This window comes from Mangrovimicrobium sediminis (assembly GCF_004745945.1).
Classification (GTDB): domain Bacteria; phylum Pseudomonadota; class Gammaproteobacteria; order Pseudomonadales; family Halieaceae; genus Mangrovimicrobium; species Mangrovimicrobium sediminis.
This window is the reverse complement of record NZ_SRLE01000006.1, coordinates 343,877-459,219: the sequence shown is the minus strand read 5'-3', so window position 1 is coordinate 459,219 and position 115,343 is coordinate 343,877. Positions and strand designations below refer to the sequence as shown.

Genomic DNA, 115,343 nt, shown 5'->3' with positions numbered 1-115,343 from the left:
GAAAGGCGCCACCGGCGAGAACCTCCTGCAGCTGCTGGAGTCCCGCCTGGACAACGTGGTCTACCGCATGGGCTTCGGTGCTACCCGCAGCGAAGCGCGTCAGCTGGTGGCTCACAAGGCGATCCTGGTCAATGGTGCCGTGGTGAACATCCCGTCCTACCAGGTGAAGCCGGGCGACGTCGTGTCCCTGCGCGAGAAAGCCAAGAAGCAACTGCGTGTGCAGTCTGCCCTGGCCCTCGCGGCCCAGCGCGGTGAACCGGAGTGGATCGAAGTCAACGCCGACAAGCTTGAAGGTACCTTCAAGTCGGTGCCCGACCGTCAGGAGCTGTCTTCGGACATCAACGAAAACCTGATCGTCGAACTCTACTCCAAGTAATTCACTTTAGGATTAATCCTGGTAATAGGTGCCCCGTATGCAGAGTGCAGTGACCGAATTTCTGACCCCGCGTGTCATCAACGTCGAAGAGAAGAACGCCCGTCGCGCCCAGGTGACCCTGGAGCCCCTCGAGCGCGGCTTCGGCCACACCCTGGGTAACGCGCTGCGTCGTATCCTGCTGTCCTCGATGCCCGGTTGTGCCATCACCGAAGTCGAGATCGACGGTGTATTGCACGAGTACAGCGCAATCGAAGGCGTACAGGAAGACGTCATCGAGATCCTGCTCAACCTGAAGGGCGTCGCCCTGGTGATGAGCGGCAAGGACGAAGCTGAACTGACCCTGTCCCGCAAGGGCCCGGGCGTGGTGACCGCCGGCGATATCCAGGTCGACCACGATATCGAAGTGCGCAACCCGGATCACGTGATCTGCCACCTGAACGGCAGCAGCGAGATCAACATGAAGCTGACAGTTGCCCGTGGCCGCGGCTACTCCCCGGCGGATTCCCGCGAGAATCCCGACGAGGAAACCCGCTCCATCGGCCGCCTGCAGCTGGACGCGACCTTTTCCCCGGTACAGCGCGTGTCCTACGTGGTTGAGGCCGCTCGCGTCGAGCAGCGCACCGACCTGGACAAGCTGGTGCTGGACCTTGAGACCAACGGCACCATCGACCCCGAAGAGGCCATCCGTCGCGCCGCGACCATCCTGCAGCAGCAGTTGGCCGTGTTTGTCGACCTGGAATCCGAGTCCGAGTCCGAGTACGTCGAGGAAGAGGACGAAGTGGATCCGATCCTGCTGCGTCCGGTCGACGACCTGGAGCTGACCGTGCGTTCGGCCAACTGCCTCAAGGCAGAGAACATCTACTACATCGGCGACCTGGTGCAGCGCACCGAGGTCGAGCTGCTCAAGACCCCGAACCTGGGCAAGAAGTCGCTCACCGAGATCAAGGACGTACTGGCGTCCCGCGGACTGTCCCTGGGTATGCGCCTGGACAACTGGCCGCCCGCCAGCCTGAAAAACGACGACCGGGTACTGAGCGCCTGATAGCGCCCCCGGTTAAAGAGACAGCCGTGCTGCGATAGCACTTGAGAATATAGGACTGGAAAAATGCGTCATCGTCACAGTGGACGTCAACTGAACCGCAACAGTGCCCACCGCAAGGCCATGTTTCGCAACATGACCGCCTCCCTCGTTGAGCACGAGTTGATCAAGACCACCCTGCCCAAGGCGAAGGAGCTGCGCAGCTACGCGGAGCCCCTGATCACCCTGGCCAAGGAAGACAGCGTCGCCAACCGTCGCCTCGCGTTCGACCGCGTGCGCAGCAAGGAAGCGGTAGGCAAGCTGTTCGGCGAACTGGGCCCGCGCTACCAGGAGCGTCCCGGTGGCTACATCCGCATCCTGAAGTGCGGCTTCCGCGCCGGCGACAAGGCCCCCATGGCCTACGTCGAACTGGTCGACCGCCCGCAGCCGGAAGACTACGACGAGGAGTAATCCTCCGTTCTTCCGCAGCAAAGAAGCCCGGCCCCCCGCCGGGCTTTTTTTCGTCCCGAAAAAGTGGGGTCAGATGAGACTTCTTTTGATGTCCTCAAAAATAAGTCTCATCTGCCCCCGCTTTCTTGCTGGCAATATAAGAGGGCCCATATCGCCCCACATCCCCAAAGCCATCAAAGGAAGTCGTATCTGACCCCACTTTGTGTACCGGGCGCATAGTGTGACCTAGTTCACAGTTTTGCCTGCTTGCCTACCGTTTATCCGGCATTCAGCGCGTTCGTCGGGATGCCGTGGACAGTGCATTTCCCGTTTCGCTATAACACGATCGACAGTTTCTTTTGGCGCGCACTGCGCCCGGAAACATGGTTAGGACTTGTCTGGAGACACGGTGAAACAACGCGGATTTTCAATCGTTGAGTTGATGGTAGTGCTGGTGGTGTTGGCGGTCACGCTGACGCTCGCCGCGCCGTCGTTCATCGACACGCGGAAGAACAGCCAGATCCGTACCGAATCCTATGCGTTTCGGTCGACGCTCACCAATGCGCGCTCCGAAGCGATGGCGAGGCGCTTCCCGGTGATTGTCTGTGAGAGCGCTGATAACACGAACTGTACGACGAGTGGTGATTGGAGCAACGGCTACCTCGCCTTTGCGGACATGGATGAGGACGATGCGCCCGATCCCAATGAGATAATTATCAACCACCGGGTATCAGCACCGGAAATCGAACTGGCGTTCGAAGACTTCAGTGGCACCGGCCAGAGCCGCGTGAGCTTCAGTACCCGTGGAGAAGCGCGGGGCAGCAGCGGAACCATGATCATTTGCGACGATCGCGGCGCGAAGCGCGGGAGCGCGGTTATTTTGCGCGGGTCCGGTCAGGTGAGCATGGCAACGGACACCGATGGCAGCGAGATAGTGGACACCCTGGATAACAATGGCCTTGTTAAAGACATCGTTTGCAACTAAGCGGCAACGCGTGACGCCGGCAGCCCGACAGCGGGGTTTGACGCTGATCGAGGTGCTGATCACCGTTTTCATTCTGTCGATCGGCGTGTTGGGTATCGCTACGCTGCATATCACGTCCAAGACCTCCCAGTACGAGTCCGTGCAGCGGGCGCGGGCGGTCAGCATGGGCGACAGCATGCTGGAGCGAATCCGCAACAACCCCGCGGGTATTGCAGGGTACAACATTCAGATGAACCCCATCGGCGATGGCGATGGCGATGGGGCCGGGACGATTGCCGAAGCGCCGGATCCCAACTGCATAAGCGTGAGCTGTACGCCGCAACAAATTGCGGCCCAGGACCTGTGGGAGTTCGAGCAGGAGTTGCTGGGTGAGGCGGTGACGTTCAATGACGAAGCGACCGCAGGACTCACTAATGTCAATAGCTGTATCCGTTTCACCGCCTTTGGCACTGCCGCGCGCACCGGGCAACTGGAAATATTCATCCAGTGGCGGGGGCTGCACGAGGCCGCTGACGGTGTGCCCAGCGACGGCGACGCCTGCGGAGGTGCCGACGCCGGCGCAGACCCTTACAGGCGGCAGGTAGTGGTTAGCAGCTTTGTGGTCGATGCGACGGAGCTATGATGGATAACTTCTCATTCAGGCAGCGCAGCCAGTCGGGCTTCTCGCTGATCGAATTCATGGTCGCTGGCCTGCTTGGCGGCATCCTGATCGGTGGCGCAGTCTTCGTTTTCGTTTCGTCGAATCGTTCCTACCTGGAAACCGAGCGCTCGATCATCCTTTCGGACAGCGGCAGGTTTGCCCTGCAGATTCTAAATGACTCACTGCGCCACGCGGGCTTTTTCGGCGGTGTCGCCCTGCAGGATATCGACCAGGATGCGAGCCTCAGTGCAGTCACCGGCGATTGCACCGGCTTCGGCGCAGCCTACGACATGCGGCGATACATTTTTGCGCAGGCCGCGGATGGTAGTGGTAACGCGTTCGGCTGCATCACGGACGCGGTTCCTGGCAGCGACGTTCTCCTGGTCAAATACCTGCGTCCGGACCCGGTAGATTCAGCAGTGGATCCCAACGACGCCGAAGTCACCACGTTCAACGACCTCGATGGTAAGACCACTTATCTTATTGCCAATGCCGAGCGCGGCCTGTTGCTGGATGGCGCCGACACGCCGCCGGACGTCGGCGCGGGCCAGATCTATGCGCGCGGTACAGCCTGGCCCTACGAGTTCCAGATTTTCTATGTGCGCGAGGGAGGTGTGCCGAGCCTGGTGCGTAAGACGCTGGCCTGGAATGGCGCCGGTATGTCCATCCAGACCGAGGACATGGTGCAGGGTGTCCAGGTTATGCGCTTTCGCTTTGGCTGGGACAGCAGTGGCGACGGAGATATCGATCAGTATGGCTACCTGGATGGGGTCGGGGACAGCTGGGACAGTATCGGTATCGTCGAGGTTTTCCTGCTGCTGCGCAGTGCAGATGAGGAATTCAGTTATGAAAACAAGAAAAGCTACGTAGTCGGCGACACAATCGTTGATGGAGGCGGCGACCACTATTGGCGCCTCCTGATGTCCAGTAGCGTCACCCTGCGCAATCCCAACCTGTTTATCCGGAGCGGCGTATGAGACATAGCAAGTCCCCCGCGAACCGGCAGCGCGGCGTCGCCCTGGTGGTGTCGCTCATTTTCCTGTTGATCGTCACGATTATCAGTGTGACGGCGGCGCGCAACAGTGCCCTGAGCCTGCGTGCTTCCGGCAATTTGCAGGACCAGAATCATTCGCAGCAGGCGGCAGATGCGGCAGCTTTCGGCGCCCTGGCGCTGGCCGGCACAGCCGACGACCCATTTACGGCCAGCGCCCAGCCCGTCAACCCGTTCGCGGCGAACAGCACTCCGTTGGCCAAATTGCGCGACCCGACCAATGTGGAGGCGCAACTCACCCTGCGCGCTACCGAGGCGGCTTGCCCGCGGCCGCGTTTTGAGCGCGATGGCAGCAGCGTTGGTACTTTCTCCTGTGACTATTACCAGGTGGATGCCGAGCATGAAATTCCAGAGCGCGCCCGCACCCGGATATCCCTGGGTGTGGTCAAGAGCGTGCTGACTTCGAGATAGGTAAAAAAAGCATGGCCAGTCAACATGTGAGAACACAACAAGGGTTTTGGAATACCGGTATGGTGCGCCAGAGCCAGGTGTCGGCAGCAAGAGCCGCGGAGGGGAAAACAATGAACGTATCAGCTCGCGATAGCCTGCTGTGGGGCATGGCATTTGTGGTTGCCATCATGATGGCGCTGTCCGGCAGGGTGTATGCCGACGATACCGATATCTTCACCACCACCGGTGACTCGGTAAACGCCACCGTGCGGCCCAAGGTCCTCATCCTGTTCGATAACTCGGGCAGTATGACCAGCAACAACGTGACCTCGCGTGTGCCGTATGACCCCAATACGGTCTACTCCGGCGACTATGACGACGGCAAGATCTACTGGTCCGACGATGCTGATCCGCCTACCAACTACAATGACCGCGACCAGTGGTTTTACGAAGACAAGAACCGCTGTGGTGAGTCCTACGACGCACTGGAGACTCAGGGCCAGAGTGCGACGACCAAGGTGCGGTTCTGGAGTAACTCCTCGACACAGCGGGTCTGCGAGTTTTCCTGTCCCGCCGGATATCGTCCCAGCCGTTCATATCCAGGGTGGTGCTATCGAAATAACCGAGGCAGACTCGATTATCAGCGCGGTAGCGAAACGTGTACCGACGTCGAGATTGCAGGTTCCTGGGAGGCGCCCAGCGACTCGGTACACAACCCCGACCACGTCGAATGTGAGGCGGACTTTACCAATAGCAATCCCGACAATGGCGGTGTCGAGCCCGATGGTTACCCCGTCGATGGTGTCTCGGACGGCAGCGAGTACAGTGCTGATCGCGACGACTCCAATGTCGACTGGGGACGCAATGCCTACACGTTATTTACCGCGAACTACATGAACTGGTATACGGACGAGGCCCTGTCGACAGTCGAGACGCGTCTCGAGGTTGCGCAGCGGGTTATTACTGACTTCGTCAACACTAACACTTCCGTTGATTTCGGACTCGGCGTATTCAACACGAACAGCGGCAGTAGCGATGACGGCGGCCGGATTGTCTCGCGCATCATCGAGAACATGACTGTTAGCGACCGCTCCAACGTCGTCAATATCATCAATAACCTGGACGGGGACACCTGGACGCCGCTGTGCGAGGCCACCTATGAGGTGTATCGCTACTTCAGTGGCCAGAGCGTGTTCTACGGGCTTGAACAGGGTTCGACCAATACCGGCTACCCCGCCCGGGATACGGCAGCAGAGGATGGCAGCAACTACATAGCCCCTGAAGTGCAATGTGATGAAATCTACCTGATCATCATGACGGACGGTGCGCCGACCAACGACGGCAACGCCGTATCCAGGATCGAGAACCTCCGGGACCGGGACGGCAACCTTTACGATTGCGACGACTACCCGGGCAACAGCTGCCTGCCGGCAATCACCGATTACATGTTCCACAGCGACCTGGACGGCGATTCCAGCAACGGCGGTCAGCACGCGATCACCTATACCATCGGTTTCGATACCCAGCAGGCGTTGCTCGAGCAGGCGGCGACCGGTAAGCGCTATACAGAGGATGGCGAAGAACTGCCCGGCTATTACGAAGCGGACAACGCTGACACTCTCGCCAGCGCCTTCCGGGAGATCCTGCTCGCCATCTGGGATACCGACTCCACGTTCACCTCGCCGGCGGTGGCGGTCGACACCTTCACGCGCACCGAGAGCCTGGACGACGTCTATTATGCGATGTTCAAGCCGGACGAGCGGGTGGACTGGCGCGGCAACGTCAAGAAACTCAAGCTCGAAATCGGCAACGATGGTACCGCGACTATCGTCGACAAGTTCGGCGCTCCCGCTATCGATGCCGAGACCGGCTACATTGCCGACAATATCAGTACCTACTGGAGCAGCACCGATGGTGGTGCCGTGGCGACCGGCGGTGTCGGTGCGCTGCTCGCCGCCCGCGACCCGGCCAGTCGCACGATCCTGACCAATACCGGCACAGGCGGTGCGTTGGAAACCTTCAGCGCCGCCAACCTGTCCGCCGATGCCGTGGGTGCCGCCGACGACGCCGGCCTCTACTCCTACTTCGGTGTGAACAACGCTGCGGATTTCGCCTACGCGCTGGCCTACGGTCGCGGCTTCAAGATTGAGGGCGGAGTGGTTACCGGCGATCCGCGCAGCTGGATCGTCGGCGATATCCTGCACAGCCAGCCGGTGGTGGTGAACTACGGCGGCGCCGACCCGAACAATCCGGACCTGCGCATCGTGGTCGGCACCAACGCGGGCTTCGTGCATATGTTCGACGACGCTGACGGCCAGGAAGACTGGGCGTTCTTCCCCAAGGAACTCGCGCCCATCCTGCACAAGCGCCGGATCAACGACAATTCCATCAATCGCGTGTACGGCATGGACCTGCGTCCCGCGCTCTACCGCAAGGACGTCAATGGCGACGGTACCCTGTCCGACGTCGACGGTGACATCGCCTGGATCTTCCTGGGTATGCGCCGCGGTGGTGAGCAGATCTACGCGCTGGATATTTCCAACCCGGATAGCCCGTCCTTCATGTGGATGAAATCCCCCGAGGATCCCAACGACGATATGGGCGAGATGGCCATGACCTTCTCCGAGCCGGTGGCGACCTTCATCCCGGGCTACGTGGACGGCGAGGGGGAACCCAAGCCGGTGGTGGTCTTCGGTGCGGGTTACGACCCCAACAAGGACGACAGCGGTATTGTCGATCCCGACACCGTTGGGCGCGGCGTGTTCATCGTGGATGCCGAAACCGGTGTCCTGGTGCGCAGCGTGACCCCGGCGGATGGCTCATCTATCAACCTGCAGGCCAGCGGACTGGAGCATTCAGTGCCGGGCAGGGTCTCCGTGCTGGACAGCAACGGTGATGGACTGACCGACCGCCTGTACTTTGGCGACGCCGGCGGCAACGTATGGCGTGTGGATATGGGCAGTAAGCTGCCGGTGAATGCAGGTAGTGAGACCTGGTACTTCACCCAGCTCGCCGATCTCAATAACGGGACCGCGACCGGCGACCGGCGCTTCTTCGGCTCGCCCGATATCGTGCGCATCCGCCTGGACAGCGAGGCTGTCGATGCCATCCTTCTCGGCAGCGGCGACCGCGCGCATCCGCTGGAGAGCACAGTTGAGAACTACTTCTACATGCTCCGGGATTACCAGACTGGCCTGTACAGCACTCCCGCGCCCTCGGTGTCGGACTGCCAGCCGACGGATCCGCCGACGCCGCTGGACAATCGCTGTACCCTGCCGATCATCGACCCCGATATCAATGGCAACAGCGCTCTGTTCGACATCACCAGCGACAGCCTCAACACGGGCGACCCGAACGAAATCGCCGCTGCGCGCCTGGACTTCATCGAGGCACCGGGCTGGAAACTGCGCCTGGACGGGTATGGCGAGAAGTCGCTGTCGGATTCGGTGACCATCCGCGGCACCACGACCTTCACTACTTACAGCCCGAACGACCCGAACTCGGTCGTCGCCGACCCCAACGATATCGAGGTCTGTGGTATCCGGGCGGGCGAGGGCAAGCTGTACTTCGTGGACATCTACGATGGCAAGCGGGATACCATCCAGCTGGGTCCGGTCATGCCGGATACCCCCTCGGTGCACGTGGGCAGAGATGGTAAGATCCGGATCCTGCTGCCCCCGGGCTCCAGCTCCGATGGTCCGTCGGACCCGAACGATCCGCCCTCCTGCCGGGGTGGTGTGTGCGACATCGGTGCCGACCTGCCCGCGCCCTACGGAAACTACTGGTACCGCGAGGATTACTGACGGTGAACGCACAATTCAATCGAGGCTTTACCTTGATGGAACTGATGATCGTCGTGGTCATCATCGGGATCCTGGCGGGCGTGGCCCTGCCGAGTTACCAGGAGGCCCTGCGCAAGGGCAAGCGCGCCGACGCCAAGTCGGCGCTGCAGGACGCGGCCAACAGGCAGGAGCGGTTCATGCTGGACCGCTCCACCTATACCAGCGACCCCAACGATATTGGTATGCCGACCCCGTTCCGATCGGAGGAAGGCTACTACCAGATATCTATGGCCGCCTGTCCGACCGGTTCCCTGGGAACCTGTTACACCCTGACGGCGACACCGGTTCCCGGTGGTGCGCAGGATGACGACGGGCGCTGTGGCAACTTTATCCTGAACTCCGATGGATCCAAGTCGGTTACCGGTACTTCAGGGGACGACTACTGCTGGTAACTGCCGACAGGAGAATCAAATCGTGAAAAATATCAAAGCCGTTATTCAATTGGGCTCGCTCGCGCTGCTGGTTGGCCTGTCGTCGACTGCGGGCGCCGCCCGGGCCAAGCTTGAGAAGCCGTTGCACCGCTATGCGTGCCAGGCGATAACTGCCTCGGGTCCGGGTCTGGTCGTGGTGCCGGCGGATACCCTGCGCGAGGCGCGCGAAGTGGCCACGAAGCTCAAGGCGTTCACACCGTCCCTGGGGCAGGCGGTACCTGTGCTGAGTGTGGTCGAGTGTATTCTGGAAGAACCCGGCGCAGCGTTCGCAGATCGGCATTTCCAGAAGATTTACGAAACGCTGCCCCAGTAATCCGGCGGGTCCGGAGAAGGGAAATGGTGCCGGCACGGCGAGTCGAACGCCGGACCTACGCATTACGAATGCGTTGCTCTACCAGCTGAGCTATGCCGGCAATGGTCGGAGGCTGGCTATAGTATCGGGCGCTGGCCCGGAGTCAAGCCCCGAATACCCGTCTCGCGGCCAGTCCTAGGCCGCCGCCCGTTTGCCCGCCCTGCGCTTTTTCAGCAGGGGTGCGAGGAAGCGCCCGGTGTGCGAGGCCTTCTCCCGGGCGACATCCTCCGGGGTGCCGGTGGCGATGATCTGCCCGCCGCCGGAACCGCCCTCGGGACCGAGGTCGACCAGCCAGTCGGCGGTCTTTATCACATCCAGGTTGTGCTCGATGATCACCACGGTATTGCCGTGGTCGCGCAGGCGGTGCAGCACCTGCAGCAATTGCTTGATGTCTTCGAAGTGCAGGCCGGTGGTCGGCTCGTCGAGAATGTATAGCGTGCTGCCGGTATCCCGCTTGGACAGCTCGCGCGACAACTTCACCCGCTGCGCCTCGCCACCGGACAGCGTGGTCGCCGCCTGGCCCAGGCGGATATAGGACAGGCCCACGTCCATCAGGGTCTGCAGTTTGCGCGCGATGGCGGGCACCGGCTCGAAGAATTCCAGCGCGTCCTCCACGGTCATCTCCAGCACCTCGTGGATGTTCCTGCCCTTGTAGCGGATCTCCAGCGTCTCGCGGTTGTAGCGCTTGCCCTTGCACACGTCGCAGGGCACGTAGATATCCGGTAGGAAGTGCATCTCCACCTTGGTCACGCCGTCGCCCTGGCAGGCCTCGCAGCGCCCGCCCTTGACGTTGAAGCTGAAACGGCCGGGCTTGTAGCCGCGCGAGCGCGCCTCCTGGGTGCCGGCGAAGAGTTCGCGCACCGGCGTAAAGATGCCGGTGTAGGTGGCCGGGTTGGAGCGCGGGGTGCGGCCGATCGGGCTCTGGTCGATGTCGATGCACTTGTCGATCAGGTCCATGCCGTCTATCGACTTGTAGGGCGCCGGGGTCAGCGTGGTGGCGCCATTCAGCGCGGTCGCGGCGATCGGGAACAGGGTGTTGTTGATCAGCGTCGATTTGCCGGAGCCGGAGACGCCGGTAACGCAGGTGAGCAGGCCCACCGGTACATCCAGGTCCACCGCGCGCAGGTTGTTGCCGCTGGCGCCGCGCAGGCGCAGCAGGCGCCTGGGGTTGCGCTCGGTGCGTTTGGCCGGTACCTCGATCTTGCGCCGCCCGGAGAGGTAGTCGCCGGTCAGCGAGTCGCGGTTGGCGACGATCTTCTTCAGCGGCCCCTCGGCGACGATCTGCCCGCCGTGCACGCCGGCCCCGGGGCCGATGTCGATGATGTGATCGGCGGTGCGGATGGCGTCCTCGTCGTGCTCCACCACCAGCACCGTGTTGCCGAGGTCGCGCAGGTGGGTGAGGGTGCCCAGTAGGCGTTCGTTGTCGCGCTGGTGCAGCCCGATGGAGGGCTCGTCGAGGATGTACATCACGCCCACCAGACCGGCGCCGATCTGCGAGGCCAGGCGGATGCGCTGGGCCTCGCCGCCGGAGAGGGTCTCGGCGCTGCGGTTCAGGGTCAGGTAGTTGAGGCCCACATCCACCAGGAAGCGGTAGCGGGCGCGCAGTTCCTTGAGGATCTTGTCCGCGATCTCGCCCTTGCGCCCCGGCAGCTGCAGGGCCTCGAAGTATTCGCTGGCCTCGCCGACCGGCAAGGTGGTGATGCCGGGCAGGGTGCGCTCGTCGACGAACACGTGGCGCGCTTCCTCGCGCAGCCGGGTGCCGCCGCACTCGGGGCAGGGCTGGGTGGAGAGAAACTTGGCCAGGTCCTCGCGCACCGAGCTGGAGTCCGTGTCGCGGTAGCGGCGCTCCATGTTCGGGATGATGCCCTCGAAGGGATGGGTGCGCTTGAACACGTCGCCGCGGTCGTTGATGTAGGAAAAGGGCACTTCCTCGCTGCCGCTGCCGTGCAGGATGACCTCGCGGTGTGCCTTCTTCAGTTTCTGGTAGGGCGTATCAATGTCGAAGCCGTAGTGTTCCGCCAGCGAACGCAGCATGTGGAAGTAGTAGACGTTGCGCCGGTCCCAGCCGCGGATGGCGCCCTCGGCCAGGCTCGCCTCCGGGTGCAGCACGATGCGCTCGGCGTCGAAGTACTGCTTCACGCCGAGGCCGTCGCAGCCGCCGCAGGCGCCGGCGGGGTTGTTGAAGGAGAACAGCCGAGGCTCCAGTTCGTCGATGCTGTGGCCGCACTCGGGGCAGGCGAAGCGCGAGGAGAACACGATGTCCTCGCCGTCGCCGTCCATGTAGCTCACCGTGGCCAGGCCGTCGCTGAGTTCCAGGGCGGTCTCCATGGATTCCGCCAGGCGCAGGCGCAGGTCCTCGCGCACCTTGAAGCGGTCGACCACCACCTCGATGCGGTGCTTGCGCTTCTTGTCCAGCGGGCGCACCTCGTCCAGCTCGGTTACCCGGCCGTCGATGCGCGCGCGCACGAACCCGCCGGCGCGCAGTTCCTCGAGGATCTGCAGGTGCTCGCCCTTGCGATCGCGCACCACCGGTGCCAGCAGCATCAGCTTGCTGCCTTCGGGCAGGGCCAGCACGGTGTCCACCATCTGGCTCACGGTCTGCGCCTGCAGGCTGAGGCCGTGGGTGGGGCAGCGCGGGTCGCCGACCCGGGCGAACAGCAGGCGCAGGTAGTCGTAGATCTCGGTGATGGTGCCCACGGTGGAGCGCGGGTTGTGCGAGGTGGACTTTTGCTCGATGGAGATCGCCGGCGATAGGCCCTCGATGTGGTCGATATCCGGTTTTTCCATCATCGACAGGAACTGCCGGGCATAGGTGGACAGAGACTCCACGTAGCGCCGCTGGCCCTCCGCGTATAGCGTGTCGAAGGCCAGCGAGGACTTGCCGGAACCGGACAGGCCGGTTATCACGACCAGCTTGTCGCGGGGGATATCGAGGTTGATGTTCTTGAGGTTGTGGGTGCGCGCGCCGCGCACTTGAATGGTGTCCATCGCCGGGTAATACCGCTCGCAAGCCGAAACAGGAAAGTATAGGCACAGCGCGGTGCGTCATGCAAAGCGCGGTGTATCTGGCGCGCCGGGCAGTCCGCCGGAGGCCCTGCCCGCGTGTGTGGCGCCCGGGAAACTGCTATCATGGGTCGGAATCCAACGATGTTTCTCCCGTGATCACCGAAAACCCCATGACGCCCCAGGAGCGGCGCACCGTCAGCTCCCTGGCGACGCTCTACAGCTTTCGCATGCTCGGCCTCTTCATGGTGCTGCCGCTGCTGGCGCTGTACGCCGCGGACGTGCCCGGCGCGGGGCCGGTGACTATCGGCCTGGCCCTGGGCGCCTATGGCCTGAGCCAGGCGCTGCTGCAGATTCCGCTGGGCTGGCTGTCCGACCAGTTGGGGCGCAAGCCGGTCATTATTGGCGGCCTGCTGGTGTTCGCCCTGGGCAGCGTGGTCGCGGCGCTGGCCGACAACATCTATGTGATTATTCTCGGCCGTGCCCTCCAGGGGGCCGGCGCCATCGCCAGCACGGTCATGGCGCTGCTGGCGGACCTCACCGGCCACGAGCAGCGCACCAAGGCGATGGCCATCCTCGGCATGAGCATCGGCGTGACCTTCGCCCTGGCCCTGGTGCTCGGCCCGCTGGTGGCCGGGGTCGCCGGCCTGCACGGGGTGTTCTGGTTCAATGCGCTGCTGGCGCTGGTCGGTATCGCCATCGTGCTCGGGCGCGTACCCACGCCGCCGCCGGCGCACCGCCACCGCGATGTCGGTGTGCGCAGCCCGCTGGTGCGCCGCACCCTCGCCGACCCGGGCCTGCGCAGGCTCAACTTCGCGATCTTCGCGCTGCATTTCACCCTGATGGCGCTGTTCCTGGTGGTACCGGGCGCGCTGCGCGATATCGCCGGCCTGCCCCGCGACAGCCACTGGATGGTCTACCTGCCGGCGCTGCTCCTGTCCATCGTGTGCATGGTGCCGATGATGATCGCCGCTGAGCGGCGCGGCCACATGCACGGCATGTTCCTGCTGGCGATCGGCCTGCTACTGGCGGCAATCCCCGCGGTGGTCTTTGCTCCCGCTGCGCCGGTGGTCTACCTCGGCATGCTGCTGTTCTTCACCGGCTTCAACTTCCTCGAGGCGACCCTGCCCTCGCTGGTCAGCAAGGTGGTGGCCCCCGAAGGCAAGGGCACCGCCCTGGGCCTGTTCTCCACCTGCCAGTTCCTCGGCGCCTTCGCCGGCGGCGCCGCCGGCGGCTGGATGCTGCGGGTGGGCGGCCCCGCCGGCCTCGCCGCCGGCTGCGCGGCGCTGGCACTGGTCTGGTGGCTGCTGTTCGCGCCCAGCGGCGCGGTGCCTGCGCCCTCGGCCGCGGTCATCACCGAGTAGTCCTGCCGGCGTCCGCGCCTGGCTGTTGTAACCGGCTCTCGTGACGAGCTCTCGCGCCCGGCTTTGCTGTCGCAATTGACCGGCGGGATTGCTATAGTCCCGCATCTGTTTCAGCGTCAATTTCCACACGGCACGAGGGTTCTCCATGGCACAGCGCGGCGTCAACAAGGTCATCCTGATCGGCAACCTGGGCAATGATCCCGAGACGCGGTTTTTCCCGGATGGCACGGCGCTGACCAACGCGAGCATCGCCACCAGCGAGACCTGGCGCGACAAGCAGACCGGCGAGCAGCGCGAGCGCACCGAGTGGCACCGCGTGGTGTTCCGCGACCGCGGCGCCTACAAGCTGGGCCAGATCGCCGGCGAATACCTGAAGAAGGGCTCCAAGGTGTTTGTCGAGGGCAGCCTGCAGACGCGCAAGTGGCAGGGCCAGGACGGCCAGGACCGCTACACCACCGAGATCGTCGTCAACGAGATGCAGATGCTCGACAGCCGCCCCGGTGGCCAGGGCGGCGGCGACAATTACAACTACAACCAGAGCGCCCCCGCCGGCAACTACGGCAAGCAGGCCGGCGGCGGTTCGGCCTCGCCGTCCCCATCCCCGGCACCACAGGCCGCCCCGGCGCAGGATTTCAACGACTTCGACGACGATATCCCGTTCTGATTGTCGCTCCCCGGCGGCCCCGCGCGGGCGCGCCGGATCCGGTGGCCGCGGAACGCCCTTTTGCGCACTCCCGACGGCCGCAAGTGTGGTAACTTTCTCCTGAATCTTTCGCCCCTGGACAGGAACGCGTGCGGGTACTCATTCTCGGTTCGGACAGCCCCCTGGGGCGCTCGCTGACAGAGCTGCTGGTAGAGCTCGGCAGGCACGAGCTCGTGTGCATGACGCGCTCCGCCTCGCGCTGGAAAAGCGAGCGCCACGCCAAGAAAGCGGTGCGCCGCGCCCAGGCCGATGTGGTGGTGGACATCCGCGTCGAGGCGGTGGCCGACGGCGGCCAGGAGATCGTCGAGCTCGACCTCAAGCGCGCCCGCTGGGTGGCGAAGTCCTGCTCGCGGGACAAGGCCGCGCTGCTGTTCGTGTCCAGCGCGCGGGTGTTCTCCGGCAAGCTGGACCGCATGTACAACGAGGCGGATGCGCCGGACAACGACAGCGAGATCGGCCGCCTGATGGCCGACGCCGAGGACGTGGTGCGCGAGCACTGCGAGCGCCACCTGATCCTGCGCCTGGGTCCGGTGTTCGCCAGCGAGGGCGCCAACCTGGTCACCCAGATGCTCGGCGAGATGATCCGCGGCGAGAGCCTGGTGCTGGACAACAACCTGCGCGGCTGCCCGGTGGCCTGCACCGATGGCGCGCGGGTGATCTCCGCGGTGCTCGACCAGCTCAGCACCGGCGCCGAGGTCTGGGGCACCTACCACTACTGCAGTTCCGAGACCGCCACCTATTATGAATTCGCCGAGGCGATTCTCGCCTCCGCCTCACAGTTTTCCGACTTCAGCGCGGACGCGGTGGAACTCGATTCCCTGGACAAGGCGGCGCCGCCGCTCAACCGCTCGCTGGATTGCAGCCGGTTGCGCAATACCTTCGCCATCAAGCAGATGCCCTGGCGGCGCTCGATCGCCGACCAGGTGAAAACCTACTTCCAGAGCCAGACCCCGAATTCGAACTGAGGAGACCCCCATGGCCAAGGCCACCGACGACAGCCCCCAGGCACTGGCCATCGCGGTACTCACCGTGTCGGACACGCGCACCGAGGACAACGACAGCTCGGGCCATTTCCTGGCCGAGGCCCTGGGCGAGGCGGGTCACAGCCTCGCCGACAAGGTCATCGTGATCGACGACATGTACCAGATTCGCGCCGTGCTCTCGCGTTGGATCGCCGACCCCGCGGTAGACGCGGTGCTGGTGACCGGCGGCACCGGCTTCTCCGGGCGCGACTCGACGCCGGAGGCGGTGCGCCCCCTGTTCGACAAAGAAATCGACGGCTTCGGCGAGGTGTTCCGCGCCCTGTCCCTGGCCGAGATCGGCTCGTCCACCGTGCAGTCACGCGCCGTGGCAGGCTACGCCAACAACACCGTGGTGTTCTGCATGCCGGGCTCCACCGGCGCCTGCCGCACCGCCTGGGGCGGCATCATCCGCGAGCAGCTGGACAGCTCCCACCGCCCCTGCAATTTTGTCGGCGTGCTCAGCGTCAGGGCGCGCGGCGCTTGAGCAAACTGCTACCGCTGGCCGACGCCCTGGCGCAAATGCTGGCGGCGGCCTCGCCACCGGCGGAGTTCGAGCAGGTCCAGCTTGGGGAAGCCTTGGGCCGCGTGCTGGTCGAGGATATCGTCGCCGACCTCGACGTGCCGCGCGAAGACAACAGCGCGATGGACGGCTACGCCCTGCGTACCGCGGACGCACCGGGAACCCTGCCGGTCAGCCAGCGCATCGCCGCCGGGTCCAGCGGCGAACCCCTGGCCCCGGGCACCGCGGCGCGCATCTTTACCGGCGCGCCGGTGCCCCCCGGCGCCGATGCGGTGGTCATGCAGGAAGACTGCGAGGAGCGCGATGGTTCTGTGAACGTGGCCTTTAGCCCTGCGGTGGGGGAGAACATTCGCCCCGCGGGCCAGGACATCCGCTGCGGCGAGACCCTGCTGTCGGCGGGCCGGATGCTGCGTCCGCAGGACCTCGGCCTGCTCGCCTCGGTGGGCATTGCACAGGTGGCCGTGCGCCGCGCCCTGCGCGTGGCCGTGCTGTCCACCGGCGATGAACTGGTCGAACCCGGCAGCGAGCCGTTGGCCCCGGGGCAGCTGTACAACTCCAACCGCTACGTCCTCGCCGGCCTGCTGCGCCGGCTGGGCATGCAGTTTGTCGATGGCGGCATCGTCGCCGACGATCCCGCGGTCACCGCGGCGGCGCTTGAGCGCGCCGCGGCCACGGCGGATTGCGTGATTACTTCCGGCGGCGTCTCGGTGGGCGAAGAGGACCACGTCAAAGCCCAGGTCGAGCGCCTGGGCCGCCTGGACCTGTGGCGCCTGGCGATCAAGCCCGGCAAGCCGCTGGCCTTCGGCGAAGTGTGCGGCAAACCGTTCATCGGCCTGCCCGGCAACCCGACCTCCAGCTTCATTACCTTCTGTATCGTGGCGCGCCCCTTCCTGCTCGCCCTGCAGGGGGCGTGCGAGGAACCGCTGCCGGCCCTCACCGTGCGCGCAGGATTCGCCGTGGGCAAGCCGGGCGGCCGGCAGGACTACAAGCGGGTGTGGCTGGAGAGCGAGGATGGGGTGCTGGTGGCCAGGCCTTTCGCCAACCAGAGTTCCGGTGTACTGAGTTCCGTGAGTCGTTCCCACGCGCTGGCGGTAATCCCGCCGGGGGTGACGGTCGCCGAGGGCGACGCGATAGAGGTGTTGCTGCTGGACCTGCTGGCCTGACCTGCGCCGCGCCCGAGGCGCAGCGCAGGCAGTGCGCTCAGCTGTACTTCTGGAATACCAGTGAGGCGTTGGTGCCGCCGAAGCCGAAGCTGTTGGACATGACCCGCTGCAGGTCGACGTTGTCCTGGCGTTCGCGCACGATGGGCATGCCTTCGGCTTCCGGGTCCAGGGTCTCGATGTTCGCCGAGGCGGCGACGAAGCCGCGCTGCTGCATGAGCAGGCTGTAGATGGCCTCCTGCACGCCCGCCGCGCCCAGCGAGTGGCCGGAGAGCGACTTGGTGGAGCCGATCGGCGGCGCGTAGTCGAGGTCGGCGAAGACTTCCCGTACCGCTTTCAGTTCCTGGATATCGCCGGCCGGCGTGGAAGTGCCGTGGGCGTTGATATAGTCGATGGGGCCGTCGACGGTGGCCATCGCCTGGCGCATGCAGCGCACCGCGCCCTCGCCGGAGGGGGCGACCATGTCGTAGCCGTCGGAGGTGGCGCCGTAGCCGACCAGCTCCGCGTAGATTTTCGCGCCGCGGGCCAGGGCGTGTTCCAGTTCCTCGAGTACCAGCATGCCGCCGCCGCCGGCGATGACAAAGCCGTCGCGCTCGGCGTCGTAGGCCCGTGAGGCCTTCTCCGGGGTCTCGTTGTACTTGGTGGACAGCGCGCCCATGGCGTCGAACAGGCAGGACAGGGTCCAGTGCAGTTCCTCGCCGCCGCCGGCGAACACCATGTCCTGCTTGCCCAGCTGGATCTGCTCCATGGCGTTGCCGATACAGTGCGCGCTGGTGGAGCAGGCGGAGGAGATGGAATAGTTCACGCCCTTGATTTTGAACGGCGTGGCGAGGCAGGCGGAGACCGTGCTGCCCATGGTCTGGGTGACGCGGTAGGGGCCGACCTTACGCAGCCCGCGCTCGCGCAGGATGTCCGCGGCCTCGGTCTGCTTGGCCGAGGAAGCGCCGCCGGAGCCGGCGATGATGCCGATACGTTCGCTGGAGATCTGGTCGACCTCGAGGCCGGCGTCGGCGATGGCGTCGCGCATGGCGATATAGGCATAGGCCGCGGCGTCGCCCATGAAGCGCAGCACCTTGCGGTCGATCAGCGCCGGGATGTCGATATCCGGCGCGCCGGCGACGTGTGAGCGCATGCCCATGTCGATCTGTTCCTGGCGCGTGCTGATACCGGATTTGCCGGCGTACAGGGCATCGGCGACGCTCTGCGCGTCATTTCCCAGGCAGGACACGACGCCCAGCCCGGTGACAACTACTCTTCTGCTCATAGGCTCAGAATGACTCCGTCGGTTAGTACAGGCCGACCCGCAGGTCGCTGGCGTGGTAGATCTCGCGGCCGTCCACGGACACGATACCGTCTGCGATGCCCATGATCAGCTTGCGTTCGATGACGCGCTTGACGTGGATGTGGTAGGTCACCAGCTTCGAATCCGGCAGGATCTCGCCGGTGAACTTGACCTCGCCGCAGCCCAGGGCGCGGCCGCGGCCGGGGTTGCCACGCCAGCCCAGGAAGAAGCCCAGCAGCTGCCACATGGCATCCAGTCCCAGGCAGCCCGGCATGACCGGGTCGGTGGGGAAGTGACAGTCGAAGAACCACAGGTCCGGGTTGATGTCGAGCTCGGCGATGATTTCGCCCTTGCCGTAGTTGCCACCCTCGGAGCTGATGTGGGTGATGCGGTCGAGCATCAACATGTTGTCGATCGGCAGGCGGGCATTGCCCTCGCCGAACAGCTCGCCGTGGCCGCAGGCGACCAGTTCTTCCTTGTTGTACGCGTTTTGTCCCGTCATTGTCATACCATCATTCTATGGTGGGCCTTTGAAGCCCGCAGTGAGCGAGGTCATTCTATCTGCTGCGACCGACAAGGCAAGCTCGAGTGGGCCAATGGCGTCAACTGGCCACAGCTGGACCAGTCCGCTATGATGATATTTCCTATCGCTATATACCGGGGGCGTTCGCACCGGCCCCCTCCGGGTTTGTAAATACCGCGTTTTTTCAGGAATCAGGATGATCACACCCGTACTTCTCTCCGGTGGCATCGGAAGCCGCCTCTGGCCGGTTTCGCGAGAAGCCCACCCCAAGCAGTTCCAGCCCCTGGCCGGCGAGTTGTCCATGTTGCAGGAGACCCTTGCCCGCACCCGCAACCTGCAGGCGACGGCCCCCGTGGTGGTGTGTAACGAAGAGCACCGGTTCATGGTCGCCGAGCAACTGCGCGAGCTGCATATCGATCCCGGTGCGCTGATTCTTGAGCCGCAGGGGCGCAACACCGCCCCGGCGGTGGCCCTGGCGGCGCTGCACGCGGTGCAGGCCGACCCCGAGGCCATTCTCCTGGTGCTCCCGGCGGATCACGTGATTGTCGATGTGGCCTCTTTCGTCGAGGCGGTCGGCAAGGCCCTGCCCGCCGCGCAGGGCGGGCGTCTTATGACGTTTGGCGTGGTGCCTTCCAGCCCGGAGACAGGCTACGGTTATATCAAGTGCGGCGATGCGCTGGGCGAGGGCCTCTACGAGCTCGAGCGCTTCGTTGAAAAGCCCGACGCCGAGACTGCCACCGGTTACCTCGCCAGCGGCGACTACCTGTGGAACAGCGGCATGTTCCTGATCGGCGCAGCCGCGTATCTCGAAGAACTCGGCGCCCACGCGCCGGGTATCCTCGCCGCCTGTCGCGCGGCCATGGAGCAGGCGCGCGCCGACATGGACTTCGTGCGCCCGGAGGCCGGCGCCTTCGCCGGGTGCCCTTCGGACAGCATCGACTACGCGGTGATGGAGCACACCGCCCGCGGCGGCGTGGTCTCCCTGGACTGCGGCTGGAGCGACGTCGGCGCCTGGTCCGCCCTGTGGGAAGTCGCCCAGCGCGATGGCCAGGGCAACGCCGTGCGCGGCGACGTGGTCCTGGACAACTGCTCGGACAGCTATTTTTACAGTGATTCGCGCCTGGTGGCGGCGACCGGTGTCGAGGACATCGTGGTGGTGGAGACCGCCGACGCCGTGCTGGTCGCCAGCCGCGACCGGGTGCAGGACGTCAAGAACATCGTCAAGGCACTGAAGACCGGCGATCGCCCCGAGGTCTCCCTGCACCAGAAAGTCTACCGGCCCTGGGGCTCCTACGAATCGCTGGTGAGCGCCGGGCGCTTCCAGGTCAAGCGCATCGTAGTCAACCCCGGCGCCGCGCTGTCCCTGCAGATGCACCACCACCGCGCCGAGCACTGGATCGTGGTGCACGGCACCGCCGAGGTCACCTGCGACGAGAAGGTGTTCATGCTCGGCGAAGACGAATCCACCTATATTCCGCTGGGCCACCGTCACCGGCTGGCCAATCCCGGCAAGATCCCCCTGGAGCTGATCGAAGTGCAGTCCGGCACTTATCTCGGGGAGGACGACATCGTCCGGTTCGACGACGTCTACGGCCGCGGCAGCTGAAACAGAGTCATTCAAGGCAAGGAGAAAGATTGATGATCAACAAGTGTTTATTCCCCGTCGCTGGCTACGGCACGCGATTCCTGCCCGCCACCAAGAGCATGCCCAAGGAGATGTTGCCCGTCGTGAACAAACCCCTGGTGCAGTACGGGGTGGAAGAGGCGATACAGGCGGGGATGACCACCTGTGCGTTCGTCACCGGTCGCGGCAAGCGCTCTATCGCCGACCACTTCGACATCAGCTACGAGCTGGAGCACCAGATCTCCGGCACCGGTAAGGAGGTCTACCTCGAGAGCATCCGCAACGTGCTCGACAAGGGCGTGTTCACCATGGTGCGCCAGCGCGAGATGAAGGGCCTGGGCCACGCCATCCTCACTGGCCGCTCGCTGATCGGCAACGAGCCCTTCGGCGTCCTGCTCTCCGACGACCTGTGCCTGAACGGCGAGGGCGACGGCGTGTTGGCGCAGATGGTGGCGCTGTACAACCAGTTCCGCTGCTCCATCGTGGCCATCCAGGAAGTGCCCGAGGACGAGGTGCACAAGTACGGTGTGATCTCCGGCGAGAGCATGAAAGAGGGCATCTACCGTATCGACGGCATGGTGGAAAAGCCGAACAAGAAAGATGCGCCCTCCAACCTGGCGATCATCGGCCGCTACATCCTCACTCCGGACATCTTCGAGATCATCGAAGAGACCCCGCCCGGTGCCAACGGCGAAATCCAGCTCACCGACGCCCTGCAGACCCAGGCCCAGCGCGGCTGTGTCATGGGCTACAAGTTCAAGGGCCGGCGCTTCGATTGCGGCAGCGTGCCCGGCTTCGTGGAAGCCACCAATTTTGTCTACGAAAACGTCTACGACAAGTAAGCGGGGTTCGACGTGAAGGAAATCACCTGTTTCAAGGCCTATGACGTTCGCGGCCGGGTGCCGGACCAACTCAACGAGGATATCGCCCGGCGTATCGGCCGCGCCTATGCCGAGGTGATCAAGCCCGGCAAGGTGGTCGTGGGCAACGATATCCGCCTGTCCAGCGAGTCGATCAAGGCGGCGCTGACCGAGGGCCTGCTGGAGCAGGGCGTGGATGTCTACGACATCGGCCTGTGCGGCACCGAGGAAATCTACTTCGCCACCTTCCACGCCGAGATGGGCGGCGGTATCGCGGTCACCGCGAGCCACAACCCCAAGGACTACAACGGCATGAAGTTCGTGCGCGAGGGCTCGCGGCCGATCTCCGCCGATACCGGCCTGCAGGAGATTCGCGCGCTGGCCGAGCGCGACGAGTTCACCGCTGCCGCGCAGCCGGGCACCCTGCACAAGCTGGATACCGCCGAAGCCTACGTGAAGCACCTGCTGTCCTACATCGACGTGTCGGCACTGAAGCCGCTGAAGGTGGTAGTCGACGCCGGTAACGGCGGCGCGGGCCGCGTGGTCGACCTGCTCGAGCCGCACCTGCCCTTCGAGTTCATCAAGCTGCACCACGAGCCGGACGGCAACTTCCCCAACGGTGTGCCCAACCCGCTGCTGCCGGAGAACCGCGAGGCCTCGATCAAGGCGGTGCGTGAGAACGGCGCCGACCTCGGTATCGCCTGGGACGGCGACTTCGACCGCTGCTTCTTCTTCGATGAGAACGGCGGTTTTATCGAGGGCTACTACGTGGTCGGCCTGCTGGCCGAGGCGTTCCTCAAGCTGGAGCCGGGCGCGCGTATCGTGCACGACCCGCGCCTGACCTGGAACACGGTGGACGTGGTCGAGGCGGGCGGCGGCGTGCCGGTGCTGACCAAGTGCGGCCACGCCTTCATCAAGGAGCGCATGCGCAAGGAGAATGCGGCCTACGGCGGCGAGATGAGCGCCCACCACTACTTCCGCGATTTCGCCTACTGCGACAGTGGCATGATCCCCTGGCTGCTGGTTACCGGCCTGTTGTCGGAGTCCGGCAAGGCGCTGTCCACCCTGGTTTCCGAGCGCATGGCTGCCTATCCCTGTTCCGGGGAGATCAACCGCAGCGTCGACGACGCGGCGGCGGTGCTGGCCAAGGTGGAGGCCGCCTACGCCGATCAGGGCGAGGTCGACCACACCGACGGCGTGAGCATCGACTGCGGCCCCTGGCGCTTCAACCTGCGCATGTCCAACACCGAACCGGTGGTGCGCCTCAACGTGGAGTCCCGCGGCGACGTCGCACTGATGGAGGCGAAAACCGCGGATTTGCTTGCGTTGATCGAGGAATAGCTTATCGTAGGGGCATAACCACAGCAGGAGGACGGTTATGCGACGTGTCCTGCCCAATAAGTTGAAGCCCCTTTCCTTTGTTCTTGCGGTGCAGCGCTTTGTCCGAGCGGCGCAGCGTACTGTTTTAACAGCGCAGCGCTTTGTATTGGCAGCGCAGCCCTGTGTGTTAGCCGCGCTGCTTGCCCTGGCCGGTTGTGCCGGCACCAGTGAACAGCCACTGGCCAGCGCGCAGTCCCCGCTGTTGCAACTGCGCAGCGATGCCGATTTCCTGCCGCGACCGGACATCGCCAGCACCGGGGACGTGCTGGCCCTTACGCCTGAGCAACGGGCGGACTTCGACGCCTGGTTCAACCACCCCTCGCGCGCAAACGTGCCCGGCCACCGCCGGCTGGTCATGTACCTCGAGTCGCGCACGCGCGGCTTCACCTTCCGCGGCGACACCTTTACCGCGTCGCAGGCCATGGCGCGCAATAGCGGCAACTGCCTGTCGTTGGCCATACTCACCACCGCCCTGGCCCAGCGCGCCGGGGTCGAGGTCGACTATCAACTGATGGAAGACGACCCGGTGTTCGAGTTCCAGGGTTCGGTGGTCGAGAAGGGCGTGCACGTACGCACCCTGCTCTACGACCCGGACTGGGAGGAGGCCAAGTACCCCTATATCTTCACCCGCCCGGGCCTGGTGGTGGACTACATTCCCACCCACCGCTCCCACTTCCTGCCCAACCTCAGTCTCGAGGGCTTCCTCGCGCGCTACTACCACAACATCGCCGCCGAGGAGTTGGCCATGAATGACCTGCACGGGGCGTACTGGAATTCGGTGGCGGCGCTGGACCTGGCGCCGGATGACGCCGGTGCGATCAACAGCCTTGCGGTGGTCTACCGCCGTGCAGGCCTCGACGACCTCGCCGAGCAGGTCTATCTGGACGGCATCGCCCGGGCCGGGGACAAACTCACCTTGCTGAAGAACTACCAGTTGCTGTTGCTGGCGCAGGAGCGCCACGCGGAGGCGGCGGTTATCGAGGCGCGCCTGGCGGACATGGACGACCCCAGCCCCTATCACTGGTACCGCCTGGCCAGTGAGGCCTATGCCGCAGGTGACTACGATGAGGCGATTCGCTATTACCGCCGGGCGGCGCGCCTGGCGCCCTACCTGCCGGAGATCCACGCCGGCCTGGGCAAGGCCTACTACTTATCCGGTGACCGCGGGAGGGCGAAGGATGCATTCCGGGAGGCGGTGGAGCAGGCGTATGAAAGCGACGACCGCGGCCTGTACGAGGCCAAACTCGCGGCCCTGACCGGGCACTGATACCGGGTAAGTTACCGATTGCGTGCCGGCGGCTTGCGTTACTCGCTCGCTTCCGGCGCCTGCGCGCGGCGCCACTCTGAGATGAGCCGGTTGGTGGCCGGGTCCATGGAACTGGGCCGCGAGGCGTCCTCCAGCAGGGTGAGAATCTGCGCACCGATCTCCTTGCCCAGTTCCACACCCCACTGGTCGAAGGCATTTACCCCCCACAACACGGAACTGCAGTAGGTGCGGTGCTCATACAGCGCCAGCAGCGCGCCGAGGGTGGCCGGGGTCAGCGACTGCATGCTGATGACGTTGTGCGGCCGGTTGCCGGGCATGGCCAGGTGCGGGGCGAGGGCGGTCGCGCGCTCCTCGTCGTAGCCGCGCGAGAGCAGCGAGCGCTTGGCCATGGCCTCGGTGCGCCCGAGCAGCAGGGCGCGGCTCTGGGCCAGGCAGTTGGCCACCAGCCGGCGGTGCTGCTTGTGCATGCCGGTGTGGGTGGTCAGCGGCAGCACGAAATCCGCCGGGCACAGCTCGGTGCCCTGGTGCAGCAGCTGGTGGAAGGAGTGCTGGCCCATGGTGCCTGCCGAGCCCCACAGCACCGGGCCGGTGGGGTAGTCGAGGGCGCCGCCGTCCAGGGCCACGCGCTTGCCGTTGCTCTCCATGGTCAGCTGCTGCAGGAAATCCGGCAGGCGCACCAGGCTCTGGTCGTAGGGCAGCACCGCGTGGTTGCCGGCGCCGAGCAGGTTGCGGTTCCACACCTCGAGCAGGCTGAGCATGATCGGCATATTGGAGGCGATGGGTGCCTCGGCGAGGTGGCGGTCCATGGCGCCGGCGCCGGCCAGGAACTGCTGGAAGTTGTCCCAGCCCACGGCGATGGCGCAGGACAGGCCGATGGCCGACCACACCGAGTAGCGCCCCCCGACCCAGTCCCACATCGGCAGGCAGTTCTCGCGCGGGATGCCGAACTCGGTGGCCGCCTCGAGGTTGGTGGTGATGGCCAGGAAATGGCGGCGCAGGTCGGAATCCGAGGCGCCCGCGGCGCGCATCCAGTCGCGCGCCACCAGGCTGTTGGTCAGGGTCTCCTCGGTGCGGAAGGACTTCGAGCAGACGATGAACAGGGTGGTCTCGGGCACCAGGTCGAGCAGTGTGTCCTGCAGGTCGGCGGGGTCGACATTGGCGACATAGTGGCAGGCGATGCTGTTCTGGTAGGGGCGCAGGGCCTCGGTGACCAGCCGCGGGCCGAGGTCCGAGCCGCCGATGCCGATATTGACCACGTCGGTGATCGCGGCGTCGGTGAAGCCGCGGTGCTGGCCGCTGATCAGCTTCTCGGCGCTGACGCGCATGGCCTCGCGGGTCGCCACCACCTCGCGGTACTTGTCGGCGAGGGCGCCGTTGCCACCGGCGCGCAGCAGGGTGTGCAGGGCCGGGCGCCGCTCGGTGTTGTTGACCTCGGCGCCGTTCAGCAGGTCCTGGATGCGCGCCGGCAGCTCCGCCTCGGCGGCCAGCTGCCACAGGGTCTCGCGGGTGTTGCGGTCGATCAGCTGCTTGCTGTAGTCCAGTTGCAGGCCGGCGGCGCTGCAGGTGAAGTCGCAGGCGCGGGCGGCGTCCACGGTGAGGAATTCGATGATGGCGATCTTGCGCAGCTTGTCCGCGAGTTCACGCAGCTTGGCGTAACTTGGGAGCTGGTCGAGTCGCAACTCGGAGGCCATGGTGATGTTCCTCGATTTTTACTGCAGCGGGGGGCCTTTCGAGTATATGAAGTGCCCGGTGCCGGTGCAATCGAAGTCGGGCCTACTGGTCGCGATTGATGGAAAGTGCGGTGATGGCGCGCAGGGATGCCAGGGCTGGGCTGTCGGGGAGGGTTGCCAGGCTGGCCACGGCGAGGTCGTGGAAGTGCTGCGCGCGCTCGCGGGTGAAGGCCAGGGCACCGCAATCGCGCACCGCCGCCAGCACCGCGTCGATGTTCTCGCTGCTGCGCGCCAGGATCGCCTCGCGCACCAGTTCGCGCTGCTCCGTGCCGGCGTTGGCCATGGTGTAGATCAGCGGCAGTGTGACCTTGCCCTCGCCGAGGTCGTCGCCGACATTCTTGCCCATGGTGGCCGGGTCGCCGGCGTAGTCCAGGAGGTCGTCGATCATCTGGAACGCGATACCCAGATTCACCCCGAAGTCGCGCAGTGCCGCGCACTGCGCCGTATCGGCGCCGCTGAGCACCGCCGCGCCAAACCCGGCAGCGCCGAACAGCACCGCGGTCTTGCGCGTGATCACTTCGAGGTACTGGCCCTCATCGGTGCCCGGGTTGCCGGCACGCTCCAGCTGCAGCACCTCGCCGGCGGCGATGGTGTTGGTGGTGTCCGCCATGTGGGCGAGGATGCCCATGTTCTGCAGCTGCACCATCATCTGGAAGGCGCGGGTATAAAGGAAGTCGCCCACCAGTACCGAGGAGGCGTTACCGAACTCGGCATTGGCGGTGGGGCGCCCGCGGCGCAGGCTGGAGATGTCGACCACGTCGTCATGCAACAAGGTGGCGGTGTGGATGAACTCGATGATGGCCGCGAACTTGACGTGGTCTGCCGCGCAGCGCCCCAGGGCGGCGCCCGCGAGCAGCACCAGCAGGGGGCGCAACCGCTTGCCGCCGGCATCGACAATGTAGTGGCCGATGTTCTCGACCGTGTCGACGTCCGATTGCAGTTGTTCGATGATTAACTGGTTGACCTGCGCGAACTCGGCCGCGACGGGGGAGCGAATCTCTTGCATCAGATGCATTGGGTATGCCAGCCAGGGTGCCCGGGCATGCTAGGGCCGCGCCCCCGGGCTGTCAAGGTCGCGGCCGCGCCACTGCGGGCTGCGCAAGCTCTTGTTTTCCGGCACTAATTATCCCTTGCTGCTGGCGCCCGATTTGGGTAGAATCGCCGCCCTCTGACCACGGCTGTCTCCTGTGTGAGACGCCGGGGTCCTGTTTTAACTGTTTATGCCTGGCTCTGCCCCCTCGCCCTGCGAGGGTTATCGAAGAGACGCGAGCAGGCTAATTGAACGGAGAAGCGCATGTACGCAGTGATCGAGAGCGGTGGCAAGCAGCACCGCGTGGTAGAGGGCGAGACCCTCAAGCTGGAAAAGATCGAAGCCGCAACCGGCGACTCAATCGAGTTCGACCGCGTGCTGATGATCGGCGGCGAGACCGTCAAGATCGGCACCCCGGTTGTCGACGGTGGCAAGGTCACCGCCGAAGTGGTCGCCCACGGCCGCCACAAGAAGGTGAAAATCGTCAAATTCAACCGCCGCAAGCACTATCGGAAGGAAACTGGCCACCGCCAGTGGTACACCGAAGTCAAGATCACTGGCATCTCGGCGTAACTGGAGGGATTGAGCAATGGCACACAAGAAAGCAGGCGGTAGTACTCGCAACGGGCGCGATTCCGAGAGCAAACGCCTCGGCGTGAAGCGCTTCGGCGGCCAGGCCGTCACCGCGGGCAACATCCTGGTTCGCCAGCGCGGCACCAAGTTCCACGCCGGCGACAACGTGGGCATGGGCAAGGATCACACCCTGTTCGCCACGGCCGACGGCAAGGTGGAGTTCGTGGTCAAGGGCCCGAACAGCCGCAAGTACGTTCAGGTGGTGAGCGCCTGATCGCACTGTAAGCGACTCGTAGTAAAAGGCCTCGTCAGTTGACGGGGCTTTTTTTTATATACTGTTTTAGGCCTTCGCTGGTCGCTGGTCGCTGGTCGCTGGTCGCTGGTCGCTGGGCCGTGGGGCGTAGGGAGGTCGTGATGCCAGGTGCTCCGGGAGCCGCAAAAGCGCCATCCATGGCAGCTCGGCCTCGGCCATCCATGGCCTCGGACGCTCCCGAAGCACCTGGCCGCCCTCCCCAGCAACATCGGGCGAGGCTGCAGGAACGCGGGGCAGCGTGACTCAACAGCGCTGGGCTGGACCGGAATTTCCGCCAGGTACTTCGTAGCCGATTTTTCAGCGAGTACACCGGAAAAGCATGCATGGCTCCGCCAAACATGCAGCCAGAAACGAACTCGAGGTGTGGACGGGCCAGAACGCCTTCCGGAACCGTCCGAGGCCATGGATGGCCGAGGCCGAGCTGCCATGGACGGCGCTTTTGCGTGTTCCGGGAGGCGTTCTGGCTCGGCCGCGCCACGGCAGCCAGCCGTACGGCAGCCGGCACATGGCAGCCAGTGCACGGCAGTCCGCGCTCGGCAATCAGCACCGGTAGCGGGCCACACGACAGAGGTCAGGCACCACGGTAGCCAGCGCCACGGCAGCAGGCCAGGCACCACGAAGAGAAGCGGTCAGAGCCCCAGAGGCACAAACAGCAAGCGCTCCCAGGCAGGCAGGAAAGTGCGGTAGCCAGCGCCACCCCGGGAGCCAGACCCGCAGATGAGAAGTCTGCGCGCGAAAACGCAGGCGAGAAGATGAAATTCGTAGACGAGGCAAGCATCACAGTACACGCCGGCAAGGGCGGCAACGGCTGCCTGAGCTTCCGGCGTGAGAAGTATGTGGCCAAGGGTGGCCCCGACGGGGGCGATGGCGGCGACGGCGGCAGTGTATTCCTGGAGGGGGATGATTCCCTCAACACCATGGTCGACTACCGCTACGTGCGCAGCTATCGCGCCGAGAGCGGCGAGTCCGGCCGGGGCCGCAATTGCACCGGCAAGAGCGGCGAGGACCTCGTGCTGAAAGTGCCCGTGGGCACCACCGTGCTCGACGAGGATACCGGTGAAGTGCTCGGCGACATCCAGGGCGATGGCGAGCGCCTGCTGGTGGCGCAGGGCGGCTGGCACGGGCTCGGTAACACGCGCTTCAAATCCAGCACCAACCGCGCCCCGCGGCAGACCACGTCCGGTACCGAGGGCGAGTCGCGGGCGTTGAAGCTGGAGCTCAAGCTGATGGCCGATGTCGGCCTGCTCGGCCTGCCCAACGCCGGCAAATCCACCCTGATTCGCGCCGTGTCCGCGGCCCGTCCCAAGGTTGCCGACTATCCGTTTACCACGCTGGTGCCCAACCTCGGCGTAGTGCGCATCGAGGCGCACCGCAGTTTCGTGATTGCCGACATCCCCGGGTTGATCGAGGGCGCCTCCGAGGGCGCCGGCCTGGGGATTCGCTTCCTCAAGCACCTGACGCGCAACCGCATCCTGCTGCACCTCGTGGACATGGCGCCCTGGGACGGCGTGGAGCCCGCCGACGCGGCCCAGGCCATCGCCGGCGAGTTGCAGCTGTTCAGCCCGACCCTGGCGGCGCGCGAGCGCTGGTTGGTGCTGAACAAGATCGACATGGTCGACGCCGAGGAACTGGCCGAACGCCGCGCCGCGGTGATCGAGGCCCTGGGCTGGGAGGGTCCGGTTTACGAGATCGCAGCCATCAGCGGGGAGGGCACCGAACGCCTGTGTGCCGACCTGATGACGCGCATCGAGGCGCTGCGCGAGGCCGAACTGGAAGACCCGGAACTGGCCCAGGCCGAGCTGGACGCCCAGCGGCGCATGCAGGCCGAGGCGCGCGATCGTATCGCCGAGCTGCGCGCGTCGCGGCGCCGCGGCAAGTCCAGCGAACAGAACGACGATGACGACGACTGGGACGAGGATGACTACGACGTCGACGTGGAGTACGCCCCCTGACATGAACCCGCGCGAAGACATCGCCGCCGGCCGCCGCTGGGTGGTCAAGGTGGGCAGCGCCCTGCTGACCAACGACGGGCGTGGCCTCGACGAACAAATGATCGCCACCTTGGTGGAGCAGATCGCGGCACTACGTGAGCGCGGCTGCGAGGTGGTGCTGGTGTCCAGCGGCGCGGTGGCCGCCGGCGTGGTGCGCCTGGGGCTGGCCGCGCGGCCGCACCTGCTGCACGACCTGCAGGCCGCCGCTGCGGTGGGGCAGTCGGTGCTGGTGCAGAGTTACGAGAACGCTTTCAAGCGCCACGGCATCATCGCCGCCCAGGTTCTGCTGGGCCACGACGACGTGATCGCCCGCGACCGCTACCTGAACGCCCGCGGTACGCTCAACACGCTGCTGGACTTCTCGGTGGTGCCGGTGGTCAACGAGAATGACACGGTGGTCACCGACGAAATCCGCTTCGGCGACAACGACACCCTGGCCGCGCTGGTGGCCAACCTGATCGACGCCGACGCGCTGTTGCTGCTCACCGACCAGAGCGGCCTGTACGACGCCGACCCGCGCAGCAATCCCCACGCGCAACTGGTGGAAGTGGCCGACGTGCACGCGCCGGAGCTGGACGAGATGGCCGGCGAGGGCGGCAGCCTGGGGCGCGGCGGCATGGTCACCAAGCTGCGCGCGGCGCGCCTCGCAGCGCGCTCCGGCACGCAGACGGTGATCGCCGGCGGGCGGTTGCCGGATGTCATGGCCCGGGTCACCGGCGGGGAGAACCTCGGCACCTGGCTGCGCAGCGGCCGCCGTCCGGACACCGCGCGCAAGCAGTGGCTGGCGAGCATGTTGCAGGTACAGGGCAGTGTCGAGCTGGACGCCGGGGCGGTGCGCGTGCTGCGCGAGTCCGGGCGCAGCCTGCTGCCGGTCGGTGTGCGCGGGGTCAGTGGCGCGTTCCACCGCGGCGACCTGGTGTCCTGCCGCGACAGCGAGGGCCGCGAGATCGCCCGCGGCCTGGTCAATTACAGCGCGGCGGAAACCCGCGAGGTTATGGGCTCACCGTCCTCGGCGATCGAGAACATCCTCGGTTATGCCGGCGACCCGGAGCTGATCCACCGCGACAACCTGGTGCTGGTGTAATCGCCGGCGCGCTGGAGGCGGCGTGTCCGCCTGTGAAATAATACGCCGCTTTTCCCGGGGAGAGTCCTGACCACATGGCCGTGTCCGCCGCGTTTCTGCTCGTCGCCTACTGCGTCGCTATCGCCTGCTTCTCGCTGGCCGGCGGCCTGTTGCCGGACCGCGTGCGCATGACCCACACGCGCACCCAGCTGGTGATGAGCCTGGTTTCCGGGCTCATGCTGGGGGTGGCGTTCTTCCATTTGCTGCCGCACGGTATCGCCATGGCTGGCGACGCCGGTGCGGTGGACTTTGCCGTCGAGTTCCTGGTGCTCGGCATCATCGTCATGCTGCTGCTGCTGCGCCTGTTCAATTTCCACCAGCACGATTTCAGCCCCGAGGAAGACGTCCACCACGAACACCACCATGGGCACAGTGAGCACGCGGTACACGGTTTCAGCTGGCTCGGGCTGGCGCTCGGCCTGGGTGTACACACGCTGATCGACGGCGTCGCCCTGGGCGCGGTGATGCGCGGCGAGCCGGGGCACGGCGCCGCCGGTGCGCTGGCCGGCTTCGGCGTGTTCATGGCCATCCTGCTGCACAAGCCGCTGGACGCGATGTCCATCACCACAATCATGCAGGCGGGTGGCGCGAGTCGCTCGGCACGCGCTACCGCGAACCTGCTGTTCGCCGTTCTTTGCCCGCTGGGCGCGCTCGCGTTCTACTTCGGGGTCGATTCACTGGGCAGCAGCGGCGACTATATCGTGGCGGCGACGCTGTCGTTTTCAGCCGGTGCCTTTACCTGTATCGCGCTCGGCGACCTGTTGCCCGAGGTGCATTTCCACAGCCACGACCGCGGCAAGCTGACGCTCGCCTTCCTGCTCGGCATCGCACTGGCCTATGGCATCGGTGTGCTGGAGCCGGCCAGCTTCCACCACGGCTAGTCATACAAGGGCTGGTTTTGTCGCTGCGGGGCGAGCGCGGTAGCTCCCTGGCCGGTGCTGTGCTATATCTTGGGGGTCTTTTACCGACCGGAGATGTCTTATGCCCCGCCTGCTACCCGCCCTGCTCCTGGCCCTTGCCGCTATCAGCCTTCCCGCCCTGGCGCAGGACGCCGACGAGGTTATCTGCATGGATTGCCATGAACCTGCGGAAGACTGGGAGGGATTGAGCGCCGATGAGATCCTCGCCGACGCCAAGGACCTGAGCAACAAGCGTCACGCGGACAACGCGGACTTCACCGACGAACAGCTCAAGGCGATGATCGCCGAGATCATGCCCGCGGGCGAATAATCACTCGCTACTCGAATTTCCCCACCACCCAGCCGGGCAGGTCTTCGCCGGCCAGCTGGGCGAGGGCGGAGAGGTGCTCCGCATCCGCGTTGAGGCAGGGGATATAGCCAAACGACTCGCCGCCCGCCTCCAGGAAGTAGTCGCGGTTCTCCACCGCGACTTCCTCCAGGGTCTCCAGGCAATCTGCGCTGAAGCCCGGGCAGATGACCTGTACTGATTTCACACCCTCGCCCGGCAGCGACTTCAGGGTCTCGTCCAGGTAGGGCTGCAGCCAGGGCTCGCGGCCGAAGCGCGACTGGAAGCAGGTCATGTAGCTGTCATCGGGCAGGTCCAGCACGTCCACCACCAGTTGCGTGGTGTGCTGGCACTGGGCGTAGTACGGGTCGCCGTTGTCGCAGTAGCGCTGCGGCACACCGTGGTAGGAAAACACCAGCTTGTCCGGCACGCCGTGTTCGGCCTGGTACTGCTGGATCTTCAGTGCCAGCGCGCCGATGTAATCCTCGTGATCGTGGTAGTCGCGGCGAAAGCGCAGGGCGGGCATGTCCCGACGCTGGCAGAAATGCGCGGCCAGCGCATCGAAAGTTGAGCCGCTGGTGGCGGCGCTATACTGCGGGTAAAGCGGCATGACCAGCAATCGGTTGACCCCGCGTTCCAGCATGCCTTCCACCACCGCATCGATGGCCGGCGAGCCGTAGCGCATGGCGAACTCGACGATCACTTCCTCACCGTAGCGCTCCTGCAGCAGGGCGCGCAGGCCCTCGGCCTGGGCCCGGGTGTGCACCATCAACGGCGAGCCGTCATCGGTCCACACGCTGCGATAGGCGGCGGCTGAGCGTCCCGGGCGCACGTTGAGGATGATGCCGTTGAGAATCAGCGACCACAGCAGCCTTGGCACCTCGACCACGCGCGGGTCCGAGAGAAACTGTTTCAGGTAGCGACGCAGCGCACCGCGCTCGGCGGCGTCGGGGCTGCCGAGATTGGTGATGAGTACACCCACCTTGCCGGGAGTGGTCGGGTCGAGGACTTTGTGATTGAGGTATTTCATGGCACGCCCAAATATACGTAGGACATCGGCGAGGGCCAAGCTCGGCTTTAGGAAATCCACACTTTGCGCGACAGCCGCCGGGTTCGGCGGCCGCCGCGCTGCCAGTGAGCGGCCTCAGTGCGGGTTGTGCACCTCCGCGACGTCGGCGATATTCCCCGAGCCGTGACACACAGAACACTGTTCGACCACGCTGCCATCGTCGAGTGCCGCCTGGGTGGTGGCGAAGTCGCCACCGTTGGCGCTCATGTGCGAGCGGGCGGTGGCGTCGTCGTGGCAACTGCTGCACACCGCGCTGGCCGGGCTGACCACGGTGTCGTCGGCCGGGTCCTCGTGATCCTCGCCGGTATCCACCGTGGAGCCGAGCACACTGGATGCCAGCGGCAGGGTGAAGCCGTCGCTGGTGTGGCAGGCGGTGCAATTGGCCAGGTCGCCCGGGTAGTGCACGGTCTCGGTATCGTAGCGGTAGGTGTTGAAACCGCGGAAGCCGACGATTTCCAGCGGATTCTCGCGCAGGGCGGCGGCGTGGATGCCGTGGATCATGGTCTTGAAGTCCAGCGACTCTTCGTCCTTGCCATCGGTGGGCGGGCTGGCGGCGATCCCGCGTACCTCGCGGTCGGTGTTGCGCGGGTTGTGGCAGGTCACGCAGTTGTCGAGATCGTCGGTGCGGTTGCCACCGTGGATCGACAGGCTGCCGTGGCAGGCCAGGCAGTTGTCCAGTTCTACGGACTGGCGGCGCGGGCTCGGCGAGCCGTCCGCCTCGTCGATGGAGAAGAACATGTGCGTGTTGGGCAGGGGCACGGTCACTGCGATCTCCTCGTCGCTCACCGCCATCGACAGGCGGCCCTCGATAACGGCCACGCCGCTGCCGCTGGCGGGCACGAAGGGCGCCTCGCTGCCGTCGGGCAGTGACTGTTCCATGACCAGGCTGTAGCTGTCGTCGCCGGCGGGCATGGCGGTGAAGGCGCTGGTGGCGACGGAGCTGGCGTCTTCCTCACCGTTGCCGGTGTTGTTGTAGTCGTCGGTATCCCAGGCCACGCGCACGTTGACCGAGGCGCCGGTAAAGACCGGGTCGCTCAGCAGGTCGTAGGCCTCGCCGGTCTGCGGGTCGGTGATGGTGAAGCCGATGACCGGCATCTGCCCGGGCATGCTGCTGTCCACCGAGGTGATGCTCGGCTGGAAGCGCGCGCTGGCCTCGGCCACCAGGTTGCGGTGGCTGTCGGCGATACTGCCGGCGACGCCGCCGGCGGAGTGACAGCTGGCGCACTGGCTCTCGTCCCTGCCGGCGATGTGGGCCGGCGCATCGAAACCGTCGTCACTGACCCCATCGTGGCAGCTGCCGCAGGCCGCGGCGGAGGGCACGTTGGCCCAGTTGTCGCCCTGGGAAGTGAGCTGCAGGGTGTCCTCGAGTCCGGCGCCGGTCTGGGTGCCGGCGTGGCAGTTGACGCAATTGCGGATGTCCTGCGGGTAGTGCAGGTTGGAGTAGTCGTGGGCGCTGTCGCGGAAGCCCCAGATAACGTACTCGCCGCCGGCCTGCACGCTGGGCAGGGAAGCGCCGCGGTGAATCTTGTGGATCATCACCTTGAGGTCCACGGTGTTGCCGCTGTTGGCGTCGGTGCTGCCGGGGTTGTGGCAGGTCACGCAGTACTGGATTTCGCGGCGGTTGCCGCCGTGGATGCCCAGCGGGTCGTGGCAGCGGTTGCAGTTGGCGGTGGCGGCGATATCCATGCTGAAGATGCCGCTGGTGGCGCCGCTGGCCGGTACCCAGTCGCGGTGCGGGTTGGCCGTGGTGAACGGGTTGCCGTCGAACTGGATCGCGACGCGGTGGGTCAGGGCGGGGTCGAAGGACAGGTCCAGGCCTTCGGTCTCTGCCTGCGCCAGGATTTCGGCGGGCAGGTCGCTGACGCTCTGGGCGAAGGTGTAGGTATAGGTGCCGTCGCCGTGGTTGACCAAGCCGTCCGCGTTGCGTTCGTAAGTGGCCTGGAGTTTATCCTCGGTACCCGGGCCGACGCTGCCGGCGCTCTCGATGGCGTTGATATAGGACTGCCAGCTGCCGGTGAGGTTGCCCAGCGGGCTGGTCTGCAGCTTGGCGATGACAAAGCGCACGTTGTCGATGGTGAGGTCGGTGATTGCCGTACCCCTGCCATCGGTGAGCTGGAACTCGACGCTGGCGATGCCCGCACCGTCGATGCTGGCGCCGGTGATGGCTGCCAGCAGTTCCGTGGCTTCTGCGTAGGGCGCCGGGTTGGGCTGCGGCTGCACTGGCGGCGGCGGGTCCACCGGGGCGGGGGCCGGCGGGCCGGGTTCGACGCCGGCGGCGCGGTCGCCGCCGCCACCGCCGCCACAGGCCACCAGTAGCGCGGTGAGCCCCGCAATGATCCAGATTCGCATCGATGTCGCCATTGTTCTTCTCCCCCTCCCGGGCCTTACTCCCAGCGGTAGATCGCCGAGGCCCCCAGGTAGTGAATCTCCTCGTCCGGGTTCTGCGCACCCAGCGTCAGTACGTTATCCAGGCTGGTCACGCTGACATTGCGCAGTGACCAGTCGTTGCTGTCGTAGTCGTAGTACTGGTAGTCGAGGCGCAGTGCGAGCCGGGCATTGACCTGCCAGGTCGCCGCCGCCTCGAAGTGATGCAGGCGCGTCTCCACCGCCGGGAAGTCCTCCGGCGCGAGGTCCGCGGCGCCGGCGTCGGCGAGGTCCTGTTCACCCTCGGTGTCCACATAGTTGTAATCCGCCTGCAGAGCCAGCGCTTCGCTCACCTGCCACTGCAGGTTGGCGCCCAGGGTCAGGCTGGTGTCGGTGGCGGCCAGCGACCAGTCGCGGCTGGGGTCGGAGGCCTGCGGCAGGGGCGGGTAGATCTCGAAGGCGTTCTTCTCCGCACCGCCGCGGAAGGCGCGGCCGTCCTGGTCGGACTCGAAGCTGTCGGCGCCGGCGTAAATGCTCAGGGACAGGTCCGCGGAGGGCGTCCAACTCGCGCTGGCATAGGCGCGGGCCCATTCGCTCTCGGTGACGCCGAGGTCGCTGGCGCCGTAGTCGTCGTCGCGCCAGGACAGGTTGAGGTTGAGGTTCCAGGTGTCCGCGGGCAGCCAGGTGAGGTCCAGCTTGCCGGCCCACTGTTCGCGGTTGGACAGGTAGTACTGGCTGAACGCAGGATGGTTGATGTAGCGCTGGTTGTCCGGCGTGGCGTTGATCAACTCGACGTCGAGCAGGGCGTAGTAGCGCTGGTCCCAGCGATAGCGGCTGGCGCTGCGGTCGGCGTACTCCGCCTCGAGCCGGGCGGTGAAATTGCGCCAGGGCTGGATGCGGTAGGCCAGGGTGTAACGGTCTTCCTCGGTCTCGCGCACGGCGACGTTGTCGCGGCGCACCACCTCGTATTCGTACTCGAAACTCAGGCGGCTGCGCAGGGGCAGGCGGTAGGCGAACTCGGCCCCGCCGCTGTGCGAGTGGTAGTCGTAGGCGGTGTTGTAGACCGACAGTGCGCTGGCCGGCTGGTTCGCGCTGTCGCCGCGCGGGTAGCGGTAGCCGTCGCGCGGTGCGTCGTAGTCGCGTTCGCGGGCGCGGTAGAACGCCTCGATCTCGAACCTCGGCAGCGGGCGCAGCAGCAGCTTGCCGTTGAAGGTGCCGATGGCCACCTCGCCGTCGTAGCTGTTGCGCGGCAGGTCCTCGACGATCAACACGCCGGGATTGGCGCTCCAGTCCAGGTAGTCCTGGTCCTGTGAGGCCAGCGCATAGCTGCCGTCGAATTGCAGGCGCGCCTCGGGGGTGAGGATGAACTGCCCGGTGAGGCGACCGCGGTACTGCTCGTTGTCCGGCGCCAGGGCGATACCGCCGGGGCCGGCGCTGGTGTTGTAGGGGTTGTCCCAGTACAGGGCGTCGTCGCTGTTGTCGAAGCCGGAGTAATCGAGGCGGCCATCCAGGTGCAGGCGGGAGCCGCTGTAGCTCAGGCCGATTTCAGCTTCGGTAGTGCGGTAGTCGACATCCAGGGGCAGCAGGGCGGCATCGCCATCGGCGGCGTCGATATAGAACGCCCCGCCGATGTCGCCGGTACCCTGCTTGACCTCGTGGGACAGCGAGGCGTTCAGCCGCCACTGCTCATTGAGCGCTGCGCTGATGCTGGCGCTGAGTTTGTCGCGGGCCAGCTCCCGGTCGAAGCGGTGCAGGGCGTCGCCCAGCGTAGCCCAGTCGCCGGTGCTGGCACCGCCGCTCCAGTTGTCGGGCAGGCGCAGGGTGCTGCCGCCGCGGAACGGGGTCATGCCGCTGTCGTTGCGCACCTGCAGGCTGGAATCGAAGCCGAGCTCCAGGCGCAGCTTGTCCGCCATACCCCAGGTGAATTCACCCTCGCGGGTTTCCAGGCCGAGATCATCGACGCTGGCGCGCCACCAGCTGTCGCCGCCGGCGGCGCTGCGCCAGCGCAGGTTGCCGATCAATGAGGCGCCGTCGTTGTGCAGGCCGTTGTACTGGCCAAACATGAAATTGTCGTCGCTGGTGTAGCCGGCGCCCAGTTGCACCGTGCCCGTGCTGTTGTCGCTCCAGCGCGGGTCGGCCGCAGGGCCGGCGGGTACCAGCGGCTGGTACTGCGCGTCGGCCTGCGCCTGTTCTTCAGTCTTGTCATCCGCGGCCAAGGCGCCGCCCGCGACGAGCAGGCCGGCGAGCAGGGGGCGCAGGCAGTCGGCGCGGTTCATCGGGTCAGCCTCGCCCCGGACGGGTGGTTGGAACCGTGTACCTGGCCATGGCAGTTAAGGCAGTCCTTGCCCACCACGTAGGCGCCACTGTTCCCGCCCAGGCTCTCGCCGCCGTAGGGCACGCTGGGGTGGAAGGCTGCGGAGTGGCACTGCTGGCACAGCGCCGGTCCGCGGGCTACCAGCAGGCGGTCGTGCACCGAGCCGTGGCTGCGGTGACACAGGCTGCAGTCTTCGCTCACCGGTTCGTGCTCCCACAGGAAGGGGCCGCGTTTTTCCTGGTGGCAGCCCAGGCAGTTGTCGTTGATGGATGTTTCACGCAGGGCCGCATCGCCGGCGCTGCCGTGCGGGTTGTGGCAGTCGCCGCAGGCCAGCTCGCCCTCGGCGATGGGGTGGTGCGAGGGCAGGCGCAGTTCGCCGCGCACCTGGCTGTGGCACTCGCCGCAGAAGGCCGTGGCCTGGCGGTCATCGAGGATCGGGTCGCTGGCACGGTGCAGGGTGTGGCAGTCGGTACAGGCCATGTCCTCCTGCTGGTGCGCGCTGCCGGTCCACAGCAGCTGGTCGCCGCTGGCATGGCAGCTGACACAGGCGCCGTTGCGGGTTTCGAGGTCCGCGGGCCAGCGCGGGCCGAAGCTGACATCCGGCGCGGCGCGCTTGCCGCGGCGGTCGTGCACCTCGGAAGCGCCGTGGCAGGCGGTACAGGCGTTGGCGCCGCCGCCCTCGAGCGTGCCGTGGACGTTGTCGTAGATCGCGTGCACCGGTGAATCCGGTTCGGGGGAGTGGCAATCGAGGCAGCCGGGGCCGTCCTCGGCGGTGGCCGAACCCGCGCCGAACAGCGCCAGCAGTGCCAGGGCCTGCAGGCAGCGAGTGGCTTTTACCAGGAGCCGTGCCCGCATTTCAGCCCTCCTGGCCCGGGTGGGCGATGCCGTCATGGCAGTCGATACAGGTGCGGCGTCCCGACGCCAGGGCGCGGTGGAAGCGCTTGGGCTCCTCGCCGGCGATAGAGGTCATGCGCTCGGCAGTGTGGCAGTTGCGGCACTCCTGGGAATCGTTCGCCTGCAGGCGTGCGATCTCGCGCGCTTTCATTTCTTCCAGGTGAGCGGCGTATTTCTCCGGTGTATCGATGACGCCGGTGATCGAACCCCAGACTTCGCGTGCGGCCTGCACCTTGCGCACCATCTTGGGAATGAATTCGCGGGGAACGTGGCAGTCCGCACAACCGGCGCTGACGCCGCTGTGATTGGTGTAGTGAACGGTTTCCTGCAGCTGCGCCAGGGGAATCTGCATCTCGTGGCAACTGGTGCAGAACTCGTCGGTGCTGGTGGCGTGGAGGACGGTATCGAAGGTGAGCAGGCCGGCGATGCCGATGACGATGCCCAGCGCCAGCAGGCTGGCTATAGACCAACGTGTGGAGGGTCGGAACAACCGCCGCCACCCGCCTTTCCCTGGATCTTCGGACATAATAACCCCATCACCCCTGATGTCTTTTCAGTATGAGGCAGAAGGTTGCGATTTGCCAATGCAGATCAGGCGAGAATCGTGTCCAGGATCAATCCAATGAGGAAAAACGAGGTGAAGCGGCGGGTGTGGCGAAAGGCCCAGGCGGAGAACCACAGCGGCCAGACGTCCGCGGCATAGTCAGCCGGCGGCGCGGCGGGTTTCGGCTGGCGCAGCGCGCGCAACAGGTCCGGTGCCATGGCCAGGCCACCCAGAGCGAGCAAGAGGGGCCACTGGAAACGCCCGGCGATCACCAGGCCCACACACAACAGGTATTGGGCGATGAGCATGGCGGCGATGCTGGCGCGGGCCGCGCGCTCGCCGATCATCACCGGCAGGGTGTGCACGCCCTTGGCGCGGTCGGCCTCGAGCTTGTCCGTGTGCTTGCCGAAGATCACCGTGGTGGGGCCGAGCGCGAACACCAGGCTCAGCCAGGTCACGTCCCAGCTCCACTGCCCGACCAGCACATAGTAGGTGCCGCCCACCATCAGCGGCCCCCACACCAGCAGCACCGCGGGTTCGCCCAGTCCGTAGTATTTCAACGGCCAGGTATAAAAAAGAACGAAGAAGGCCCCGGCCAGCATCAGGTCCAGGGTGAGGCCGCTGCGCTGCACCACCAGCCAGCCGCCGAGCAGCAGGGCGATGCCCGCGGTGACGCCCACGTAACGCCAGAAGTCGGGGCCGGACATCAGGCCGTCCTCCAGCACATGCACGCCGTACTGGTTGCGGTAGTAGTTATCGCGGTCGATGCCGCGGCGCGAATCCGTGTAGTCGTTGAGCAGGTTGTTGGTCGCGTGGGCGAAGACCAGGCCGATCACCGTCGCCAGCCACAGGTCCAGCTGGAACGCGCCGGCACGCCAGGCCAGCAGGCCGCCCAGCGCCGCGGCGGTGAAGGTCATGAACAGTACCGAGGCGCGGCAGGCGATGAGCCAGCGCGCCACCGGGTCCAGTTGCTGCCACTCGGCGTGGCTGAGCTTGGGCATGCGGTCCAGTGCCTGGGCCCAGATCTTGAGATCGACCATACGCGTGAGGGAGTCCGGTAATCGCGGGCTTTCAGTCTAGCTTTTTTTGCGCGCCCGGGTGAAGGGGCGCTCCACTGCGTTGTGCTGTCACAGATCTTTGCTAGGCTGTGTAGAAAGAATAACGGACCTGCAGCGGGGATGGGTCGATCATGCGGGTAGCTGGTCCACTCCGGATAACACCATGAAGAAATTGCTAGTCGCCTGTCTCGTACTGTTTGGCCTGGGCGTGGGTGTCGCCGCCAGCTGGGCGCTGGTGGATACCGTCATCCACGCCACCGGCGATGATGAATTCTGTAGCGCCTGTCACTCCCACGCGCCGATCAGTGCCTCCTACCGCGAGGACATCCACGGCGGCGCCAATCCTGCCGGCTGGCGCGCCACCTGTTCCCAGTGCCACATCCCGCAGGACAACGCGCTCGCGTATCTGTGGGTGAAAGGTGTGCACGGCGTGGTCGACCCGACCATGGAACTGCTCAAGGACCCGCACGACATCGACTGGCACGGCAATCGCGAACGCCGCGCCGAATACGTCTACGATTCCGGCTGCCTGAGCTGCCACAAGTACCTGCAGGAAACCTCCGAGGGCAATCGCCGGGCGTTCCGCTCGCACCGGCGCTATTTCGCGGAGCCGGACGACTACAGCTGTGTCGAGTGCCACGAACACGTCGGGCACAAGCGGCTCGGCTATCATCTCGAGGCCATGGGCTGGCAGCAAAACGAGGGGGAAAGCGAATGAAGCGTCTGATTAAAGCAGTGGTCTGCGCCGCTGTGCTGGCCATTGTCCCGGCGGGCATCGCCCAGGACGGCATCGGCCTGGCTGCGGCCAAGACCCTGCGTATCGACCGCGAACTCAGCGCCGAGGGCAAGGCCTGTCTCACCTGCCACCAGCAGGTGTCACCCGGGCAGGTGAGCGACTGGGCGGACAGCCGCCACGCCCATGCCGGGGTGTCCTGTATCGACTGCCATGCGGTGCCGGAAGATGCCCCGCACGCCGCGCGTCACGCCAATGTCAGCGACACCCCGGTGTTCGTTTCGGCGCTGGTCTCCCCCGCGGTCTGCGGCCGCTGCCATATCGATGCGAAAGCCCAGTTCGACGCCTCTGGCCACTTCCGCGCCTACCGCCAGATTATCCCCAAGGACAGCCTGCACGCGCTCACCCGGGTGCACGAGGGGCAGAGCCACCCGGAGCTATCCGGTGCGCCTTCGGAAACCGGCTGCATGCAGTGCCACGGCACCGAGATCAAGCTGGACGAGGACAACCGGCCAACACCTGAGACCTGGCCCAACAACGGCATGGGCAATATCTACCCGGATGGCAGCACCGGCAGTTGTACCGCGTGCCACAGCCGGCATAAGTTCTCTATCGCAGAGGCGCGCAAACCCCACGCCTGCGCCTCCTGCCACCTGGGACCGGACCATCCCAATATCGAGATCTTCGAAAACTCCAAGCACGGCCACGTGTACAACACCGAGGGCGACGAGTGGACCTTCGACACCGCCCCCGACGCCTGGGAGCCCGGCGACTATCGCGGCCCGACCTGCGCCACCTGCCACATGAGCGGCATCGGCGAACTGAGCGTCACCCACAACATCTCCGAGCGACTGTACTGGAACCTGTGGGCGAAAAAATCCGATGTGCGTGGTTCCGACGACGTGCTCAGCCCGCTGCTCGGCGACGGCCCCGCCGGCCGGGAGAAAATGAAAATGGTCTGCAACAACTGCCACACCCAGCGCCACACGGACAACTTTTTCGCCCAGGGCGACAAGGCCGTGAAGCTGTACAACGAGGCCTACTACGCCCCGGCGACGGCGATGCTGGAAGAATTGCGCGCGAAAAACCTGCTCAAGGACAACCCCTGGGCGGATGAATTCCAGATCACCTACTACTACCTGTGGCACCACGAGGGCCGACGGGCGCGCCAGGGCGCGATGATGGGCGCGCCGGACTACGCCCACTGGCACGGTTTCTTCGAACTGCAGCAGGACCTGTACAAGCTGCAGCAGATCCACGCCGCGCGCCTCGCCAGCGGTTCGGTCGAGTAGCTCGGGCAGCGCCCGGGGAGGACCCCCCGGGCGCTGCCCTGTACGCGACCGCGCACTGCCGCTACCATCTGCAGCTGATTCCCGCGCCGGGTGCGATTCCGGCGCGCCAGTGAGCAGTGCGCCCCGGACATTTATGGCAGGCAAGAAAAAATCTCCCTTCCCCTCGCGCGCCCTGGGCCGTGGCCTGGCCGTGTCCATGGCCGGCCTGCGCGCCGGCGGCGCCCTGGCCGTGGACAGTGCGATCGCCCGGGTGTTGGGCCGCGAGGAGGAGGACTCCGCCTTTGCCCGTCGTGAGGCCCAGCGGTTTGCCGCCGAACTGGGCCGGCTCAAGGGCACCTACGTGAAGATCGGCCAGATGATGGCGCTGTTCGGCGAGCACTTCCTGCCGCCGGTGCTGGTCGATGCCCTGCGTGACCTTTCCGACCAGACCGAACCGCTGCCCTGGGATGCGCTGGAGAGCGCGGTACGCGCCTCGCTGGGGACGCGCTTCGACGAACTCGACATCGACCCCGATGCGGTCGCCGCAGCTTCGTTGGCCCAGGTGCACCTGGCGAAGATCCGCGACAGCGGCGAGTGGATCTGCCTGAAGATCCAGTACCCGGGCCTGGCGCAGATGATCGACGCCGACTTCGACGCGGTGGTGCGCATGTTGCTGCTGGCGCGCTGGGTAAAGTCCGGCCGCGACCTCGACAACTGGATGCAGTCCCTGCGTGGGCACCTGCACCTGGAGATCGACTACGAACGCGAGGCCCGCCTCACCGCGCGCATGCGCGAGCTGGTCGCCGGCGTGGAGCCGGAGGGCGTGCATTTCCATGTGCCGGCCCAGTATCCGCGCTACTGCACCCGCGAGGTGCTGGCGCTGGAATACATCGAGGGCTACCCGGTGAGCGCGACGGAGGTCGCCGCCCTGTCGCAGGAGCGGCGCAATGCCCTGGGCCGGGCCATGCTCGAGCTGTTCTTCTACGAACTCTACGACTGGGGCCTGCTGCAGACCGACCCCAACTTCGGCAATTACCTTTTGCGGCTGGATGACCGGCGCAAGAAGTACGCCGACGACGAACTCGCGCTGCTGGATTTCGGCTCCGTGCTGGACTGCTCGCCGGAGTTTCTCGAACACCTGCGCGGCACCGTCGACGCCAGCCAGCGCCAGGACATCCCGGCGATTGTCGAAGGCCTGGTGGGCCTGGGCTGCCTGCACCCGGATGTCGGCGAGGAGGGCCGGCAGATGTTTGCCGACTTCTGTGTGCACCTGCTCGAACCCCTGCGCCGCCCCGAAGACCTGCCGCCGGAATACCTCAACGAGGACGGCGAGTACTGCTGGGGCCGCTCGCGGCTGATGCGGCGCGCCGGCAAGCAGGCGGCGGCCTCCGCCACCAGCCGTCATTTCATTCCACCGTCCCGGGAGTTCGCGCTGATCGCGCGCAAGCTCACCGGGGTATTCAACTTTATCGCGGTACTGGACGCCCAGTTCAATGCCTGCGACATGCTTGAGCGGCACGTCGCCGCCTGGCGCGAGAGGGAGCGACATGGCCAGGCGTGACGACGAGGACGACGACGCCCGCGCGATTCCCACCTCGCGGGTGTCGCGCATGGCGCGCATGGCGAAAATGGCCGGCGGCGTGGCCGGCGGCATGCTGGCCGAGGGCGCCCGGCAGTGGCGCGCCGGCAACCGCCCGAGCGCACGCGACATGCTGCTGACCCCGGGCAACGCGAAACGCGTGGCGGACCAGCTGGCTACCATGCGCGGCGCCGCGATGAAGGTCGGCCAGATGCTGTCCATGGATGCCGGCGACTTCCTGCCGCGGGAACTGGCCGACATCCTCGCCCGCCTGCGCTCCGCCGCGCGCTACATGCCGCGGGCGCAGTTGCAGCGGGTGATGCGCGAGGCCTATGGCGAGGACTGGTTCGAGCAGTTCGCCAGTTTTGAGTACAAGCCGCTGGCGGCGGCGTCGATCGGCCAGGTGCACCGCGCACAGACCCTGGACGGCCGCGACATCGTGCTCAAGGTGCAGTACCCCGGCGTCGCCGCGAGTATCGATGCCGACGTCGACAATATCGCCTCGCTGCTGCGCCTGTCCGGCCTGTTGCCGGCGGAGGTGGACATCCAGCCCTTGCTGGACGACGCCAAGGCGCAGTTGCGCGAGGAGGCGGATTACCTCATTGAGGCGAAGTACCTGGCCACCTTCGGCGAGTTGCTCGCCGGCGACGAGCGTTTCCGGGTACCCGAGGTGCTGCCGGAATTCACCCGCTCCACGGTGCTGGCGATGACCTATGTCGAGGGCGAGCCGATCGAGGGTGTGGTGGCGCAGGCGCAGGACGAGCGCGACCGCGTGATGAGCGCGCTGATCGAACTCATGTTCCGCGAGTTGTTCGAGCTGCGCATGGTGCAAACCGACCCGAATTTCGCCAACTATCACTACGACGAGGCAAGCGGCCGTATCGTGCTGCTGGACTTCGGCGCCACCCGGCGGTTCAAGGCGGAGTTCGTCAAACACTACCGCAGCCTGGCCAAGGCGGCCATCGCCGGCAACCACGAGCGCCTGCTCGCCGCCGCGGAGCGCATCGGCTACGCCACCGGGGACGAGGACGGCGAGTACCGCCAGTTGCTGCTGGATATTTTCCTGCTGGTGCTGGAACCGCTGCAGGTGGAGGGCGAGTACGATTTCGGCGAGTCAGACATGCTGCAGCGCATGTCCGCGATGGGCGAAGAGGTGGGGCACTACCGCGATTTCTGGCAGGCGCCGCCCACCGACGCAATGTACTTCCACCGCAAGCTTGGCGGTATGTTCCTGCTCGCAACGCGGCTAAAGGCGCGGGTGGATGTGAAGGCGCTGCTCGACCGCTTCCTGTGAGCGGCCGGGCAGCGTGAAGCGCGTTCCCTAGGCGGTGCTGCCGGCGGGATTCGCGTTGAGTTCCGCCTGCTCGCGGCGGATGCGCAGCACCAGCGGGATCAGCACCAATACCATCAGCGGTGCGAAGATCACCACCAGCGCGAGCAGGGTGGTCTGCGTGCCCTGGCTGTCCAGCGCCATGCCCAGCAGCGGGCCGGTGACGATAAACATCGAGCGCACCGCCAGGCTGACCAGCGAGTTCACCGTGGCGCGAAACTCGCCCGGCACGCGCCGGTTGAGCGCCTCGTAGAACAGCGTCATCGACAGGCCGCGCGAGACCTGTACGGCGAGGCCGAACAGCACGCCGATCCAGCCCGGCCCGAAGGCCATGCCCAGCATTCCCACTATCGGCAGGACCACGATCAGCACCAGCAGGCGCTGGGTGCCGATGGCCAGTTCCAGTCCCGCGCAGTAGCGCGCCGCCAGGCTGGTGGCGATCGCCAGCCCCGCCCACAGGTAGCCGAAGTAGGCGAGGTCTATGCCCTGCACCTCCCAGTACTTCTGGTAGATCCAGAAGGTATAGGCGGCGAACAGGCCGAACACGGCGATGGCCAGGGCCGTCCACAGCACCACCGGCTTGCCGAACACGAGCATGGCCAGGATGCGGCGCGCGTTGCCGGCGTGGTCGCTCTCGCCGGCGACGCTGGTCACGCGCGGTACCTCGACCAGGCTAAGCCCGATGAAGAACGGCGCGAAGCCGGTAATCGCCTGCACCAGGACCACGGCGTCCAGCGACCAGATCAGCAGTACGCTGGCGACCACGCCGGCGGCACCGGAGGCAGCCGTCTCCACGGAGATCAGCCGGCTCAGCGACTTGCCGGCGCCGGCGCCGCCGTCCAGGCCCTGCTCTTTCAGGTACACCTCGGTGTCGTAGAGCAGCGCCAGGTCGGCGCCCGAGATCAGGCTGAAACCCACGCCGAGAATCGCCTCGTAGACCAGGAAGTCGACGAAGCTATCGGCCCACAGCAGGGAGAAAAAGCCCAGCGAGTTGAGGCCGGCCCCGGCCAGAATCGCGTTGCGCCGGCCCCAGATGTCCGCGATGTAACCCGAGGGCACCTCGAACAGTGCGATGGTCAGCGCGAACAGGGCCTGCGTTTGCAGCACCTCGCTCATGCTCAGCCCGTAACCCTGCAGCAGGGGGACGTAGATGGGTACCACGACGACGAAGCCGAGCAGGAACCCCATCACGTAGATGGCCTGTATGTTGTTGTGTAATTCCCGTTTCATGATCCCTTCCCTCGAACGGGAGAGCCCTGAAATCGGAAGCCTGGAATGAGTGGGGAAAGAAAAAGGCCTCCGGAAACAGGGTTCTCGGAGGCCTTTTCGAATGTCTTGTGACGACTAGCGCTTCCTCAAACCACCCCGCATACCCACAGGCACACGGACGGGACGGTGAACATACCGTCTCGCTTGCTGATATATGCCTGATGCATGGTGGTCATGGGTTTTACTGCCGCTTGCTTTGCTAAAGTCAGTTTTGCCAAAAAATAAGCCTGTGTAGTTTGCGCCCGAAGCGATTGCCCGGTCAATCGCGCGCGGCGCAAGTGTGTAAAAAGTCACAGGCAAAAGTCACAGTCCGTTTATCGCGCGGAACGCTCGACCGGTCGCGCGGGGCTTAGCGTTGGTCGCGGATTCCTTTAGACTGGCCCGTTTCACAAAGCCAGATGAGGCCTGCCGATGAAACTTCAATCCACTGTGCGCCGCGCGCTCGGCGTCGCCGCCGTCGCCGTGGCGCTGCCACTGGCGCCGTTTGCCGCCGCCGAAGAACTCTACTTCGACAGCCGCGACGCGATGCCCGAACAGTACACCTGGGACCTGGGTCTTTATTTCGCCGATGCCGCCGCCTGGGATGCGGCTTACGCGGCGGTCGAGGCGCGCCTGGGCGAGGCGGAGCAGTACCGCGGCAAGGTGGGCTCCTCGGCGAAGACCATGGCGGCGGCCCTGCAGACCCAGTTCGACCTGTACCACGCGCTGTTCCCGCTGTACGTGCACGCGCACCAGAAGGTACACGTGAATAACGGCGACACTCAGGGCAACGAACAGAGCGGTCGCTCCGAGGCCCTGTACGCGCGCATGCAGTCGGCGCTGGCCTTCATCGAGCCGGAAATTGCCCAGGTGCCCGAGAAGCAGGCCAAGAAGTACCGCAAGGCGAAGGAACTGCAGCCCTACCTGCATTACCTGGACAACATCTGGCGCCTGCGTGAACACACCCGCTCGCCGGAAGTCGAGGAAGTGGTGGCCGGTTCCAGCCTGCCGGGCAGCGGCCACGTCAACGCCTATAACGCGCTCAACCACGCCGGTATCGAGTGGCCGACGGTGAAGGACGAGAACGGCGAGGACGCGGTGGTATCCCCCGGCCAGTTCGGTCGCCTGCGCTCCAGCCCGGACCGCCAGGTGCGCGAGAACGCCTACCAGGCACACCTGGCCGCCATCGCCCGCTACCGCGATACCTTTGCCGCCACTATGGGCTCCAAGATCCAGCGCGACGTCTGGCTGGCGCGCGTCTACCACTACCCCAGCGCGGTGGCGGCGGCGCTTTCCGCCAGCAACGTACCGCCGGAGGTGCTGGAGACCCTGCTGGATACGGTGCACAGCAATACCGATAAACTGCAGGGCTACCTGGACCTGCGTCGCCGCATTCTCGGCTATGAAACGCTGTACCCCTGGGATACCAGCGTACCGCTGATCACCGAGGGCGGCCGCAGCTACACCTTCCCCGAGGCCTGGGAACTGGCTATGCAGTTCTGGACCGAGACCTTCGGCGAGGAGTTCGCCACCATCGCCCAGGAAGCCCTGGACAAGCGCTGGGTGGATGTCTACAGCAACGAGGGCAAGCAGGGCGGCGCCTATTCCTGGGGCACCTACCAGCAGCCGTACTACCTGTTCCTGAACTGGGAGGGCAACTTCGATTCACTGTCGACCCTGGTGCACGAGATGGGTCACTCGGTGCACGGTGTTCTCGCCGACCGCAACCAGAGCTTCCACAACGCGGACCCGGCTACGTTTGTCGCCGAGGTGGGCTCGGTGGCCAGCGAGTCGCTGTTCACCGAGTGGATGCTCGAGCGCACCACCGACCCGGTGGAGCGCAAGCTGCTGCTGGACCACAGCCTGAGCAGTATCCGCAACACCTTCGTCACCCAGATCTTCTTCCACGAGTGGGAGGCCCGCGCCCACGCCCTGGCCGAGGCGGGCGAAGCGCTCACCGCCGATACCCTGGGTAACATCTACGTGGAGCTCAACGACCTGTACAACGGCGATGCCATCGCCCAGAACGAGTACACCAATGTCTACTGGGCGCGTATCCCGCACTTCTTCCGCAATTTCTACGTGTGGAACTACGCCACCAGCTTTGCCGCCGGCGAGGCGCTGGCCGCGCGTTTCCGCAGTGGCGACAAGTCAGCCGCGGCGGACTACATCAAGATGCTGAAGCTCGGCGGCAGCGTGTATCCGCTGGACGCGCTCAAGGTGGGCGGGGTGGACATGACCGATCCGGCGGTGATCCAGTCGGTGATGGATCGCTTCGGCGCGCTGCAGGTGCAGCTGGCTAAAGAGTTCGAGCTGGAGGACTGAAAGTGTGCTCCCCGGCGCAGGTCCGGGGAGCATTTTACCGTCAGGACAGCTTCACACCGGTGAAGTTGAACTTGCCCATGAACCCGGCTTTCACCTTGCCGGTCATCTCTCCCCCAGACACCTGGCCGGTGAAGTCGAGCTTCATTTTCATCGGCTTGGTGATTTTGTTGGTCCACGAAATCGAGCCGTCGCTGTAGCTGGCGCTCTCGATCGGCGTGGTCGTGCCCTCGCCGGACTGGCTGCCGCTGAGCACGCCATCGGCGGACTCCTCCAGCACCAGGGTGGTGGCCATCGGCCCGGTGGGACTCTTGATGGTGACCTGCCATTCGCCAGCGACCGAATCCGGCGCTTCGCCGGTGACCAGGGTGGCCGCCGGTGCCGCCGAACGCGTGGGCTTCTTGCCGTTGAGGTAGGCGGGCAGGGTTTCCCAGCCGCGCACGGTGGAAGTGGATGACAGTTCGGCGTTGTCGACGTCGATCTCCCACTCCGGAATCCGCTTGAGCAGCTCCTCGTAGACCACGCGGCCTTCCATGCGCGCCAGCACGTTGCCGATGCAGGTGTGGATGCCGAAGCCGAAGGTCAGGTGCGGCGAGCGGCGCTCGCGGTGGATGTCGAAACGGTCCGGGTCGGGGAAGTGGCGCTCGTCGCGGTTGGCGGAGCCGACCAGCAACAGGATGGCGCTGCCCGCCGGCACCGTCTGTCCCTGGAACTCGAAATCCGCGGCCAGGTAGCGGCCGACGTGGGTGCCCACCGGTTCGTAGCGCAGCACTTCCTCGATGGCGTCCGGAATCAGGCTCGGGTCGGCGGCCAGCTCGCGGCGCTGGTCCGGGTGGTCGGCCAGGGTCTTGGCGGTCCAGCCGATCAGGCGGTTGGTGGTTTCGTTGCCGGCGCCGGCGAGCACGTTGACGAAGGTCAGCAACTCCTCGCGGGTGAGGGTGCGACGGGTGCCGGTCTCGTCCTCGAATTCAACGCCCATCAGCTCGGTGATGACGTCGTCGGAGGGGTTGTCGATACGCCAGTCGATGTACTGCTCGAAGCTCGCGTCCATGGCCAGCTGGCCGCCGTAATCCAGCGGTTTGCCCTCCTCGGTGCGCAGGCGCGAGTCGGTGGATTCGCGCACGATCTGCAGGTCTTCCTCGGGAATGCCGAGCAGCATGCCGATGACGCGCATGGGAATCTGCGCGCCGATGTCGGCGATGAAGTCGAAGTCGTCGCGGCCGACCAGCTGGTCCAGGCAGTTCGCGGTCAGTTCGCGCACCTTGCTCTCGAGGTTGATCATGCGCCGGGGCATGAACATGCGCTGCACGATGGTGCGGTGCACGGTGTGCAGGGGCGGGTCCTCGAAAATGAAGGTGCCCGGGGGCATTTGCACGTTCTCCTTGATCAGCTCGAGAATGCCGCCGCGGCTGGAGATGAACGTCTTGTGGTTGGCGAAGCCCGCCTTGACGTCGTCGTAGTGGCTCACCGCGTAGAAATCGTACTCCGGGTTGTAGTACACCGGCGCCTCGTCGCGCAGGCGGCGGTAGACCGGGTAGGGGTTCCTGGCGATTTCGCGCAGGTAGGGGTCGTAGTAGACAGCATCGCTGCTGGCGTTGGCGCTGGTGCTCATCCGTAAACCTCGTTGGGGGGTTCGTTGTATTTGGTGTCACAATGGTGACGCCAATATTTCGGCAAGTCAATCCCCAGTTCACTGCCGCCTGTCGGGGCGGCAGTGGAGGCACGCAATGGGAGTGTAGTCCGCGCTGTGCGTTGAGCAGGCAGCGCGGTCGGGTAGGCGGTGTGGAGCAGGGCGATGGGCCGGCATCGGCGCGAGCCAGGCCCGGCGAGAGGGTGCCGCTCTAGGGCAGCGCCAGCGTAGTCTCCTCGCCGGTTTCCATATCCCGGTAGGTGACAGTGGTGATGTTGAAGTTGAGGTCGACGAACAGCTTGCAATAGGCCTCGCCGTGACGCCAGCCCATGGCGACGCTCGAATCGCTGGAGTAGTTGAGTTCGAAGCGGCCCTCGAAGGCGGGGTAGCTGCAGCGGAAGCGCATCAGGGCGAGCAGTCGCTGTACCACCGGTTGCTGCACTGCCTCGTCCACCTCTTCCAGCGTGTAGAAGTGGCGGTTGATGTCGCGCAACTCGCCGGTCTCGTTCATCAGTTCCTCGTCATTGCAGCCGGCGAGCAGGCCCACGTAGTAGACCTGCGGAATGCCGGGGGTGAAGAACTGGATCGCGCGGGCGGCGATGTAGGCGTCGTCGTTCTGCATCAGCGCGTCGTAGAAGGTACAGGTGAGCTGGTAGATGGCGCCGACGCTGTGGATGTTGGCGGCCGAGCGGCGCAGGATGGGGTCGGCGCTGCGCGCGTCGATGTTGTCGATCAGGATGCGGATCTTGTCGTCCGGCAGGACGCCTTCCACGTCGGGAATGCAGATGCCGTCGTGGGTGTCGAGCACGGTGATCTGGTTGCGCGGGCACATGCGCAGCCAGTTCTTCAGGTACACGCTGTTGGCATCGAGCAGGGAGTACAGCAGCAGCGGCGGCAGGGCAAAGCCGTAGGGGTGCATGTTGCGGCGGCCGATCGCGTACTGGTAGCTGGTGTGGTCGTGCACTTCCGGCAGGCACTCGGCGCCGTACTTGAGGGCCACCTCGTTGATCCACTCCAGGTTGCGGTAGACCTCCGGCTCGACCAGGAAGCAGCTGGTACCGATCTCCTTGGTGGTATAGCCGAACGCGTCCAGGCGCAGCAGCTTGACGCCGTGGGAGGTCAGCTCGCGGATGTAGGCCTCCTGCAGCTGGTAGGTGAGTTCCGACTGGTAGTTCAGGTCGATCTGGCGCTCGGTGAAGGTACACCACACGCGCGCTGTGTCGCCGTTGGCGAAGGTGACCTCGCGGAAGGGTTCCTTCTCCTTGCGAATATGGATTTTCGCCAGGTCGTCATGGGAGATCTCGCCGAACTTGTCGACGTCGACAAACAGGTCGGCGTATTTGGACTCGAAGCCGTGCTGCAGGAAATCCTTGAATTCCTCGGACTCGTCGGAGATGTGGTTGACCGTGAGATCGGCGCACAGGTCGTATTTGGCGGAGATGCGCTCGATGTCCTCCCAGGTGCCATAGGCCGGATCGACCTCAGCATGGGTGAGGGGCGAGAACCCGCCGTCGGCATTGGACGGGTAGAAGGGCAGGATGTGCACCCCGCCAAGCGCATCGGAAAAATACGTTTCCAGCGTGTTGTAGAGGTCTGCGAGGTTGTTGCCGATACGGTTGGGATAGCAGATGAGCTGAATCGTATTGCGTAGAGGCATGGTGTCTCCCTAGGACGGTGTACGTTAGAAGTGTGTGGTGGAGAGCGCGCGTCAGGCGACGCGCGTGCCGTGCTCATCCGGCTGTGACTCGTCGCTGGTCTCGCGCTCGAGGAAGCTCGCGTCGTACTCGGCCACCGCGTCGAGGAAGTTTTTCGCCCAGTAGTCGATGTCGTAGTGACGCACCACGTCGAAGGCCTCGGCGAGCCGGTTCCTGGCCTCGGTGCGGTTCATGGACAGGGCGAAATAGCAGGTGTTGGCCAACTCGCGCGGGTCGTGCGGATTGGTCAGTACCGCGCCGCGCAGTTCGGCGGCGGCCCCGGTGAACTCCGACAGTACCAGCACACCGCTGCCATCGGTCATGCCCTGGGTGGCGACGTATTCCTTGGCCACCAGGTTGAGGCCGTCGCGCAGGGGGGTGATCCACATGACGTCGGACATGGTGTAGTAGCAGACCAGTTCCTCGAAGGGCAGGGAGCGGAAGAAGAACTGCACCGGGGTCCAGCCCACGCGAGCAAAACGGCCGTTGATACGCCCGACGGTCTGTTCGATCTGGGATTGCAGTTCGTCGTAGATGGTCATGCCGCTGGCCGCGGGCACGCAGACGATCATCAGCGTGATTTTCTCGCTGAGTTCCGGGTGTTCATCGAGCAGGCGCTCGTAGGCCTCGAGTTTTTCCAGGATGCCCTTGGTGAAGTCGAGCCGCTCCACGGAAAGGATCAGGCGCACGCCGGACAACTCCTCGCGCAGCACTTCAAGGCGCTCCTGGGTGGCCGGGTCCGCGAGTACTTTCTCAACCCGGTTGAGGTCCAGGCCCACCGGGTGGGCGCCGAGGCCGATGTAGCGGTCGTTGACCCTGATGCGCGTGGTCATCTCGTCGAGGCCGACCGCGCAGCCGAAGGTGAGGAAACGCGGCGCGCAGTTTACGCGCTCGACGACTTCCACAGGCATCACGCCGCGCGCGACATCCACGAAGTTCTCCGCCTGGCGCGGAATATGAAAACCGATGTAGTCACACTGCAGCAGGCTGCCGACGATCTCGCGGCGCCAGGGCACCACGTTGAACACGTCCGCGGAGGGGAAGTAGGTGTGGTGGAAGAAGGCGATGGTCAGGTCCGGGCGCAACTCGCGCAGGTAGGCGGGGACCATCCACAGGTTGTAGTCGTGTATCCACACCGTGGCCCCCGGCGCAGCCTCCGCCGCGGTGCGCTCGGCAAACAGCTGGTTGACCTTGAGGAACACCTCCCAGTGGTCCTCCTCGAAGCTCGCGCGCTCCCAGAAGGTGTGCAGGGTTGGCCAGAACGCCTCCTTGGAAAACTTCTTGTAGAAGATGTCCACGTCTTCCGCGGAGAGCGAGACGCGCGCTGCCACCAGGTTCGGGTAGTTCTCGGTGTCGACCTCGGTATGTACCTCGAAGGTGCCATCGTCGTTTTCGTACTGCGACCAGGCGACCCAGGAGCCGGAGCGCCCGTCGGCGAAGAAGCTGAGCAACGTTGGAATGATTCCGTTGGGTGACTGTGGTCGGCGGCGCACCAGCTTGCCGTCCTGCATGAATTCCTCGTAGGGCAGGCGGTGATAGACGATGACAAGGTCCGACTTGCCCGAGGCGAAGGCGTCGCGGGTCTCGCCGTCGATGCCCGCCGGGCCGAGGTAGGAGAAATGGCTGATCGCCTCGAGGATGCCGCCGCAACCGGCGGCCTGCGCGTGGTAGACCCGCGACAGGCCCTCGGTGGCCTTGAGCAATCCCGGCTCGGCATCGCCGACACAAACGCCGTTGAAATCCTGTTCGAACATGGCGATGTCAGCCAGGGTGTCGCCGGCGACCAGCACGCGTCCGTGGTCCACGCCGATGTGGTCGATCAGCGCGCTGAGCGTGCGTCCCTTGTCGATGCCGCGCGGCACGATATCCAGGTAGCGGTCGGCGCTGTACAGCAGGTCACAGTCCAGCGCTTCGACGGCGGCGCGCAGTGCCGGCGTTATCACATCGGGCGTGCAGAAGTAGGAGCAGCGGCGCTCCTGCGGTACTTCCTGGCGTTGCAGGCCGGCGAAGCCGCCGAGCACTTGTTCCACCGCGTGCTCACCAGGCCAGCGCCGGTCGATATCCGCCTGCAGCGGGTGCAGGGGTTGCAGGGTTTCGCCGTCGATCACCGTGCTGCCGACATCGCAGATGATGTACTTGGGGTGCGGGATCATCGGATCCGAGAGCAGGGGGCGAACCGACTCCAGGCCGAGTCCGGTGACGAAGATCAGGTCGATATCGGGATGTGAGGCGATCAGTTGATAGAGGTTGGTGCGGGCTTCGAGTTCGCCGCCAAGAAATGTTCCATCGAGATCAGTCGCCAACAGCATTCAGTGCTCCTACCAGTCAGGGTTGTTTCGTGCTTGACGGGAGGGCTCGAGCCGCAGCTATTGCAGTTCAGGAGTTGACCGCGGAGCCCCCGACCGTCGAATTCGGGGTCGGTGAGTGCCACAGGCAAAGGGCTTGAACGACGCAGGCATACCGCGTGGAACATCGGCACACGCACCGCAGTGCTCTGTGACAAACGTGTTTCCAGCAGCTAATTAAACCAGATTTCCGGGAAAAATTCTAAGGCGGCTGGCGTGTGTTCCAGGAATATGCCATGAAACCCCTTTATTTATAGAGTAAAACTCGATTTAAAGCGGGTTTCGAATTGCGTGATTTTTTGTCGCTGTTCAACGGAACGCGAAAACCAGCGCCAGCGTCAGGACGGTCAGGGCGAGGATGCCCAGGCGCAGCCGCGCAGGCAGGGCCTCGCCGTCGCGCCGGCGCACGGCGCTCACCTGCGCACTCAGTGCGGGAGCGAAGCCCGGCATTTGCTGCAAGGTGTAAATGCACACCAGCGTGAACGCGAACAGGATGCCGGCGACGATGGTGAAGTGAATGTCATGCCAGCCCAGTTGCGCGCCGACAAACGCCAGCGCCGCGAAGCCGTGGCCCAGGGCGAGGCCGAACAGCGCCGCCCGCGCGCCGATCCTGCGGCTGCAAAAGCCCGCCGCAAACACCGCGACCAGCGGCGGGGTGACGTAGGCGAAGGTCTGCTGCAGGTAGGCGAACAAGCCCGGGAAGTGGTCGATGGCCGGTGCCCACAGCGCCGCCAGCAACATCAGCACCAGGGTGCAGACGCGGCCCCAGCGGGCGATGCTGCGGGTGCTCATCTGCGGGTGGCGCGGCTTGACGAAATCCACCATCAATAGGGTGGAGGCGGAGTTCAGCGTGGAGTCGACGCTGGACATGATCGCGGCCATGAGTCCGGCGAGCATCAGCCCTGCCAGCCCGGCTGGGGCGTACTCCGCGATCAGCCGTGGGAATACAGTGTCGGCGCGCTCCAGGTCCGGGAACAGGCTGATCGCCATGGCCCCGGGCATGACCATCAGGAACAGCGGCAGCAACTTCAGGGCCGCGGCGAGCATCGCGCCCCTGGCCGCGGCCTGCACATCGCGCGCCCCGAGCAGGCGCTGGGCCACGTACTGGTTCATGGTCCAGTAGTAGAAACCCAGCAGTGGCAGGCCGATAAGCGTGCCCAGCCAGGGCAGGGCGGGGTCGTCCATCGGGCGGATGAGCGACATATGCCCCGGGTCTACCGAATCCACCACCCGTGACCAGTTGTAGTCGAACTCGCCGAACACCAGCAGGGAGAGAATCAGCGAGCCGAGCAGCAGCACCGTGGCCTGCAAAACGTCGGTGTAGACCACCGCGCGCAGGCCGCCCGCCGCGGTGTAGATGCCGGCGAACAGGGCCATGGCGGCGCAGGTGGCGGCGAGGTCCAGCCCGGGGAAGAACAGCATCAATACCAGGGCGCCGGCATACAGGCTGCCGGCGGTGTCCAGGACGATGCTGAGGAACAGGGATACCGCCGAGAGATACTTGCGCAGGCGCGCATCGAAGCGCTGTTCAAGCACTTCGGGAATTGTCGTGATGCGGCTGCGGATGAACACCGGGAGCACGAACACCGCGGTGAACAGCAACACCAGGGCCGCCATCCATTCGTAGTTGGCGACGGAAATGCCGTGCTCCCAGGCGGCGCCCGGCAGGCCGATCAAGGTGGTCGAGGAAATATTGGAGGCAAACAGGGAGAGGCCGATGACCGCCGGCCCGAGGCTGCGGCCGGCCAGGAACAACTCGTCCGTGTCGGGCGAGCGCCGCGTCACCCGCACACAGAGCGCGATGACGATAATCACATACGCGACAATAACAGCGTAATCCAACGTTGCGAGCGTTGGCACGGAATCTCCCTTCGAGTCGGCTTATGCATCGAGCGAGGTTTCCGGCTGTGCCGGCCTCGCGTTTTATTGTGGACGAATGCCGGCGCTTTTCCAAATGCGCCGCCAGGGGCGGTCGGTTGCAGGCCCGGCGTCAGTCGCTTGCGGTTGTAGCGCTGCCCGCTGGAACCAGCACTGTGAGGCTGGCCGGCACCACCCGAACCTTCACCTCGCCGGACTCGCGCGGCTCGCCGTCGACCACGTGCCGCCGCTGGCCCTCGATAACCCTGACGGCGACAGCAGACGCGCGCCGGTGGATTACGCTGTCGCCGTCCACGCTGCCCATCAGTTCCAGCATTGAACCGAGGTTTTGCCGTGCACCCTCACCCGGTTTCAGCCAGGTGATGTCGAGTTCGCCGTCCCGGTAGTCCGGCAGTCCGCCACCCTGTGCGAGTATCGACGTGGCCGGCGACGCGTTGGCGATGACCATGCTGCTGGTGCTGATGCGCTGGCTGTCCTCGTCGTCAAAGCGAACTTCCAGTTCCAGGGTGGCGTTGTCCACCAGCGCGCGCCAGAAGCCCTGCAGGTAGGCGCCCTGGCCGAGGCCGTTTTTCTCCTCGCGGTCGGCGTGGCTGATCATTTGCTCCTCGAAGCCCAGCGCCGCGACCAGCAACATGGTCTCGCCGTTGCAGTCGGCGGTATCGATGGACACCGGGCGGCCGTGGGTCAGTGCGGCCAGCGCGGTTTCCATCGGCACAAGCTTTGACAGGTTGCCGAACAGGGCGTGGGACAGCGCGTTTGCCGTACCCAGAGGCAGGATGCCGAACAGTGTCTCGCTGCCCACGAGTACTGACGCGACCTCTGCCAGGGTGCCGTCGCCGCCGCCGGCGATGATAAGGTCCGCGCCCTCCGCCAGCGCCTCCTCGGCGAGGATGCTTGCCCCGGTCTCGGGCGTAGTGGTCTTGATCTGCAGGCGATAGAACTGCGACAGCTGCTCCTCCACCCGTTCGCGGTGGCGCTCCCATTTGCCGCCCCCGGCGACCGGGTTGGCGATGACGCAGGCGTTGCGCGTGATACACAGTTCGCCGCTGGCGTGCAGTTGCTCGATAAATGCCGCCTGTGCCGGGTTCAGGCGCGCCAGCGTGCGCGTGCGGCGCACCAGCGCCTCGGCGTCGCGCCGCGTGTCGCAGCGGCCGCTGGCCAGCAGGTAGGCGACGATCACCAGCACCGAGCGCCCGCGGCCCAGCGCGCAGTGCACCACCACCTGCTGGCCGCTGCGAATGCGCCGGTCGATCCAGTTCACGGCGCGGTTGAGCTGGCTGGCGGTGGGTACCGAGTGGTCCAGCACCGGTATGTTGAGGTAGTGGATGGGCTGGTCCACCAGACTCCTGTCCAGGGCGTTGAACTCCGCGGTGACATCGAGCACCGCGCCGATGCCCAGGGAGCGCAACTCGGGCACATCGTCCTGGGTCAGCCGGCCGGACACGTGGATGCCGTCGTCGACGCGCTGGATATTGGGCGCGCCGTCGCGGCGGTGCTGCAGGTAGTTGTAGGCGTACACGCCGAGAAAGAACGGTACCAGCAGCCAGCTGATCCACGGCGGAATCTCGCCGCTGCTGTTCTTGCGGAAAATCATCGGGTTGTTGAGGGCGTAGGCCACGCCGACCGCGGCCAGGCTCAGCGCGCTCCACAGGGCCGGTAGCAGCCATAGCGGGTTGCGCCAGAGAAAGGCTGTGCCGAGCAGCGCGGCGGCGGCGAGAAGATAAGCCGCGGCCAGGCGGCCGCGTGAACGGGCCAGTGAATTCATGTGGGTCTCGGTGTTCAGGTCGGGCTGCGGCGCTGGCGAAAGCCGGCGTTCCGGCGACAGCGCTCTCGTACGAGGCTGCCACTGCAGGCCTGGACATGCAAGTTGCCCGTTCGTGGGGGCGCTGCTTGAGGAGTGTCCCGGCCGGGAAGTGGCGGGACACCCCGCCGAAAAAGACAGGTGCTGCGCGGCTGTTCACTCACAACTCCGGCAACTGCGCAACGCTTGTCGTGCACCGGGTTTGCTCTATAGTGGCGGGCATGCACAACAAGAAAGCCTTCGCCTCCGTGCGACCCAGACACAGTCTCGACCTGCTATCGCAGCGCGAGATGGCCAGCCTTGCCCGCGCCGACCAGGCGATTCACGAGCTGTTCCGTCGCTGCGCCCTGGCCGTGCTCAACACCGGCGGCGAGATGGATGACGCCCGCGAGATCTACGCCCTGTACCACGACTTCGACGTGCGCGTTATTCCCGAACCGCGCGGCCTGAAGCTGGAATTGCGCAATGCGCCCGGGCAGGCCTTCGTTGACGGCCGCATGATTGAGGGTATTCGCGCGCACCTGTTCGCGGTGCTGCGCGATATCGTGTACACCCACCACAAACTGGTGGAGCAGCGCCAGTTCGACGTGGATTCCGGCGAGGGGATTACCGACGCGGTGTTCCGCATCCTGCGCAACGCCGACACCGTCAGCAGCGACACCGCGCCGCGCCTCGTGGTCTGCTGGGGCGGGCACTCGATCGGCCGCGAGGAGTACGAGTTCTGTAAGGAAGTGGGTTACCAGCTGGGCCTGCGCGGCATGGATATCGCCACCGGTTGCGGTTCCGGGGCCATGAAGGGGCCGATGAAGGGCGCCACCATCGGCCACGGCAAGCAGTTGAGCCGCGATTGCCGCTATGTCGGTATTTCCGAGCCGGGGATCATCGCGGCGGAATCGCCGAACGCGCTGGTCAACGAACTGGTCATCCTGCCGGATATCGAAAAGCGCCTGGAGGCCTTCGTGCGCCTGGCGCACAGCATCATCATCTTCCCCGGCGGTGTCGGCACCGCGGAGGAAATCCTCTACCTGCTCGGGGTGAAAATGCACCCGGACAACGCGGGTATCCCGCTGCCGCTGGTCATGGCGGCGCCGGCCGCCAGCGCCGGTTACTTCCAGCGCATCGATGCTTTCCTGCGGCAGAACCTGGGTGACGAGGTGGCGCAGCACTACGAGATCATCTGCGGCGACGCGGTAGAGGTAGCGCGACGGGTCAAGCGCGGCCTGCGTGCGGTGCGCGACCACCGCGTGCAGGGCAGCGAGTCCTTCGGCTTCAACTGGGGGCTGGCAATCAGCGCGGATCTGCAGCAACCCTTCGAGCCCACCCACGAGAACATGGCCGCCCTGCAACTGCACCGCGACCAGCCGCGGCACCAGCTGATCGCCGAGTTGCGCCGGGCCTTTTCCGGGCTGGTGGCGGGCAACGTCAAGGAGAGCGGCGTGCGCCAGGTGGAAGAGCGCGGTCCCTACCTGCTGCACGGCGAACCCGACCTGGTGAAGTCGCTGGGAGAACTGCTCGAGGGCTTCGTTGCCGAGCGCCGTATGAAACTCGACCCGGCCACCTACCGGCCCTGCTTCCGCTTCGCCGGCGAGGGCGAGACGCTGCCCTGACCCGAGGGACCGCTGCGGCCCCGAACCCCGATTACAGCCGCGCCGGCCGAGGAATACCCGCCGCCAGCAGGCGCTTGCTGGCGCGGCTGGTGATGTCGCTCTTGAAGGCTTTCTCGTGGTCCACGTCCAGCACGTAGGCCTTGGCGCGCAGGCGGATGGCCAGGCGCTCGGCGACCGCCACTTCCTCCACGGCGAAGGTCACCGGCTTCTTCAGGTAGGCGAAGCGGCTGGTGACGATCACCTGGCGTACGATATCCCGGGCCCTGTCGATGTCAGCGTCCAGCGCCAGGTGGAAGTCCGCCGTCACCATCATGTCCATGGCGCCCATGTTGCCGGAGGAGACGATCTCGGTGATGAAGCGCGAGTTGGGAATGGTCACCGTGTTGTCGTCCAGCGTCTGCAGGCGTACCGAGCGCAGGGTGATGGCGGTGATCGTGCCATAGACCCCGTTGAACGAGACCTTGTCGCCGACCTGGAAGGGGCGGTCGAACAGCAGCATGATGCCGGAGACCAGGGAGGCGGCCACGTCCTTGAGGGCGAAACCCACCGCCACCGCCGCGGAGCCGCCCACCGCCAGCAGGAATTCCTGCGGCGGCTGCAAAACGCCGACCACCAGCACCACGGCGCCGCCGATATACAGCACGAAGCTGATCAGCGTGGAGAGTTGCAGGATGGCGAAGCGCCGCGAGGGCATGCGCGCCATCAGCCCTTCACAGAAGCGGCGCACCAGCCAGTTGGCGATCCAGATGGTGAAAATGCCGGTGAACAGCAACAGCAACGTGCCGGCATCGAACATCCCCGCTACCACGTCGAACTCGTCGATCAGGTTGTTGGCGTCTTCATTCATGCAGCAGGTTCTTCCTCGCCAGCAGGCGGAGCACCGCGGGGTACCACAGCGGCACCACACGGTAGCGGCGGTTCACCGAGCGCTCGACGAAGCCGATGTCGAAGGCGAGTTTCAGCGCCGCGCGCACCAGGCTCTCGGGCATAGCGGTGGTGGCGACCAGTTCGTCGCTGGTCATGTTCTCGTGCAGGACCAGCGCGGCGTAGACGAAGTGCAGGTCCTCGTCCAGGCGTTCCAGGGCAGCGGAGGACATCTCCGCCGGCAGGCCCACGGTCACCGAATTCTTGTTCACTGTAACCGAGGTCAGCCACATGCGCAGGGCCAGCAGCGGGTTGCCGCGGCAGGCGTCCCACAGCAGGCTGAAGTACAACTGCTCGGCGTTGCGCAGGTTGCCGGCCTCCGGCCCGCGGGTGGCGAGCAGGATGCTGTCGTACTGGATGCGGTAACCACTCAACTGGTTGCGCGAGAGAATCAGCGAGCGGATATCGCTCTGGCTCCAGGGCCGGGTCTGCAGCAGGCGGTTGAACTGGTGATCGCGGCCGAACACGTGACTGAGGTAGGCCCAGCCCTGGTTGTTCATGCTGACGATCCAGAACACGTTGCGCAGGCGTGCGCGGGTCAGGCCGAGCAGGAACTCCCAGCCGTCCAGACCGCCCACCTCGCGCAGGAAGCAGTTGTGGGCGTTGTCGATGATCAGCACCGTCGGTGTGCGCTCGGCATCCGACTTCACCAGTTCCGCCGGACCGTCGACCAGCGGCACCTCGAGCACGGGCTGCAATAGTGCGGCGACGGCTTCGGGGCTGGCGCTCTTCGCGGGTACATTCACATAGTGCACCTGCAGGGGTTCTTCCAGGTCGGCCAGCCAGCCCTGCAGGCGCTCGATGACCGTCGTCTTGCCGGAACCGCGTTCGCCGCTTAGCAGGATGGAGTTCTCGTCCGTGTGTTCCGCGAGCCAGGCGGTCATCCTTTTTTGCATCAGTTGCAGGACGTCGACATTGATGAACGGCGGCGCGCTGTCTTCCTCGAGGCGATCGCCGAACCAGCGCTGGTAGTCCGCCAGCGCCGCCGGATCGGACTCGGCAGCGCCTTCCTCTTCGACGCCGGTGGAGCGCAGCATGAAACTGCGCGCCATCAGCTTGCGGTACCAGTCGAAGTCCACCAGGCCCTTGTGCAGGAAGAACACCAGCATGGCCAGCAACATGACCGGCGCGGCCAGCGGGGCGAACACGACGAAGGCGCGTCCACCGAAGATGCGCTGGACGACTCCGTCCATGGAGGCGGGAATGAACGACTGCAGCGCGCGCACGAAATCCTTCTGCCAGGGACGCAACAGCAGCCCCAGCGCCACCAGTGCGGCGACCACCGTCAGCCAGTCGAGGATGACCAGGGACAGGGACGGCCCCACGGTTAGTTCGAACAGGTCCTTGAGCAGCCAGGGCAGGATCACCAGGCGGGCGAAACGGCGCGAGCGGGCGGCCATCGCCTCCTGTTGTTCGCTGTTCAGGTAGCTGCCGGCGAGGTCGGCGATGCGGTGCAGGAACCACTCGCCGATCAGGCTGAGCACACCGTAGACGATGTACAGGCGGGCAAATGGCAGCAGCGGCACCAGAAGTGCCAGGTGGTAGTGGCGGAACAGGTTCTCCAGCAGGTTCAGGCCGAACCAGCCCACCAGCCAGGGCAGCAGCGCGGGGATGCCGGAGGTGACGCGCACCACCTGGGCGCGCGCGCGATTGCCGCGGTAGCGACGGGCGAACGCCGCCTGCCAGGTCGCAGCAGGGGCCTCCACGCGCCGGGCGACAAAGGCCAGGGCGAACAGGCCGAGCAGGCCGAACAGGTATTCGAAGCCCTGGAAGAAGCGCCACAACAGCGGGTTGGCATCGCCATTGATACGGTGGCCGCCGACCAGCGCGTCGATCACCAGCCAGTGCGCGATGGCGCGGCCGGCGCGGGCCTCGTCCAACAGTAGTTGCGAACTGCCGGCAAGGCCGGGGGCAGCGGTGGCGAAGACACTGCGGTGCTCGTCCCATAGCCAGGCGCGCACTGCGTTGTAGTTGTTGGCGATGACCAGGGCATCCAGGGTCAGCAGGCGGTGGTGCTTCTGCAGTGCCTCGATAGCGCCTGGAGTGAGTTCGGCGCGCTGCTGCTCGTCAATGTCCGGCAGGGATTGCAGGGCGTCGAGGGCGGAATGCCACTGCGCCAGCCACAGTTCGACATCGCGCGGCGATACTTCGTCGGATAGCCGCGGCAGCAAGGTCCAGAACGTGTGGCGCTGCTGCACCAGTGCGCCGCGCCATTGCTGCAGCACTTCGGCGCTGTCCGGGTGCGCGGCGAGCAGTGCCTCGCCGGCCTGGTGCACCCGCGTGCGCGAGTTCCACACGCGCAGCAGGGCGTCGCGCGGCACCTGTGGCAGGTGGGTCCAGTAGCGCTCGCGGCGCTCCGCCAGCTGGGTTTTCTCCCAGTCCAGTTCGGCGCTCAACTGGCGGTATTGCTCGCGCAGGGTGGTGCAACTGGCGCGGTCCGGCAGTCGCAGTACCTTGGAGGTTTCCTCGCTGGCGGCGAACAGCGATTGCAGCCCCTCGCCGTCGAGGCTGGCCGGGGCGCCGCCGTCGACCACGGCGTCGATGGTCGCGACGAGCTGGCGGTAGTGCTGCAGCTCGCTGTCGAGGGTGCGCAGGGCGCGCTTTTCCTCCCGACACGCGGGAAAGTCCGCAACCAGGTCTTCACCCAGGGCAGGGAAGGCCAACAGGAGGGCCAGCAGGGCCAGTCGCGCCGCTTTCATGGTGCCAGTGATTCGTTCCGCCAGTCACGGGAGTGGCGATCGAGTGTCGCCTGCGCCGAGTATAGTACGAATCCCGCTAATGTCGTGAAACAGTAGTGATCGCTTGTTCTCGACAGCGCTGTCGATTACCATCGCTGGAGCACTGAAATTAATACGCTAGCGTCATAAAAATAATTCTCCGGGGTGTGGCACGAGTCTCTGCCCGGTGCGGGTCCAGCATGGTATTGCACCCTCTACATAGCAGCTTCGCGGTCGAGGTCGACGACTTCGACCCCGCGTTCGAACCCAGTAGCAGCCAGTTGCACGAGCTGCGCAGCGCGCTCGATCACCACCACCTGCTGGTCTTCCGGCTCAACAGTCCCCTGCCGCCGGAGCGCCAGGTGAAAATCACCAGCTGGTTCGGCAGCCTGGTGCCTACCGGGGAGAACGGCCGCTACTGGACCGTGCTCGACAACACGCAAAATGCCAGCGGCCGCGAACCCCTGCGTTTTCACAGCGACCTCACTTTCACCGAGGCTCCCTTCGAGGCGATCGCTCTGCATGCGCTGGCGATACCCGAGGGCGGCACCAGTACGGTATTTGCCAGCGGCGTGGACGCCTGGCAGCGCCTGGGGCAGGAACGCCAGGTGGAACTGGCGACCAAGACCGTCCGCCATTGCCTGCCGGCGACGGATCTTTTCGGCGAGGGCTGGCCCGATTTCATTGCCGACCAGCCCTTACGCCTGATCCACCCGCGTACTGGCCAGCCGGTGCTGTTCGTCACGGAGGAGCACGCCCGGCGCATTCACGAACTCCCCGAAGAACAGAGCGACAAGGTGCTGGACGAATTGTTCACTGCGTTGTACGCGCCGGAGTGCGTCTACGAGCATCACTGGCGGCCCTACGACCTGGTGCTCTGGGACAATCTCGCCCTGCAGCACTCACGGCCCGCCGCCGCGGAGCCGGGCGACGGTGCAAGGGTCATGCAGCGCACCGTGCTGGGCACCAAGACCTTCCAGGAACTGATGGCGCAGGCCCGGCCGGGCTGATAGCCACCCGCTGCTATCGCGGGAGCGTCGCAACACCATTCACAGCATTGCGCCGCGGCGCGTAGTCCGCCTCAGCCCGTCTCGCTGGCGCTGGCGGGCGCGGGTGCCTGCGCCTCTTTCTCCTGCGAGCGACCCCGCTGCATCACCACGTAGAACAGCGGCGTGAAGAAGATGCCGAAGAAGGTCACCCCGAGCATGCCGAAGAACACGGTGATGCCCAGTGCGTTGCGCAATTCGGCACCGGCGCCGTGGGCGATCATCAGCGGCACCACGCCGAAGATGAAGGCGAAGGAGGTCATGATGATCGGCCGCAGGCGCAGGCGGCAGGCCTCCAGCGCGGCATCTGCCACCGACAGGCCCTCGGCCTGCAACTCGCGGGCGAACTCGACGATGAGAATAGCGTTCTTCGCCGCCAGCGCGATAAGCACGAACAGGCCGACCTGGGTGAAGATGTTCACTTCCGAGCGCATCAGCATCAGGCCGAGCACGGCGCTGAGCAGGCACATGGGTACGATGAGGATCACCGCCATGGGCAGGCGGATGCTCTCGTACTGCGCCGCCAGCACCAGGAACACCAGCAGCACGCACAGCGGCAGCACGGTGGCCAGGGTGCCCGCTGACGCCACCTGCTGGAAGGCGATTTCGGTCCAGGAGTAGGTCACGCCGTTGGGCAGGGTGGCGGCGGCCACTTCTTCCAGCGCCGCTAGCGCCTGGCCGGAGCTATAGCCGGGTGCGGGTTTGCCGCTGATATCGGCGGAGGGGAAGCCGTTGTAGCGCTGTACAAGGTTGGGGCCGTAGCTCTGCTGCAGGTTCATCACAGCACCCAGCGGCACCATGTTGCCGGCGCTGTTGCGGGTCTGCAGCAGCAGGGCGTCGTCGGCCTGCGAGCGGAAACGCTGGTCCGCCTGCACGACAACGCGGAAGGTGCGGCCGAACTGGTTGAAGTCGTTGACGTAGTAGGAGCCGAGGTAGGCCTGCAGGGTCATGAACAGGTCGTCGAGGTCTATGCCCATGCGCTTGGCTTTCTCGCGGTCGACATCGGCGTACAACTGCGGGGCGTTGATCTCGTAGTTGCTGAATACGCCGACCATTTCCGGGCGCTTGCGCGCCTCGGCCAGCAGGGCCTGGGTCATCTCGTTCAGGGCGTCGCTGCCGCTGGCGGTGCGGTCCTCGATCTGCAGCTTGAAACCACCGGCGGGGCCGAAGCCGCGGATGGGCGGTGCCGCCATGGTCATGGTGAAGGCGTCCTTGATCTCACCCAGGCGGGCGTTGAGCGCTGCCGCCAGTGCCGGCCCGGACTGTTGCGTACCGCGCTCCTCGAAGGGGTCCAGCGGCAGGAAGATGATCGCGCTGTTGGAGGAGCGCGTGAAACCGTTGATCGACAGCCCGGGGAATTGCACCGCGTGGCGGATGCCCGGGATGGTCTTGGCGATGTCGTAGATCTCGCGCACCACTTCCTCGGTGCGCTCGATGGAGGCGCCGGGAGGCAGCGCAGCGATGGTCACCAGGTAGCCCTTGTCCTGCTCCGGTACGAAGCCCTCGGGGGTGACCTTGAAGCCCCAACCCGCGGCTACCACCAGCAGCGCGTAGACCACCAGCGAGATACCCGAGGCGCGCAGCACGCGCTGTACACCGCGGCGGTAGCCTCCCGCGGCGCGGTCGAACAGCCGGTTGAAGGGGCGGAAGAACCAGCCCAGCGCGCCGTCGATGGTGCGCTGCACGCGGTCCGGTTGCGCGTCGTGGGCACGCAGCAGCAGCGCGCACAGTGCCGGCGACAGGGTCAGCGAGTTGAAGGCGGAGAACACCGAGGCGAAGGCGATGGTCAGTGCGAACTGGCGGTAGAAGGCGCCGTTGAAACCGCTGACCAGGGCCGGCGGCACGAACACCGCGCACAGCACCAGCGAGATGGCGATGATCGGCCCGGCCACTTCGTCCATGGAACGGTGCGCCGCCTGCCGCGGGCTGAGTCCGTCCTCGATGCCGCGCTCCACGTTCTCCACCACCACGATGGCGTCGTCCACCACGATACCCACCGCCAGCACCAGGCCGAGCAGGGTCAGGGTGTTGATGGAGAAGCCGAACAGCAGCAGGGCGGCCAGGGTGCCGATGATGGACACCGGCACCGCGATAATCGGGATCAACGCGGCGCGCCAGGTCTGCAGGAACAGGAGCACCACGATCACCACCAGCACGGTGGCCTCGAGCAGGGTGGTGACCACCGCGCGCACGGATTCGTCGACGAACACCGTGGAGTCGTAGACGATGCTGTATTCCACGTCCTCCGGGAAACGGGTGGACATCTCCTCCATCGCCGTGCGCACATTGGCGGCGAGGTCCAGGGCGTTGGCGCCGGGCTGCAGGAACACCGGCAGGGCCACGGCGGAACGGTTATCCAGCATGCTGCGCAGGGCGTATTCGCCGGCGCCCATTTCCAGCCGCGCGACGTCGCGCAGGTGGGTGAGTTCGCCGTTGTTGCCGACCTTGACGATGATCGACTCGAACTGCTCGATGCTGCGCAGGCGGCCCTGGGCGTTGATCGCTACCTGGAAATCCACCGCGTTGGACATCGGCGCACTGCCCACCGAGCCCGCCGGTACCTGTACGTTCTGTTCCTGCAGGGCGGCGATGACGTCGCCGGCGGTCAGCGAGCGGGCGGCCAGTTCCTGTGGGTCCAGCCACACGCGCATGGCGTAGTCGCCGGAGCCGAAGATGCGCACGTCGCCGGCGCCGGGCAGGCGGGCGAGGGCGTCGCGCACCTGGATCAGCGCGTAGTTGCGCAGGTACAGGCTGTCGTAGCGGTCTTCCGGGGAGTACAGGTGCACCACCATGGTCAGGTCCGGCGAGCTCTTGCGCGCGGTTACGCCGAGGGCGCGCACCTCCGCAGGCAGCCGCGGCAGCGCCTGGGCGACGCGGTTCTGTACCTGCACCTGGGCGCGGTCGATATCGGCGCCGAGCTCGAACACCACGGTGATGGACAGCGAGCCATCCTGCTGGGCGCGCGAGTTCATGTAGATCATGTCCTCGACGCCGGTAATCTCCTGTTCCAGCGGCGCCGCGACGGTCTCGGCGATGACTTCCGGGTTGGCCCCCGGGAACTGGGCCTGGACCACGATGGTCGGCGGGCTGACCTCGGGGTACTCGGCGATTGGCAGGCGTCCCGCGGCGAGCAGGCCCGCCACCAGTAACAGCACCGAGAGAACCCCGGCAAAAATCGGCCGTTCGATAAAGAAGTGTGTGAATTTCATGTGAACCTTTCCCGCGGCGCGCCGGACTCGGCGCGCCGCTCAATGCTTACCACGGTGTTGTGTGGGTGTTGCCTTAAAAACGAAATGCGAGTTCCTGGGGAGCGCGGGCCTGCGGTTGTGCAGGTTGTACAACGCGCGCGTCTACCGGCATGCCCGGGCGGATGCGCTGCAGACCGCTGACTACCACCTGCTCGCCGGCCTGCAGGCCACGGCGCACCACGCGGCGTCCCTCCTGCAAGGTGCCGACTTCCACGTTGCGGTACTGGGCCTTGCCATCCTCGACCACCAGCACGTACTTGCGGTCCTGGTCGGTGCCGATGGCGGCGTCGTCCAGCATCACTGCGGCATAACTGCGGCTGGCCTGCAGGCGCACGCGGGCCAGCATGCCGGGGGTGAACAGGCGCTCGGGATTGGGCAGCAGGGCCTGCACGGAAATCGTCCCGGTCTGGGGGTTGAGGCGGTTGTCGATAAAGGTCAGGCGCGCGGTGAAAGGGAACTCGCCGTTGCCGGTGATACCGACCTGCACCGGCAGGCCGCCCGCGCCCGGCGCCGGCAGGCTGCCGTTGCGGATCTGCGCCTGCAGTGTGTTGAAGCTGTTCTCGTCCGCCTCGAAGCTGACGTGGATCGGGTCCAGCGACACCAGCGTGGTCAGCGGCGTGCTGCCGGCGGTCACGTAGTTGCCGCGGGTGACGGCGGCGCGCGAGACGCGGCCGGCGATCGGGGAGACCACCTCGGTGTATTCGAGGTTGAGCTTGGCCTGGTCCAGCGCGGTGAGGGCGGCCTGGTACTCCGCCTGGTACTGGCTGAGGGTACTGGCGCGCTGGTCGTACTCCTCCTTGGAGACGGCCTTTACCGCGAGCAGTTTTTCCGTGCGCTCGAGGTCGATGCGCGCCAGTTTGAGCAGGGACTTGGCCCGGGCCAGTTCGGCCTCGGCGTGCTCCAGCTGCAACTGGTAGGGACGCTGGTCAATGACGAACAGGATCTCGCCCTGGTTCACCTCACTGCCCTCCTCGAAGCGCACCTCGTCGATGTAGCCGCTGACCCGCGGGCGCAGCTCGACGCTGTCCACCGCCTCGAAGTTGCCGGTGTAGGTATTCCAGTCGGTGACTTCTTCCGTCTGTACCACGGCGACATCGACCTGGGGCGGCGGCGGGGCGACCGCCGCCTGAACGTCACCGGCGCCGCAGCCCGAGAGCATGGCGGTGATGGCGATGACCGCGAGGCCGAAGAGCCAGGAAGAGCCCAGCCCGAGTGCACGGGCCCGGGCGCAGTTGGCCATGGCGTAGTCGCGCAGTGCCGATGAAACATGTGGGGATGAGAGGTTCGGTATCGTCGGTCTCATCGTAATACTCCTTACGCTATACTGGCCCCGCACCTTCGGTCGGGGCCATGTGCACCTGGCCTGGCGACGCCGGAACCTGCGGAAGGGGGCCGGGTCGTGACGCGGTGCGAGAAAAATAATAGACTGATGGTGTGTGACCGGTCAGTAACGTGATAGGATGTTACTGACCGGTCACACACTCCGTCAAGAGAAATTTTTATGACCAGCACAGAAAGCACCGCGCCCGCCCAGGGCGACAACGCGAAAACCGACGCCAAGCCGCGCGTGCGCGATCGCATCGTCGATGCGGCCTCGGCGCTGTTCTACCAGCAGGGCATCAATTGCGTGGGGGTGGACGCCATCGTCTGCGAGGCGGGCACCAACAAGATGAGCCTGTACCGCAACTTCGGCTCCAAGGATGAGCTCGTGGTGGAGTACCTCGCCGGCCGCGAGGCGGATAACTTCGCCCAGTGGGACGAGGTGACGGCGCGTTACCCGGACGACCCGCGCCGGCAGATCGAGGCGCTGTTTGCCCATATCATCGCCAAAGGGCAGAGCAAGAGCAGTTCCGGCTGCCCCTCGGCCAATGCCGCTATCGAATTGCGCGGCACCGAGCACCCGGGTCGGCAGGTGGTGTTTGACGGTCGCCTGAGGGCGCGCCGCTTCATGCTCGAGCGCGCCGAGGCGGCTGGCGCGAAATCACCGGAGGTGCTGGCGGATGCGTTGGTCCTGCTACTGGAGGGAGCGGTGATGTCGCGGCTGTCCTATCCCGAGGGCGAGTGGCCCGCGAATAACATGGACGCTGTTCTCAAGGTGATGCTCGACGCCCAGCTGGGCGCGGCGGACTGATCCTCTTCCCGCGGGGCGCGCCGCGTCCCGCTCAGGCGGCCTCGAAGCGCAGCGGCAGGCCGCGCAAACCCCAGACCCCCGCGTAGGGTCGCCAGCCGAACTCCCCGGCCAGTTGCGGATTATGCAGGCGCTGAGCGATCTCGTGCATGCCTTCCTCAACCTGCACCTTCGCCAGGAACATGCCCAGGCAGATATGCGGTCCGCGGCCGAAGCCCAGGTGCGCCGCGGGTGTAGCGCGCTCCGGGTCGAACTCCTCGCCGCGCTCGATGGCGGACGGCCCGCGGCCGGCCACGTTGAGCGGGAAGAACAGGGTGGTGTCCTCGGGGATCAGCACATCGCGGTAGACCACGTCGGCGATATTCACGCGCATGGTGGAGGTGGGGCCGTGGAAGCGTAGGGTCTCGTCGATGACCTTGCGGCAGTAGCCGATGTCCTGCGCGCACTTCACGTACATGTCCGGGTGGTCCAGCAGGGCGTACATCATCAGCGTCATCAGGTTCTTCGAGGTGTCGTAGCCGGCGACGAACAGGAAGATGAGCAGGTTCACCAGCTCCGCGTCGGTCAGGCCGTCCTCGCCGTTCACCGCCAGCAGGTCGTCGAGCAGGTCCGGCTCCTGCGACTCCCGCTCGCCGCGCCGCCGTGCCGCGACCAGCGCTTCCACGAAGACCGTCATGTGATCCACCGCGGCGTTGAGGCGCGGCAGGATACTCGGATCCATGCCGAAGGCGAGGCCGATGGCTTCCAGCGAGTCGCGCAGTTCGGGGATGACATCGGGCGAGGCGCCGATCACCCGGCACATGATGGTGATCGGGTACTGCGCGGCGAACTCCTCGAAGTCGAAGGTCTCGCGCGGCGCCCACTCGTCGAGCAGTTCGCGGATCACCTGCCGCGACATATCCCGGCGTTTCTCCGCCTGTCGCGGGGTGAAGGCCGGGGCGACGATGTCGCGCAGGCGCTTGTGCGCCGGGCCGTTCTGCGCCTGCATGGACTCGTCGATGTAGTTGCCCCAGGACGTCCCGCGCCCTCCCATCAGCTCCACCACCCGGTGATGGGCGATGTGCATCTTGTCGTGCATGCCCATGAGGTCTTTCATCGCCTGGAAGTCGTGCACGATATAGCCGAAGTGGCAGCGGCCCAGCCACGGGTGCTGCTCGCGCGCCGCGGCGAACCAGGGCGCTGGATCGCTGGCGAAGTCCGCCTGGTCAGTGGGGAAGTAGGGCAGTTCCAGCTCGTCGATGCTTTGCATGCAAAACCTCCGGTGTGGGAGTACGCCGTGTGCGTTACTGTGCGGCGGCAGGTCCGTTTTTTCTCGACGCAATGCGCTGGGTTTTCGACCGCGCGCGAACCGCGCGGGGCGGCGCGACGGGCGATCCTGGACCATACTCAATACGCCGCGCTCAACAGCGGTGATAGCCGTGGCCTTGCGCGCAGCCGCGCACTGTCGCGTTCTCCCTGCAGGAAACAATTTATGCCCATGATCGTCTCGTCCGCCCGCCCTCGACTGCTGCCGACTATGACCCGCCTTCGAGGGCTGGGGTGCGTCCTCGGACTCGCCCTGTTGTTGGCCGGCGCTGTATCCGCGAGTTCGGACGAGGAAGGGGCCGGCTACATACGCAGCACCATCGAGGCATTCCAACAAAGCGATATCCGCTTCCAGCGCGGCATCACCAACGCCCCCTTCCCGCCCATTGCGTTTCTATCCGCCACCACCTACGGCGATGTCGAGGTCTCCACCACCGACGGCCAGGAGTTGGAGTACAACGTCGATCGCTATTCGCAGATGGCAGGTATACCGTTCCTGCTGGGCAAGCGTGACGCGCTGCTGGTGGGGGAATACGTGAGCTGGTCGCGCTTCGACGTGAGTGCGGGAGCGAGCGAGGAATTTGACGTCACCTCCATCGGCCTGCCGGTGGGCTGGTTCCGCCAGGTGAACCCTGACTGGCAGGCGGCGGCCTTTGTCATGCCGCTGGGCCACGACAGCAGCCTGGAAGGCAGCGGTTGGACCTGGCAGTACCTCGGCGGTGCCTTCACGCGCTACGTGCAGAACGAGCAGCTGTGGTGGGCATTCGGCTTCTACGCGGACGTCGGTTTTGGCGACGACTTCTATATCCCCTATATCGGCGCTTCCTGGGCCATCGACGAGCGCTGGACCCTGAGTGCGATGATGCCCTGGCCGGCGATTATCTACGCGCCGAACCGGCGCTGGATGCTGCGCCTGGGCGCGGCCCCGTCCGGCGCGTCCTGGTCGCTGGACCTGGACCGCGACGATGTCGCCGTCAACTTCGACGCCTGGGACCTGGGGCTGGACGTGGAGTACCGGGTGGCGGGCAATGTCTGGTTGGGTGCGCGCACCGGCGTGGGCGGCCTGCGCGGCCTGCGCCTGGAGGGCAGTGCGGTGGAGGAGCCGGACGTGGATTTCAGCGCCAACTATTTCCTGAATGTGACGCTGAACTACCGGCCGGCGCTGGATTAGTGGAAGAGCCGACCATCACCGGCAGCGCTGGTCATGCACCGGGTGGAAAGGCGCGCCGGGAGCGTTAACTAGAAGGGGATGTCGTCATCCCCGAAGTCCTCGGGCGAGGGAAAGGGCGGTTGCTCGCCCTGGCTCTGTCCCGGCGCGTCCTGCCCCAGGCTTTCCACTTTCCAGCCCTGCAGGTTGTTGAAATAGCGGCCGTTGTACTCGCGGCCGCGGATGTCGAAGGTCACCTTGACCTCATCGCCCGGGCCGAGACTTTCCAGCAGCGCGACCTTGTCCTGCACGAATTCGAGCAGGATCTCCTGCGGATAGCGCCCGTCCTCGACCACGACGACCATCTCGCGCTTGGTGAAGCCGCTGTCGAAGGTTCTGGGTTCCATGAGCAGTTTGATCTTGCCGGACAGTTCGTAGGCCATTGTTCAACCGTGGTGATTCTGGTGGGCGCACAGTCTAACGCGCGGGCCGCGGCGTGTGTAGCGCCCGCGCGCAAAACACCGCCTAGCGCCCGCCGGAGCCGTTGCCGCTGAGCAGGCTGATGTTGCGCAGCAGCAGGGGAATCAGGCCCAGCACACCGCTGAACAGCGTGACGAAGGAATTCAGCTCCTGCTGGGTGCTGTAGATGATGATGCCGATGATCACCAGCGCGAAGCCCAGCATAGGTACCTTCAGCAGGCGCCATACGCCCCGGTCCGCCTCTTCCATCCAGGTGGCGAAGACGCTGCTGGATTCGGCGCTGCGCACGAAACGGGCGAAGCTCTGGTTGGCGATGGCCCAGTGTGGGTTGCGCTCGATATAGCCGCGGCGAATCAGGTGCTCCAGCGGCTCGATGTTACGGGTGTTGATAATCAGCCCGTTGGCCAGTTGGTAGAGCATCAGGCGCTCGGCGCGCGTGCACAGGCTCCAGCGGCGCCGGTATTCGGCGCCGGCGTGGGCGCCGACAAACTGCACGACCTGTTCCTCGCTGAGACTGTCAATGCGTTTGCCGATTTGCGCCGTGAACACGTCTTTCAGGGGCAGTAGCTGTGGCCATACACGCAGTTCTTTTATCAGTGTCTGGCGAGCTACCGACATCTGTTGATCGATCTCCATCAGGCACGGTGCCCAGCCATAGTACTTGCTGAATTTTGCCAGCAGCTTGGACCAGCGCAGAATCTCTGCGGGATCGTAGCTGGTCTTGTCATCGTCCTCGCCATTGGCCAGGTATTGCTTCTGGTTGGTCAGCAGGTATAGCGGAGAAACATCACAGAAGATAACCACCGCAGGCCCGCGGGGCGCCAGGACGACTTGCTCCAGGAATTCCAGCAGACGCTTGCGTCGCTCGGTATCGAATGCCGCAGACTCTATATTTTCCAGCATGAGCAGGGTCGGCCCGGGGTGAGAGGATCGGGCGATATTGCGGGCCAGCTTGTCGACTGTTCCTGGTTCGCACAGAAGGGTGGAGAGGTCGATGGGCCGGGCAGTGCCGACGTCGTTGCGCAGCGTGCAGTTTTCACTCCAGACCGGACAGTCCACCTGCATTTGTCGTTGCATCGGGCGAATGCACAGCGCCCGCGCGCGCTTGCCGGCCGCAATGTCTGTGGTAAGGCGTTCCACGTCTCCGGTGGACCTGTTCCTGCATACCTCGACAAAATTGTCCCAGTCCACGCAAAGCACCTGCGGTGTGGTGCGATAACTTACCGGGACACCCGTGCCCAGGAGGTAGCGCGCCAGGAAGCGAATTGCCTGGTAGACCAGCCAGGCCAGGAACAGCGTCGCCAGGACAACCCCAAACCCCAGCCACGATTCGTACATCGCCCGGAGCAACTGTACGAAGTTGGGGTAGGTGTAGTCGGCTGCAACCGTTGTCGACGCCTGTGCAGGTGTATCCGGTTCCGGCGTCTCGGCCGGGTTGTCGAAGGCCAGGGTGCGCAGTAATCCCGCGTGCTCCCAGACCGGCGAGATCAGTCTCAGCATGAGTTCAAAATTGACGTCGTAGGGGCCGGCTGACTGTCGTGTTGAGCGCTTGCTCTCGTGGCGAAGCAGTATGCGCTCCTCGGCTGGCGTTTTAGTGCCAGTCTCAATGTTGGAGCAGGCGCCTTCTTCGGCAAAAACTGCGTACATCAGGTCGACATCGAGGCAGCGCAAAGTCGGGATATTGCCGCCCGGGCAAGGTTCGCCGCGTCGCGCGTGGTAGTCACAGCCCAGTTTATGTGATTCCTCGCTGCGCTCGTCGAGAATCAGGGTGTCGTAGTCGGCCAGAGCGTGGAGCAGGTTGACCCCGATGGCGTTGGTGATACCGACAGCCGGTATGGCGACGCAGGCGAGCAGTAGGCACCATATGTACAGCGCGTATGAGCGGGTGAGCTTCTGGCTGCCCTCGTAGCAGCCTGGCTTGGCTTGGGCGCCACCGGGTAGCAAATCGCAGCGAAAGCGTTTGCGGAAGGATATATGCAGGAGGACGGCCAGCATCGCAAACAGTGCCAGGTAGCCCGCGACAAAAAGGGAGAAGGACCTGGCCACGGTAGCCATATACGAGTCCGGTCCATGGCTGAGGAAGATGATCGCCAACAGGCAACTCTCAACCGCTGCAATCACCAGGAGTCTCCGTACCCACTTCCAGTAGAATCCGACACCTTCCAGCCGCGGCCACAGGCAGGAAGTAATACCCTTCCACTTTGCCCCCAGTATCAGCACCAGGGTGCAGATCAGTACCAGTGCGCCGATACCGATCATCAAGGACAGGGCAAACTGCAGTGCGGGGTAGGCGCCGAGGTATTCCTTTTCATGGAAGACGATGAGCGTCCAGGGCAGCCTGGAATTGATCGGGCTGAGATAGAAACGGGTTCGCTCGCCGCGATAGAGACCATCGAAGAACGGTGGGTCGTCTTCTTCCACGCTGCGCTGCCTGGCTGTGTTGGCGCGGGTATAGGCCAGCAGTGCCGCGTCGAATTCAGTTTCCTCGTAGAAGCTTTCGACCAGGCTGCGCCGGGGCTGGCTGTGGTAAAGGACTGTTCCGCTGGCGTTGTCGATGACTGCGAACTTCAGGTTGCTGGGGAGCAGCGGCGCGCGGGCAACTTCGAGGCTGAAGCCGAAACTCAATGCCAGCGGCCTCGGAGAAGCAGCCGGCGCCGACGCCCCGTCTGCCGTTGATCGTGCATCGCACAGCCGGTTGAAGCCGGGGAAATATGTGCCGTTCCCCGGCTTTACCGCTGTGCAAAGCTGTTCCAGCGGCAGCGCTACCTGGGTTGAAAGCGAACCATTGGAAACGCTGAGGATGCGTTCGATGGCTATCGGGATGTCTGCAATGTGCTCCTCAGTGGCTGTGGCCTTGGCGTTGTTTGTTTCCGGCGCCTCATCGCTCGAGACTTGCCGGGTCACGGGCCACAGTAAAACGTCGCCGCTTTTCGCCTGCTGGAAGTAGTGCCGTTTGCTCAGGTCTGGCCTGGAGATCAGCTGTACCAGCTTCTCGCTGCCCCGGACCAGGTCGCCGCTAACCTTGCCATTTTCATCGAGTATCAGGATGTTCTCGAGCGAGTGCAGGTCGGGCTGTTGTACGGCGCCTGTGCAATCCGCTAGCGCAGAGCGATTTTCCTCGAGATTGTGCAGATACCAGCCGCTGGTGACCTCGCCGAATAGCGAGCCGCTGGTGTCCTTTTTCTCACACATGAACGTACTGCACAGCGACTTCCCGGCGGGAGAGGCCCGGTTGTCCTCCGGCGCATCCGCTGCACATGCCGGGTTGTCCGCAGTATTCGCTGTTCCCAGAACCCTGGCGGTCAGTTGCGGATCGGTCAGTAATTTGTCTGCGGTGTACAGGACCTGATTGAATTCATCCTCGAATCGGCTGGCGATGCGGTGCAGGGCGTGGGCGGCGTCCGCTTTGAAGTCCTGTCGCACGCTTGAGTAGACGAGCAAGGTGGTGCTGCCGATGGCAATCAGCAGCGTCATCAAAACGACGGCGAATGTAGCGAAGCGCCGATCCCAGCGGGTAAACGCCGCAGCAATGTGAATCCACTTGATTTTGAGGAACACAAAGCCAAGCAGGATGGCGATTGCTATTGCCAGTAGCACCGAGTAGAAGCCCGGCGACAGGCGCAGCTTGTCGCTCTTGACCTGGCGTTCGGGAATCAGGCCGACGAAATACAGGCTTTCCAGGCGCTGCTGTGCGAGCACATTTCGCGTGCCGGTTTCGCCCTCACCGGTCGAGGCATTTTTTTCTGGTGATGCGATATCGTCCTGGATTTGTACGTGGCGGGTGTTCAACTTGTGCGGCAGGACATAGGCGAGGTGAGGCACACCCAGGTAGTCGATCTCCCGGATCAGCGATCGATTGGTCGGTTCTCCCTGTTCGCCACCGGCTTGTTCCGCCTCCTCCGCGCTGAGCCCAAGCAGGTCGCGAATATTGACGTTGAACTGGTTGTCACTGCCCGGCTCGGCACTACCGCTGTACAGCAACCGGCCTTTGGCATCCGCGATCATGACCAGGGCAAACTGGTCCGCTTCCAGTGCCAGCAGCTCCGAAAACGAGGCGACGTAGGCCAACTGGGACTGGACGATGCAGTTGCCGATGGCGTAGTGACTGGACACATAGGGGCCTGAGGCACCACCGGGGAATACAAACGATTGCAGGAAGTCTTTTTCACGCGTGCAGATAGGAACGCCACTAATGGTTGGCGCCTGGACGAAGTCGACTGCGAGGCGGTGTTGTTTCGCCGATGGACTGAGCGGCGAGTCGGGTGCGGTGTAGCGTTGCTCGACGATTTGGACCAACCTGTTGAGCGCGTCCATGCTCTTGCGGATCTCTGCTGGTGTGGCGGCTGCCGCAGCCTGCAACACCTGCTGATTTGCCTGTGCCGGATTGCGCCAGAAAGCGCTCAGTTCCCCGGACCAGAATTTTGCGATCTGCTCCTGTACGAATTGGGTGAGGCGCTCGTGCTCCAGGCTCTCAATGTTTTTCTCCGTCTGGTTTTTCGATACCCCATTGAGTCCCGCCTGCAACAATTGCAGCGACGTCGAGAGAATTTCCCGGATATCGCGGGCGGTCGCGGCGGCCGTGCCGGAGTAGCCCTCAAGCTCTATGGCCTCGGCGTCAGCGCGAATGCGACCTGCCGCTTTTGCGATGGCGTTGCCCCAGGCCAGCATTTCTCCGGGTGGGATGGAGGCCAGGGCGCCTGCGGCACACATCTGGGTTTCCAGGTTCAAGATCTGGTTTTTCAGGGTTTTTTTTGGTTCTGGAACGGTGTTCGGATCCTCAGCGGCAGGCTCAGGCTCGGGGGCGGGAGAAGCCGCGGCCTGTGAGTCCGGATTCAGCAGCCTCGCGCGCTCGAGCAAGCGCTCGGCGAGCCAGCCCTGTGGTTTCAGGGTGCCGCCATCGGCACAGCGTCCCTCGTAGAACAGCATTAGTCCGGTCTGCGCCTGTTGTGCGCGAGCCAGCCCGGGATGGCTTTGTGTGCCGGCGGCTTGAGTCGCAACTGCTCCCTGCACCTGCATTTCCTGAATTCTGGCCAGGGTCTCGCGTAGCGCCAGCACGCCCGTCAACTCCCGCGCGACTATCTGCCGGTGCTCCCTGGCAAGCGTATTGAAGCTGGCGAGATTGGTCTCGAACCCACGGGCTGTCTCGCCGAGTTGGCGAAAACGCAGTTGGTGGAAATAGCTGCCGCGGTTCTCCGTCTCCATGACATACAGAGCGATGCCCACGCCAAAAACGAGTAGCAGGCTGACCATCAACCAGGCGTAATTCCCGACTTTGCGACGCAGGCTGGCCATTTCAGTGCGGCCCCTCTGGCGGTGAGCACGCTGTCTGTACCGACGCGGCGACCCCCGTCCGAAGCTGGTGGCTGGCAGTATTGTTCGGAACCACGTTCTGCCTCTCCCTGGCAAGTTCGTATGATTATTGGAATGTATTGGGATAGCACATGCTGTCGCTTTGTAAAGAACGCGCGATTACAGCGGATTGCACGCATCTGAGGGGAGGGGATGAAAGACGCTGCCGCCTGGAGTGGGCGTTGGTTGCAATTTATCCACCGGAACTGGCTGGGAAGTGGCGGCGACGGGAGTTGCGCCTTCGCCGGCCCTGCGGGCCGCTGCGGCAGACCTCGCTGCGCTCGGCTATCCTCGCCCTTTGGGCGGTAGTTCAGCTGTCTGCCGCGGATCAAACAAAAAGGGCCACCTTGCGGTAGCCCTTTTGTGTTGATTGGTGGAGGCGGCGGGAGTTGCGCCTGCGCTGGCCCTGCGGGCCGCTGCGGCAGACCTCGCTTTGCTCGGCCACCCGCGCCCTGCGGGCGCGGATTCAGCTGTCTGCCGCTGATCAACAAAAAAGGGCCACCTTGCGGTAGCCCTTTTGTGTTGATTGGTGGAGGCGGCGTCAAATGAAAAGCCGACATAACTAATTGATAATAAATAGAATAATTTATTATGTTTGTATATATACCCCCATATATACCCCTTTTTACGTTTTTCACCTCGGAATTTGTGTCGGGAAGTTCAGTCGCTTAGACCGTACCAGCCAATTTTCGCACGGGTGCTCGCATCATTATTCCGGGCCGGAGGCTGTTGTTCTTTTCAACCGAGAGCCCCCCCCCGGTCCTTTTTTAAATGGCTCCCCATGTTAGTACTAAGTCGAGCGACAAATTTTTGCAGTTGTGTAATTCAGGTGGTCAATCAGCCAAAATTCAGGCTCGATTTGCGCGGGCGATCTTGGTACCACCTCACAGGCTGCCAATAATTTTATCGGGTGGATCAATTGAATTTGTAGTTTATCCAATGGGATAGGACAGTTCACCCCTCCGCCTTGAGGAGAGCAGAGTTCGCGGCCCGCCTGCCAGCGTTTTCCTTCCGGTGGGTTACAGGTTCGGTTTCCATTCCCTCGCGCCACTTCGCCAAGTACCTCCAAATGGCTTCATTGCGGGCAGTTGTACTTTGCGGTAAGTGCTTGCGTAAAAAATTCATATCCTCAGGCAGTAGAAAAGCGCCATTTTGAGCGAAATATTGCTGTGTCTCAGGCAGTGGCGCTTCCACTCCTGAGAATATCCCGGGCGGATTGGGTGGATTGGGCGGAAAGGTAGTGGTTGCATGGGTTTTGGGCCTCGCTACCTTGGGCGGACTCGGGCGGGATTCCCCTCCACTATAATTTCCATCGGCCGTTTCCGCCTTAGCGGGCGGAATGTTCAGCCCTTGTGAGTTCTGGCTTTCCGCCCTCTCCGCCCTCTCCGCCCCCTCTGTCTGTGCTTCCCCCCCTCCCTGCTTTATTGGGGCTAGCAAATCCACCAAATTCACCGCAGCACCTCCCATGCTGCGGGCTCATTTCGGGTATTGGTAGTCACGACTCGCACCATGCCGGTATCCGTAAGCAGGGCAAGTACCGCGCGGATATGCGCCACGCTTTTGCGGTGCCGTTTGGGAGTCAGCAGTTTGCTCATTTCCTCGATAGTCGCCCGGCCATTTTTCCGTCCTTGCAGCCAGTCCAGCACTTCATGGGCGGATTGCTCCGCCACATTTTGCTCGGCCAACTGGGCGGCCCGTAAGGTGCCGTTCAGGTAATACTGAGCCAATGACCAGGCTCGCGCCATCTGCTCTCCCGTGATTTCGCCAGTGTTTTCAAGCACTGCGAACACTCCAGCAATCCGTAGCGCGTTCTCTGCCGCTTTACTGGCGGCAGGTTTCACAAGTTCCAGCACTGCTCCGGGGGCCTGGGCCCGCTCAGTGGCGTTATAAGTATCAATCCAATGCGAGGTTGCGTCCCCGCTCAGTTGAATATCCGGCAGAATCAAGCCACCCCCTTCGTCTAACTCCGGGACATGTGACAGCAGCGCTTGGATGCGCTGATGAAAGCGTTGCACCTCCGCGCTTTGGAATGGGTCCCTCCCCCGATACAGGCGCGTTCCTGCCTGGGTGCGAGCCTCTGTCACCAAAAAACGGGCCAGTATCCCCTGTTCCACCAATAACTGGTCGGACAATACGGCGGCAGCGACGCGAGGCTGAGCCTGCAAGTGAATAGACAGGCGACGGTCGTACATGGTGGCGCTTTCCCCCCTTGCAGCGCGCGTGCGAATAATCGGGCTTCCATCCCAGTAGCGGGACAGCCCGGCGATGGTTTTAAGGACATTCTCTGGGTTCATTGCATGGCCACCAAAGAATTGGCCACCTTCGTCGTTGAACAAAGCCTGACTCGGCCAGCCTTGCCGGAAAGACCGCTGCAAACCTTCCAGCGTTGGTTCCTGACAAATGACCATGGGCTCCGGCGGCGGTTCCGGCGCTTGCAGTGCTTCGAGAGCGGCGATCTTCTCGACGCCTGAGTTCTTTTTGCTAAGCGCGTCCCGTCTTTCCGCCTCGTAAATGTCCACCTCATCCCGGTACTGTTTCAGCGCCTGTCGGTGCGATTCGGCACGCGCTCGTTGCCATATATCCAGCGGTTGACTCGCCACCCGGTCACAGGCAGTTTTGCGGTCACCTGATTCCGCTACTGTCAGAAGAAACAGTGACAGAGGGTAGCGCCGCCCGTCCATCACCACGTTGGCTTTGTCCTGAGCAGCGAACGCGGCAACCGCTAACGTGGAATTTGCAGCAATCTCCGGGGGTGCCTGAACCGCTTCTGCAATGGCTGTCGCCGCATCGCCGAGCAGAGGCCCGAGCAGTGCAAGCGGATACTGTAATCGATCAGCAACCTCCAACAGTTGCGGCATCGCCAGGTCTTGGGGCATGGTCTTGGGGGACATGTCGTGTGCCTTGTTCATTGCGGCGACCTCTCGCAGTTCGCCGTATCGTTGAAGTCGGTACAGCGGCAGTCCGGAAGGTGGCAAACAGTGGGCCAGGTCAGTCCCGCCTGTACTTGGCGAGCGGCTTCCATCCCTTTGCTCAGTCCGGGATTGCCCGGTGTGGCGTGGTCGTTGTCGGCGGCAATCACAATCGATAATTCCGGGTGATGCCCGCGGATTGACTGGGCAACTGGCAAAATATTCCCTGCCGTCATTGCGGCAACAACCGGGGTATGCAATGTGTTGGCAATAGTGGCGGCCGTCGCTACACCCTCAGCGATATAGAGTTTTCCCGAGCGAGGAACTTCTCGGCCCAGCAGCCAGAAAGTGCCGGTAACGCGTCCTCCATGCAGAAAGCGTTTGGTACCGTCGGGATAAATGCGTTGCAGGTTCACCAGTTCCCCACTGACAGAGCGGAGCGGAGCCAATAACGTGGATTGATACACCCGCAGCCCTATTGCGGGGATTTTCTTGCTAGCCAAATATTCGTGTGCCAGCGTTGCCGGCTGTGCTTGGTTCCAAATGAATTTGGCCCGCTCGGCGGCTGCCGCATTCTGGCGCTCCCGCTTTTCGCGGGCCTGCCGTACCAACTCGGAAGTATGTTCCCGCTCTACGCGGGTTCCGTGATTCGGGGTGTCTCCACGCCAGGTTGACTGGATTCCCGTGCGCCAGTTGCCGTATGCGCCGGCCGGACGGCTATCGAGGTGGAATACATACCAGCATGCGCGATTGCGGTGTTTCCCGCTCGGATCGTCAAAGCGGTGCAATTGACCGTCTGCGATAGGTTCGATGATTGCCCCAATATCATGGAAAATGGCGTCGGCGAATTGGCGGTGGTAGTCAAACACTAGCCACCCCCAGATTTCTGGTAGAATCGTACTGCGCAGTTTTGGATGCCGCCCTGTGCCGGGGCGGTGTCTGAGTTTTTCATTTTTCCCGCCTCTTATCCGGCCTGCCGAGCGGCAATGCGTGACTCAATCCATGCTGTCACTTCGCTTTCAACCCACGCGCTAGCGCGGGGACCGATTTTGATAGGGCGGGGGAATTCTGGGTCTCCGTATATGCTGCTACGGCTTTTGCCCGTGCGGGCTTCTACCTCAGAAAGTTTAAGGAGGCGGTAGTCTTCGGGTTTCTGTGCCATGTCTCCGTACCTGTGTGGTTGGCATTGGATACATGTTCAGGGTATGTGCCGGATAATTGCAGGGTCTAAGTCGCCCCTAGTTTTCGGGCTGACTTTGACCCCCTCTCTGGTGTCTGACTTTGCGGACGGTCCGCCGGGGGTTCGCGCTGTTGGTTCTGATGCCGTTGAGCATTAGTATTTCGTGGGCTAGTTCTGCGGCTCTCGACAGGGTCATGTCAGGCAGTGATTCCAGTAACTCGGCAACATCGCTCAGTAGTTGGCGCTCGATCTCGCGGCTGCCGCCAGCCTTGTCATAGGGGGCGTTCTTTAGTTCTGCAACTCCGGTTTTGCAGCAAGCCTCAAGGTCTTGTAAGTACTCCATATACCGTGAGGGCAAATGCTCCAGAATGTCGCCCCCACGCAGGTTGTTCATCCAGAACGCAATATTTTGTTCCATATCACTCGGAAGCAGAGCGACGCATTCCTGCATTTTTTTTGAGTACTTTGCCAAGTCTGCTAGTAGAGCCATTTTTTCACGGGAGGTGGGCCGGCTGGCGTAGAATTCACCCCACATACGGTATTCGCCAAATTTGAACGATATTTGAGTCTCTAGGTCCCCAGTGTAGCCAGGTACCTTGCGCAGTACGTCGAGGCTTCTATCGGAAAGTGTGAGGTTGTGCCACCCTCCAACATATGGCGTTTTGTGCTTTGCCACACGCACCCCCTCGGTGCCCCCAAATTGATGGCAGCGCCAGGCCGTTAGGGTTACGGCTTTTCGGGGGCCATCCTAGGCGCTGTGATCAAATTGTAGTCTGTGTTGGCTTTGCCCGTCGACACTATCGCCATAGAATCTACCTTTCAGGGGCTGCACAGAGTGAAGAGTATTCTTTTTGTGCCAGAGTTCTAACAACAGGGAAGTGCAGGTTTATGGGAAGTATATTCGTAGAAATTGCCTACTCCACTCTTGTGGAAATTGTCCCGAGACTAATCTCAATCGTTCTGCCGCTTTTGGGGGCTTTTTGGATCTACAAAATCAGAGAAAAAGCAGCGGCTGAAGCGAAAATATTCGAACTTGGAAGAGAAATCGCAAACCTGATTCAGTCCTTCGATATGCGCGGGCCCGTAGACGGAATTTGTTATTCGTTCATTGACCGAGCATTAGTGAACTCAGACGAACTCAATCGGGATAAGGCAATAGGTCGATTGCTTAGGGAAAACCTTCCCGCCAAACTCTACTCAGAGGACCCTGACGAAAGGTACGATGCTTCGGTTCTTGTAATTGCTATAGCCACAAACCGCATTCTTCGCTTAGTACCGTACACCGTTACTTGGTCAGGAAGGGGTGTTGCATATAGCACGTTTGGTGAACGGATTAATGTAGAGGACAGTTTTTTTCCCTTTGGAACAAAGTTGTATAGAGAATGGACTGTTCTATTTAGTGACCTATACAACGATCTATTTGCGATTTTGCATTCGAGAAGAGTCCTGACAAGAAATTTTCTTGAGAAACAGAACTGGGTCCCCGACATCGATAAAGACTTTATGGAAACCTGGTTCGAAAAAATCGGGAATGGCATGAAGGATTTACGCCCGCTTCATGCGAAACTCCTCACCCAAATTCAAATAATTGACTCTCAAATCGATTTAGAGCGTTTGAAAAAGGGAATAATTGAGACCGTCATATATTGTGTCCTGATTCTAATCTCTGGGTATCTTATTCCACGATTTCTTATGCTCTCTGAGGCCCTCACTGGTTACAACATGGTTTGGGTTGGGCTTTCAACCGTTATTGTTGGCTGCATGGTGGTTAGGAAAATCGCTGTATTGGCTAGACCTCGGACGGAGAAGTATCTCCAAAGGAAAATATTTCTTCCCGGCCTTATTGATTCGCTCGAGCGGATGGAGCACTGGTACTTAAAATATAAGTTTCTTGATATAAAAAATGTTATTTCTCTTGAGTCTGATATGAGACTCGGAAAACGAATTACGCAAAATTTAGGCTTGCTCTGTGAACGAATATCCTCAGTGAATCATTATGGCGAGGTGCTGCTCCAGCGCGTGGAGGTGGGTCTTGCGGATATTGAGCGGGATTTCCCTACCTCTCGAGTTAACCAGCAGTCCTTCGGACTCAAAGTTACGGATTTTTTGATCGATCTGGACGATTGTGAACGCATTCACCAAAGGGTTCTAAGTGAAATCTATAATTTTACAATTGAGACTGATGAAATGGACTCCTCGCGAGGAATACTGAGCGTAAATTTGTCCGATTTGGACGACTGTCAGAGAGCGGCATTCTGGGCGCGAATATGCGACCTGCGAGACAGTATAAGAGCGGATGTTATATCTACGTCAGTAAACGTTGCAATGGAAGAGTTCCAGGCATGTCGGTTAGAGGTTTTAGGTCAAGTTCGGAAAAAATTAGCCGAGAGTAATCAGAAAAGTTAAGGATTGCTGAGACTTTTTGTGAACCTGCCTGTGACAACGTTTCCGTCGCAGGCAGCCACTTTCAGGGTGTCTAAGTAGTCAGCCCAGCGCTGCATCATTTCCCTTCTTCCCTCTAGGTGTGTAGTTCGATTGTACGCCCTGCCGTTGGTATCCTTTACTGCATGGGCCAATTGATGCTCGATCCAGTCTACCCGGTAACCCAGTACCTCATCGAGTAATGTGCGGGCGGTAGCCCGAAAGCCATGCGGAGTGACTGTATCATTGCTATAGCCCAGTGTTCGTAGAGCCGTGCGCACCCCGTTTTCTGAAAGACATCGACTCGCCCCTCTTGCGCTGGGGAAAACATACCTGCCGCGACCCGTTAAGGGGTGCAATGCCCGCAGTAGTGCCGCTGCCTGAGTGCTCAATGGGACAATGTGCGGAAGACGCATTTTCATTTTCTCCGCGGGCAACTCCCAGCGTTTTTCCTCCCAGTTGATTTCTGCCCACTCCATCGATCTGATTTCGCCCGGGCGCTGAAAGAGCAATGGGGAAAGAAGCAGTGCAGTTTTTACAACCGGAGTACCCTGAAAGTGCTCCATTGCTTGCAGCAAACAACCTAGTTCGGCGGGGTCTGTGATGGCCGCGAGGTGTTTCTTTTTAGGGTTTTTGAGTGCGCCTTTCAGGTCGCCGGAGGGGTCGCGTTCTGCTCGGCCAGTTGCAACCGCAAATCGGAATACTTGGCCAGCAGTTTGCTTAGCCCTGTGCGCCGTTTCTACTGCCCCTCGCGATTCAATGCGGCGGAGTGCGGCGAGTAACTCAGGGGCGTTTATGGCGGCAATGGGGCGATTGCCGAGTGCGGGGAATAGGTCTTTTTCTAAGGCGCGCAGCGTGCGCTCCCGGTGGCTGACTGATTTTTCCACCATTCTGGTTGCAAACCACTCGCGCGCTATCGCCTCGAAACTTTCTGCAGAAGCCAAGTGGCGGGTGAGTTTTTCCACCTTGCGCACCTCTCCAGGGTCTGTGTTCTCGGTCAGTCTGTCGCGCGCTTTTTGGTGGGCGCGGCGGGCCTCTTTTAGTGAGACTTCGGGGTAAACCCCGAGCGCTAGGCTTTTTTCTTTCCCAGCGTAGCGGTATTTGTAACGCCAGTATTTCGCCCCATTGGGCTGTACCAGTAGGTATAAGCCCCGTCCATCGGCAAGTTTGCGCGGCTTTGCTCCGGGCTTGGCTTGTTTTACCTCAGTGGCAGTTAGTGGCATGGCTCGCCTCCTGTGGATTGGGGGTATGTCCAATGGGGTGGGTCGAAATACCCCCGGAGTTACCCCCTATGGTGGGGGTATGTCGCTGGATGAGGATGGACGGCTCTGGATGTATTATAAACAAAAAGGCCCTGTATTACAGGGCCTTAGGGTTGTTCTTGGATGTTCTTGGATGGGTAGTTGGTGGAGGCGGCGGGAGTTGAACCCGCGTCCGCCGGTAGTCTGCCTTCGGCTCTACATGCTTAGATTCCGTTTATTGATTTAGCCGTTCACAGCCCAACGGGCAGGACGTGAATAGCGATCCCCGTAAGAGTTTAACAGCGCCGCCCGGGGCGAACTTTGCTGCGATCCAGTTCTATATGACAGTCCGTAGCGCGGGGCTGGAACCTTGCTAAAGACCGCTAGCGGGGTTTATGCCGCCAGAGCGTAGTTGTCGTCGTTGGCAACTATTAAGGTACAGCTTTGGATTAACGTGATTGGCTGCCATCACGGCATGCACCTCAGGGTTCGTATCCGTCGTCGAATCCAAATCGCCCCCGGTGAGTGCGCGATTATAGCGCATCTTTTTGTGTGAAACGGGTAAATTTGCACACGCCGGCTTAGACATACTTTGCATAACAAAGTTCACTTGCTGGTTCCCTTTGAGCAGGGCGTGTATCCTCGCCCGCACACTTCAGCCCGTTCGGAGGCAGGCTCCTGGAATCCTTGCTACCTCTTGTGCTCACCATGCTGGCGACCGGCGCGGTCGCTGGCGTGCTGGCGGGCCTGCTCGGGGTCGGTGGCGGTATCGTCATCGTCCCGGCGCTGGATTTTGCCCTCGGTGCGCGCGGCGTCGACCCGGCGATCCGCATGCATATCGCCGTGGGTACCTCGCTGGCGACCATCATCTTTACCTCTGTTTCCTCGGCGCGCGCGCACCATGCCCGCGGTGGTGTGGATCGCGACCTCGCCGTCTACTGGGGGCCCTTCATTTTTGTCGGCGCGCTCATCGGTTCAGTGCTAGCCGCCCAGGTGCACAGCGAGGCCTTGGCCCTGTTGTTTGGCATCGTGGCGTTCCTGGTGGCGGTGAAGATGGTGCTGCCGCTGGATGAGTTGCACCCGTGGAGCGCCGTCCCCCGCGGCGCCGGCGGCTCCGTGACGCCGACCCTGATCGGCCTGCTCTCCAGTATGCTGGGGATTGGCGGGGGCACCTTCAGCGTCACCGCGCTGACCCTGATGAGCCAGCCCATCCACCGGGCGGTGGGCACCTCGGCCCTGTTCGGCCTGTTGATTGCCCTGCCGGGCACCCTGGGTTTCGTGGTTACCGGCTGGAACGACCCGAACGTGCCCCCCGGGAGCCTGGGTTACGTCAACCTGGTCGGCGTGGCAGCCATCGCGCCGATGACAATCCTGATGGCGCCGCTGGGCGCTGCTCTCGCGCACCGCCTGAGCAAGCGCCAGTTGAACCTCGCATTCGGCAGCTTCCTGCTGGTGGTTTCGGTACGCATGCTCTGGCGCGCTCTGCTTTGAGTGGCGCTCTGAAGCGTTAAAGAGACAAGCGCAAAATAGGAAGGGTTAGAAGCCGCAACCGGTTGCCGGGGAGCAATCGACTGCGGCTGGGGGGGGAAGTTGCCGTATTGCAAGGGAATCGCATCGCGCAAGGGTCCCTCACCCGGCGCTCTCCTCCATGGGAGAGTCTGGCGGTATATAACCGTATCCCAAGTGGCGGGTTACTCCAGTTGTGCGTTGGGGGGTAGGGGAGACCCGCTCACGCCTTTACTATGGTCGCTGGTCCGGGGAGTCGCAAGGCGGATATTAGACCGTGTCTTTCTAAGCTGGCACGGGCTGATAACACAGGTTTATTGGCGCACGTTGTCGCGCACAATGCGCTGCTTCTGCCGTTGCCAGTCGCGCTCTTTCTGCGTGTCGCGCTTGTCGTGTTCCTTCTTGCCGCGCGCCAGCGCGATGCGCGCCTTCACCAGGTGGCCCTTCCAGTAGAGGTCCGTGCACACGCAGGTCAGGCCTTTTTGCGAGGTGCCCTCGACGATGCGCGCCAGTTCCTTTTTGTGCAGCAGCAGTTTGCGCGTGCGGGTGGGGTCGGTGACAAAGTGGGTGGAGGCGGTGTCCAGCGGCGTGATCTGCGCGCCGAGCAGCCAGGCCTCCCCGTCCTTCATCAACACGTAGGAATCGGTCAGGTTGCCCTTGCCCATGCGCAGCGCCTTGACCTCCCAACCGGTCAGCGCGACGCCCGCCTCGAAGTTCTCGAGCAGTTCGAAATCGAAGCGCGCGCGCTTGTTGCGGGCGATGGTGTTGTCGGATTGTTTCGGTTTCTTGGCCATGGCGCGCATTATACGGGGGTGCGGGAGTCCGGAAAGGGGAATTTCCCCCTTTTCTACTCGGCCGTGCTCATGCAAGCTAAGCCCATGAAATTGCAGGTGAAGTTGATTTGGCGGCGGGTCCAACGGTAAGCCTGGTCGGCTGGCGCAGCCGCACCACCTTCGTCCTCGCCCTGGCCGCGGCATCGGTCGGGGTGGGTTCGCTGTGGCGTTTTGCGTGGTTGATGGGCAGCAACGGCAGCGCCGCCTTCCTGCTCACCTACGTCGCCTGCCTGTTGCTGGTTGCCGTGCCGCTGTGTTGTGCGGAGGCGGCGCTGGGTTGCACCGGTCGCGCCAGCCCGCTGCTGGCGATTCGGCGCGCCGCGCAGGGTTCGGAGGTTTCCGGCCAGTGGCGCTGGTTGGGCCTGCTGGCCGCGTTCACCGGCTTTCTGCTGGCCGGCAGCCAGGTGGTGGTGGCGGGCTGGAGCCTGGGTTACCTCAATCTCATGCGCGGCGACGTGTTCTCCGCCGCCAGTGTGCCCGAGGTGGCCAAGCGCTTCGGCGACCTGGTCGAGGACACGGCGATGCAGATACGCTGGCAGTCCGTCTTCGTCGTCCTGCTCACCGGCGTGCTGGCGCTCGGCGTCAGGCGCGGGCTGTCACTGCTGTTCTGGCTGGCGGTGCCGGCCATGCTGGCCTTGCTCGCTCTCCTCGTGAGTTTTGCCTTTGATACCGGTGACCTCGAGGCCACGCGCAATTTTCTGTTCAATACACGCCTGCTCGACTTCGATGTCGAGAGCGCGTTGCTGGCGCTGGGGCAGGCACTGCTCGCCATGGGCACCGGGGTAGGGGCGGTGCTGATGTTCGGCGCCTACTCGCCAGACGGCGCACCCATCGGCCGTTCGGTGATGGCGGTGGCGCTGTTTCACACCGTGGTGGCGCTGCTTGCCGGCCTCGCCCTCTTGCCCCTGGTCACGGCCAGCAACATGCTGCCCGCCGGTGGTCCGGGCCTGGTCTTCATCGGTGCGCCTTACGCCTACGGCAACCTCATTCAGGGCGAATTCTACGGTGTGCTGTTTTACGCCCTGATGGGAATTACCGCGCTCGCGGCGGCGGTCGCGATGCTCGAGCCGGCGGTGGCACTGGTCAACCAGCACCTGGGCCTGAGTCGCCCGGCGGCCGCTGCGGCGGTGACCCTGCCGCTATGGATCCTGGCCTGGGCGATCGCCGCGTCGGTGAGTTCCTATGGCTGGATGGGCCAGCACAACCTGCTGGTGAGCGTCGATCACCTGGCGGCGCGGTTGCTGTTGCCACTGGTGGCACTGGGTACTGCGGTGTTTGTCGGCTGGCGCCTGCGGGCAGATGTTCTGCGGCCGCGTTTCGCCCGCGAGGCGGACCTCTCATTCTCGCTTTGGCGCGGACTCCTGCGCTATATTACGCCCCCCGCCCTGGCCCTGATCCTCTGGGCGGGTTACTTCCGCTAATGGGGCGTCCATGACGAGCATCCACCGCAGCGCGCTGTTGCCCTACCGGGCACGGCAGCTGTTTGATTTGGTCAACGATATCGAAGCCTACCCCGCCTACATGGATGGCTGTGTGGGTGCGCAGATACTGCGTCGCGAGGCCGACCTGGTCGAGGCGCGCCTGGACCTTGCCAAGGGCGTGGTCTCGCAGAGCTTCGCTACCCGCAATCGTTTGGTGGACGAACGCCACATTTCCCTGGAACTGGTCGAGGGCCCCTTCGATCATTTTCGCGGCAGCTGGGAGTTCCTGCCCCTGGGCGAGGCCGCCTGCAAGGTCAGCCTGGAACTGGAATTTCGCGTGCGCAGCAGCCTGCTGGGCGCCGCCGCGGCGCGCCTGTTCGACAGCGTGTCCGACAACCTGGTGAGCGCCGTGGAGCGGCGCGCGCGACAACTCTATGGGTGAGCCGATGAGCGAGAGGCCGATGATCATGGTGGAAGTGGCCTACGCCCTGCCGCACAAGCAGGCGATTCTCAGCGTGGCAGTACCCGAGGGTACTTCCGCCCTGGAGGCAGCGCGGCGCTCGGGCATACTCGACAAGTTCGAGGGCATCGACCTGGATAATGCCAAGCTCGGCATCTTCGGCAAGCCGGTCTCCCCGGAGCAGGCGCTGCGCGAGGGCGACCGGGTGGAGATCTACCGGCCGCTGCTGGCGGACCCGAAGGAAGTTCGCAAGGCGCGCGCCGCCCGCTCGCGGGAGCGCCGCGCGGGGAAGGACGAGGAATAAATCAGGATAAGCCGGGGCGCGGCGGGATCAGGTAGAGGGCGTTGCGTCGCCCGTGTCGCCAGGGCCACCAAAGGCGGTGGGTACCTGGTCACCGCGTACATCGACCAGTCGGTCGCCGTCGAAGTACACGGTGAGTTTCGACTGCGCGAGAACCTTCAGCCCGTTGCGCTTGCTGTAGCTGTAGTCCCAGCGGTCCAGGTTGAAGGTATCTTCCACCAGCGGGGTGCCCAGCAGGAAGCGCACCTGGCGGCGGCTCATACCGGGTTCTAGCTGCTCTACCTGCTCCTGGGTGACGATGTTGCCCTGTTCCACGTCGATCTTGTAGACGCCGGGAAAGCCCAGGAAACCGCAGGCGCTGAGGCTGGCGACAAGCAGCGCCAGCAGTAGGATACGCATGGGGTAAAACTTCCACTTCATTTGATGCGGTGGCATCATACCTCTACTCAATCTGACAGAGAACCCCCCTTTAATGTCCGAAGAGAACCAGGAACTGCGCCGGGCAGGTCTCAAGGTCACCCTGCCGCGGGTCAAAATCCTGCAAATACTGGAAAGCACCGACGATACCGAGCAGCATATGAGCGCGGAGGATGTTTATCGCGCGCTGCTTTCCGCCGGAGAGGACGTCGGCCTGGCTACTGTGTACCGGGTGCTCACCCAGTTCGAGACCGCCGGGCTGGTCACACGCCACCATTTCGAGTCCGGCCACTCGGTGTTCGAACTGGCCAAGGGTGACCACCATGACCACATGGTGTGCCTGGATACCGGCGACGTCATCGAATTCAACGACCCGGTGATCGAAGAGCGCCAGCGCAAGATCGCCGAGGAAAACGGCTACGAATTGAGCGACCACTCGCTGGTGCTCTACGTGCGCAAGAAGAAAAAGAAATAGCAATCAGCCGTCCGGCAGGGCGGTGGCAATCTTTTCCTGAATTTCCCTGGTACTGCGAACACCCGAACGGCTCGGGGTGGTGTGCACTGTTTTTCGCAATGCGCTCGTTCGCAATGGGCTCTTTCGCAATGGGCTCTTTCGCAATGCGCTAGCCGCGATCCGGGGGCACCGGTGCCTGCCATCAGGACGTCGCCAGATAGGTCTCCAGCAGGCTGGCCAGGCTGCGCGGCGTGGCGAAGTGCTCCTCGAGAAAATCGCCGTCGTCGAATTCGAAGTTGTGGCGCTCTTCCAGTTGTGTGATCAACTCCACCACGGCGAAGGAATCGAGGTCGAAGCCGCCTGCAAACAGCGGTGTGTCGATGCCGGCGTTTGCCGCGTCGAGGGTTACGTCCATGGTGTCGCAGATCATCGCCACCAGTTCCTCGGCCAGTGCCTGTTGCATGCTGTGTGTTTCCAGTGTCAATCGTGGGCGGCGGAGGCCGCGGTGGAGGTCGTCGTCCTGTCAAGGGAAGCCGGCGCATCCGCTTGCGCCAGCTGTGTCTGGATAGCCTGTCGGTCCGGCTTGCCGCTGGGCAGGCGCGGCAGCGCATCCCACCACAGGAAGGTGTCGGGAATCGCGTAGTGGGCGAGCACGCTACGCACCTGCTGACGGATCTCGCGCGCATCCAGCGCCTTGTCCGCGGCCACGCACACGGCGGTCAGCTGTGCGCCGCGCGGGGTTTCGCCATTGCTGCAGACCACTGCGGCGACGATGGCGTCGAGTTGCGACAGGGCCTGCTCCACGGCGCTGAAGGAGACCAGCTGGCCGTCCCGGTTGACCGTGTGATCGCGGCGGCCGTGGATGCGCAGGTAGCCCGCCGCGTCGAGCTCGCCGAGGTCGCTGGTGCGGTATACGCCGTCCAGCAGCAATTCGCCCGGTTGTGCGCGGCCGGCGGCATCGGCGTAGCCTGCGCAGCCACTTGCGTGTCTGAAGCCAAGTACAGCGGGAGAATCTTCGCCGGCAGCGGCCAACTCGACACCGGGCATCAGGCGGCCACTGGTTTCGCGACGCGTTGCGGCGGGGTCGTCCGGCGAGCCCGCGGCAATTGCCCCCAGTTCCGTACTGCCGTAAAGGCACACGACACAACCGTGTTTTTGCTCGTAGGCGTCGAAGGTGCTGGCGGGTGCCCGGTCGCCGGCGAGCACGGTGAGCCGGTACTGGCGCGGCGACTTGCGCACGCGCAGCAGGCTGTGGGCAAAGCTCGGGGTGAGGTAGGCCACGCTGGGCTTGCTGGCCGCCTCGCGCTGCAGGTAGCGCAGCACGTTGGTGTCGCCGATCAGCGCGACATTAGCACCGGCGAGCACCGCGGGCAGGAAAGCCGCCCCGAGCCCGTACATGTGAAACAGCGGCACGGGGATGGCGATGCAGTCGGTCTCGGCCAGTTGCAGGCGTTCGCGGCAGTTCTGCGCGTTGCGCCACAACAGCGGGTGGCTGTGCACGGCGATGCGCGGCGTGCCGGTGGAGCCGGAGGTCGCGGCGTACAGGCGGCCGGCGCACTGGCTGCCCGTGCTGTCGTTGCCGGTGGCGAGCATGCGTGCGGGCCGCGCATCGGCGTCGATGCCGGCGGCGGGCAGCAGCAGGTGCGAGCAAAATGCCGGCAGTGCAGCCAGCGCGTCGCTGTCCGGGGTGTCGTCGGCGACAGGGTGTGCGAGGTACACGCCCTGGCCGCGCGCCAGCAGGTAGAGCAGGGTGACGGCGCTGGCCACGTCGTTGTCGCAGGCCAGGGCAACTGCCTGGTCCTCGCCGATACCGCTTTCGGCCGTGAGTTCGTCCAGGGCGGCGAACAGCTGCGCACAGTCGCTTAATGCCAGCTGGCTGTTGGCGTCGCTGATCACGGTCCGGCTTGCGAGCAGGTCCTCGCGTCGTAGATGCAGTTTAGTGGTCAATTCAGTTCAAGCAGCCTGTACGGCTGTCGCCTCCCCCTGGCGGCCCTCCAGTATATGAATAATGACAATTGTTCGAGAGGGTATGAATAAATATGGACCCAATATTGGGTAGCGGCAAGTCGCCGTCGGGGTCCGCATGGGTGGTTGCCCCGCGCCTGCGGGCGCGCCCCTGGGTTCAGGCGCCCGCGCTGTCGAGCATTTCCCGGGCGTGGGCGCGGGTCTGGGCGGTGATGTTGACCCCGCCGAGCATGCGCGCGAGTTCCTCGACCTTGCCTTCGGCATCGAGGCTTTCGAGCTGGGTCTCCAGGGTTTTGCCGCGCTTGGACTTGCTCACCCGCAGGTGGTGGTGCCCCTGGGCGGCCACCTGTGGCAGGTGGGTCACGCACAGCACCTGGGCGCGCTGGGCCAGTGAGCGCAACAGGCGGCCGACGACTTCGGCCACGGCGCCGCCGATGCCCACATCGACCTCATCGAAGACCATCGCCGGCACCGTGCTACTGCTGGCCGCCACCACCTGGATAGCGAGGCTGATGCGCGACAGTTCGCCGCCGGAGGCAATCTTGCCCAGCGCCTGCGGCGCCGCGCCGGGGTTGGTGCTGATGCGCAGTTCGACTTCTTCGCGGCCGTGGGGGTGCGGCTGGTCCTGCTCGCGCGGGGTCAGGGCGATTTCCAGCTGACAGTGCGCCATGGACAGCGAGGCGAGCACGTCCTGGGTTGCGACGGCCAATTTTTTTGCGGCCTTCGCGCGCGCTTTGCCGAGTTTGCCGGCCTGTTCGCGGTAGTCGCTGGCGAGCTGGTCCATCTCCGCCTGCAGGGCATCGACGCGCTCCGCGCTGCCGGACAGCGTATCCAGTTCCTCCTGCAGGCGCTGGGCGGTTTCCAGGACCTGCTCGGGCAGCACTCGGTGCTTGCGGGCCACGTCGTAGATGGACTCCAGGCGCGACTGCACCTCGCGCAGGCGCTCCGGGTTGACCTCCACCCGGTCCAGGTGCCGCTGGATTTCCCCGCGCGCCTCGCTGAGCCCGATGGCGGCGCTGTCGAGCAGTTCGCGCGCACTTTGCGCGGCGGCGCTGCCGTGGGTGCGCTCGTCGAGCAGTTGCAGGGTGCGACGGGCCCCGGCGGCGTGTTCCTCGCATAGTTCCAGCGCCTGGTTGGCGCTGACCAGGATGTCCTCGGCGTTTTCCAGGTTGCGCTGCTCGTCCTCCAGCGCCTCGAGTTCGCCCTCCTGCAGGCCCAGTGCCTCCAGTTCCTCCACCTGGTAGGTCAGCAGCTGCGTGCGGGCGCCGTGCTCCTCGCGGTTGCCCGCCAGCAGCTCCAGTTCGCGGTGCGCGCGCAGCCAGTCGGAGGCGGTGTTCTCGACCTCCTGCACCAGCCTGGCATGGCCGCCGAACTCGTCGAGCAGTTCCCGCTGCACCGCGCGGCGCAGCAGGGACTGGTGGGCGTGCTGGCTGTGGATGTCGATGAGCAGGGCGCCCAGCTCTGCGCAGTCCTGGGCGGTGGATGGGCTGCCATTGATATAGGCGCGGCTGCGGCCCTCGGCGGTGATGACCCGGCGCAGCAGGCACTCATCGCCGCTGCCGAGGTCGCGGCTGTCCAGCCAGGCGGCGGCCGCGGGAATGTCGTCGATGGCGAAGGTGGCCGCGATTTCGGCGCGCTCCGCGCCGGGGCGCACGGCGCGCGGGTCGGCGCGGTCGCCCAGGCACAGGCCCAGGGCGTCGAGCATGATCGACTTGCCGGCCCCGGTCTCGCCGGTGATCACCGTCATGCCGGCGGCGTATTCGACCTCCAGTTGCGAGACGATGGTGTAGTTGCTGATGCTGAGATGGGTAAGCATGGTGGCGCGCCGTGGGTTTTGCCATCTATACCGCAGAAGCCTCGCGGCGTAAATATCGCCGCCGCGTGCGGTTTGGCGATTGCGCCCCCTTGTGATAAAAATCCGGGGTACACGGACAGGATGTGCAATGACTGACGACGCTATTTCAGATCGGGCCAAGGTGCTGCTGCAGACGCTGGTGCGCAGGCATATCAGCGACGGACAGCCGGTGGGGTCGCGGACCCTGATGGAGGAATCCGGCCTCACGGTGAGCGCAGCGACCATCCGCAACGTGATGTCCGACCTCGAGGAGCGCGGCTACCTGGCCTCCCCGCACATTTCCGCCGGCCGCGTGCCCACCGCCCGCGGTTACCGCTTTTTCGTCGACTGCCTGCTGCAGGTGCAGCCGCTGGAGGACCAGGCCGTGGCCATCCTGCGCAGCCAGTTGCACCCGGACCGGCCGGCCAGCGAGCTGGTGCAGAGCGCCTCGTCGCTGCTGTCCAGCATCACCGCCCAGGCTGGCTTGGTGACCCTGCCGCGCAAGGAGCCCGGGCAGCTGCGCCAGGTGGAGTTCCTGCCCCTGTCCGGCGACCAGGTGCTGGTCATCCTGGTGGTCAACGACCGCGAGGTGCAGAACCGGGTGATCCGCACCCGGAGACCGTTCACCCAGGAGCAGCTCAACGCCGCCGCGGCCATGGTCAACCAGCGCTTCGCCGGGCGGCCGCTGCAGCAGGTGCAGGAGCAACTGCTGCGCGAGATGCGCGATGCCCGCAGCCAGATCGACAACTACATGCAGGCCACCCTGGACCTGGCCAGCCGCGCCCTGGACCAGGAGGAGCCCGGCGACGACTGCGTGGTGGCCGGCGAGTCCCGCCTGCTGGGCAGCGCCACCGCCGAGGAAATGCTCAAGCTGCGCGAACTGTTCGATGCCTTCGAGCGCAAGAAGGACCTGCTGCACCTGCTGGAGCGCTGCTCCCAGGCCCAGGGCGTGCAGGTGTTCATCGGCGAGGAGGCCGGCTACGAGGTGTTCGGCGACTACTCGGTGATCACCGCGCCTTACACCGACGGTGCGCGCACCCTGGGTGTGCTGGGTGTGATCGGCCCGACGCGCATGGCCTACGAGCGGGTGATCCCGATCGTCGACGTCACCGCGCGCATGCTCGGCTCCGCGCTCTCCCGTTGATCAAAACCTGAGCAAAAAAAGTCCCGCAAGCGGGCGAATTCGCCCTTGAATTCGGGCCGTGCGGCCCCAAATCCGCGTATTGTCGTCAATATCCAGCCATATGGAGTGCAAGCGTGGCCGAGCAAAATTCCCAGCAGCCCGAAACTGAAATTCCCGAGGAGCAGGTCGCGCCGAGCGAGGCCGCGCAGGGCGATCACCTGCCCCAGGGCGAGGCCCCCGAGGTGTCACTGGAGGTCGATGTCGCCCGTCTGGAGGAAGACCTGGCCACCGCCCGGGAGGCCGCGCTGCGCGCCCAGGCCGACGCCCAGAACATCCAGCGCCGCGCCGAGATGGATGTGGAGAAAGCGCGCAAGTTCGCCCTCGAGCGCTTCGCCAGCGAACTACTGCCGGTGGTCGACAACCTGGAGCGCGCCCTGCAGGCCGCGGATGGCGACGCCGAGGCAGTGCGCCCGATCGCCGAGGGTGTCGAACTGACCCTGAAGAGCTTCCTCGACGTGCTCGGCAAGCACAACATCGCCGTGGTGGACCCGCACGGCGAACCCTTCGACCCCAACCTGCACCAGGCCATGAGCATGGTCGACAACCCCGAGGTCGAGCCGAACACGGTGATTGCGGTGATGCAGAAGGGCTACACCCTCAACGGCCGTCTGGTGCGTCCCGCGATGGTCATGGTCAGCCGTTAAAAATCGCACGAACACGTCTTTGGAGGGTTGAATCGCCACGATTCGACCCCAAATACCGGAACATCGAGATAGTAACGGGCGCCCCGAGGGCCCCTGAGGAACTGGAGAGAAACAATGGGCAAGATTATCGGAATCGACCTGGGTACCACCAACTCCTGCGTATCCGTGCTGGAAGGTGGCAAGCCCCGCGTCATCGAAAACGCTGAAGGCGATCGCACCACCCCGTCCATCGTCGGTTACACCGAGGACGGCGAGACCCTGGTTGGCCAGAGCGCCAAGCGCCAGGCCGTCACCAACCCGAGCAACACCCTGTTCGCGGTGAAGCGCCTGATCGGCCGCCGCTTCAAGGACGATGTGGTGCAAAAAGACATCAGCATGGTCCCCTACAAGATCATCGAGGCGGACAACGGCGACGCCTGGGTAGAGGTCAAGGGCGAGAAAATGGCACCCCCGCAGGTCTCTGCCGAAGTGCTGCGCAAGATGAAAAAGACCGCCGAGGAATTCCTGGGCGAGCCGGTCACCCAGGCGGTGATCACCGTGCCTGCGTACTTCAACGACTCCCAGCGCCAGGCCACCAAGGACGCCGGCAAGATCGCCGGTCTCGAGGTCAAGCGCATCATCAACGAGCCGACTGCCGCTGCGCTGGCCTACGGCATGGACAAGGCCAAGGGCGACCACACGGTAGCGGTCTACGACCTGGGCGGCGGTACCTTCGACATCTCCATCATCGAGATTGCCGAAGTGGACGGCGAGCACCAGTTCGAGGTGCTGTCCACCAACGGCGACACCTTCCTCGGTGGTGAGGACTTCGACCTGCGCCTGATCGAGTACCTGGCGGCCGAGTTCAAGAAAGAGTCCGGCATCGACCTGCACAACGATCCGCTGGCCCTGCAGCGCCTGAAAGAGGCTGCGGAGAAGGCCAAGATCGAGCTGTCCTCGTCGCAGCAGACCGAGGTGAACCTGCCGTACATCACCGCGGATGCCACTGGTCCCAAGCACCTGGTGGTCAAGCTCTCGCGCGCCAAACTGGAGTCGCTGGTGGAGGAACTGGTCAAGCGTTCCATCGAGCCGGTGAAGACCGCGCTGCAGGACGCCGGCCTGTCGCCCTCTGAGATCGACGACGTTATCCTGGTCGGTGGCCAGACCCGTATGCCGATGGTGCAGAAAGCCGTGGCCGACTTCTTCGGCAAGGAGCCGCGCAAGGACGTCAACCCGGATGAAGCGGTAGCCATGGGCGCCTCTATCCAGGGCGCGGTACTGTCCGGCGACGTGAAGGACGTACTGCTGCTGGACGTCACCCCGCTGACCCTGGGTATCGAGACCATGGGCGGCGTGGCAACCCCGCTGATCGAGAAGAACACGACGATCCCGACCAAGAAGTCACAGATCTTCTCCACCGCGGACGACAACCAGACCGCCGTGACCATCCACGTGGTGCAGGGCGAGCGCAAGCAGGCCGCGGGCAACAAGTCCCTGGGTCGCTTCGACCTGGCGGACATCCCGCCGGCGCCGCGCGGCATGCCGCAGATCGAAGTCACCTTCGACCTCGATGCCAATGGTATCCTGCACGTGTCCGCGAAAGACAAGGCAACCGGCAAGGAGCAGTCGATCCAGATTACTGCCTCCGGCGGCCTGTCCGAAGACGATATCGAGAAGATGGTCCAGGACGCCGAGGCCAACGCCGAAGCGGACAAGAAGTTCGAGGAAGTGGTGGTCGCGCGCAATACCTGCGATGGCCTGATCCACGCCGCGAAGAAGACCCTCGAGGAAGCCGGCGCGCACGCCACGGATGAAGAGCGCTCCGCCATCGAGGCCGCCATCAGCGAGGCCGAGGAAGCGGTCAAGGGCCAGGACAAGGACGCCATCGACGCCGCGGCCACCAAGCTCACCGAGGCCACCGGCCCGGTCGCGCAGAAGATGTACGCGGCCCAGGGCGACGCCGCCCAGGGCGCCGCGGCAGGTGCCGGCGCGGACGCTGGCGGTGCCGGCGCGAGTGCGGACGACGTGGTCGATGCCGAGTTCGAGGAAGTCAAGGACGACGACCGCAAGTAAACCGGACCCGGCGCCCCGCGCGCCGGCTTCGTACGAATGCGACGGCCGCTAGCGGTCGTTACCAGACCACGCAGGCCACGTTGCCTGCGTGGTTGTTTCAGGATTCCCAGGTCAGTGCGCTAAAACTATGTCGAAACGCGATTTTTACGAGGTCCTCGGGGTCAGCAAGGGCGCTGACGACAAGGAAATCAAGAAAGCCTATCGCCGGGTGGCGATGAAGTACCATCCGGACCGCAACCCCGACGATCCGGAAGCTTCGGACAAGTTCAAGGAGGCCACCGAGGCCTACGACGTCCTCATGGACGAGAACAAGCGCGCGGCCTACGACCGCTTCGGTCACGCCGGGGTCGACCCGCAGATGGGCGGGGGCGGCGGCGGTTTCGGCGGCGGCAGCTTCAGCGATATTTTCGGCGACGTGTTCGGCGACATCTTCGGCGGCGGAGGCGGCCGCGGTCGCGGCGGCCCGCAGCGCGGCTCGGACCTGCGCTACACCCTGGACATCACGCTGGAAGAGGCGGTGCACGGCACCACCGTGGAAATCCGCGTGCCCAACCTCGCCACCTGCGACACCTGCGACGGTTCCGGCGCCAAGGCCGGCAGCCGCCCGCAGACCTGTACTACCTGTAACGGCCACGGCCAGGTGCGTATGCAGCAGGGCCTGTTCCAGGTGCAGCAGACCTGCCCGGCCTGTCGCGGCCAGGGCCAGATCATCACCGACCCGTGCAACACCTGCCACGGCCAGGGCCGCGTGGAGCGCACCCGCACCCTGTCGGTAAAAGTGCCACCGGGGGTGGATACCGGTGACCGCATCCGCCTGTCCGGCGAGGGCGAGGCCGGCATGAAGGGCGGCCCGCCCGGCGACCTGTTCGTGCAGATCTCGGTCAAGCAGCACACCATCTTCGAACGCGATGGCAAGCACCTGTACTGCGAGGTGCCGATCACCTTCGTCGACGCGGCGCTCGGCGGCGAACTCGAAGTACCGACCCTGGACGGCCGGGTCAAACTGAAAATCCCGCCGGAAACCCAGACCGGCAAGCTGTTCCGCCTGCGCGGCAAGGGCGTCAAGCCGGTGCGCGGCGGCAGCGTCGGCGACCTGTTGTGCCGCGCCGTGGTCGAGACCCCGGTCGCCCTGAGCAAGCGTCAGCGCGAGTTGCTCGAGGAGTTTGCCGAGACCTTGGGCCAGGACGGCAAGCGCCAGTCGCCGCGCCAGCAGAGCTGGTTTGAAGGCGTAAAAAACTTCTTTGAAGACATCACCTCGTGAGCGCGCGGATCGGCATTACCGGCGCCGCCGGTCGTATGGGGCGCACACTCATCGAGGCGGTGGCAGCTGCCGGCGATGACCTGCAACTGAGCGCCGCGATCGAGCGTGCCGGCAGTAGCCTGGTCGGTGCAGACGCCGGCGAACTGGCGGGCACCGGACGCAACGGTGTGGTGGTCAGCGGCGACCTCGCGGCGGTGATTGGCGAGATCGATGTGCTGATCGATTTCACCGTGCCCGACGCCACCCTGGCCAATCTCGAACTGTGTGCCGCCAACGGTGTGGCCATGGTTATCGGTACCACCGGCTTTACCCCTGAGCAGCAGGCGCGTATCGACGCCGCCGCGCAGACCATTCCCATTTGCAAGGCGTCCAACTTCAGCACCGGGGTGAACCTGTGCTTCAAGCTGTTGGAGACTGCCGCCCGGGTGCTGGGCGACGACGTGGACATCGAAATCTACGAGGCGCACCACCGGCACAAGATCGACGCGCCCTCCGGCACGGCGCTGAGCATGGGCCAGGTGGTGGCCCATGCGCTGGGTCGCGACCTGGGCAAGGTCGCGGTCTACGGCCGCGAGGGACAGACCGGCGCCCGCGAGCGCGAGACCATCGGCTTTGCCACCGTGCGCGCCGGGGATATCGTCGGCGACCACACGGTGATGTTCGCCGCCGAAGGCGAGCGCGTGGAGATAACCCACAAGGCCTCCAGCCGCATGTCCTTCGCGCGCGGCGCCGTGCGCGCCGCGGCCTGGCTCGGCGGCCGCGAAGCGGGGCTTTACGACATGCAGGACGTGCTGGGACTGGCCGGCTGAACCACGGGAGTGACTGACCTTGACTGACTACATCGTCAATATCGATGAGACCAACGCGGCGGCGATGCTCATCGACGAATCCCACAAGCGCCCCGTGCTGGTGGATTTCTGGGCCGACTGGTGCGCGCCGTGCAAGACCCTGATGCCGATGCTCGAGAAGATCGCACAGGAGTACAAGGGCGCGCTGCTGTTGGCCAAGGTCAACGCCGACGAGCAGGCGATGATCGCCCAGCAGTTCGGTGTGCGCAGCCTGCCTACGGTCGTGGTGATGCTCAACGGCCAGCCGGTCGATGGCTTCGCCGGTGCGCAGCCGGAGAGTGCGGTGCGCCAGATGCTGGAACCCTACCTGCCCAGCGCCTGGGACGGCCTGCTGCAGATGGCGCAGGAAGCGATGGAGCAGGGCGATTTCGCCAGTGCACTGACACCGCTGCGCCAGGCCTGGGAGGAGTCCGGCCAGAAACTCGAAGTGACCTGGCTGTACGTGCGCGCCCTGATCGAAAGCAAGCGCCTGGAAGAGGCGGAGCAATTGCTGGACGGTATCCGCCTGGCCGACCAGGACGCCAACTACGAACAACTGCGCGCGCTGCTGGAGATTCGCCGCGAGGCGGCCAGGTCGCCGGAGGTGGAGGCGCTGGAGAAACAGCTCGCGGAGAACCCCGACGACCTCGACGTGCGCCACCAACTGGCGGTGCAATGCACCGACGCCGGAATGTTCAAGGACGCGCTGGAGCACCTGATCACTATCCTGCGCAAGGACCTCAACCACGCCGACGGCGCCACCAAAAAAGCGCTGTTGGATACCATCGCCAGCCTGGGCAAGGGCGACCCGCTGGCCGCGGAGTACCAGCGCAAGCTTTACAGCCTGCTCTACTGACCTGTCTTCCCGGCCAGTACCGGGGGGCGGGCGCTGGGGTCAACTCTGGTGATCGCTGTCAACATTGAGTCCCGCACGCCCAACCGGTAAGTTTTCTTCGGGCTTTTGGCTACACTACTGCACGTTCCGCAGCGGACGCGGCGAATCTTCGAGGGGAGACTGAGTATGCGACTGGGCATATTGCTGGGCTATTCGGGCAAACGCATTCACCTGCCGCTGGACCTGATCCGACAGGCGGAATCCATGGGTTACGACTCGGTGTGGACCGCGGAGTCCTACGGTAACGACGCGGTCACCGCGGCGACCTGGATCCTGGCGCAGACCGAAAAAATTCGTGTGGGCACGGCAATCATGCAGATGCCGGCGCGCACGCCGGCGATGGCGGCGATGACGGCCATGTCCCTGGACCAGATGTCCGGCGGTCGCTTTATTGCCGGACTCGGCGCCTCCGGTCCCCAGGTGGTCGAAGGCTGGCATGGCGTGCCCTATGGCAAGCCGGTGACCCGCACACGCGAGTACATCAAGATCATGCGCGCGATCATGGCGCGCGAAGGGCCGGTGGAATTCCAGGGGGATATCTACCAGATGCCGAACTGCGGCCCCGGCACCACGGGCCTCGGCAAGCCGCTGAAGTCCATCCTGGACCCCAGCCCGAACATTCCCATCTACACCGCCTCCATCACCCCGGCCGGACTGCGCTGCGCCGGCGAGATGGCCGACGGCGTGTTCCCGGTGTGGATGGACCCGCGGCAGTTCCACGTGCTGGGCGAGCACCTCGAGGCGGGCTTCGCCAAGGCCGGCGGCGGAAAGTCGCTGGACAACTTCGACATCTCGCCCTTCGTGTTCGTGGCGGTCAACGACGACGTGGCGGCGGGCATCGACTCCCTGCGCCCGGGCCTGGCCCTGTACATCGGCGGCATGGGCGCCAAGGGCAAGAATTTCTACCACGACTACGCGGCGCGCCTGGGATTTGCCGAGGCGGCGGATGAGATCCAGGACCTGTACCTGGCCGGCAAGCACGCCGAGGCCTGCGCCGCGGTGCCCACGGAACTGGTGGATGCGGTCGCCCTGGTAGGGCCGCGCGAGCGCATACGCGAGCGCCTGGTGCCCTGGAAGGAAGCGGGCGAGCGCGGCGAGATCGGTACCCTGTTGCTCGGCGTTCACGACCCGAGCGTGCTGGAGTTCTTCGCCTCGGAAATCCTCTGATGGATATCGCCGGCAAGGTGGTGATCGTGACCGGCGCTGCAGCCGGTATCGGACGCGCCCTGGCGCTGGCGGCCCACGCGGCGGGCGCAGGCAAGGTGGTGGTCACCGACCTGGATGGCGACGGCGCCCGTACTGTCGCCGAGATGGTCGGGGGCGATCACTATGCCCTCAACGTGCGCGACGAGGCGGCGATTGCCGACGTCGTGCGGCAGGTTGAGAACGACCACGGCGCTGTCGACCTGTTCTGCAGTAACGCAGGGATCATTGCGCTGGACGGGGAGCCCTGGTGGGCGACCTCCGCCCCCAACGGTACCTGGCAGGCGATGTGGGAGATCCACGTGATGGCCCATGTCTACGCCGCCCGGGCCTGCCTGCCGGGGATGCTCGAGCGCGGTTCCGGCTACTTCCTTAATACGGCCTCGGCGGCGGGGCTGCTCAACCAGATTGCCGATGCGGCCTATTCCACCACCAAGCACGCCGCCATCGGTTTCGCCGAGGCGCTGGCGATTACCCACGGTGACGACGGCATCAAGGTGTCGGTGCTGTGCCCGCAGGCGGTGGCCACCGGTATGGTGGATGACATGTCCGACGGCGCCCGCGCCGGCGCCGGCAGTGCTGCCAGCGTGGATGGCGTGCTCTCCGCCGAGGCGGTCGCTGCTGCTGCGATGGAGGGTGTCGCCGCCGAGCGTTTCCTGATCCTGCCGCACCCCAATGTAGAACAGTATCGCCAGGCTAAGGCCGCTGACTACGAGCGCTGGTTGGGCGGTATGCGCAAGCTGCGCCGCAAGGTGGGCTTCGGCAGCACCGGTCACTGAGGGCTCGAGCTTGTTACGCCAGGAGCGCTTCGCGCGAACCATACTCAACGGCTTTGAAGCCTACTTCGCCGAGTTCCAGAACATCACCCTGGCGGCGCGCAGCCGTTTCGAGAACGCCGACTGGCCCGGCATGCAGGAAGCCTCGCGCCAGCGTATCGACCTGTACAAGGAAAAGACCATCCAGGTTAATACCTATGTCGAACTTATCGCCGGCGAGCGGCTGCGCGATTTCGAGTTCTGGCGCGAGGCCAAGGCCATCTACTCGCGGCTGATCGAGGACCACGACAATTTCGAGATCGCGGAAACCTTCTACAACTCCGTGTTCTGTGCGGTGTTCGACCACCACCAGATTCGCGACGAGTACGCCTTCGTGTTCTCGCCGCGCGGCGACATGCCGCCGGCGGATGTCAGTCGCGTCTACCGCACCTATCGGTTGCGCGGCGATCTCGGTGCGTTGCTGGCAGCTGTGCTCGAGGACTACGCATTCGACCTGCCCTTCGAGGATCGCGAACGCGATATACGCAATCTTGTCGCGGCGATAGAAAGCTATGTCGCGCCGCGCCTGGACCTCGCCGGGGAGGGCGTCGAGTTCCATGTGCTGGAGCCGCATTTCTTCCGCAACAAGAGCGCCTACGTGGTGGGGCGCATTGTCAGTGATGGCAAGACCATGCCCATGGTGCTGCCGATACTGCACAACGAAAGCGGCGGCGTGTACGTGGACACGATCCTGTTCGGCTCGGACAAGCTCAGTGTCATTTTCAGCTTTACCCGCTCCTACTTTTTCGTCAACGCCTCGATTCCCTCGCAGTACGTGTTGTTCCTGCAGCAGCTGATGCCGGCCAAGCCGATCTCGGAAATCTACAGCGCCATGGGGCACAACAAGCACGGCAAGACCTATTACTACCGCTGTGCCTTCCGCCATATGACCAGCACCACGGACAAGTTCATCATCGCCCCGGGTATCAAGGGCATGGTGATGAGCGTGTTCACGTTGCCGTCCTACGACTTCGTGTTCAAGATCATCAAGGACCGCTTCACACCGCCCAAGGAGATGACCCGCGAGCAGGTCAAGGAGAAGTACCGCCTGGTAAAGCGCTGGGACCGCGCCGGGCGCATGGCGGATACCCAGGAGTTCACCAACCTGGCGTTCGCCCGCGAGCGTTTCTCCGATGAGCTCATGGAGGAGTTGCTCGAAGTGGCCCCGTCGCTGATCGAGGAGCACGGCAAGGCGCTGGTGATTCGCCACGTCTACGTGGAGCGGCGCATGACCCCGCTCAATCTCTACCTGCAGAAGGCCACTGACGAACAGGTGGTGGCGGTGATGGACGAGTACGGCAATGCGATCAAGCAACTGGCCGCGGCGAATATATTTCCCGGCGACATGCTGCTGAAGAATTTCGGCGTCACCCGTCACGGGCGGGTGGTGTTCTACGATTACGACGAGATCCAACCGCTGACCGAGTGCAACTTCCGCGAAATTCCCAAGCCGCGTACCGAGGCCGAGGAAATGGCCAGCAAGCCCTGGTATACCGTTGGCCCGAACGATATTTTTCCCGAGGAATTCCGGCTGTTCTTCTCCGGCAACCAGCGTGCGCGCAAGGTCTTCGACAGCATGCACAGCGATATCTATGCCGCCAGCTTCTGGCGCGGCCTGCAGGAGCAGGTGAGCAGCGGCTACATCGAGAGCTTTTTCCCCTACCGACGCAAGCTGCGCTTCGATCGCGGGGTGGCTGACTGATGTCGACGCTGTACCTGATACGCCACGGGCAGGCCTCGTTCGGCACAGAGGATTACGACCGGCTTTCGCCGCTGGGCCGGCTGCAGGCCAGTCGCACCGGCGAGTACCTGCGCCGCAGCGGTATACAACTGGATGCGGCCTACAGCGGTGAGCTGCGGCGCCAGCGTGAAACCTGCGAACTGGCCCTGGCGGAACTCGGTGGTTCCGTGCCCGTCACCGTGGACGCGCGGTTCAATGAGATTCGCAACGACGAGCAGTTCGAGACCCTCGGGCCACACCTGGCCGCCTCCGACCCGGAACTCGCGGCGCTGCTGGCGCGCTCGCACGATGACAGCAAGAGCTACCAGAAGGTCTTGCGTGCCATCTTCAATCACTGGGTGACGCAGGACTGCAGCGCGTTCGGCATCCAGGCGTGGGCGGACTACCGTGAAGCGCTGGATCTGGCCCTTGGCGAACTCATGCAATCCGAAGGCAGTGGGCGCAGTGTGGCGCTGTTCACCTCCGGTGGTACGATTGCAACGATTGTCGCCGGTGTGCTGGGGCTGGACGGCACGGCGGTGTACCGTTTCTACGAGCCCATCTTCAACTGCTCCATTACGCAGTTGTTCTTCTCCGGCCAGCGCGTCTCGCTGTCCTACTTCAACGATCGCTCCTTCCTGCAGTTACTGGGCGAGCAGTACAACGAGGAACTGCTGAGCTACCGCTGAGTAGAGAGCTTCAGGTACAGCCAGTGGCCGGCCCGGTAGCGGTGCACGATAAGTACCGCCTTGATGCCGAAGTCGAAGAGCGTTGTCGCGAACATCCAGTAGATCGACATATCCAGCACGACGAAAATCACCGCCGGTATGAGTCGCCCGGCGATCATGCCGATGATGGTGTTGACAAGGGGGAAGCGCGTGTCGCCGGCGCCGCGCAGTGCCGCGGCGAGGGTGATCTCGATAGCCATGACCGGTTGCGAGAGGGCGATCAGGTAGATGAATATCACGGTCAGCCGTACCGCCTCCGGGTCTTCGATCATGAAACCGGCCAGTTCCTCCGCGTAAATGGCCAGCAACACGGAGAAGAACACCATCGCCGCAATCGCCATGCGCAGGCCGCGCCAGCCCGCGGCCATCGCCGACTTTGGGTCACCGGCGCCCAGTTGCTGGCCCACCAGGGTTGCGGTGGCGATACCGAAACCGAAGGCTACGACCAGGGAAAACGACACCACGCTGATGCCGATGCCGTAGGCCGCGTAGGCCTCGGTGCCGTACTGGCCCAGGATCAGGAAGAAGGCCAGCATGGCGAACTGAATGAAACCCTGCTCAATGATGGCAGGCGTGCCGATCTGGATGATCTGGCGGGTTATCGTCGGGTCGATGTGCCAGCGTTTGACTGCACCCAGCGTGAACTTGCCGCGCCACCAGCGCAGCGTGAAGAGCACGGCAGTGATACCCGCGGCCAGCCCGCCACCGAGTGCGGTCCCCGCGATGCCCATCCGCGGCAGGCCGAAGCTGCCGTAGGTCAGCCAGTAGGCGAGGAGCACGTTTAGAACCACGCTTGCAAAGAGGAACCACAGGGGAGTGATGACATCCCCTGTCGCGCGCAGTGCGGTGGAGAGAATCATGTTGATGGACAGGAACACGCAGAAGATCGCATACCAGAAAATGAATTCACCGGCCCGGTGGGTGGTCTCCGCATCCAGCCCGAAGCTTGCGGCGACACCGTGAGGGAATATCAGCAGGGGAATCGTCAGCAGCGCCGCCAGTGCGACGCACAGGGCCATGGAGGTCCAGGTCGCCATCTCGGCCCCGGGACGATTGCCTGCGCCCCAGTTGCGGGCCACGATGGCGGTGGTGGCGACGGACAGTCCCATCATCATCGCCTGCACCAGGAAGAACACCCGGTGTCCGGTGGTGACGGCCGCCACGGAACTGGTCCCCAGCCCGGACAGGATCTTGATGTGGGAGAACTGGATCGTCGTCAGCAACAGGTTGGACAGGATCGTAGGCCAGGCCAGTTGCCACACGCGGCGCGAGGTCGAGCCAGTCGAATTGGTGTGAGTCTCTTCCACTGCCGGACGACCTAGGCGGGCCTGGCGAGCTGGCGACATTCCCTGTGGCGAAAGCAATCCGTGGTGTGATCATTGACCATGCCGGTCGCCTGCATGTGCGCGTACACTATCGTCGTGCCGACAAACGTGAAGCCGCGCTTTTTCATATCCTTGCTGATGCGGTCCGATAGCGGCGTGTTCGCGGGTACGTCCTGCATTGACTTCCAGCGGTTCTGGATTGGCTGGCCGTCCACGAAGTCCCACATGTAGTCGGCGAAACTGCCATACGCCTGCTGTACCTCGAGGAATGCGCGGGCATTGGTCCGGGCGCCGAAGACTTTCAGCCGATTGCGGATGATGGCCGGGTCCTGCAGCAGTTTTTCCAGCCGCTTGTCGGTGTAGCGCGCAATCTTCTCTGCCTCGAAGTTGTCGAAGCGCTCGCGATAGGCCTCGCGTTTGCGCAAAACGGTAATCCAGGACAGGCCCGCCTGCACGCCCTCGAGCAGCAGGAACTCGAAGAGCGTGCGCTCATCGGTGACGGGTACACCCCATTCTTCGTCGTGGTATGCGACGTAGAGAGGGTCGTCTCCGCACCATGTACATCTTTTGGGCATGAAAGGATATCCTCGACAGGGCGGGACAGTATGGTGCTGGCGCCCGGGGCTGTCCAGCCGGGCCGCGGTCGATGGAAACCGGAGGCCGGCTGTGCGACACTCCGGTCTCCTGAGCCGAGGGCGAATCGATGGCGGAGACAGTTCTATATCGTCAAGAGGGGCACATTGGCTACCTCACGCTGAATAATCCGGAACGACACAACTCCCTGGGGAAGCAGGAGCTTGAGGCGCTGCACGATCACCTGGAGGCCCTGGAGCGCGACTCACAGGTCAGGGTCCTGCTGGTCACCGGCAGCGGCGACAAGACCTTCTGTGCTGGCGCATCCCTGCAGGAGTTGGGCTCCGGTGAAATTACCGGCGACCGGTTCCAGGAGGTTACCGACCGGCTCGCGGCGCTTGCCATTCCGACCATCGCAGCTCTCAATGGCAACGTGTTCGGGGGCGGCGTGGAACTGGCGCTCAGCTGCGACTTTCGCATCGGCGTGGAGGGTAGCCGCATGCGGGTCCCCGCCGCTGCTATCGGCCTGTGTTATCCACTGAGCGGTATTAATCGATTCGTCGAGCGCATGGGCGTCAATCTCGCCAAGCGTATTCTCGTCGCCGCCGAGGAGTTCGATGCCGAGGCGATGCTGCATATTGGCTTCCTCGACCACCTGGTGCTCGCCAACCAGCTCGAGGCGTTCAGCCAGGACATGGCGCAGCGTATCGGGGAGCTGGCTCCGCTCGCCGTGCAGGCGATGAAGTCCATTTTGCAGCAGGCCGCGGCCGGCGGTATCGACGATGAGCTCGCGCAGGGTTTATCGCGGCGCTGTCTGGAATCCGAGGATTTACAGGAAGGGTTCCTGGCCCAGCGGGAGAAGCGTCCGCCGCGGTTCAGTGGGCGTTGATAGAGGACGTATTGATAGCGGCTGCATTCCTGCCTGCCAGGTGCGGTTCTAACTGCTGATCCGTGAGGAGCCTGGTGACACGAGCTGTCTCTAGCGCGGCGCCAGGGGGCCGATGGTTTTCAGCTGGCGGTCGACGCCCATCCATGGCAGGCCTAGGTTATCCAGCCATTTCACGGCTGCCTGCTCAGTACGCGATCTCGCTACCGCCGCTGCACCGAAAGCACTGAGGCACGAGTCAGCCAGCACACTGACACTCAAAAGGCCGGGGATCGGGTAGCCATCCACCGGGCTGAGCCCCCAGCCGTAGTCTTCGCCTTCGTGACGAATGCGACGCTCAAACTCTCCGCAGGAGGCGAACCCGCGGTTGTTCAGCTTCACCCGTGAGATGGCGGTTTGGCCACGGTGTGGGTGGCGTACCCCAAGCAACCAGTTCGACCCGTCTGGCTGTCGGCCGATGGTGACGGCCTCGCTGTCCAGTTCGAGGCACGCATGCTGGATACCTCGTGCCAGCAACATTTTGCGCAGGCAGTCCAGGGCATAGGGACGAACGCAGTCGTCGAGCTCTATCAGCATGCCCTCGCGTTGCAGGCGCGCGCCCTCAGCGGTTATCTCGAGTTTGTCCCAGCCCACAAGATTAAGCATTCCGGACAGTTGTGCCGGGGTTGCCTGTAGCCGGCCGTCGGTTGAGTAGCAGTTTGCGAGCAGGCAGGTGGTCGGGTCGAAGACATGTTTGCTCTTGGTCCATACCGCGTTTACGAAGGCGAACAAGCTGCGCGCCTCGGGGTCGAGTTCCGTGACGTGGGTCGTGCCAGCGGTGCTGTTGATGCTGGAAACAAGGCTGGTACTCAGGTGAGAGCTGAATTTTGCTTCGAGGCGCAGCATTTCATCTTTGGCCAGCGAAAACAATTCTTCAGCGTTGTCTTCCGGAGAGAGTAGTGTGATCTGGCAGGAGGCGCCGAAACAGTGGAATCGATTCTTCAGCATTTGCGTGAAAGTCCTTCGGAGTCCTTTATGCCGAGAGTGAGATGGCGCCTATGGTATTGAGCTGTCGACAAACAGGCAATCCGTGGCTCCTGCCGGACTCGACTCAGGAGGTCATTGGTATGGTTATGGTGACCCGGGTTCCCGAGAGGGATTGTATAAGCAGCTCCGCGTTCAGGTGATCGCACAGGCGACGCACGATGGCGAAACCCGGAGTGGCGGCCCGGTATGGATCGATTGAATGGGGTAGTCCCTTGCCATCATCCGCGACGGTAAGCACGAGGCTGAGGTCGCCCTCCGGGCCTTCCTTTTGATGCTCCAACCGGACCTCGATGTATCTGGCGATCTCTCCAGCATCAAACGCGTGAGTGAACGCGTTCTCGAGCAATTCGTAAATGATGATCGCTAGCGGCGCCGCGTAGTGCGCGGGGAGTAGCGAGTTGAAAACAGAGTTGATACAGGTGATCTCCCCCGGTTCGACTGGGGAGAGCGGCATAAGATTGGAAATCGTGGCCTCAGTGAATTCGTGAACATTCGCCAGCAGGTGTCCGCTTTGGTAGTAATAGCGCTCCTCAAGCATCTCGAAGCAATGCAGTTCGCCGGACATGTCATGAGGTTCAGTGTACCCAGACGAAAGCCCGACGGTGCAGGACCTTACGAGATCGAGCGTTGCACGATTTTGCTGGTGAATGGCCTGGATGACGGCATCGTGCATGTCCTGCTGTTCTTCCAGCTCATTCTGAACTCGGAACGCCTGGCTCTGCATTTCACCGGCGAATTCCAATGCCTGCTCCTTGAGGACATAGGTGCGATACCAGCGAAGTGCCATCCACAGGAAGAGGATTAGCAGCGTGGCGTAGCTGGCATAAGCCCAGCGGGTTTGCCACCAGTCGGGATGTACGACGATCTTTAGAGAGGCGCCGTCGTTGTTCCAGACCCCTGCCGCGTTTGCGCCGATGACCTGAAATATGTATTCGCCAGGTGGAAGGGTGTTGTAGGTAGCGATGTTGTTTGTGCCGTTATCGATCCAGGTTTCTTCCAGGCCTAGGAGGCGGTGTTTGTAGCGGTTTTTCGAGTAGTAGAGAAAATCTACGACATTTGTATAGATTGAAATAGAGCTCGTAGATTTTGAAACGCCTATTGTGTCTACTGATACAGGGAGACGAGTCGGTGTCGTTGGTGATTTCGATGAGAAAATTCCAGAGATTTCGATTTTCGGAACTTTTCTACGTATGGAAATGTCATTTGGATGGAACCTGCTGTATCCGTTTACACCTCCGAAATAGAGCACCCCGGTTGCAGATTGATAGTATGCGCCAAAGTTAAAGTCATCGTCCTGGAGGCCGTCAAACTTTCCAAGGTGATGAATCAATTTTCCTTTGGGTCCTATAGTGACAACGCCGTCCTGGGTGGATGCCCAAAAGTTCCTGTGCTCATCCTGAAGGATGCCATAGATTGTACTTCGATTTACGAATGAGCTATCACTGAAAGGCTTGGCTTCTACCTGCTTTGCGAGAACAGATCGCAGAGGGAAAGTTACTATTCCAAAATCCTTGGTTCCTAGAACAATATTGCTATCCGCGTCCTCGCCAATTGAGAATACAGTCGGTGTTATGTTTGTATCTTCGAACTTAATGTCAATCTTGAAGAACTCATCATGGTTGTGTTGTTTTGCATATATATTCTCTTCTGAGGCAGCAAGGATAGTTTGGTCGGAAGTTTCATACACTGCGATAATGGATTCATCCTTGAGATATCCTTTTGTTGAAGGGTTGCCCTCTCGTTTCGTCGAAAATATCCCGTGGTTGTAGGTCGCTATCCATGTTGTATTGTTGCCTCCGTGAAGTATTTTTGTCACAGACATAGAAGATGTATCAGGTTGCAAAAGTCTTGATGTGTCCAGAGTTTTGCAGTCCACCAGAACTACGCCGTACTCTTCAAACCCTATCCATATTTTATTCCTGAAAGAACTTATGGTCATTACTCGGTGGTCTGGTAACTGTTCGGAGGGAAACTGTGTGTGTATTCGAGAGGCGCCATCGACAAAATAGAGTCCATTGTATGTGCCTATCCAGGTCCTCCCCATGATATCTTGATCAATTGCTAATACATCGTCATATATCCCTGAATTTCGCGAATTGAACGAGTTGATATTTGAGTAGATTACTTTATCGAGTCCTTTGTACGTCCCGACCCAAAAAGCATCATCTTCGACATATAGCTTTGTTATGTAGTTATGTGAAATAGGCGAATTCTTGGCATGAAAAAACTGGGGACTCATGGTTGAAAGGGATATTTTTGCTAGCCCGCTATTTGTTCCTATCCAAACGGACCCATTGTGGTAGGTAGAGTCAGTAATTTCTTGCATTTCAATATCAGGGAAATCGATTTTCTCGATTCTCCTCTTGGAATCTAGGAACATAATGTGCCCTTGACTTTCTTCGGTGAGTACTAAAAAACTCTCTTCGTCAATTGTGGCTACTGAAGCAATGTTGGATTCGGAGGGGGCGTCATTTAGCGTATCCACTAGTTCCTCGACGACATCTATACGAACTACCTCAGATTTTGTTGCCGCGATCAGAATCCCTTTAGATACTTCTACAATTTTTTGGATCTTTGAGCTTGTGTGAATAGCGAGCTTGCTTGCAAGTGATGAATTTTCCTTCATGCTCTGTAGGTCAACTACTACGGCCTCTCCTGATATTTCTAGAAATGCGTAGTTGCCGAAGGAGAAAAGTAATTTGGTCGCGCCCCGCCTGCTGGTGATCGAGCGCATATTGACCTCGACAAATGAGTCTGAGGTTGGGTCTAGAAAGGCAACTCTCCCAGAGTGGCAGACTATATATATGCGTCCGTCTTCCGTCTCACCAATACCGGATATATTCGAGTCGGGAATTTTCTGCTCATCTTCATTGTTTGAATGATAAACACGCACAGTGGCACCATCGAACTCATAAAGACCTTGCTGGGTGCCGACCCAGAGGTGAGAATTTCTTGCCGAGAAGATAGAGGTAATTGTTTTCTGCTTCAGGTATTTGTTTAGCGTTGATTCGTCAATAGAGACAATTTCTTCTCCGGTCGATGCTGTCGAGAAAAATGAAAGGTGCAGGAGAAAAAATAAACAAAAGGAGAATGTTCTTTTTAAGACATCCATGTCTCAAATATCCACTTAATGAAAATTAGGGTTTACGATTTTTCTTCGATTACTTTCATTTCAAAGTGATCCTTAAATTCTTCGTAAGCGTCTTTCAAGCTTTTATACATAATAGGGTAGTTTGCATCAGTTCCTTTCTTGCATTTCGATTCAATTTGAGCACTGATTGAAAGCACTTTTGTTGCTCCCAGGTTTGCACTCATGGATTTTATTGCGTGTGAGGTTTTGGCAAGGGCATATGTATCTCCTTGCTCGACTTCGACTTCCATGGATAGTAGTTTTTCTGCCATCTGCTCCACATACCCTTCGAATACTTGCTTCAACAAAGGCTTTGAAGAACGCTTTTCTACTTCCAGAATGGTTTGTATCGCATTCAGGTTGACAATATCGTTAGGGGTATCTCTGCTGTCTATATCTTTTGGGTTCCAAGATTCGCGTTTCTCTGCTTCGCGATCTTTGGGTGTTGTATCAGGATTTCCGACAAATTCTGAAATACAGCTTTGAATTTCCGCCAGAGTGAATGGCTTGCTAAGGAAAAAATCCATGCCGGCCTCAAAATACTTGGATTTTTCATCGCGATTAAGTCCGGCAGTTAAGGCTACGATCGGCGTTCTTTTCTGTCCATTTTCCGCTTCGATTTTTCGTATCGCCAATGTTGCATCGAACCCGTCCATAACTGGCATTTGACAGTCCATGAATATTAGGCTGAAGGGGTGAGCGCGAAACATGCTGATAGCCTCCTTCCCGTCACCAGCGATCGCGTACTCATAACCAAGTATTGAGAGTATCTCCAGAATGATCTTTTGGTTGGTTTCAACGTCCTCTGCTACAAGAATTCTTACATTCTCTTTTGGCTTTGTTTGTGCTTGCTCGGCATCAATGTCCAGCGGAGTTGATGAACTCTTGTTCAAGCGTGAAATTTCAGTCGCTAAAGTTCTATGTTTGATTGGTTTAGTAACATGCTGCCAGCATTCAAATGTAGAGTTCACTTTGGAATGACTAAGAGGTAATAGATATATTCCAGTCGTAATTTTTAGTCTCTTTTGAGAATTTATGATTGAGTCAACTAAAGATTGTGCTTCAGAGTCAACAACAAGAGTTCGATCGTATTTTATCTCGCTTGGATTCATTGCAACCTCGCAGCTATGTCCACATAGATGTAGCTGTGAGGAGATCATTTCGAGAGTGTGCGGGTTCTCGCAAACGACTTGGAAAATGGTATTTGCGGAAGCTTGCAATGGTCTTCTCTTCTTTGCTACCTCCAGAGGAATTGAGATAGTAATCTCCGTGCCCAGGCCTGGTGTTGAACTCACTTGAATTTCGCCATTCATGATCTCTACGTACTGCTTTGAAATCGATAGTCCGAGCCCTGTGCCGCCATACTCTCTGGTAGTGCTAGTGTCAGCTTGAGTGAACATTTCGAAGACTTTATTTTGTGTGGTTTTGTCCATCCCTATTCCGTCATCGCAAACTGAAATCACAAGGAGCAGTTTGTCCTTTGAGTCGATAATAGGTTCAGCTCTCGCGCGGACGTCGATATTGCCTTCGTGTGTGAATTTGATTGCGTTCGAAACCAGATTCATCAGAACCTGCCGGATTTTTGTTGGATCTCCATAGAATGAAACGGGTAGAGTAATGTCGTAGATGTTGTTTAGTGACAGTGATTTCCTGGAGGCAGGCTCCCCCTGTAGATAGCAGACATCATCCAGCAGCGCCAGGATATCGAATTCCGTGATATCGAGCTCGACTTTCGATGCCTCAATTTTCGAGTAGTCTAGTACTTCGTTGATAATTTTTAGGAGAGCTTCGCCACTAGTATGAGCAGCCATAGCAAATTGCCGCTGTTGATCTGTCAGGTCCGTGTGGAGTAGGAGTTCT

90 protein-coding genes, 1 tRNA gene and 1 other RNA gene (2 of these 92 running past the window's edge) are annotated in these 115,343 nt (G+C 63.5%); 51 read left to right on the top strand and 41 right to left on the bottom strand.

Features of this window, described 5'->3' with window-relative positions:
• The 10 genes from rpsD to E4634_RS08725 all read left to right on the top strand — a co-directional run.
• Positions 1-376 carry the 3' portion of a 30S ribosomal protein S4 gene (rpsD, locus tag E4634_RS08770; RefSeq protein WP_135442923.1) on the top strand. 245 nt of this gene lie to the left of the window's left edge, so the window shows 376 of its 621 coding nt (coding positions 246-621); the start codon falls outside the window, past its left edge; the stop codon is at positions 374-376.
• 37 nt (positions 377-413) lie between these two features.
• Positions 414-1,418 (top strand): DNA-directed RNA polymerase subunit alpha, encoded by a 1,005-nt coding sequence (locus E4634_RS08765; RefSeq protein WP_135442921.1) that lies wholly within the window; start codon positions 414-416, stop codon positions 1,416-1,418.
• Between the two features lie 63 nt (positions 1,419-1,481).
• Positions 1,482-1,865 (top strand): 50S ribosomal protein L17, encoded by a 384-nt coding sequence (rplQ, locus tag E4634_RS08760; RefSeq protein ID WP_135442919.1) that lies wholly within the window; start codon positions 1,482-1,484, stop codon positions 1,863-1,865.
• A 388-nt stretch (positions 1,866-2,253) separates the two neighbouring features.
• A complete protein-coding gene (locus tag E4634_RS08755) occupies positions 2,254-2,829 on the top strand; it encodes a GspH/FimT family pseudopilin (RefSeq protein WP_167854832.1) in 576 nt (191 codons plus the stop codon).
• Complete coding sequence (gene pilV, locus E4634_RS08750; protein WP_135442915.1) at positions 2,798-3,451, top strand: type IV pilus modification protein PilV; 654 nt, start codon at positions 2,798-2,800, stop codon at positions 3,449-3,451. The genes E4634_RS08755 and pilV overlap by 32 nt, the downstream gene beginning before the upstream one ends.
• Positions 3,451-4,446, top strand: a complete 996-nt coding sequence (locus E4634_RS08745; RefSeq protein WP_167854830.1) for a PilW family protein — start codon at positions 3,451-3,453, stop codon at positions 4,444-4,446. The genes pilV and E4634_RS08745 overlap by 1 nt, the downstream gene beginning before the upstream one ends.
• Entirely contained in the window at positions 4,443-4,931 is a 489-nt protein-coding gene (locus E4634_RS08740; protein ID WP_135442904.1) for a pilus assembly PilX family protein, read from the top strand. The genes E4634_RS08745 and E4634_RS08740 overlap by 4 nt, the downstream gene beginning before the upstream one ends.
• Positions 4,932-5,041: 110 nt before the next feature.
• Positions 5,042-8,713: a pilus assembly protein gene (locus E4634_RS08735; protein ID WP_167854828.1), complete on the top strand. Its 3,672-nt coding sequence runs from the start codon at positions 5,042-5,044 to the stop codon at positions 8,711-8,713.
• Positions 8,714-8,715: 2 nt separating this feature from the next.
• Positions 8,716-9,144, top strand: a complete 429-nt coding sequence (locus E4634_RS08730; RefSeq protein ID WP_135442900.1) for a type IV pilin protein — start codon at positions 8,716-8,718, stop codon at positions 9,142-9,144.
• A 22-nt stretch (positions 9,145-9,166) separates the two neighbouring features.
• Positions 9,167-9,496 carry a hypothetical protein gene (locus tag E4634_RS08725; protein WP_135442898.1) on the top strand — a complete coding sequence of 110 codons (330 nt, stop codon included), beginning with the start codon at positions 9,167-9,169 and terminating at the stop codon, positions 9,494-9,496.
• Between the two features lie 24 nt (positions 9,497-9,520).
• Here the strand turns inward: E4634_RS08725 and E4634_RS08720 are convergent.
• A tRNA-Thr gene (locus E4634_RS08720) sits at positions 9,521-9,596 on the bottom strand.
• A 74-nt stretch (positions 9,597-9,670) separates the two neighbouring features.
• On the bottom strand, positions 9,671-12,523 hold the full coding sequence (uvrA, locus tag E4634_RS08715; protein ID WP_135442896.1) for an excinuclease ABC subunit UvrA: 2,853 nt from the start codon (positions 12,521-12,523) through the stop codon (positions 9,671-9,673).
• Positions 12,524-12,693: 170 nt separating this feature from the next.
• On the opposite strand from uvrA, the gene E4634_RS08710 reads away from it, so the two are divergent.
• The 5 genes from E4634_RS08710 to E4634_RS08690 all read left to right on the top strand — a co-directional run bounded on the left by E4634_RS08710 (position 12,694) and on the right by E4634_RS08690 (position 17,310).
• A complete protein-coding gene (locus E4634_RS08710; RefSeq protein ID WP_240725127.1) occupies positions 12,694-13,902 on the top strand; it encodes an MFS transporter in 1,209 nt (402 codons plus the stop codon).
• Between the two features lie 145 nt (positions 13,903-14,047).
• Positions 14,048-14,566: a single-stranded DNA-binding protein gene (gene ssb, locus E4634_RS08705; protein ID WP_135442894.1), complete on the top strand. Its 519-nt coding sequence runs from the start codon at positions 14,048-14,050 to the stop codon at positions 14,564-14,566.
• A gap of 128 nt (positions 14,567-14,694) precedes the next feature.
• The gene (locus E4634_RS08700) at positions 14,695-15,570 is read left to right on the top strand and encodes an SDR family oxidoreductase (protein ID WP_135442892.1); all 876 of its coding nucleotides are present in this window, start codon (positions 14,695-14,697) and stop codon (positions 15,568-15,570) included.
• Positions 15,571-15,580: 10 nt separating this feature from the next.
• Positions 15,581-16,111: a molybdenum cofactor biosynthesis protein B gene (moaB, locus tag E4634_RS08695; protein ID WP_135442890.1), complete on the top strand. Its 531-nt coding sequence runs from the start codon at positions 15,581-15,583 to the stop codon at positions 16,109-16,111.
• Positions 16,108-17,310 (top strand): molybdopterin molybdotransferase MoeA, encoded by a 1,203-nt coding sequence (locus E4634_RS08690; RefSeq protein WP_135442888.1) that lies wholly within the window; start codon positions 16,108-16,110, stop codon positions 17,308-17,310. Before moaB ends, E4634_RS08690 begins: the two co-directional genes overlap by 4 nt.
• 37 nt (positions 17,311-17,347) lie before the next feature.
• Here the strand turns inward: E4634_RS08690 and fabB are convergent, their stop codons facing one another.
• Both fabB and fabA read right to left on the bottom strand, forming a co-directional pair.
• A complete protein-coding gene (fabB, locus tag E4634_RS08685) occupies positions 17,348-18,571 on the bottom strand; it encodes a beta-ketoacyl-ACP synthase I (RefSeq protein WP_135442886.1) in 1,224 nt (407 codons plus the stop codon).
• A 22-nt stretch (positions 18,572-18,593) separates the two neighbouring features.
• Positions 18,594-19,091 carry a 3-hydroxyacyl-[acyl-carrier-protein] dehydratase FabA gene (fabA, locus tag E4634_RS08680; RefSeq protein ID WP_135442884.1) on the bottom strand — a complete coding sequence of 166 codons (498 nt, stop codon included), beginning with the start codon at positions 19,089-19,091 and terminating at the stop codon, positions 18,594-18,596.
• A 217-nt stretch (positions 19,092-19,308) separates the two neighbouring features.
• Here fabA and E4634_RS08675 point away from each other — a divergent pair, with 217 nt between their 5' ends.
• From E4634_RS08675 to E4634_RS08660, 4 genes are all read left to right on the top strand, one after another.
• Entirely contained in the window at positions 19,309-20,718 is a 1,410-nt protein-coding gene (locus E4634_RS08675; RefSeq protein WP_135442882.1) for a mannose-1-phosphate guanylyltransferase/mannose-6-phosphate isomerase, read from the top strand.
• A gap of 32 nt (positions 20,719-20,750) precedes the next feature.
• Positions 20,751-21,578, top strand: a complete 828-nt coding sequence (gene galU, locus E4634_RS08670; protein ID WP_135442880.1) for a UTP--glucose-1-phosphate uridylyltransferase GalU — start codon at positions 20,751-20,753, stop codon at positions 21,576-21,578.
• A gap of 12 nt (positions 21,579-21,590) precedes the next feature.
• On the top strand, positions 21,591-22,937 hold the full coding sequence (locus E4634_RS08665; protein WP_135442878.1) for a phosphohexomutase domain-containing protein: 1,347 nt from the start codon (positions 21,591-21,593) through the stop codon (positions 22,935-22,937).
• 163 nt (positions 22,938-23,100) lie between these two features.
• Positions 23,101-24,243: a tetratricopeptide repeat protein gene (locus tag E4634_RS08660; RefSeq protein ID WP_167854827.1), complete on the top strand. Its 1,143-nt coding sequence runs from the start codon at positions 23,101-23,103 to the stop codon at positions 24,241-24,243.
• Between the two features lie 38 nt (positions 24,244-24,281).
• Here the strand turns inward: E4634_RS08660 and pgi are convergent, their stop codons facing one another.
• Entirely contained in the window at positions 24,282-25,934 is a 1,653-nt protein-coding gene (gene pgi, locus E4634_RS08655; RefSeq protein ID WP_135442875.1) for a glucose-6-phosphate isomerase, read from the bottom strand.
• A gap of 82 nt (positions 25,935-26,016) precedes the next feature.
• Positions 26,017-26,979: a polyprenyl synthetase family protein gene (locus E4634_RS08650; RefSeq protein ID WP_135443253.1), complete on the bottom strand. Its 963-nt coding sequence runs from the start codon at positions 26,977-26,979 to the stop codon at positions 26,017-26,019.
• Positions 26,980-27,267: 288 nt separating this feature from the next.
• Here E4634_RS08650 and rplU point away from each other — a divergent pair, with 288 nt between their 5' ends.
• The 6 genes from rplU (at position 27,268) to E4634_RS08620 (ending at position 32,233) form a co-directional block, all read left to right on the top strand.
• Positions 27,268-27,576, top strand: a complete 309-nt coding sequence (rplU, locus tag E4634_RS08645; protein ID WP_135442873.1) for a 50S ribosomal protein L21 — start codon at positions 27,268-27,270, stop codon at positions 27,574-27,576.
• A 16-nt stretch (positions 27,577-27,592) separates the two neighbouring features.
• Entirely contained in the window at positions 27,593-27,850 is a 258-nt protein-coding gene (gene rpmA / locus E4634_RS08640; protein WP_135442871.1) for a 50S ribosomal protein L27, read from the top strand.
• Positions 27,851-28,641: 791 nt separating this feature from the next.
• Positions 28,642-29,841: an Obg family GTPase CgtA gene (gene cgtA, locus E4634_RS08635; RefSeq protein WP_135442868.1), complete on the top strand. Its 1,200-nt coding sequence runs from the start codon at positions 28,642-28,644 to the stop codon at positions 29,839-29,841.
• A gap of 1 nt (position 29,842) precedes the next feature.
• The gene (proB, locus tag E4634_RS08630) at positions 29,843-30,964 is read left to right on the top strand and encodes a glutamate 5-kinase (RefSeq protein ID WP_135442865.1); all 1,122 of its coding nucleotides are present in this window, start codon (positions 29,843-29,845) and stop codon (positions 30,962-30,964) included.
• Between the two features lie 74 nt (positions 30,965-31,038).
• On the top strand, positions 31,039-31,884 hold the full coding sequence (locus tag E4634_RS08625) for a ZIP family metal transporter (protein ID WP_135442862.1): 846 nt from the start codon (positions 31,039-31,041) through the stop codon (positions 31,882-31,884).
• A gap of 100 nt (positions 31,885-31,984) precedes the next feature.
• Positions 31,985-32,233, top strand: coding sequence for a hypothetical protein (locus E4634_RS08620; protein ID WP_135442859.1), 249 nt, complete (start codon positions 31,985-31,987; stop codon positions 32,231-32,233).
• 7 nt (positions 32,234-32,240) lie between these two features.
• Here the strand turns inward: E4634_RS08620 and hemH are convergent, their stop codons facing one another.
• The 6 genes from hemH to E4634_RS08590 all read right to left on the bottom strand — a co-directional run bounded on the left by hemH (position 32,241) and on the right by E4634_RS08590 (position 40,473).
• Positions 32,241-33,278, bottom strand: coding sequence for a ferrochelatase (gene hemH / locus E4634_RS08615; protein WP_135442856.1), 1,038 nt, complete (start codon positions 33,276-33,278; stop codon positions 32,241-32,243).
• Positions 33,279-33,392: 114 nt separating this feature from the next.
• On the bottom strand, positions 33,393-35,678 hold the full coding sequence (locus E4634_RS08610) for an OmcA/MtrC family decaheme c-type cytochrome (protein ID WP_135442855.1): 2,286 nt from the start codon (positions 35,676-35,678) through the stop codon (positions 33,393-33,395).
• A gap of 23 nt (positions 35,679-35,701) precedes the next feature.
• Complete coding sequence (locus tag E4634_RS08605) at positions 35,702-37,957, bottom strand: MtrB/PioB family decaheme-associated outer membrane protein (protein WP_135442853.1); 2,256 nt, start codon at positions 37,955-37,957, stop codon at positions 35,702-35,704.
• On the bottom strand, positions 37,954-38,850 hold the full coding sequence (locus tag E4634_RS08600) for a DmsE family decaheme c-type cytochrome (RefSeq protein ID WP_167854826.1): 897 nt from the start codon (positions 38,848-38,850) through the stop codon (positions 37,954-37,956). The genes E4634_RS08605 and E4634_RS08600 overlap by 4 nt, the downstream gene beginning before the upstream one ends.
• A 1-nt stretch (position 38,851) precedes the next feature.
• Complete coding sequence (locus E4634_RS08595; protein ID WP_206046835.1) at positions 38,852-39,379, bottom strand: NapC/NirT family cytochrome c; 528 nt, start codon at positions 39,377-39,379, stop codon at positions 38,852-38,854.
• A gap of 101 nt (positions 39,380-39,480) precedes the next feature.
• Entirely contained in the window at positions 39,481-40,473 is a 993-nt protein-coding gene (locus E4634_RS08590) for a prenyltransferase (RefSeq protein WP_135442845.1), read from the bottom strand.
• A gap of 181 nt (positions 40,474-40,654) precedes the next feature.
• On the opposite strand from E4634_RS08590, the gene E4634_RS08585 reads away from it, so the two are divergent.
• The 4 genes from E4634_RS08585 (at position 40,655) to E4634_RS08570 (ending at position 45,368) form a co-directional block, all read left to right on the top strand.
• A complete protein-coding gene (locus E4634_RS08585) occupies positions 40,655-41,209 on the top strand; it encodes a cytochrome c3 family protein (protein ID WP_135442842.1) in 555 nt (184 codons plus the stop codon).
• Positions 41,206-42,516, top strand: a complete 1,311-nt coding sequence (locus E4634_RS08580) for a multiheme c-type cytochrome (protein WP_135442839.1) — start codon at positions 41,206-41,208, stop codon at positions 42,514-42,516. The genes E4634_RS08585 and E4634_RS08580 overlap by 4 nt, the downstream gene beginning before the upstream one ends.
• 133 nt (positions 42,517-42,649) lie before the next feature.
• Positions 42,650-44,056: an ABC1 kinase family protein gene (locus E4634_RS08575; protein ID WP_206046834.1), complete on the top strand. Its 1,407-nt coding sequence runs from the start codon at positions 42,650-42,652 to the stop codon at positions 44,054-44,056.
• Complete coding sequence (locus E4634_RS08570) at positions 44,043-45,368, top strand: ABC1 kinase family protein (RefSeq protein ID WP_206046833.1); 1,326 nt, start codon at positions 44,043-44,045, stop codon at positions 45,366-45,368. The genes E4634_RS08575 and E4634_RS08570 overlap by 14 nt, the downstream gene beginning before the upstream one ends.
• Positions 45,369-45,395: 27 nt before the next feature.
• Here the strand turns inward: E4634_RS08570 and E4634_RS08565 are convergent, their stop codons facing one another.
• Positions 45,396-46,634, bottom strand: coding sequence for an MFS transporter (locus E4634_RS08565; RefSeq protein WP_135442836.1), 1,239 nt, complete (start codon positions 46,632-46,634; stop codon positions 45,396-45,398).
• A gap of 450 nt (positions 46,635-47,084) precedes the next feature.
• On the opposite strand from E4634_RS08565, the gene E4634_RS08560 reads away from it, so the two are divergent.
• The gene (locus E4634_RS08560; protein ID WP_135442833.1) at positions 47,085-48,977 is read left to right on the top strand and encodes a M3 family oligoendopeptidase; all 1,893 of its coding nucleotides are present in this window, start codon (positions 47,085-47,087) and stop codon (positions 48,975-48,977) included.
• Between the two features lie 40 nt (positions 48,978-49,017).
• Here the strand turns inward: E4634_RS08560 and E4634_RS08555 are convergent, their stop codons facing one another.
• From E4634_RS08555 to E4634_RS08535, 5 genes are all read right to left on the bottom strand, one after another.
• The gene (locus E4634_RS08555) at positions 49,018-50,586 is read right to left on the bottom strand and encodes a cytochrome P450 (protein WP_135442830.1); all 1,569 of its coding nucleotides are present in this window, start codon (positions 50,584-50,586) and stop codon (positions 49,018-49,020) included.
• A gap of 229 nt (positions 50,587-50,815) precedes the next feature.
• Positions 50,816-52,261 carry a sucrose phosphorylase gene (gene gtfA, locus E4634_RS08550; RefSeq protein ID WP_135442827.1) on the bottom strand — a complete coding sequence of 482 codons (1,446 nt, stop codon included), beginning with the start codon at positions 52,259-52,261 and terminating at the stop codon, positions 50,816-50,818.
• Positions 52,262-52,312: 51 nt separating this feature from the next.
• Positions 52,313-54,607: a glucosylglycerol-phosphate synthase gene (gene ggpS, locus E4634_RS08545; RefSeq protein WP_135442824.1), complete on the bottom strand. Its 2,295-nt coding sequence runs from the start codon at positions 54,605-54,607 to the stop codon at positions 52,313-52,315.
• 345 nt (positions 54,608-54,952) lie between these two features.
• Positions 54,953-56,503 (bottom strand): sodium:solute symporter family transporter, encoded by a 1,551-nt coding sequence (locus tag E4634_RS08540; protein WP_167854825.1) that lies wholly within the window; start codon positions 56,501-56,503, stop codon positions 54,953-54,955.
• Between the two features lie 130 nt (positions 56,504-56,633).
• On the bottom strand, positions 56,634-58,286 hold the full coding sequence (locus E4634_RS08535; protein ID WP_135442821.1) for a diacylglycerol kinase family protein: 1,653 nt from the start codon (positions 58,284-58,286) through the stop codon (positions 56,634-56,636).
• Positions 58,287-58,543: 257 nt separating this feature from the next.
• On the opposite strand from E4634_RS08535, the gene ppnN reads away from it, so the two are divergent.
• Positions 58,544-59,929 carry a nucleotide 5'-monophosphate nucleosidase PpnN gene (gene ppnN / locus E4634_RS08530; RefSeq protein WP_135442819.1) on the top strand — a complete coding sequence of 462 codons (1,386 nt, stop codon included), beginning with the start codon at positions 58,544-58,546 and terminating at the stop codon, positions 59,927-59,929.
• Positions 59,930-59,960: 31 nt separating this feature from the next.
• Here the strand turns inward: ppnN and E4634_RS08525 are convergent, their stop codons facing one another.
• Both E4634_RS08525 and E4634_RS08520 read right to left on the bottom strand, forming a co-directional pair.
• Positions 59,961-60,776, bottom strand: coding sequence for a mechanosensitive ion channel family protein (locus E4634_RS08525; protein WP_135442816.1), 816 nt, complete (start codon positions 60,774-60,776; stop codon positions 59,961-59,963).
• Positions 60,769-63,552, bottom strand: a complete 2,784-nt coding sequence (locus E4634_RS08520) for an ATP-binding protein (RefSeq protein WP_135442814.1) — start codon at positions 63,550-63,552, stop codon at positions 60,769-60,771. The genes E4634_RS08525 and E4634_RS08520 overlap by 8 nt, the downstream gene beginning before the upstream one ends.
• A 218-nt stretch (positions 63,553-63,770) precedes the next feature.
• Here E4634_RS08520 and E4634_RS08515 point away from each other — a divergent pair, with 218 nt between their 5' ends.
• Complete coding sequence (locus E4634_RS08515) at positions 63,771-64,580, top strand: TauD/TfdA dioxygenase family protein (RefSeq protein WP_135442811.1); 810 nt, start codon at positions 63,771-63,773, stop codon at positions 64,578-64,580.
• A gap of 71 nt (positions 64,581-64,651) precedes the next feature.
• Here E4634_RS08515 and E4634_RS08510 read toward each other — a convergent pair whose 3' ends face one another.
• Entirely contained in the window at positions 64,652-67,825 is a 3,174-nt protein-coding gene (locus E4634_RS08510) for an efflux RND transporter permease subunit (RefSeq protein ID WP_135442808.1), read from the bottom strand.
• Positions 67,826-67,898: 73 nt separating this feature from the next.
• A complete protein-coding gene (locus E4634_RS08505) occupies positions 67,899-69,167 on the bottom strand; it encodes an efflux RND transporter periplasmic adaptor subunit (RefSeq protein WP_206046832.1) in 1,269 nt (422 codons plus the stop codon).
• A 198-nt stretch (positions 69,168-69,365) separates the two neighbouring features.
• On the opposite strand from E4634_RS08505, the gene E4634_RS08500 reads away from it, so the two are divergent.
• Positions 69,366-69,995: a TetR/AcrR family transcriptional regulator gene (locus tag E4634_RS08500; protein ID WP_135442805.1), complete on the top strand. Its 630-nt coding sequence runs from the start codon at positions 69,366-69,368 to the stop codon at positions 69,993-69,995.
• A 31-nt stretch (positions 69,996-70,026) separates the two neighbouring features.
• Here the strand turns inward: E4634_RS08500 and E4634_RS08495 are convergent, their stop codons facing one another.
• The gene (locus tag E4634_RS08495) at positions 70,027-71,241 is read right to left on the bottom strand and encodes a cytochrome P450 (protein ID WP_167854824.1); all 1,215 of its coding nucleotides are present in this window, start codon (positions 71,239-71,241) and stop codon (positions 70,027-70,029) included.
• Positions 71,242-71,508: 267 nt separating this feature from the next.
• Between E4634_RS08495 and E4634_RS08490 the strand changes: the two genes are divergently transcribed.
• On the top strand, positions 71,509-72,468 hold the full coding sequence (locus E4634_RS08490) for a DUF6268 family outer membrane beta-barrel protein (RefSeq protein ID WP_240725126.1): 960 nt from the start codon (positions 71,509-71,511) through the stop codon (positions 72,466-72,468).
• 68 nt (positions 72,469-72,536) lie between these two features.
• Here the strand turns inward: E4634_RS08490 and E4634_RS08485 are convergent, their stop codons facing one another.
• The 6 genes from E4634_RS08485 to E4634_RS08460 form a co-directional block, all read right to left on the bottom strand.
• Positions 72,537-72,887: a DUF3127 domain-containing protein gene (locus E4634_RS08485; RefSeq protein ID WP_135442799.1), complete on the bottom strand. Its 351-nt coding sequence runs from the start codon at positions 72,885-72,887 to the stop codon at positions 72,537-72,539.
• Between the two features lie 82 nt (positions 72,888-72,969).
• Entirely contained in the window at positions 72,970-78,216 is a 5,247-nt protein-coding gene (locus E4634_RS08480; RefSeq protein ID WP_135442797.1) for a hypothetical protein, read from the bottom strand.
• Positions 78,217-79,721: 1,505 nt separating this feature from the next.
• Positions 79,722-81,182 (bottom strand): YfjI family protein, encoded by a 1,461-nt coding sequence (locus E4634_RS08475; protein WP_135442796.1) that lies wholly within the window; start codon positions 81,180-81,182, stop codon positions 79,722-79,724.
• Entirely contained in the window at positions 81,179-82,051 is an 873-nt protein-coding gene (locus tag E4634_RS08470) for a toprim domain-containing protein (RefSeq protein ID WP_167854823.1), read from the bottom strand. Before E4634_RS08470 ends, E4634_RS08475 begins: the two co-directional genes overlap by 4 nt.
• 95 nt (positions 82,052-82,146) lie before the next feature.
• On the bottom strand, positions 82,147-82,344 hold the full coding sequence (locus tag E4634_RS08465; RefSeq protein ID WP_135442792.1) for a helix-turn-helix transcriptional regulator: 198 nt from the start codon (positions 82,342-82,344) through the stop codon (positions 82,147-82,149).
• A gap of 76 nt (positions 82,345-82,420) precedes the next feature.
• Positions 82,421-83,038, bottom strand: coding sequence for a hypothetical protein (locus E4634_RS08460; protein ID WP_135442790.1), 618 nt, complete (start codon positions 83,036-83,038; stop codon positions 82,421-82,423).
• A gap of 212 nt (positions 83,039-83,250) precedes the next feature.
• On the opposite strand from E4634_RS08460, the gene E4634_RS08455 reads away from it, so the two are divergent.
• Entirely contained in the window at positions 83,251-84,768 is a 1,518-nt protein-coding gene (locus E4634_RS08455) for a hypothetical protein (RefSeq protein WP_135442789.1), read from the top strand.
• Here E4634_RS08455 and E4634_RS08450 read toward each other — a convergent pair.
• Positions 84,765-86,006 (bottom strand): tyrosine-type recombinase/integrase, encoded by a 1,242-nt coding sequence (locus tag E4634_RS08450; RefSeq protein ID WP_135442786.1) that lies wholly within the window; start codon positions 86,004-86,006, stop codon positions 84,765-84,767. The genes E4634_RS08455 and E4634_RS08450 overlap by 4 nt on opposite strands.
• A gap of 181 nt (positions 86,007-86,187) precedes the next feature.
• Positions 86,188-86,544, bottom strand: a transfer-messenger RNA (tmRNA) gene (ssrA, locus tag E4634_RS08445).
• Positions 86,545-86,732: 188 nt separating this feature from the next.
• On the opposite strand from ssrA, the gene E4634_RS08440 reads away from it, so the two are divergent.
• Positions 86,733-87,515, top strand: coding sequence for a sulfite exporter TauE/SafE family protein (locus E4634_RS08440; RefSeq protein WP_135442783.1), 783 nt, complete (start codon positions 86,733-86,735; stop codon positions 87,513-87,515).
• Between the two features lie 329 nt (positions 87,516-87,844).
• On the opposite strand, the gene smpB is transcribed toward E4634_RS08440, so the two are convergent.
• Positions 87,845-88,324 (bottom strand): SsrA-binding protein SmpB, encoded by a 480-nt coding sequence (gene smpB / locus E4634_RS08435; RefSeq protein ID WP_135442780.1) that lies wholly within the window; start codon positions 88,322-88,324, stop codon positions 87,845-87,847.
• Between the two features lie 107 nt (positions 88,325-88,431).
• Between smpB and E4634_RS08430 the strand changes: the two genes are divergently transcribed.
• From E4634_RS08430 to E4634_RS08420, 3 genes are read left to right on the top strand one after another with little or no spacing between them, the layout of a single operon-like run.
• Positions 88,432-89,784, top strand: a complete 1,353-nt coding sequence (locus tag E4634_RS08430; protein WP_135442777.1) for a sodium-dependent transporter — start codon at positions 88,432-88,434, stop codon at positions 89,782-89,784.
• Between the two features lie 10 nt (positions 89,785-89,794).
• On the top strand, positions 89,795-90,226 hold the full coding sequence (locus tag E4634_RS08425) for a type II toxin-antitoxin system RatA family toxin (RefSeq protein WP_135442774.1): 432 nt from the start codon (positions 89,795-89,797) through the stop codon (positions 90,224-90,226).
• A 4-nt stretch (positions 90,227-90,230) separates the two neighbouring features.
• Positions 90,231-90,548, top strand: coding sequence for an RnfH family protein (locus tag E4634_RS08420; RefSeq protein WP_135442771.1), 318 nt, complete (start codon positions 90,231-90,233; stop codon positions 90,546-90,548).
• Positions 90,549-90,575: 27 nt separating this feature from the next.
• On the opposite strand, the gene E4634_RS08415 is transcribed toward E4634_RS08420, so the two are convergent.
• On the bottom strand, positions 90,576-90,944 hold the full coding sequence (locus E4634_RS08415) for an outer membrane protein assembly factor BamE (protein ID WP_135442769.1): 369 nt from the start codon (positions 90,942-90,944) through the stop codon (positions 90,576-90,578).
• Between the two features lie 73 nt (positions 90,945-91,017).
• On the opposite strand from E4634_RS08415, the gene fur reads away from it, so the two are divergent.
• The gene (gene fur / locus E4634_RS08410; RefSeq protein WP_135442766.1) at positions 91,018-91,437 is read left to right on the top strand and encodes a ferric iron uptake transcriptional regulator; all 420 of its coding nucleotides are present in this window, start codon (positions 91,018-91,020) and stop codon (positions 91,435-91,437) included.
• Positions 91,438-91,618: 181 nt separating this feature from the next.
• On the opposite strand, the gene E4634_RS08405 is transcribed toward fur, so the two are convergent.
• The 3 genes from E4634_RS08405 to recN form a co-directional block, all read right to left on the bottom strand.
• Positions 91,619-91,879, bottom strand: a complete 261-nt coding sequence (locus tag E4634_RS08405) for an acyl carrier protein (RefSeq protein ID WP_135442763.1) — start codon at positions 91,877-91,879, stop codon at positions 91,619-91,621.
• A 17-nt stretch (positions 91,880-91,896) separates the two neighbouring features.
• On the bottom strand, positions 91,897-93,363 hold the full coding sequence (locus E4634_RS08400) for a class I adenylate-forming enzyme family protein (RefSeq protein ID WP_135442760.1): 1,467 nt from the start codon (positions 93,361-93,363) through the stop codon (positions 91,897-91,899).
• A gap of 175 nt (positions 93,364-93,538) precedes the next feature.
• Positions 93,539-95,197, bottom strand: a complete 1,659-nt coding sequence (gene recN / locus E4634_RS08395) for a DNA repair protein RecN (RefSeq protein WP_135442757.1) — start codon at positions 95,195-95,197, stop codon at positions 93,539-93,541.
• 127 nt (positions 95,198-95,324) lie between these two features.
• Here recN and hrcA point away from each other — a divergent pair, with 127 nt between their 5' ends.
• The 10 genes from hrcA to E4634_RS08345 all read left to right on the top strand — a co-directional run bounded on the left by hrcA (position 95,325) and on the right by E4634_RS08345 (position 106,504).
• A complete protein-coding gene (gene hrcA, locus E4634_RS08390; protein WP_135442754.1) occupies positions 95,325-96,359 on the top strand; it encodes a heat-inducible transcriptional repressor HrcA in 1,035 nt (344 codons plus the stop codon).
• A 113-nt stretch (positions 96,360-96,472) separates the two neighbouring features.
• A complete protein-coding gene (grpE, locus tag E4634_RS08385; protein WP_135442751.1) occupies positions 96,473-97,042 on the top strand; it encodes a nucleotide exchange factor GrpE in 570 nt (189 codons plus the stop codon).
• 114 nt (positions 97,043-97,156) lie between these two features.
• Positions 97,157-99,094 carry a molecular chaperone DnaK gene (gene dnaK, locus E4634_RS08380; RefSeq protein WP_135442748.1) on the top strand — a complete coding sequence of 646 codons (1,938 nt, stop codon included), beginning with the start codon at positions 97,157-97,159 and terminating at the stop codon, positions 99,092-99,094.
• Between the two features lie 127 nt (positions 99,095-99,221).
• Positions 99,222-100,355: a molecular chaperone DnaJ gene (gene dnaJ, locus E4634_RS08375; RefSeq protein WP_135442745.1), complete on the top strand. Its 1,134-nt coding sequence runs from the start codon at positions 99,222-99,224 to the stop codon at positions 100,353-100,355.
• The gene (gene dapB / locus E4634_RS08370; RefSeq protein ID WP_135442741.1) at positions 100,352-101,164 is read left to right on the top strand and encodes a 4-hydroxy-tetrahydrodipicolinate reductase; all 813 of its coding nucleotides are present in this window, start codon (positions 100,352-100,354) and stop codon (positions 101,162-101,164) included. Before dnaJ ends, dapB begins: the two co-directional genes overlap by 4 nt.
• A gap of 19 nt (positions 101,165-101,183) precedes the next feature.
• Entirely contained in the window at positions 101,184-102,038 is an 855-nt protein-coding gene (gene trxA, locus E4634_RS08365) for a thioredoxin (protein WP_135442738.1), read from the top strand.
• Between the two features lie 165 nt (positions 102,039-102,203).
• The gene (locus E4634_RS08360; protein WP_135442735.1) at positions 102,204-103,244 is read left to right on the top strand and encodes an LLM class F420-dependent oxidoreductase; all 1,041 of its coding nucleotides are present in this window, start codon (positions 102,204-102,206) and stop codon (positions 103,242-103,244) included.
• The gene (locus E4634_RS08355) at positions 103,244-104,059 is read left to right on the top strand and encodes an SDR family oxidoreductase (RefSeq protein WP_135442732.1); all 816 of its coding nucleotides are present in this window, start codon (positions 103,244-103,246) and stop codon (positions 104,057-104,059) included. The genes E4634_RS08360 and E4634_RS08355 overlap by 1 nt, the downstream gene beginning before the upstream one ends.
• 10 nt (positions 104,060-104,069) lie before the next feature.
• Positions 104,070-105,797: a bifunctional isocitrate dehydrogenase kinase/phosphatase gene (aceK, locus tag E4634_RS08350; RefSeq protein WP_135442729.1), complete on the top strand. Its 1,728-nt coding sequence runs from the start codon at positions 104,070-104,072 to the stop codon at positions 105,795-105,797.
• The gene (locus E4634_RS08345) at positions 105,797-106,504 is read left to right on the top strand and encodes a histidine phosphatase family protein (RefSeq protein ID WP_135442727.1); all 708 of its coding nucleotides are present in this window, start codon (positions 105,797-105,799) and stop codon (positions 106,502-106,504) included. The genes aceK and E4634_RS08345 overlap by 1 nt, the downstream gene beginning before the upstream one ends.
• Here the strand turns inward: E4634_RS08345 and E4634_RS08340 are convergent.
• On the bottom strand, positions 106,495-107,850 hold the full coding sequence (locus E4634_RS08340) for an MATE family efflux transporter (protein ID WP_167854822.1): 1,356 nt from the start codon (positions 107,848-107,850) through the stop codon (positions 106,495-106,497). The two genes, E4634_RS08345 and E4634_RS08340, sit on opposite strands and share 10 nt — an antisense overlap.
• An 11-nt stretch (positions 107,851-107,861) precedes the next feature.
• Positions 107,862-108,443 carry a DNA-3-methyladenine glycosylase I gene (locus tag E4634_RS08335; RefSeq protein ID WP_135442722.1) on the bottom strand — a complete coding sequence of 194 codons (582 nt, stop codon included), beginning with the start codon at positions 108,441-108,443 and terminating at the stop codon, positions 107,862-107,864.
• Between the two features lie 128 nt (positions 108,444-108,571).
• Here E4634_RS08335 and E4634_RS08330 point away from each other — a divergent pair, with 128 nt between their 5' ends.
• Complete coding sequence (locus tag E4634_RS08330) at positions 108,572-109,330, top strand: enoyl-CoA hydratase/isomerase family protein (RefSeq protein ID WP_135442720.1); 759 nt, start codon at positions 108,572-108,574, stop codon at positions 109,328-109,330.
• Positions 109,331-109,420: 90 nt separating this feature from the next.
• Here E4634_RS08330 and E4634_RS08325 read toward each other — a convergent pair whose 3' ends face one another.
• The 3 genes from E4634_RS08325 to E4634_RS08315 form a co-directional block, all read right to left on the bottom strand.
• The gene (locus E4634_RS08325) at positions 109,421-110,314 is read right to left on the bottom strand and encodes an FAD:protein FMN transferase (protein ID WP_135442718.1); all 894 of its coding nucleotides are present in this window, start codon (positions 110,312-110,314) and stop codon (positions 109,421-109,423) included.
• A gap of 103 nt (positions 110,315-110,417) precedes the next feature.
• Positions 110,418-113,465 carry a triple tyrosine motif-containing protein gene (locus E4634_RS08320; protein WP_135442716.1) on the bottom strand — a complete coding sequence of 1,016 codons (3,048 nt, stop codon included), beginning with the start codon at positions 113,463-113,465 and terminating at the stop codon, positions 110,418-110,420.
• Between the two features lie 32 nt (positions 113,466-113,497).
• Positions 113,498-115,343: the end of a two-component regulator propeller domain-containing protein gene (locus tag E4634_RS08315; RefSeq protein WP_135442715.1), read on the bottom strand. Its footprint extends 2,633 nt past the window's final position; 1,846 of the gene's 4,479 nt are visible here — the last part of the coding sequence; its start codon lies beyond the right edge, outside the window — the gene reads right to left on this strand; the stop codon is at positions 113,498-113,500.

Bases quoted from the DNA above. Each gene is read 5' to 3' on its own strand.
- moaB (WP_135442890.1), top strand. From the start codon at position 15,581: ATGGCCAAGGCCACCGACGACAGCCCCCAGGCACTGGCCATCGCGGTA.
- E4634_RS08590 (WP_135442845.1), bottom strand. From the start codon at position 40,473: ATGGTCGATCTCAAGATCTGGGCCCAGGCACTGGACCGCATGCCCAAG.
- rpmA (WP_135442871.1), top strand. From the start codon at position 27,593: ATGGCACACAAGAAAGCAGGCGGTAGTACTCGCAACGGGCGCGATTCC.
- E4634_RS08330 (WP_135442720.1), top strand. From the start codon at position 108,572: ATGGCGGAGACAGTTCTATATCGTCAAGAGGGGCACATTGGCTACCTC.
- gtfA (WP_135442827.1), bottom strand. From the start codon at position 52,261: ATGCCTCTACGCAATACGATTCAGCTCATCTGCTATCCCAACCGTATC.
- E4634_RS08335 (WP_135442722.1), bottom strand. From the start codon at position 108,443: ATGCCCAAAAGATGTACATGGTGCGGAGACGACCCTCTCTACGTCGCA.
- ggpS (WP_135442824.1), bottom strand. From the start codon at position 54,607: ATGCTGTTGGCGACTGATCTCGATGGAACATTTCTTGGCGGCGAACTC.
- rplQ (WP_135442919.1), top strand. From the start codon at position 1,482: ATGCGTCATCGTCACAGTGGACGTCAACTGAACCGCAACAGTGCCCAC.
- E4634_RS08570 (WP_206046833.1), top strand. From the start codon at position 44,043: ATGGCCAGGCGTGACGACGAGGACGACGACGCCCGCGCGATTCCCACC.
- E4634_RS08500 (WP_135442805.1), top strand. From the start codon at position 69,366: ATGACCAGCACAGAAAGCACCGCGCCCGCCCAGGGCGACAACGCGAAA.
- E4634_RS08485 (WP_135442799.1), bottom strand. From the start codon at position 72,887: ATGGCCTACGAACTGTCCGGCAAGATCAAACTGCTCATGGAACCCAGA.
- E4634_RS08535 (WP_135442821.1), bottom strand. From the start codon at position 58,286: ATGAATTCACTGGCCCGTTCACGCGGCCGCCTGGCCGCGGCTTATCTT.
- hrcA (WP_135442754.1), top strand. From the start codon at position 95,325: ATGACTGACGACGCTATTTCAGATCGGGCCAAGGTGCTGCTGCAGACG.
- hemH (WP_135442856.1), bottom strand. From the start codon at position 33,278: ATGAAATACCTCAATCACAAAGTCCTCGACCCGACCACTCCCGGCAAG.
- E4634_RS08345 (WP_135442727.1), top strand. From the start codon at position 105,797: ATGTCGACGCTGTACCTGATACGCCACGGGCAGGCCTCGTTCGGCACA.
- E4634_RS08525 (WP_135442816.1), bottom strand. From the start codon at position 60,776: ATGAATGAAGACGCCAACAACCTGATCGACGAGTTCGACGTGGTAGCG.
- E4634_RS08585 (WP_135442842.1), top strand. From the start codon at position 40,655: ATGAAGAAATTGCTAGTCGCCTGTCTCGTACTGTTTGGCCTGGGCGTG.
- E4634_RS08560 (WP_135442833.1), top strand. From the start codon at position 47,085: ATGAAACTTCAATCCACTGTGCGCCGCGCGCTCGGCGTCGCCGCCGTC.
- E4634_RS08495 (WP_167854824.1), bottom strand. From the start codon at position 71,241: ATGCAAAGCATCGACGAGCTGGAACTGCCCTACTTCCCCACTGACCAG.
- E4634_RS08600 (WP_167854826.1), bottom strand. From the start codon at position 38,850: ATGCGGGCACGGCTCCTGGTAAAAGCCACTCGCTGCCTGCAGGCCCTG.
- E4634_RS08735 (WP_167854828.1), top strand. From the start codon at position 5,042: ATGAACGTATCAGCTCGCGATAGCCTGCTGTGGGGCATGGCATTTGTG.
- E4634_RS08565 (WP_135442836.1), bottom strand. From the start codon at position 46,634: ATGAAACGGGAATTACACAACAACATACAGGCCATCTACGTGATGGGG.
- E4634_RS08765 (WP_135442921.1), top strand. From the start codon at position 414: ATGCAGAGTGCAGTGACCGAATTTCTGACCCCGCGTGTCATCAACGTC.
- E4634_RS08490 (WP_240725126.1), top strand. From the start codon at position 71,509: ATGACCCGCCTTCGAGGGCTGGGGTGCGTCCTCGGACTCGCCCTGTTG.
- fabA (WP_135442884.1), bottom strand. From the start codon at position 19,091: ATGACGGGACAAAACGCGTACAACAAGGAAGAACTGGTCGCCTGCGGC.
- E4634_RS08745 (WP_167854830.1), top strand. From the start codon at position 3,451: ATGGATAACTTCTCATTCAGGCAGCGCAGCCAGTCGGGCTTCTCGCTG.
- E4634_RS08420 (WP_135442771.1), top strand. From the start codon at position 90,231: ATGAGCGAGAGGCCGATGATCATGGTGGAAGTGGCCTACGCCCTGCCG.
- E4634_RS08505 (WP_206046832.1), bottom strand. From the start codon at position 69,167: ATGAGACCGACGATACCGAACCTCTCATCCCCACATGTTTCATCGGCA.
- rplU (WP_135442873.1), top strand. From the start codon at position 27,268: ATGTACGCAGTGATCGAGAGCGGTGGCAAGCAGCACCGCGTGGTAGAG.
- smpB (WP_135442780.1), bottom strand. From the start codon at position 88,324: ATGGCCAAGAAACCGAAACAATCCGACAACACCATCGCCCGCAACAAG.
- E4634_RS08575 (WP_206046834.1), top strand. From the start codon at position 42,650: ATGGCAGGCAAGAAAAAATCTCCCTTCCCCTCGCGCGCCCTGGGCCGT.
- galU (WP_135442880.1), top strand. From the start codon at position 20,751: ATGATCAACAAGTGTTTATTCCCCGTCGCTGGCTACGGCACGCGATTC.
- E4634_RS08625 (WP_135442862.1), top strand. From the start codon at position 31,039: ATGGCCGTGTCCGCCGCGTTTCTGCTCGTCGCCTACTGCGTCGCTATC.
- E4634_RS08650 (WP_135443253.1), bottom strand. From the start codon at position 26,979: ATGCAAGAGATTCGCTCCCCCGTCGCGGCCGAGTTCGCGCAGGTCAAC.
- E4634_RS08740 (WP_135442904.1), top strand. From the start codon at position 4,443: ATGAGACATAGCAAGTCCCCCGCGAACCGGCAGCGCGGCGTCGCCCTG.
- E4634_RS08455 (WP_135442789.1), top strand. From the start codon at position 83,251: ATGGGAAGTATATTCGTAGAAATTGCCTACTCCACTCTTGTGGAAATT.
- pilV (WP_135442915.1), top strand. From the start codon at position 2,798: ATGGCCTTGTTAAAGACATCGTTTGCAACTAAGCGGCAACGCGTGACG.
- proB (WP_135442865.1), top strand. From the start codon at position 29,843: ATGAACCCGCGCGAAGACATCGCCGCCGGCCGCCGCTGGGTGGTCAAG.
- E4634_RS08425 (WP_135442774.1), top strand. From the start codon at position 89,795: ATGACGAGCATCCACCGCAGCGCGCTGTTGCCCTACCGGGCACGGCAG.
- E4634_RS08555 (WP_135442830.1), bottom strand. From the start codon at position 50,586: ATGAGCACCAGCGCCAACGCCAGCAGCGATGCTGTCTACTACGACCCC.
- fur (WP_135442766.1), top strand. From the start codon at position 91,018: ATGTCCGAAGAGAACCAGGAACTGCGCCGGGCAGGTCTCAAGGTCACC.
- dnaK (WP_135442748.1), top strand. From the start codon at position 97,157: ATGGGCAAGATTATCGGAATCGACCTGGGTACCACCAACTCCTGCGTA.
- fabB (WP_135442886.1), bottom strand. From the start codon at position 18,571: ATGAGCAGAAGAGTAGTTGTCACCGGGCTGGGCGTCGTGTCCTGCCTG.
- E4634_RS08520 (WP_135442814.1), bottom strand. From the start codon at position 63,552: ATGAAAGCGGCGCGACTGGCCCTGCTGGCCCTCCTGTTGGCCTTCCCT.
- E4634_RS08320 (WP_135442716.1), bottom strand. From the start codon at position 113,465: ATGGATGTCTTAAAAAGAACATTCTCCTTTTGTTTATTTTTTCTCCTG.
- E4634_RS08325 (WP_135442718.1), bottom strand. From the start codon at position 110,314: ATGCTGAAGAATCGATTCCACTGTTTCGGCGCCTCCTGCCAGATCACA.
- E4634_RS08450 (WP_135442786.1), bottom strand. From the start codon at position 86,006: ATGCCACTAACTGCCACTGAGGTAAAACAAGCCAAGCCCGGAGCAAAG.
- E4634_RS08515 (WP_135442811.1), top strand. From the start codon at position 63,771: ATGGTATTGCACCCTCTACATAGCAGCTTCGCGGTCGAGGTCGACGAC.
- uvrA (WP_135442896.1), bottom strand. From the start codon at position 12,523: ATGGACACCATTCAAGTGCGCGGCGCGCGCACCCACAACCTCAAGAAC.
- E4634_RS08475 (WP_135442796.1), bottom strand. From the start codon at position 81,182: ATGAACAAGGCACACGACATGTCCCCCAAGACCATGCCCCAAGACCTG.
- E4634_RS08415 (WP_135442769.1), bottom strand. From the start codon at position 90,944: ATGCGTATCCTACTGCTGGCGCTGCTTGTCGCCAGCCTCAGCGCCTGC.
- dnaJ (WP_135442745.1), top strand. From the start codon at position 99,222: ATGTCGAAACGCGATTTTTACGAGGTCCTCGGGGTCAGCAAGGGCGCT.
- E4634_RS08405 (WP_135442763.1), bottom strand. From the start codon at position 91,879: ATGCAACAGGCACTGGCCGAGGAACTGGTGGCGATGATCTGCGACACC.
- E4634_RS08605 (WP_135442853.1), bottom strand. From the start codon at position 37,957: ATGAACCGCGCCGACTGCCTGCGCCCCCTGCTCGCCGGCCTGCTCGTC.
- E4634_RS08510 (WP_135442808.1), bottom strand. From the start codon at position 67,825: ATGAAATTCACACACTTCTTTATCGAACGGCCGATTTTTGCCGGGGTT.
- cgtA (WP_135442868.1), top strand. From the start codon at position 28,642: ATGAAATTCGTAGACGAGGCAAGCATCACAGTACACGCCGGCAAGGGC.
- recN (WP_135442757.1), bottom strand. From the start codon at position 95,197: ATGCTTACCCATCTCAGCATCAGCAACTACACCATCGTCTCGCAACTG.
- E4634_RS08580 (WP_135442839.1), top strand. From the start codon at position 41,206: ATGAAGCGTCTGATTAAAGCAGTGGTCTGCGCCGCTGTGCTGGCCATT.
- E4634_RS08675 (WP_135442882.1), top strand. From the start codon at position 19,309: ATGATCACACCCGTACTTCTCTCCGGTGGCATCGGAAGCCGCCTCTGG.
- E4634_RS08355 (WP_135442732.1), top strand. From the start codon at position 103,244: ATGGATATCGCCGGCAAGGTGGTGATCGTGACCGGCGCTGCAGCCGGT.
- pgi (WP_135442875.1), bottom strand. From the start codon at position 25,934: ATGGCCTCCGAGTTGCGACTCGACCAGCTCCCAAGTTACGCCAAGCTG.
- ssb (WP_135442894.1), top strand. From the start codon at position 14,048: ATGGCACAGCGCGGCGTCAACAAGGTCATCCTGATCGGCAACCTGGGC.
- E4634_RS08440 (WP_135442783.1), top strand. From the start codon at position 86,733: ATGCTGGCGACCGGCGCGGTCGCTGGCGTGCTGGCGGGCCTGCTCGGG.
- E4634_RS08465 (WP_135442792.1), bottom strand. From the start codon at position 82,344: ATGGCACAGAAACCCGAAGACTACCGCCTCCTTAAACTTTCTGAGGTA.
- E4634_RS08360 (WP_135442735.1), top strand. From the start codon at position 102,204: ATGCGACTGGGCATATTGCTGGGCTATTCGGGCAAACGCATTCACCTG.
- E4634_RS08620 (WP_135442859.1), top strand. From the start codon at position 31,985: ATGCCCCGCCTGCTACCCGCCCTGCTCCTGGCCCTTGCCGCTATCAGC.
- E4634_RS08480 (WP_135442797.1), bottom strand. From the start codon at position 78,216: ATGGCCAGCCTGCGTCGCAAAGTCGGGAATTACGCCTGGTTGATGGTC.
- E4634_RS08610 (WP_135442855.1), bottom strand. From the start codon at position 35,678: ATGGCGACATCGATGCGAATCTGGATCATTGCGGGGCTCACCGCGCTA.
- ppnN (WP_135442819.1), top strand. From the start codon at position 58,544: ATGCACAACAAGAAAGCCTTCGCCTCCGTGCGACCCAGACACAGTCTC.